The 115343-nt window shown below is 60.1% G+C and carries 81 protein-coding genes and 3 pseudogenes (1 of these 84 only partly in view); 27 read left to right on the forward strand and 57 right to left on the reverse strand.

The window, feature by feature from the left end:
* The 15 genes and pseudogenes from paaZ to paaF form a co-directional block, all read right to left on the reverse strand.
* On the reverse strand, positions 1-78 hold the start of the coding sequence (gene paaZ / locus N430_RS12680) for a phenylacetic acid degradation bifunctional protein PaaZ (protein WP_110637640.1). 1971 nt of this gene lie to the left of the window's left edge; the window shows 78 of its 2049 coding nt (coding positions 1-78); the start codon lies at positions 76-78; the stop codon falls past the left edge of the window.
* A 24-nt stretch (positions 79-102) separates the two neighbouring features.
* Positions 103-1335: an OprD family porin gene (locus tag N430_RS12685; RefSeq protein WP_110637639.1), complete on the reverse strand. Its 1233-nt coding sequence runs from the start codon at positions 1333-1335 to the stop codon at positions 103-105.
* Positions 1336-1362: 27 nt separating this feature from the next.
* Positions 1363-2931 (reverse strand): annotated as a pseudogene (locus N430_RS12690) (cation acetate symporter); the annotation flags it as partial.
* Positions 2922-3230 carry a DUF485 domain-containing protein gene (locus N430_RS12695; RefSeq protein ID WP_110637637.1) on the reverse strand — a complete coding sequence of 103 codons (309 nt, stop codon included), beginning with the start codon at positions 3228-3230 and terminating at the stop codon, positions 2922-2924. The gene N430_RS12695 and the pseudogene N430_RS12690, both read right to left, overlap by 10 nt.
* Before the next feature lie 266 nt (positions 3231-3496).
* The gene (paaE, locus tag N430_RS12700) at positions 3497-4573 is read right to left on the reverse strand and encodes a 1,2-phenylacetyl-CoA epoxidase subunit PaaE (protein WP_110637636.1); all 1077 of its coding nucleotides are present in this window, start codon (positions 4571-4573) and stop codon (positions 3497-3499) included.
* Positions 4574-4588: 15 nt separating this feature from the next.
* Entirely contained in the window at positions 4589-5122 is a 534-nt protein-coding gene (paaD, locus tag N430_RS12705) for a 1,2-phenylacetyl-CoA epoxidase subunit PaaD (RefSeq protein ID WP_110637635.1), read from the reverse strand.
* Entirely contained in the window at positions 5109-5867 is a 759-nt protein-coding gene (gene paaC / locus N430_RS12710) for a 1,2-phenylacetyl-CoA epoxidase subunit PaaC (RefSeq protein WP_110637634.1), read from the reverse strand. Before paaC ends, paaD begins: the two co-directional genes overlap by 14 nt.
* 8 nt (positions 5868-5875) lie before the next feature.
* On the reverse strand, positions 5876-6157 hold the full coding sequence (paaB, locus tag N430_RS12715; RefSeq protein WP_004374528.1) for a 1,2-phenylacetyl-CoA epoxidase subunit PaaB: 282 nt from the start codon (positions 6155-6157) through the stop codon (positions 5876-5878).
* Positions 6158-6182: 25 nt separating this feature from the next.
* Positions 6183-7172: a 1,2-phenylacetyl-CoA epoxidase subunit PaaA gene (gene paaA, locus N430_RS12720; protein ID WP_110637633.1), complete on the reverse strand. Its 990-nt coding sequence runs from the start codon at positions 7170-7172 to the stop codon at positions 6183-6185.
* A 273-nt stretch (positions 7173-7445) separates the two neighbouring features.
* Complete coding sequence (gene paaK / locus N430_RS12725) at positions 7446-8765, reverse strand: phenylacetate--CoA ligase PaaK (protein ID WP_110637632.1); 1320 nt, start codon at positions 8763-8765, stop codon at positions 7446-7448.
* Between the two features lie 114 nt (positions 8766-8879).
* Complete coding sequence (gene pcaF / locus N430_RS12730; protein WP_110637631.1) at positions 8880-10100, reverse strand: 3-oxoadipyl-CoA thiolase; 1221 nt, start codon at positions 10098-10100, stop codon at positions 8880-8882.
* A complete protein-coding gene (gene paaI / locus N430_RS12735; protein WP_110637630.1) occupies positions 10093-10548 on the reverse strand; it encodes a hydroxyphenylacetyl-CoA thioesterase PaaI in 456 nt (151 codons plus the stop codon). The genes pcaF and paaI overlap by 8 nt, the downstream gene beginning before the upstream one ends.
* Entirely contained in the window at positions 10541-12058 is a 1518-nt protein-coding gene (paaH, locus tag N430_RS12740; protein WP_110637629.1) for a 3-hydroxyacyl-CoA dehydrogenase PaaH, read from the reverse strand. Before paaH ends, paaI begins: the two co-directional genes overlap by 8 nt.
* Before the next feature lie 2 nt (positions 12059-12060).
* Positions 12061-12852, reverse strand: a complete 792-nt coding sequence (paaG, locus tag N430_RS12745; protein ID WP_110637628.1) for a 2-(1,2-epoxy-1,2-dihydrophenyl)acetyl-CoA isomerase PaaG — start codon at positions 12850-12852, stop codon at positions 12061-12063.
* A gap of 38 nt (positions 12853-12890) precedes the next feature.
* Complete coding sequence (paaF, locus tag N430_RS12750; protein ID WP_110637627.1) at positions 12891-13664, reverse strand: 2,3-dehydroadipyl-CoA hydratase PaaF; 774 nt, start codon at positions 13662-13664, stop codon at positions 12891-12893.
* 279 nt (positions 13665-13943) lie between these two features.
* Here paaF and paaY point away from each other — a divergent pair, with 279 nt between their 5' ends.
* Both paaY and paaX read left to right on the forward strand, forming a co-directional pair.
* Positions 13944-14543, forward strand: a complete 600-nt coding sequence (gene paaY / locus N430_RS12755; RefSeq protein WP_110637626.1) for a phenylacetic acid degradation protein PaaY — start codon at positions 13944-13946, stop codon at positions 14541-14543.
* A gap of 77 nt (positions 14544-14620) precedes the next feature.
* A complete protein-coding gene (gene paaX / locus N430_RS12760) occupies positions 14621-15544 on the forward strand; it encodes a phenylacetic acid degradation operon negative regulatory protein PaaX (RefSeq protein WP_178083386.1) in 924 nt (307 codons plus the stop codon).
* An 83-nt stretch (positions 15545-15627) separates the two neighbouring features.
* Here the strand turns inward: paaX and N430_RS12765 are convergent, their stop codons facing one another.
* Positions 15628-18483: an RHS repeat-associated core domain-containing protein gene (locus N430_RS12765; protein ID WP_110637624.1), complete on the reverse strand. Its 2856-nt coding sequence runs from the start codon at positions 18481-18483 to the stop codon at positions 15628-15630.
* Positions 18484-18658: 175 nt separating this feature from the next.
* Here N430_RS12765 and N430_RS12770 point away from each other — a divergent pair, with 175 nt between their 5' ends.
* Entirely contained in the window at positions 18659-21598 is a 2940-nt protein-coding gene (locus N430_RS12770) for an RHS repeat-associated core domain-containing protein (RefSeq protein ID WP_158288793.1), read from the forward strand.
* Between the two features lie 28 nt (positions 21599-21626).
* On the opposite strand, the gene fetB is transcribed toward N430_RS12770, so the two are convergent.
* Both fetB and N430_RS12780 read right to left on the reverse strand, forming a co-directional pair.
* Complete coding sequence (gene fetB / locus N430_RS12775) at positions 21627-22421, reverse strand: iron export ABC transporter permease subunit FetB (RefSeq protein ID WP_110637622.1); 795 nt, start codon at positions 22419-22421, stop codon at positions 21627-21629.
* A complete protein-coding gene (locus N430_RS12780) occupies positions 22418-23113 on the reverse strand; it encodes an ATP-binding cassette domain-containing protein (protein WP_110637621.1) in 696 nt (231 codons plus the stop codon). The genes fetB and N430_RS12780 overlap by 4 nt, the downstream gene beginning before the upstream one ends.
* A 155-nt stretch (positions 23114-23268) precedes the next feature.
* Here N430_RS12780 and N430_RS12785 point away from each other — a divergent pair, with 155 nt between their 5' ends.
* Positions 23269-23571 carry a hypothetical protein gene (locus tag N430_RS12785; RefSeq protein ID WP_110637620.1) on the forward strand — a complete coding sequence of 101 codons (303 nt, stop codon included), beginning with the start codon at positions 23269-23271 and terminating at the stop codon, positions 23569-23571.
* A gap of 3 nt (positions 23572-23574) precedes the next feature.
* On the opposite strand, the gene N430_RS12790 is transcribed toward N430_RS12785, so the two are convergent.
* The 11 genes from N430_RS12790 to prpR all read right to left on the reverse strand — a co-directional run bounded on the left by N430_RS12790 (position 23575) and on the right by prpR (position 38108).
* The gene (locus tag N430_RS12790; RefSeq protein ID WP_110637619.1) at positions 23575-25170 is read right to left on the reverse strand and encodes a glycosyltransferase family 39 protein; all 1596 of its coding nucleotides are present in this window, start codon (positions 25168-25170) and stop codon (positions 23575-23577) included.
* The gene (locus N430_RS12795; protein WP_110637618.1) at positions 25167-26540 is read right to left on the reverse strand and encodes a UDP-glucose/GDP-mannose dehydrogenase family protein; all 1374 of its coding nucleotides are present in this window, start codon (positions 26538-26540) and stop codon (positions 25167-25169) included. Before N430_RS12795 ends, N430_RS12790 begins: the two co-directional genes overlap by 4 nt.
* Positions 26537-26950, reverse strand: a complete 414-nt coding sequence (arnF, locus tag N430_RS12800) for a 4-amino-4-deoxy-L-arabinose-phosphoundecaprenol flippase subunit ArnF (RefSeq protein ID WP_110637617.1) — start codon at positions 26948-26950, stop codon at positions 26537-26539. The genes N430_RS12795 and arnF overlap by 4 nt, the downstream gene beginning before the upstream one ends.
* A complete protein-coding gene (gene arnE, locus N430_RS12805; protein ID WP_110637616.1) occupies positions 26947-27291 on the reverse strand; it encodes a 4-amino-4-deoxy-L-arabinose-phosphoundecaprenol flippase subunit ArnE in 345 nt (114 codons plus the stop codon). The genes arnF and arnE overlap by 4 nt, the downstream gene beginning before the upstream one ends.
* Positions 27288-28937: a lipid IV(A) 4-amino-4-deoxy-L-arabinosyltransferase gene (gene arnT, locus N430_RS12810; protein ID WP_110637615.1), complete on the reverse strand. Its 1650-nt coding sequence runs from the start codon at positions 28935-28937 to the stop codon at positions 27288-27290. The genes arnE and arnT overlap by 4 nt, the downstream gene beginning before the upstream one ends.
* Positions 28934-29818 carry a 4-deoxy-4-formamido-L-arabinose-phosphoundecaprenol deformylase gene (gene arnD, locus N430_RS12815; RefSeq protein ID WP_110637614.1) on the reverse strand — a complete coding sequence of 295 codons (885 nt, stop codon included), beginning with the start codon at positions 29816-29818 and terminating at the stop codon, positions 28934-28936. The genes arnT and arnD overlap by 4 nt, the downstream gene beginning before the upstream one ends.
* Positions 29818-31824 (reverse strand): bifunctional UDP-4-amino-4-deoxy-L-arabinose formyltransferase/UDP-glucuronic acid oxidase ArnA, encoded by a 2007-nt coding sequence (arnA, locus tag N430_RS12820; protein WP_110637613.1) that lies wholly within the window; start codon positions 31822-31824, stop codon positions 29818-29820. The genes arnD and arnA overlap by 1 nt, the downstream gene beginning before the upstream one ends.
* Positions 31821-32843, reverse strand: a complete 1023-nt coding sequence (gene arnC, locus N430_RS12825; protein WP_110637612.1) for an undecaprenyl-phosphate 4-deoxy-4-formamido-L-arabinose transferase — start codon at positions 32841-32843, stop codon at positions 31821-31823. Before arnC ends, arnA begins: the two co-directional genes overlap by 4 nt.
* Positions 32840-33991, reverse strand: a complete 1152-nt coding sequence (gene arnB, locus N430_RS12830) for a UDP-4-amino-4-deoxy-L-arabinose aminotransferase (protein ID WP_110637611.1) — start codon at positions 33989-33991, stop codon at positions 32840-32842. The genes arnC and arnB overlap by 4 nt, the downstream gene beginning before the upstream one ends.
* A gap of 409 nt (positions 33992-34400) precedes the next feature.
* Positions 34401-35915, reverse strand: a complete 1515-nt coding sequence (locus tag N430_RS12835) for a glycosyltransferase family 39 protein (protein ID WP_110637610.1) — start codon at positions 35913-35915, stop codon at positions 34401-34403.
* Positions 35916-36161: 246 nt separating this feature from the next.
* Positions 36162-38108, reverse strand: a complete 1947-nt coding sequence (prpR, locus tag N430_RS12840; RefSeq protein ID WP_110637609.1) for a propionate catabolism operon regulatory protein PrpR — start codon at positions 38106-38108, stop codon at positions 36162-36164.
* A gap of 198 nt (positions 38109-38306) precedes the next feature.
* Between prpR and N430_RS12845 the strand changes: the two genes are divergently transcribed.
* The 5 genes from N430_RS12845 to N430_RS12865 all read left to right on the forward strand — a co-directional run bounded on the left by N430_RS12845 (position 38307) and on the right by N430_RS12865 (position 43450).
* On the forward strand, positions 38307-39365 hold the full coding sequence (locus tag N430_RS12845) for a phosphotransferase family protein (RefSeq protein WP_110637608.1): 1059 nt from the start codon (positions 38307-38309) through the stop codon (positions 39363-39365).
* Positions 39362-39718: a DUF6285 domain-containing protein gene (locus N430_RS12850; protein ID WP_110637607.1), complete on the forward strand. Its 357-nt coding sequence runs from the start codon at positions 39362-39364 to the stop codon at positions 39716-39718. Before N430_RS12845 ends, N430_RS12850 begins: the two co-directional genes overlap by 4 nt.
* 49 nt (positions 39719-39767) lie before the next feature.
* Positions 39768-40940: an acyl-CoA dehydrogenase family protein gene (locus N430_RS12855; protein WP_110637606.1), complete on the forward strand. Its 1173-nt coding sequence runs from the start codon at positions 39768-39770 to the stop codon at positions 40938-40940.
* The gene (locus N430_RS12860; RefSeq protein WP_110637605.1) at positions 40940-41707 is read left to right on the forward strand and encodes an SDR family NAD(P)-dependent oxidoreductase; all 768 of its coding nucleotides are present in this window, start codon (positions 40940-40942) and stop codon (positions 41705-41707) included. Before N430_RS12855 ends, N430_RS12860 begins: the two co-directional genes overlap by 1 nt.
* A 96-nt stretch (positions 41708-41803) precedes the next feature.
* Positions 41804-43450, forward strand: coding sequence for an AMP-binding protein (locus N430_RS12865; RefSeq protein WP_110637604.1), 1647 nt, complete (start codon positions 41804-41806; stop codon positions 43448-43450).
* Between the two features lie 274 nt (positions 43451-43724).
* On the opposite strand, the gene N430_RS12875 is transcribed toward N430_RS12865, so the two are convergent.
* From N430_RS12875 to N430_RS12915, 9 genes are all read right to left on the reverse strand, one after another.
* Entirely contained in the window at positions 43725-44633 is a 909-nt protein-coding gene (locus tag N430_RS12875; RefSeq protein ID WP_110637692.1) for an NAD(P)-dependent oxidoreductase, read from the reverse strand.
* Positions 44634-44689: 56 nt separating this feature from the next.
* Positions 44690-46069, reverse strand: coding sequence for an aspartate aminotransferase family protein (locus tag N430_RS12880; protein WP_110637602.1), 1380 nt, complete (start codon positions 46067-46069; stop codon positions 44690-44692).
* Between the two features lie 95 nt (positions 46070-46164).
* Positions 46165-47418 carry a diaminobutyrate--2-oxoglutarate transaminase gene (locus tag N430_RS12885; RefSeq protein ID WP_110637601.1) on the reverse strand — a complete coding sequence of 418 codons (1254 nt, stop codon included), beginning with the start codon at positions 47416-47418 and terminating at the stop codon, positions 46165-46167.
* 37 nt (positions 47419-47455) lie between these two features.
* A complete protein-coding gene (locus N430_RS12890) occupies positions 47456-48880 on the reverse strand; it encodes a gamma-aminobutyraldehyde dehydrogenase (protein ID WP_110637600.1) in 1425 nt (474 codons plus the stop codon).
* An 82-nt stretch (positions 48881-48962) separates the two neighbouring features.
* Positions 48963-50294, reverse strand: coding sequence for an APC family permease (locus N430_RS12895; RefSeq protein WP_110637599.1), 1332 nt, complete (start codon positions 50292-50294; stop codon positions 48963-48965).
* 12 nt (positions 50295-50306) lie between these two features.
* Positions 50307-51464: an iron-containing alcohol dehydrogenase gene (locus tag N430_RS12900; RefSeq protein WP_110637598.1), complete on the reverse strand. Its 1158-nt coding sequence runs from the start codon at positions 51462-51464 to the stop codon at positions 50307-50309.
* A gap of 218 nt (positions 51465-51682) precedes the next feature.
* Positions 51683-52558 carry an alpha/beta fold hydrolase gene (locus tag N430_RS12905; RefSeq protein ID WP_110637597.1) on the reverse strand — a complete coding sequence of 292 codons (876 nt, stop codon included), beginning with the start codon at positions 52556-52558 and terminating at the stop codon, positions 51683-51685.
* Positions 52555-54081, reverse strand: coding sequence for an NAD(P)/FAD-dependent oxidoreductase (locus tag N430_RS12910; RefSeq protein WP_110637596.1), 1527 nt, complete (start codon positions 54079-54081; stop codon positions 52555-52557). The genes N430_RS12905 and N430_RS12910 overlap by 4 nt, the downstream gene beginning before the upstream one ends.
* Positions 54082-54356: 275 nt before the next feature.
* Positions 54357-54938 carry a TetR/AcrR family transcriptional regulator gene (locus N430_RS12915; protein WP_010953715.1) on the reverse strand — a complete coding sequence of 194 codons (582 nt, stop codon included), beginning with the start codon at positions 54936-54938 and terminating at the stop codon, positions 54357-54359.
* 250 nt (positions 54939-55188) lie between these two features.
* Between N430_RS12915 and N430_RS12920 the strand changes: the two genes are divergently transcribed.
* The 7 genes from N430_RS12920 to N430_RS12950 all read left to right on the forward strand — a co-directional run bounded on the left by N430_RS12920 (position 55189) and on the right by N430_RS12950 (position 65162).
* Positions 55189-56076 carry a phytanoyl-CoA dioxygenase family protein gene (locus N430_RS12920; RefSeq protein WP_110637595.1) on the forward strand — a complete coding sequence of 296 codons (888 nt, stop codon included), beginning with the start codon at positions 55189-55191 and terminating at the stop codon, positions 56074-56076.
* A gap of 20 nt (positions 56077-56096) precedes the next feature.
* Entirely contained in the window at positions 56097-57464 is a 1368-nt protein-coding gene (locus N430_RS12925; protein ID WP_110637594.1) for an FAD-binding oxidoreductase, read from the forward strand.
* Positions 57465-57553: 89 nt separating this feature from the next.
* Positions 57554-58201, forward strand: coding sequence for a hypothetical protein (locus N430_RS12930; protein ID WP_110637691.1), 648 nt, complete (start codon positions 57554-57556; stop codon positions 58199-58201).
* A gap of 472 nt (positions 58202-58673) precedes the next feature.
* The gene (locus N430_RS12935; RefSeq protein WP_110637593.1) at positions 58674-60095 is read left to right on the forward strand and encodes a DUF1329 domain-containing protein; all 1422 of its coding nucleotides are present in this window, start codon (positions 58674-58676) and stop codon (positions 60093-60095) included.
* Positions 60096-60119: 24 nt separating this feature from the next.
* Positions 60120-61766, forward strand: a complete 1647-nt coding sequence (locus N430_RS12940) for a DUF1302 domain-containing protein (protein ID WP_371922775.1) — start codon at positions 60120-60122, stop codon at positions 61764-61766.
* Between the two features lie 8 nt (positions 61767-61774).
* Positions 61775-64189, forward strand: coding sequence for an RND family transporter (locus N430_RS12945; protein WP_110637592.1), 2415 nt, complete (start codon positions 61775-61777; stop codon positions 64187-64189).
* Positions 64190-64199: 10 nt separating this feature from the next.
* The gene (locus tag N430_RS12950) at positions 64200-65162 is read left to right on the forward strand and encodes a YCF48-related protein (protein ID WP_110637591.1); all 963 of its coding nucleotides are present in this window, start codon (positions 64200-64202) and stop codon (positions 65160-65162) included.
* 116 nt (positions 65163-65278) lie between these two features.
* Here the strand turns inward: N430_RS12950 and N430_RS12955 are convergent, their stop codons facing one another.
* Positions 65279-66148, reverse strand: coding sequence for a phytanoyl-CoA dioxygenase family protein (locus N430_RS12955; RefSeq protein ID WP_110637590.1), 870 nt, complete (start codon positions 66146-66148; stop codon positions 65279-65281).
* A 238-nt stretch (positions 66149-66386) separates the two neighbouring features.
* On the opposite strand from N430_RS12955, the gene N430_RS12960 reads away from it, so the two are divergent.
* On the forward strand, positions 66387-67640 hold the full coding sequence (locus tag N430_RS12960) for a CdaR family transcriptional regulator (protein ID WP_218278054.1): 1254 nt from the start codon (positions 66387-66389) through the stop codon (positions 67638-67640).
* Between the two features lie 56 nt (positions 67641-67696).
* Here the strand turns inward: N430_RS12960 and N430_RS12965 are convergent, their stop codons facing one another.
* A complete protein-coding gene (locus tag N430_RS12965) occupies positions 67697-68263 on the reverse strand; it encodes a TetR/AcrR family transcriptional regulator (RefSeq protein WP_165837356.1) in 567 nt (188 codons plus the stop codon).
* A gap of 94 nt (positions 68264-68357) precedes the next feature.
* Here N430_RS12965 and N430_RS12970 point away from each other — a divergent pair, with 94 nt between their 5' ends.
* From N430_RS12970 to N430_RS12980, 3 genes are read left to right on the forward strand one after another with little or no spacing between them, the layout of a single operon-like run.
* Positions 68358-69491, forward strand: coding sequence for a MexC family multidrug efflux RND transporter periplasmic adaptor subunit (locus tag N430_RS12970; RefSeq protein ID WP_110637587.1), 1134 nt, complete (start codon positions 68358-68360; stop codon positions 69489-69491).
* Between the two features lie 15 nt (positions 69492-69506).
* Positions 69507-72635: an efflux RND transporter permease subunit gene (locus N430_RS12975; RefSeq protein ID WP_110637586.1), complete on the forward strand. Its 3129-nt coding sequence runs from the start codon at positions 69507-69509 to the stop codon at positions 72633-72635.
* Positions 72635-74038, forward strand: a complete 1404-nt coding sequence (locus N430_RS12980; protein ID WP_110637585.1) for an efflux transporter outer membrane subunit — start codon at positions 72635-72637, stop codon at positions 74036-74038. The genes N430_RS12975 and N430_RS12980 overlap by 1 nt, the downstream gene beginning before the upstream one ends.
* A gap of 84 nt (positions 74039-74122) precedes the next feature.
* On the opposite strand, the gene N430_RS12985 is transcribed toward N430_RS12980, so the two are convergent.
* Positions 74123-74680, reverse strand: a complete 558-nt coding sequence (locus N430_RS12985; RefSeq protein WP_110637584.1) for a TetR/AcrR family transcriptional regulator — start codon at positions 74678-74680, stop codon at positions 74123-74125.
* Between the two features lie 254 nt (positions 74681-74934).
* Complete coding sequence (locus N430_RS12990) at positions 74935-75546, reverse strand: trans-aconitate 2-methyltransferase (RefSeq protein ID WP_110637583.1); 612 nt, start codon at positions 75544-75546, stop codon at positions 74935-74937.
* Positions 75547-76129: 583 nt separating this feature from the next.
* Between N430_RS12990 and N430_RS12995 the strand changes: the two are divergent.
* Positions 76130-76821, forward strand: a pseudogene (locus N430_RS12995) (IS5 family transposase).
* Between the two features lie 98 nt (positions 76822-76919).
* The gene (locus N430_RS13000; RefSeq protein WP_133248846.1) at positions 76920-77705 is read left to right on the forward strand and encodes a hypothetical protein; all 786 of its coding nucleotides are present in this window, start codon (positions 76920-76922) and stop codon (positions 77703-77705) included.
* Positions 77706-78104: 399 nt separating this feature from the next.
* Here the strand turns inward: N430_RS13000 and N430_RS13005 are convergent, their stop codons facing one another.
* Positions 78105-83237, reverse strand: a complete 5133-nt coding sequence (locus N430_RS13005; protein WP_178083387.1) for an ATP-binding protein — start codon at positions 83235-83237, stop codon at positions 78105-78107.
* Between the two features lie 1036 nt (positions 83238-84273).
* On the opposite strand from N430_RS13005, the gene N430_RS13010 reads away from it, so the two are divergent.
* The 3 genes from N430_RS13010 to N430_RS13020 are packed head-to-tail and all read left to right on the forward strand — an operon-like array spanning position 84274 to position 87552.
* Complete coding sequence (locus tag N430_RS13010; RefSeq protein WP_110637580.1) at positions 84274-85428, forward strand: caspase family protein; 1155 nt, start codon at positions 84274-84276, stop codon at positions 85426-85428.
* Complete coding sequence (locus N430_RS13015) at positions 85425-86465, forward strand: hypothetical protein (RefSeq protein WP_110637579.1); 1041 nt, start codon at positions 85425-85427, stop codon at positions 86463-86465. Before N430_RS13010 ends, N430_RS13015 begins: the two co-directional genes overlap by 4 nt.
* Positions 86466-86481: 16 nt before the next feature.
* Positions 86482-87552 carry an MBL fold metallo-hydrolase gene (locus N430_RS13020; RefSeq protein WP_133248847.1) on the forward strand — a complete coding sequence of 357 codons (1071 nt, stop codon included), beginning with the start codon at positions 86482-86484 and terminating at the stop codon, positions 87550-87552.
* A gap of 372 nt (positions 87553-87924) precedes the next feature.
* Here the strand turns inward: N430_RS13020 and N430_RS13025 are convergent, their stop codons facing one another.
* Genes N430_RS13025 through N430_RS13040 form a run of 4 tightly spaced genes read right to left on the reverse strand, consistent with a single transcriptional unit; the run spans position 87925 to position 94510 of the window.
* Positions 87925-89091, reverse strand: a complete 1167-nt coding sequence (locus N430_RS13025) for a Wadjet anti-phage system protein JetD domain-containing protein (RefSeq protein WP_110637577.1) — start codon at positions 89089-89091, stop codon at positions 87925-87927.
* On the reverse strand, positions 89078-92503 hold the full coding sequence (locus tag N430_RS13030; RefSeq protein WP_158288792.1) for an SbcC/MukB-like Walker B domain-containing protein: 3426 nt from the start codon (positions 92501-92503) through the stop codon (positions 89078-89080). The genes N430_RS13025 and N430_RS13030 overlap by 14 nt, the downstream gene beginning before the upstream one ends.
* Entirely contained in the window at positions 92490-93092 is a 603-nt protein-coding gene (locus N430_RS13035; protein WP_004577352.1) for a DUF4194 domain-containing protein, read from the reverse strand. The genes N430_RS13030 and N430_RS13035 overlap by 14 nt, the downstream gene beginning before the upstream one ends.
* On the reverse strand, positions 93092-94510 hold the full coding sequence (locus N430_RS13040; RefSeq protein WP_110637575.1) for a Wadjet anti-phage system protein JetA family protein: 1419 nt from the start codon (positions 94508-94510) through the stop codon (positions 93092-93094). The genes N430_RS13035 and N430_RS13040 overlap by 1 nt, the downstream gene beginning before the upstream one ends.
* Positions 94511-94598: 88 nt before the next feature.
* Here N430_RS13040 and N430_RS13045 point away from each other — a divergent pair, with 88 nt between their 5' ends.
* Positions 94599-95441, forward strand: coding sequence for a WYL domain-containing protein (locus tag N430_RS13045; RefSeq protein WP_110637574.1), 843 nt, complete (start codon positions 94599-94601; stop codon positions 95439-95441).
* Between the two features lie 172 nt (positions 95442-95613).
* On the opposite strand, the pseudogene N430_RS13050 reads toward N430_RS13045, so the two are convergent.
* Positions 95614-96099 (reverse strand): annotated as a pseudogene (locus N430_RS13050) (methyl-accepting chemotaxis protein); the annotation flags it as partial.
* Positions 96100-96535: 436 nt separating this feature from the next.
* On the opposite strand from N430_RS13050, the gene N430_RS13055 reads away from it, so the two are divergent.
* Complete coding sequence (locus N430_RS13055) at positions 96536-97048, forward strand: hypothetical protein (protein WP_110637573.1); 513 nt, start codon at positions 96536-96538, stop codon at positions 97046-97048.
* A 222-nt stretch (positions 97049-97270) separates the two neighbouring features.
* Here N430_RS13055 and N430_RS13060 read toward each other — a convergent pair whose 3' ends face one another.
* From N430_RS13060 to N430_RS13100, 9 genes are all read right to left on the reverse strand, one after another.
* Positions 97271-102778, reverse strand: a complete 5508-nt coding sequence (locus N430_RS13060; RefSeq protein ID WP_256592130.1) for a DEAD/DEAH box helicase — start codon at positions 102776-102778, stop codon at positions 97271-97273.
* A gap of 17 nt (positions 102779-102795) precedes the next feature.
* The gene (locus tag N430_RS13065) at positions 102796-103665 is read right to left on the reverse strand and encodes a hypothetical protein (RefSeq protein ID WP_178083388.1); all 870 of its coding nucleotides are present in this window, start codon (positions 103663-103665) and stop codon (positions 102796-102798) included.
* 158 nt (positions 103666-103823) lie between these two features.
* Positions 103824-105716 (reverse strand): hypothetical protein, encoded by a 1893-nt coding sequence (locus N430_RS13070; RefSeq protein WP_110637569.1) that lies wholly within the window; start codon positions 105714-105716, stop codon positions 103824-103826.
* Positions 105713-107143, reverse strand: a complete 1431-nt coding sequence (locus tag N430_RS13075) for a hypothetical protein (RefSeq protein WP_104443851.1) — start codon at positions 107141-107143, stop codon at positions 105713-105715. The genes N430_RS13070 and N430_RS13075 overlap by 4 nt, the downstream gene beginning before the upstream one ends.
* A gap of 255 nt (positions 107144-107398) precedes the next feature.
* The gene (locus N430_RS13080) at positions 107399-108685 is read right to left on the reverse strand and encodes a Druantia anti-phage system protein DruA (RefSeq protein ID WP_256592131.1); all 1287 of its coding nucleotides are present in this window, start codon (positions 108683-108685) and stop codon (positions 107399-107401) included.
* A 720-nt stretch (positions 108686-109405) separates the two neighbouring features.
* Complete coding sequence (locus N430_RS13085; protein ID WP_110637567.1) at positions 109406-112519, reverse strand: DEAD/DEAH box helicase; 3114 nt, start codon at positions 112517-112519, stop codon at positions 109406-109408.
* Between the two features lie 3 nt (positions 112520-112522).
* A complete protein-coding gene (locus N430_RS13090) occupies positions 112523-113029 on the reverse strand; it encodes a hypothetical protein (protein WP_004577313.1) in 507 nt (168 codons plus the stop codon).
* Between the two features lie 14 nt (positions 113030-113043).
* Positions 113044-113544 (reverse strand): hypothetical protein, encoded by a 501-nt coding sequence (locus N430_RS13095; protein ID WP_110637566.1) that lies wholly within the window; start codon positions 113542-113544, stop codon positions 113044-113046.
* Positions 113545-113556: 12 nt separating this feature from the next.
* Positions 113557-115080 carry a hypothetical protein gene (locus N430_RS13100; RefSeq protein WP_133248848.1) on the reverse strand — a complete coding sequence of 508 codons (1524 nt, stop codon included), beginning with the start codon at positions 115078-115080 and terminating at the stop codon, positions 113557-113559.
* Between the last annotated feature and the right edge of the window lie 263 nt (positions 115081-115343).

Genomic DNA, 115343 nt, shown 5'->3' on the forward strand with positions numbered 1-115343 from the left:
GCTGCGCAGGGCCTGGGCGCCGTGCTGGCCGATCCAGCGGCCAGCAATGAAGCTCTGCAGGGTTGGGGCGTCAGACATGCTGTTTTCCTCTTGTGGGCGCTGTTACCACAGCGCCAGGGTGTAGCCGATGATCAGGCGGTTTTCGTCCACGGCATTGGTCAGGCCATTGCCGGAACGGAAGGTGACGTTGCGCCAGCGCAGGCTGACGTCCTTGAACGGGCCGCTCTGGATGACATAGGTGAGGTCGGTGTCGCGTTCGCGCTCACGGCCGTTGCTGACCGTGGCGGTTTCGGCATGGCGGCCGTCGGTGTAGCGGGTCATGAAGCTCAGGCCGGGGATGCCCATGGCGACGAAGTCGTAGTCGTAGCGCAGCTGCCACGAGTCCAGCCCGGCGCGGGTGAAGGTGTTGTAGGTGACCAGGTTGACGGTGAACGGGTCGCCGCCGTTGACGAACGGGAACGCACTGTCACCGGACATCTGCTGCCAGGTGGCGGTGAACTTGTGGGCCCGCACGCCGAGGGTGAACATGGCGTTGAAGTTGCGGTTGTCGATGTTGCCGGCGCGCTCGGCGCCGTCGTTGCGGCTGTCGAAGTAGCGCAGGTCGCTGCGCAGGCTCAGGCCTTCGCCCAGCGGGCGGGTGTCGATCAGGCCGACGAACTGCTGGCGGTAGATGTCTTCAAGTTTGGCGTAGTAATAGCTGACGCTGGTCTGCGGGGTGAGCGCGTAGCTGCCGCCACCGAAGTCGAGGTGGTCGCTGGTGGCGGCGCCATAGCCCATGTCGTCGCGGCCGGATGAATCGCGCAGATTGACCTTGCTCAGGCGCCCGGCGTTGACGGTCAGGCCGTCGATGTCCTGGCTGGTCAGCTGGCCGCCCTGGAAGGTCGAGGCCAGCAGGCGGGTGTCGTTGTACACCACCACCGGCAGGATCGGCTGCAGCGTGCCCAGGCGCAGGGTGCTCTTGGAGACGCGCACTTTGCCGGTCAGGCCCAGCTCGCTGTAGTCATCGACCGGCTCATGGCTGTTTGGGCCGAATGGCAGCAGGCCGGTGTTGCGCCGGTCAGGGCTGGAGTCGAGCTTGACGCCCAGCTGGCCCATGGCATCGAGGCCGAAACCGACCATGCCGTCGGTGAAGCCCGATTCCACTTTCGCGGTAAAGCCCTGGGCCCATTCCTCGGCCTTGGCCTGGGGCGCGTTACTCTGGCGGAAGTCGCGGTTGATGTAGTGATTGCGCAGTTCCAGCCGTGCGTGGCTGTCGTCGATGAAGTCCGCCAGGGCCGGGAGCGGCAGGGCGAGGGTGGCCAACCAGGCGGCCGATTTCAGGTGCGTGCGGTTCATTGTTGTTATACCCGACAGAGTCAAAGATCAGTGCTTGCTGGCGCCGGCGGCGCCGATACCGGTCATGGAGCGGATGAACTGCGCCAGGTAGCGGCCGCGTTCTTCCTTGGCCCGCTCCGAGCTGTCAGTGACCGAGAACGCCCAGGCGCTGAGGAATGCCAGGCTCATCGAGAACAGCGCCGGGTTGCTGTACGGGAACAGCGCCGTTTCGTTGTGCAGCACGTTGACCCACACCGCCGGGCCGAGCACAACCAGCAGCACCGCCGACACCAGCCCGGCCATGCTGCCGCACACCGCGCCACGGGTGGTCAGCCCCTTCCAGAACATCGAAAGCAGCAGCACCGGGAAGTTGACCGAGGCCGCCACCGCCAGCACCAGGCCGGACAGGAAGGCGATGTTCTGCGACTCGAACACCAGGCCCAGCACCACCGCGAGCAGGCCGATCACCAAGGTGGCGATCCGCGACACGCGCATTTCTTCCTGCTCGGTGGCCTGGCCCTTGCGTACCACGCAGGCATACAGGTCATGGGACACCGCAGAAGCACCGGACAGCGCCAGGCCAGCCACCACCGCCAGGATGGTGGCGAAGGCCACGGCCGAGATGAAGCCGAGGAACAGGTTGCCGCCCACGGCCTGGGCCAGGTGCACGGCGACCATGTTGCCGCCACCGATGATCGCGCCTGCCGCGTCGCGATACGCAGGCTCGGTACCGACCATGACGATGGCGCCGAAGCCGATGACGATCAGCAGCAGGTAGAAGTAGCCGATGAAGCCGGTGGCGTAGAACACGCTCTTGCGTGCTTCCTTGGCGTCGCTGACGGTGAAGAAGCGCATCAGGATATGCGGCAGGCCGGCAGTGCCGAACATCATGCCCAGGCCCAGCGAAATCGCATCCACCGGGTTCGACAGCAGGCCGCCCGGGGCCATGATCGCCTGGCCCTTGGCATGCACCGCCACGGCGCTGGCGAACATCGCTTCGGTGCTGAAGCCAAAGTGCTTGAGCACCATGAAGGCCATGAAGGTGGTACCGGACAGCAGCATCACCGCCTTGATGATCTGTACCCAGGTGGTGGCGAGCATGCCGCCGAAGGTGACGTAGGCGACCATCAGCACGCCGACCAGCATCACCGCATACAGGTAGCTGATGCCGAACAGCAGCTCGATCAGCTTGCCGGCGCCGACCATCTGCGCCACCAGGTACATCAGTGCCACCACCAGGGTGCCGAAGGCCGAGCTCAGGCGTACCGGGGTCTGCGCCAGGCGGTAGGAAACCACATCGGCGAAGGTGTACTTGCCCAGGTTGCGCAGGCGCTCGGCGATCAGGAACAGAATGATCGGCCAGCCGGCCAGCACGCCCAGGGCATACAGCAGGCCGTCGTAGCCGTTCATGAACATCATCGCGGAAATGCCGAGGAACGACGCCGCGCTGATCATGTCCCCGGCAATCGCCAGGCCGTTCTGCATGCCGCTCAGGCCGCCCCCGGCGGTGTAGAAGTCACTGGCCGAACGGGTGCGCAGGGCTGCCCAGCGGGTCACCAGCAAGGTGAAGCAGACGAACACCATGAACATCGAAATGGCAGTCCAGTTCATTGCGCGCACTCCTGCTTGAGCTTGTCGTTGAGCGGGTCAAGCACGTTGTTGGCGCGGTGCACGTAAATGCCGGTGAGGGCGAAGGACAGCAGCACCATCAGCACGCCGACCAGCATGCCGACGGTGGTCACGCCGCCGCTCAGGGACTGGCCGAGGGTGCTGGGGGAGAACGCCACCAGCAGGACGAAGCCGTAGTAGATCACCAGCATGGCCAGGGTCAGGCTGCCGTTGAGGCGGCGTTTGCGCCGCACCAGGTGCTGGAAGTCGGGGTGGTTGCTGATGCTTTCGATGTGTTCCGGGGTCATGGCAAGCGATCTCTTTTGTTTTGTAATTGTTTTCTTGAGGTCACGCGGGTGTTGCAATGCGGTGCTGCTTACTGCTGGGGTGGCCTTTGTGGGATCTGCCTTTTGTGGGAGCGGCCTTGCGTCGCGAAAGGGCCGCAGCGCGGCCCCAGGATCTTGGCCCTGAGCACAGATTGCCGGGGCTGCTGCGCAGCCCTTTCGCGACGCAAGGCCGCTCCCACAGGGATCGAGCGAGCTTTAAAAATTGAGCAAGACAGTTGCTCCCACAATCAGAGCTGGTCGAAGTCGAGCACCACCTTGTCGCTCACCGGGTAGGTCTGGCACGACAGCACATAGCCGGCCGCCACTTCGTAGTCCTCCAGGGCATGGTTGCTGTCCATCTCCACTTCGCCCTCGATCACCCGGCACTTGCAGGTCGAGCACACGCCGGCCTTGCACGAGTAGGGCAGTTCGGCGCCGATGGCGTTGCCGGCATCCAGCACGTTCTGGGTATTGCGCGGCAGGTCGAAGCTCAGCGCCCGGCCGTCGCTGATCACGGTGATATGGCTGAGTGCCGAATCCACCTGGCGTGCGGCCTCGCGGGCTTCGCGGCGGGCCTCGTTGCCGGCGGCGGCGAACAGTTCGAAATGGATACGCTCCTTGGCCATGCCGTTGGCCTGCAGGCTGTCGCGCACGGTCTCGGTCATCGCCTGCGGGCCGCAGATGAAGGCGGCATCGAGGCTGGAAACGTCCATCCAGCGCGAGAACAGCTGGCCGCACTTGTCGGCGTCGATGCGGCCGTTGTACAGGTCGACATCCTGTTGCTCGCGGCTGAACACGAAAATCAGGTTGAGGCGGTCGAGGTAACGGTTCTTCAGGTCTTCGAGCTTGTCGCGGAACAGCGCCCCGGAACTGGAGCGGTTGCCGTACAGCAGGGTGAAGCGGCTGTGCGGTTCGCTGGCCAGGGTGGTGGCGATGATCGACAGGATCGGCGTGATGCCACTGCCGGCGGCCACGCCCAGGTAATTGCCCTGGCGCGCCGGGTCCAGCGGCACGAAGAAGCTGCCCGAGGGCGGCATCACTTCCAGCTGCTGGCCGGCCTTGAGCACTTCGTTGGCGAAGGCCGAAAAGCGCCCGCCAGGCACGCGCTTGACGGCCACCCGCAGCTCGCCGTCCTGCACGGCGCTGCAGATGGAGTAGGAGCGGCGGACTTCTTCATTGTCGAGCTGGGTGCGCATCACCAGGTACTGGCCCTGGGTGAAGCGGAAGGCCTCCTGCAGGTGCGCCGGTACGTCGAAGGCGATCGACACCGCATCACGGGTTTCGTTACGCACTTGCTTGATGGTCAGGCTGTGAAACTGGCTCATGGTGGTCTCCACGGCTCAAATGCATTTGAAATAGTCGAACGGCTCCAGGCACTCGCGGCAGCGGTACAGCGCCTTGCAGGCCGTGGAGCCGAACTGGCTGAGCAATTCGGTGTGGTGGCTGCCGCATTGCGGGCAGCACACCTCGGGGGCCTCGCCGAGCAGGCTGCGCTTGCTGGCGCTGCCTTGGGGCGGGGCGATGCCATAGGCGCGCAGGCGTTCGCGGCCCAGTTCGCTGATCCAGTCGGTGCTCCAGGCCGGGGTCAGCCTGCGCTCCAGGTCTGGCGCGGCGAACCCGGCCTGTTCCAGCGCCAGGCGGATATCGCCCTCGATCACCTCGGTGGCCGGGCAGCCGGAGTAGGTCGGCGTGACCACAAGGTGCAAGTGGCCAGCACGCCAGTCGAGGTCGCGCACAATCCCCAGGTCGACCACGCTGACCACGGGCACTTCCGGGTCCATCACCTGGCCCAGTACCTCCCAGGCCCGCGCCAGGTCGTCGCCGCGTGGCGCACGGGCGCCGCGGTCGCCGGCAATCAGCTCACCAGGTTGCATCGGGGTAGGCCCTTGGCAGGAACTGCATCTCGGCCAGCAGCAGGCCCAGGTGCTCGGTGTGCAGGCCCTGGCGGCCGCTCAGGTAGAAGTGGCTGGCGGCCTTGGGCAGCGGCAGCTCGACTGATTCGAAGGTCGTGCTCACCTGTCTCAACCAGGCCGCGCCGACCGCAGCCGGGTCAGCCGCAATACCGGCCTGGGCCAGTTGTACTTCGTTGTCGCTGCCCGCGGTCAGTTCTACCGTGAAGCGCCACAGGGCCGGAATCGCTTCGAGCATGCGCCGGCGGCTTTCTTCGGTGCCGCCACCCAGGCGCTGCACCCATTCGCTGGAACGGCGCAGGTGATAGGTGACCTCCTTCAAGGCCTTGGCGGCAACCCCGGCGATGCGCTCGTCACGCGACTCGACCAGGCCTTGCAGCACGGCGTAGTGCCAGGCGTCGTAGAGGAACTGCTTGGTCATGGTCACGGCGAAGTCGCCATTGGGCTGCTCGACCAGCAGCAGGTTGCGGTAGGCGCGCTCGTCGCGGCGGAACGCCAGGGCATCGGCGTCGCGGCCGTCATCCAGCAGCTCGGCGGCATATTCCAGCCAGTTGCGCGCCTGGCCGACCAGGTCGAGACCGACGTTCATCAGTGCCAGCTCTTCTTCAATGGCCGGCGCGTGGCCGCACCATTCGCACAGGCGCTGGCCCTGGATCAGGGCGCTGTCGCCGAGCAGCAGCAAATACGGGATCAGATCGTGCTTGTGCATGGCCAACCTCACATGTGCCCGACTTCGTCGGGCAGTTCGTAGAAGCTGGCGTGGCGGTAGACCTTGTCGTCCGAAGGGGCGAACAGCGGGTCTTTCTCGTCGGGCGAGGAGGCGGTGATCAGTGCCGAAGGCACCACCCACAGGCTCACGCCTTCGCTGCGGCGGGTGTACAGCTCGCGGGCGTTCTCGATGGCCATGGCGGCATCGGCGGCGTGCACGCTGCCGACATGCTTGTGGTTAAGGCCGTGCTTGCTGCGCACGAACACTTCGTAGAGGGTCCAGACAGACATTTTCGATCTCCGCATCAATCGCCGCTCAGGCGGCGTTCTTGTTCTGTTGCTTGCGTGCATAGGCCACGGCCGCTTCGCGTACCCAGGCGCCATCCTCGATGGCCTTGCGCCGAGTGGCGACGCGTTCCTGGTTGCACGGGCCGTTGCCCTTGATGACTTCGTAGAACTCGTCCCACTGGATCTCGCCGAAGTCGTAGTGGCCGCGCTCGGCGTTCCACTTCAGGTGCGGATCCGGGGCGGTGCAGCCGAGCAGTTCGAGTTGGGGCACGGTCTGGTCGATGAAGCGCTGGCGCAGTTCGTCGTTGGTCTGGCGCTTGATCTTCCAGGCCATCGACTGGGCGCTGTTGGGGGAGTGTTCGTCGCTCGGGCCGAACATCATCAGTGCCGGCCACCAGAGGCGGTTGATGGCGTCCTGGACCATGTCCTTCTGCGCCTGGGTGCCCTCGCGCATCATGGTCAGCAGCAGTTCGTAGCCCTGGCGCTGGTGGAAGCTCTCTTCCTTGCAGATGCGGATCATGGCGCGGGAGTAGGGGCCGTAGGAGGTGCGCTGCAGCACCACCTGGTTGACGATGGCGGCGCCATCGACCAGCCAGCCCACGGCGCCCATGTCGGCCCAGCTCAGGGTCGGGTAGTTGAAGATGCTCGAATACTTGGCCTTGCCGCTGTGCAGCTTGGCGATTTCCTCGTCGCGGTCGGCGCCGAGGGTTTCCATGGCGCTGTACAGGTACAGGCCGTGGCCGGCTTCGTCCTGGATCTTGGCCATCAGCTGCAGCTTGCGCTTGAGGCTGGGGGCGCGGGTGACCCAGTTGCCTTCGGGCAGCATGCCGACGATTTCCGAGTGGGCGTGCTGGGAGATCTGCCGGATCAGGGTCTGGCGGTAGGCCTCGGGCATCCAGTTCTTGGCTTCGATCTTGATTTCGGCGTCGATCTTTTCCTGGAAGTTGCGCTCTTCGGGCGACATCTCTTCCAGCGACTTGACGCGCTTGACTCCGGTTTCCACTAGCTGTGCGTACATGTTCCGACTCCTGCTAAGGCATGAGTCATTTGTAAGCGATACAAAACATAACGTCAAACAGTTTTATGTGTATCAAATAAGGTTTATGTATCGCTTTGCTGTCCAAGGGGGCTGCTGCGCAGCCCTTTCGCGACGCAAGGCCGCTCCCACAGGAGACCGCAATCCCTTGTGGGAGCGGCCTTGTGTCGCGAAAGGGGCGCAAAGCGCCCCCAGCAATCCAACAGGCAAAAAAAAGCCCCGGACGATGCCGGGGCCGAAAAGGCAGCCGATGACTCAGCTGGCCAACCGTTTGTCGAACACATGGCATGCCTTGCCCTCGGACCGCTTGAGCGTGCCGCAAGGCTGCAGCAGCACTTGGGTGCTGATACCGATATAGGTCTTGATCTGCTTGCTCAGCTCCCCGACCACCAGCTTGCGCTGCGACTCATCGAGGTGCTGGCATTCCCCACGCAACTCCACATGCACCTCGACGCTGTCCAGGTTGCCATTACGATACAGATGAATCTCATAAAGCTCTGAAAGCTGTTTTATTTTCAGCACCTGTTCCTCGATCTGCGTCGGGAACACGTTCACCCCGCGAATGATCAGCATGTCGTCACTGCGCCCGGTGATCTTGCCAATGCGCCGCATCGGCCGTGCCGTGCCTGGCAGCAGGCGGGTGAGGTCGCGGGTGCGGTAGCGCACCATTGGCAGCGCCTCCTTGCTCAGCGAGGTGAACACCAGCTCGCCCAGTTGCCCGTCCGGCAGCACCGCGCCGGTCACCGGGTCGATGATCTCGGGGTAGAAGTGGTCTTCCCAGATGGTCGGGCCATCCTTGGTCTCGATGCACTCCATGGCCACGCCCGGGCCCATGATTTCCGACAGGCCATAGATGTCCAGGGCATCGATGCCCAGGCGCTGCTCGATGGAGCGGCGCAGCTCGTCGGTCCACGGCTCGGCGCCAAAGATGCCCAGGCGCAGTTTCAGGTCATGCGGGTCGATGCCCTGGCGCTCGATCTCGTCGGCGAGGTTGAGCATGTAGGACGGCGTGACCATGATGATGTCGGGCTGGAAGTCGCGGATCAGCTGCACCTGCTTCTCGGTCTGGCCGCCGGACATGGGGATCACCGTGCAGCCCAGGCGCTCGGCGCCGTAGTGGGCACCCAGGCCACCGGTGAACAGGCCATAGCCGTAGGACACATGCACCTTGTCGCCCTTGCGCCCGCCTGCGGCGCGGATCGAACGGGCGACCACGTTGGCCCAGGTGTCGATGTCGTTCTGGGTGTAGCCGACCACGGTCGGCTTGCCGGTGGTGCCGCTGGAGGCGTGCAGGCGCACCACCTCTTCCTGGGGCACGGCGAACATGCCGTAGGGGTAGTTGTCGCGCAGGTCGTTCTTGCCGGTGAAGGGGAACTTCGCCAGGTCGTCGAGGGATTTCAGGTCATCCGGGTGGGCGCCGCATTCGTCGAAGCGCTTGCGGTACAGCGGCACCTTGTCATAGGCGTGCTTCAGGCTCCAGCGCAGCCGCTCCAGCTGGTGCTGGCGCAGGGCGTCGATACTGGCGGTTTCCATCGGGTCCAGCAGGGCACGATCGGCATCATGGTACATGTTCATGGCTTCACTCGAATTGTTCTTGTACGTCGGCTGCTTGCCAGGGCAAGCGGCTTATCGTGAGTGTCATGGACGCAGCATATACGGGCGGCGTCGCGTTCGGTAACAAGCCTTTGGTCAGAGACGCTCGATGACCATGGCAATGCCTTGGCCTACGCCGATGCACATGGTGCACAAGGCATAGCGACCGTCGGTTTGTTCAAGCTGGTGCAGGGCCGTGGTGACCAGCCGCGCACCGCTCATGCCCAGCGGGTGGCCCAGGGCAATGGCGCCGCCATTGGGGTTGACCCGCGGGTCGTCGTCGGCCAGGCCAAGTTCGCGCAGCACGGCCAGGCCCTGGGCGGCGAAGGCTTCGTTGAGCTCGATGACGTCCATGTCGGCCAGCGCCAGGCCGGCCAGCTCCAGCACCTTGCGGGTGGCCGGTACCGGGCCGATGCCCATGATGCGTGGCTCGACACCGGCAACGGCCATGCCGACGATACGCCCGCGGGCCTTGAGGCCGTGGCGCTGGGCAGCCGTGCTGCTGGCCAGCAGCAGGGCACAGGCGCCGTCGTTGACGCCGGAAGCGTTGCCAGCCGTGACGCTGCCGCCCTGGCGGAACGGCGTGCCCAGCTTCGCCAGCTGTTCCAGGGTGGTTTCGGCACGCGGGTGCTCGTCCTGCTCGACCCGGATGGCCGGGCCTTTGCGCTGGGCGATCTCGACCGGGACGATTTCCTGCGCCAGGCGGCCACTGGCCTGGGCGGCGGCCGCCTTGTGCTGGCTGCGCAGGGCAAAGGCGTCCTGGTCGGCACGGGAAATGCCAAACTGCTCGGCGACGTTCTCTGCGGTTTCCGGCATCGAGTCGATGCCGTATTCGGCCTTCATCAGTTTATTCACGAAACGCCAGCCGATGGTGGTGTCGAACAGCTCGGCGCTGCGGCCGAACGCTTGCTCCGACTTGCCCATGACGAACGGCGCGCGCGACATCGACTCGACGCCACCGGCCAGCATCAACCCGGCCTCGCCACAGCGCAGGGCGCGGGCGGCATTGCCGATGGCGTCCAGGCCCGAGCCGCACAGGCGGTTGATGGTGGTGCCCGGCACGCCGATCGGCAGCCCGGCCAGCAGGCCGGCCATGCGCGCAACGTTGCGGTTGTCTTCACCGGCCTGGTTGGCGCAGCCGAGGATCACATCGTCGATGGCCTGCCAGTCCAGTTCCGGGTGACGCTCGATCAGCGCCATGATCGGCACGGCGGCCAGGTCGTCGGCGCGCACGCTGCTCAATGCGCCGCCGTAACGGCCGATGGGGGTGCGCACGGCATCGATGATCAGGGCATCGAGGGGCTTGGCTTCAATCATCTGGGGTCTCCTGCGCGAGCACGGTGCCGCGCACTTGGTAGGATTTGCCGCGGAACAGGGCGATCAGCTCGCCGCGCTGGTTTTCGATGCGTACGTCGTACACGCCGGTGCGGCCTTTACGGCTGAGCTCGATGGCCGAAGCAACCAACAGGTCGCCCGGTAGCGCTGCGGCGATGTAGTCGATGCTGCAGCCCTGGGCGAACGTGGCCTTGTCCTGGCTGTTGCAGGCAAAGGCGAAGGCCGAGTCGGCCAGGGCGAACAGGAAGCCGCCGTGGCAGGTGCCATGGCCCTGCAGCATGTCGGCGCGCACCTTCATGTTCAGTCGCGCCCGGCCGGGGCCTACGTCGAGCAAGGTGATGCCCAGGCCTTGTGTGGCCTGGTCGCGGGAATACAGGGCGTCGGCGCAGGCTTGGGCCAGCTCAGTGGGATTACGTTGCAGGTCAGCCATGCAGGCTCGCTCCTTGTTCGGCGCTGCGGCGCAGCAGCAGGGAAGGCCGGTAGCGGCTTTCGCCGTAGCTGGCCTGCAGGTTTTCCAGTACGTGCAGGGTGTAACCGACGCCAAGCTGCTCGGCCCAGGCCAACGGGCCACGGGGGTAATTGACCCCGGCACACATGGCCAGGTCGATGTCTGCAGCGCTGCCGACGCCTTGCAGCACTGCATCGGCCGCTTCGTTGGCGAGCATGGCCACGGTGCGCAGCACCACCAGGCCAGGCAGGTCGGCGATGCCGGTCACTTTCAGGCCGGCACGCTGCAGCAGGGCCACCGCCTGGTCTCGTGCCTCGACCGTGGTGTCGGCCGACCAGCTGATGGCAATGCGTGTGGCGGCCTGGTAGTCCAGCGCGAGGTCGACCAGCACCAGGTTTCGCAAGCCCTCTTCACGGGCACGCTGGCTGGCCAGGCGGCCGTCGGACAGGGCCAGGGTGGCATCACCGACACGCAGCAGGCCGTTGCCGGCCCGCTCGGTGATGGCCAGGCCGCTGTCACGCAAGCGCGCAACCAGCGGCTGCAGGGCGCCGAGGTTGCCCTCGACCACACAGCATTCGACGCTGGCCTGGCTGTGCAACTGCGCAGCCGGCGGGCGTTCGGCGCCGTCGGCGTAGCTATAGAAACCTTGGCCACTCTTGCGGCCCAGGCGCCCGGCATCCACCAGCTCTTTCTGCACCAGCGAGGGCTGAAAGCGGAAGTCGCCATAAAAGGCCTCGAATACCGAGCAGGTAACGGCGTAGTTGACGTCGTGGCCGATCAGGTCGGTCAGTTCGAACGCGCCCATGCGAAAGCCGCCAGCATCACGCAGCAGGGCATCCAGCGTCGCGCAGTCGGCGGCGCCTTCCTGCAGCAGCCGCAGGCTCTCGGCATAGAACGGTCGGGCCACGCGGTTGACGATGAAACCCGGGGTGGCGCGCGTGTGCACTGGCTTCTTGCCCCAGGCCTTGGCGGTGTCATAGAGCGTGCTGGCGATAGCAGGTGCGGTTGCCAGGCCGGACACGATCTCCACCAACGCCATCAGCGGCGCCGGATTGAAAAAGTGCAGGCCCACCACCTGTTGCGGGCGCTGCAAACCGGCTGCAAGGCTGGTGATCGACAGCGACGAGGTATTGCTGGCGAGGATACAGTCCTCGGCGCACAGGCCCTCCAGTTGCTGCAGCAACTGCTGTTTGACCTGCAGGTTCTCGACGATGGCCTCGATCACCAGGCGGGCGTCGGCCAGGGTTTCGATCGCCTCGACCGGCTGCAGGCGTGCGCTGATGGCTTCCCGTGCTTCTGGCTGCAATTTGCCTTTTTCCACCAGGCGCCCGAGCTGGCGATCGATACCGGCGACTGCCTGGGCCGCAGCACCGGGACGGTTGTCATAGAGCTTTACCGGGTGGCCGGCCTGGGCCGCGACCTGGGCAATACCAGCCCCCATGGCGCCTGCGCCGATAACCGCCACCAGGGCGTTGCTGTTCAGTGCGCTCATGGTCAGCGGCCCTTGAATGCAGGCGTGCGCTTGTTCATGAAGGCGCTCACGCCTTCGCGGTAATCCTCGCTGCGCCCGGCCAGCCGTTGCAGGTCGCGCTCAAGCTCCAGCTGCTGGTCGAAACCATTGTCGAAGCTGGCGTTGAGGCTGCGTTTGATCAGGGCCAGGCCGTAAGTCGGCTGGCTGGCCAGGTGGCGGGCGAGGGCAAGGGCCTCGTCGCGCAGCTCGGCATCGTCGACCACGCGGTGGATCAAGCCCCAGCGCTCAGCCTGCTCCGCGCACAGCCGCTCGCCGAGCATGGCCAGTGCCTTGGCCCGCGCCATGCCGACAAGGCGTGGCAGCAGCCAGGTACCGCCGGAATCCGGCACCAGGCCGATCTTGCAGAAGGCCTGGATGAAGCTGGCCGAACGGGCGGCCAACACCAGGTCGCAGGCCAGCGGGATATTGGCACCGGCACCGGCAGCCACGCCATTGACGGCGCAGATGACCGGCAGCGGCAAGTCGCGCAGGGTGCGCACCAGCGGGTTGTAGAATTTGTCGATGGACTCGCCCAGGTCGGGCATAGCCGCACCTGGCGCGACGTTGCGGTCGGACAGGTCCTGGCCGGCGCAGAAGCCACGGCCTTCACCGGTCAGCAGCAGCACCCGGGCCTCGCTGCTCTGGCGCACCTGCTTGAGGGCTTCACGCACTTCCAGGTGCATCTGCGTGTTGAAGCTGTTCAGCTGCTCGGGGCGGTTCAGCGCAAGGAAGGCCACGCCGTCCTCGATGGAAAACACAATGTGCTCGAAAGTCATGACGGACTCGCTCGATCAGTCGATGGGAAGTGGGCGGCTCAGCAGCCTTTGAATTGCGCCGGGCGTTTTTCCTGGAAGGCGCGGATGCCTTCGTCACGGTCGGCGGTGCCGGCCAGCACGGTGAAAGCATGGCGCTCGAAGCGCAGGCCGCTGGCCAGGTCACTGTCGCCGGCCTTGAGCAGGGCTTCCTTGGCCAGGCGCACGGCCAGCGGTGCCTTGGCGGCGATGCTGCGGGCGACCTGCAGGGCACGCTCGACGGCCAGTTCGGGTTGGGTGATTTCGCTGATCAGGCCGGCCTGCAAGGCATGGCGGGCAGTGATGGCCTCACCGGTCAGGACCATCTGCATGGCCAACGGCTTGCCCACCGCACGCAGCAGGCGCTGGGTGCCGCCAGCCCCGGGCATGATGCCGAGGTTGATCTCGGGCTGGCCGAAACGGGCGTCTTCGCCGGCAATCACGATGTCGGCGCACATCACCAGCTCGCAGCCGCCGCCCAGGGCATAGCCGTTTACTGCGGCGATCAAGGGTTTGCAAAACGCCGCGATGCGCTGCCAGTGGGCGACACGGGGATCATTGAGGATGCCAACCAGGTCCCGCTCGGCCATCTCGCGGATGTCGGCGCCGGCGGCGAATGCCTTGCGGCTGCCGGTGATGACCACGGCGCGGGTAGTGGGGTCGGCCTCTGCTTCGGCGAGGGCGCTGGCCAGCTCCGCCAGCAGTTCGGTGCACAGGGCATTGAGCGCTTCCGGGCGTTGCAGGGTGAGCAGGCGAACGCCGTGTTCAGGGGCCTGCACATCGATGAAACGAGGCATGTCGGGGTCCTCAGGCTGCTCGCACGGCACTTCGGGAGGCCGGCATTTATTGGAATTGTCTGCAGGGGCGGCAGGGGAGCCCGCCCAGGTGCAATCAGTATAAGCATCATGCGATACACCAATGCAATAGCAATTGTGTTTTTGTGTATCTCGTTTTATGTTGGCGCCTATGGAGATATTGCTTGGAACCAGATTGCATGCGGCTTCTGCTCGGTTCTGCGGCGCATCAGGTTGTGATACATAAAAATGTATCAACATTGAAATTAGTGGAGAAAACACATGCCTTGCTATCGACTCGACGGCCTGACCCCGGTGGTCGACCCCACTGCTTATGTGCACCCGAGTGCCGTGCTGATCGGTGACGTCATCGTCGGCCCGCGCTGCTATGTAGGCCCGCTGGCCTCATTGCGCGGTGACTTCGGGCGCATCGTCCTGGAAGAAGGCGCGAACCTGCAGGACACCTGCGTCATGCATGGCTTCCCGGGCGGTGACACGGTCATCGAGCGCAATGGCCATGTCGGCCACGGCGCCGTGCTGCATGGCTGCCGCGTAGGTGAAGACGCCCTGGTCGGCATGAATGCCGTGGTCATGGACGGCGCTCACATAGCGCCACGCTGCATCGTCGGCGCCACGGCGTTTGTCAAAGCAGGCTTCGCGTGCCCCGAACAGAGCCTGGTGATGGGGGCGCCAGCCCAGGTCAAGCGCCCGCTGACCGAGCAGGAACTGAGCTGGAAACAGCGCGGCACCGCGGAGTACCAGCACCTGACCCAGCGCTGCATGGCGACGATGGTGGAATGCCCACCGCTGACCGCCGCCGAAGCACAGCGACCGCGCATGGGTGACGGAGGCTTGCGGCCCAAAGGCGAGGCGGGCGCATGAACCTGCCGGCGTCGCGCCATGGTCAGGCGACCCGTCGCACAGGTATAGTCGGTGCTTTCAATGCGCGCAGTTCGTCCATGAGCAACCTCGTTCCGCTGAACAACCTGATCACCCGCTTCCAGGAGCAGACCCCGATCCGTGCCAGTTCGCTGATCATCACCCTTTACGGTGATGCCATCGAGCCCCATGGCGGCACGGTCTGGCTGGGCAGCCTGATCAACCTGCTGGAGCCGATCGGCATCAACGAACGGCTGATCCGTACCTCGATCTTCCGCCTGACCAAGGAAGACTGGCTGACCGCCGAGAAGGTGGGGCGGCGCAGTTACTACAGCCTGACAGGCACCGGGCGGCGGCGTTTCGAAAAGGCCTTCAAGCGCGTGTACAGCCCCAGCCAACCGGCCTGGGACGGCGCCTGGACGCTGGTGTTGCTGTCCCAGCTCGACGCCGGCAAGCGCAAGGCCGTGCGCGAAGAGCTGGAATGGCAGGGCTTTGGTGCCATGGCGCCGAACCTGCTGGGCTGCCCGCGGGCCGATCGCAGCGACCTGGCCGCCACCTTGCGCGAGCTGGAGGCCAGCGACGACAGCATCGTCTTCGAAACCCATACCCAGGAAGTGCTGGCCTCCAAGGCCATGCGCGCCCAGGTGCGGGAAAGCTGGCGTATCGACGAGCTTGGCCAGCAGTACAGCGAGTTCATCCAACTGTTCCGGCCGTTGTGGCAGAGCCTGAAGGAGCAGGACGAACTCGATGCCCAGGATTGCTTCCTGGCGCGCACCTTGCTGATCCACGAATACCGCCGCTTGCTGCTACGCGACCCGCAACTGCCGGACGAGCTGCTGCCCGGCGACTGGGAGGGCCGTGCCGCCCGCCAGCTGTGCCGCAACCTGTACCGGCTGGTCTGCGCCAAGGCGGAAGCCTGGCTCAACAGCGCGCTGGAAACTGCCGACGGACCGCTGCCCGATGTTAACGAGAACTTTTACAAGCGCTTTGGTGGCCTGGCCTGAGATTGAAAGGCTTGATGCATCGCCGGCTCAACTCACGCCCAGACATTGGCTGGCCGGGTCGGCAAGCTGCTGACCTCTAACCCTCATTGCGTGTAAAAGGTTTTCAAATTGAACTTTTTAGTAAAGGCATTGACGGCGCGGTCGGTACCATTGAGCATTGTTATAAACCCTTTTTCATTCGCAGAAATAGCCAGGCTGGCAATATCCTTGTCGAATTCAAGGCGCTGATGAGACTGCCATTCTACATAATGCACCATCGGGGTCGACGTTCGAGCCTTTCGAACAGCAACATCGATATAGTAATCCAATTGCTCACTCCGAGCATAGCGAATCAAAGGAAACATATTGCCCTCCGCAGCCATCTGCTTACGCAAAAAATCGTCATCTTCAAATGATTGCTGTAAGAACAGCTCCATAGAATCCTGAGGGGTATAAGACAGATACCCGGCAGCCGCTTCAGACAAGAAAAATGCGGACTCACCGAAAGCCGAAACCTCCGCTGAAGGAACACCCCCATTGGACGGCGTCAATGACTGCAGTTGAATGGCCCCATGAACAGGATGTGCGGGAGCAGATTCAATAGCAACGGTATCGCTGGAATAATAATGATGCTTAAGACTTGCACTGGCCTTGGAGAAATTTATAAGTTCTTTATTCCTGGCGATACGTCTGAATACATAAGCGGGATCACTGAGGCGCGTTCCAGTGGCGAATGTATTTTTGACGTAATCATCCGTGTAATCTTTAAGGTCTCCATATCGAACGTTGATTGAACGGGGCGCATCATCAAGATAACTCATGATGATCGCCATGCTTTCCCCTAGTGCTTGCCCTCCCACCCCCAAGTGCTCGCCCAGTCTGTTAAACGCTGCCTCACGATCCTCACTTACACGCCCTAATATCATTGGGTGTACGTTGGCCTTGAAATTTTCCTGCAGTAATTCATGAGGGTTCCGGCCATCTGTATCAATCAGCGTTAACGGATTATCACGGCAAAAACGAAACAGGTTCGCGCCGTCAATCAATCCTTCAGGGTCGGCGCTCAACCATCGGCCCAGCTCAGCCTGATAATAACGCCAGCCGTAATAATACAATCCCGTTGCATCACGCTCCTTGCCTGAATAGCGCACCGTGCGATCAGTAATCTCTGTGGATTCCTCATCCGCTCCAACACTGCTGCCATAAGGTGAAAACTCTTCACGTGAGGTTACCAGCCCCGCTTCACTTGCCTCTCCAGCACAGCTCCCCAGACAGTCTATGAAAGGATATCGCAGGTAAATTTCGCCAGTGAGTTTATTCTCGATAAAGCGCACATTCCCGGCGGTGGTAATTGAAATATCCCTTTGAAGCACATTCGCCAATTGGCGTTGGCGGCGCTCACATCCACCTGCGTAGGTGGTAACTGAAGCCTGCGAACCGCCAGCCAACTGGAGCGTTTGAATCTTGCGGATACGGGTGCCGCCATCGGCGTATAGGTATCGCTCGGAGTCATTCAATTCTCCGTCGCTGCGCGTCACCGGGGCGACCTGATACAACTTATTATCGGCATACCAGCTTAGCGCCTGGCCATTGGACAGTTGCTTCTGCAGCCCACCGGCCCAGAAGCCATTCTTCGCTGCCTGACCAGGCTTATCGACTATCGCTCGATTGCTGTCCTCGGCAACGGCGAGCTTGCGCGTGTAATCACCGGCGCCTGAGAGGTGGCGAATCAGGGCGAGGTTATCTCCATGATCGTAGGAAAAGATCTCGGTATAGGGAACCCAAACCCTGCTCTTTGAAGGGCCAACGCCGTAATGTGCAACGGGAACACGCTCCCGCCCGGTAGCAGCGGCCAGTCGATAGAGGGTGTCGTACGCATAGCTTCGTAAACCAGTAGCCTGCTGGTTACGGTGCCATTGCGGGTCGGCTCCCTTATCATCAAGTGTCAGGATATTGCCCACTGGGTCGTATACATAATGCAGGTCGCTGATAACCAGTGGGCCATGCCGGTGATGCGAGGGGCGCATGATGGTATGCCGAGTCAGGTAATGTGCGCGCGGGTCATACGCCAATAGCTCCGTCAGCCCATTTCCCATTGACTGCCTAATCACAGCACCGTTCGGCTCACGCACGATGTCCCTCAAGGTAATGAGGTCGACCGGAGCGTTTTGCTGCTTGTATTTGAGTCGGGAAGTGTGCAGTACGCCAGTGATATCGTATGCGGTGGCTGCAGTGACACCTTCCGAGTTGGTACTGGTCAGCACACCCCCTGTGGCATCGTAAGTTGCCGTTTGCCTGAGCGCCGCTTCGGTTTCTGGCGGCTCGATGGCCGCCCAGTCAGGCAATGCTTCGTGCAGTTTCAGCAGACACTGTGCTGAATCGATCGCTTGCTCGGTAAGTGCTATCGAGCAGGTGTCCGTATACCCGGCATTGTCGTAACGACGCGTTACTGCACCTGCCAGGTTGCGTGCCTTGCAGCCAGCCTGGTTGCTCTCGCCGTAAATCAGTTTTTCCCGAGTGCGGGCTTTTTGACTTCCTGCCGCTGTCTCGGTAACCGACAGCAATCGCCCGGTCGTATCAGCACCTTCAAAGATAAAAACATTTACCGTTCCCTGAGCGTTGCGGGCCCATATGGGCTGCCCACCGATACCGACCAGAGAATATGACTCATCCCCGTCTGCGGTATGAGTCATGAGTGCCTGCCGATTAAGTGCAGCATGGCTAATGGCATCAGGGATCACCAGCCCGTCGGCATTCTGAAGTTGCCGTGCGCCATACAGCCTGACGGTGCGCAACATAGGTTCGTTAACGCTGCGCGAGATCAGGATGGATGCAGGTTCGCTGGCGCTCGCCCGATCTGGGTGACGCAGAAAACGCAATTCGCGCGCCTGAGCGCCTGTACTTTCTTTAACGCTTACCGTCGGCGTACTCATATGCAGGGCAGGGGAGGAACTGATCATGATTCACCTGGCGGGGAAATGCATCAATCATGGGTGACCGTATCATCGAGCGAGTATCCAGGCACCTATCAGTTCTGTCAGTTGCCGAGCCATTTCCTGATCAGCCATCGTTGCTCTGCAATCGTTGCGATCCCGAACTTCTGCTGCCCTGAACCGAAAGCCAATGGAGGTTCGTATGCCGGTCAACGCCGTGCCGTCCCTGCACCTCGGTACACCAGATGTCGCTGCTGGTTTTAGGGTTCTGCGTTTCCTGCGAACTAAAAAGGGCGAATCCGCTCGGCTACTGATCACTCGCACCGTGGTGGACCCTCTGGCCCGCACCAGCCGGGCCTACGGCGCACGCCAGCTGAACAATCCCGCTACCGACCATGCCGATGCGCTGACCGTCACAGCGCTGAGCGCTGGCACGCTAAAGCTCCATACTGCTGATGGTGACGTGACACTTTCACTTGGTGATATTGGCGGTCGGCCGTTGTGGTCACAGAATGCCCAAGGCACTGTCAGTGCGCTGATCTACGAGCCTGCAGCCGCTGCCGGGCGCCCGCACGTTGCGACGGAGCAACCGGCGGGTGGTACCGCCCGCATTCGGGAACAGTATGTGTATGCTTTGGCCAACGACACTCGCTGGCAGGCCCTGAATTTGGCCGGCGCGATGACCGAACTGAGCAACAACGCTGGTATCAGTCGCACCTTGCGCGTATCCCTCACTGGCCAGACTTTGTTGTCCGAACAACGACTGCTAAAACCTGCAGCGGGGCTGCCTGACTGGAAGGTGAATACGGAGAATGACACTGAGGACGCCTTGGTTGTCTGCGCAACCTATGACGCCACCGGTACGACGCTGTCCACGACCAACGCAGCAAATGTCTCCACTATTACCGCATATGACATCAGCGCCAGCGTCATGGAAACCCGACTGCGCTATGCAGGGCAGGGCGCAGCCCCGTTGACGGAGGTGGTCACCCTGCGCGACGTGGTGCGCAGGGCCGACGGCGCGGTGCTGTCGCAGACCGCAGGTAGCGGCGTGGTCGAGGCATATGAGTACGATCGGCGTACCCAATACCTGACCCGGCACAGCGTAGTCCGCCTGGCTGGTCATCCTTCTGGCGCACTGCTGATCAGCGACTTGCACTACACCTATGACCCCGTCGGCAATATCCTCACGCTCGAAGACAAGGGCGCCGACCCGCATTGGCACGACAACCAACAGGCCACCGGGCTGCGCCTCTATACCTACGACACGTGCTACCGGTTGACCTCGGCGACTGGGCGTGAGCGCGCGCCAGTCGCGCGTTACTCCACTGATCCCTCAGGGGGTAATGTCTGGAAGCCCTACAGCGAAGCTTATACCTACGACGACGGCGATAACCTCACCCTGATCAGTCATTTGGGTGGGGCCTCTGACCGTCGCCGCGAGCTCAGCGTTGCTGCTGGCAGCAATCGTGCCTTGCCCAAGGAGCACAGCCTGACGCCCGAACTGGGCTTCCTGGTGGGTGGGCTGCAGAGGCAGTTGAGCGATGGTCGGGCGCTGGCCTGGTATGCCGATAACCAGCTGCGCCAGGTGAACCCGGTGATGCGTGCAGAGGGGCAAGGCGACGACACCGAGGCCTATCACTACGCCGACGGTGGTACTCGCACACGTAAAATCCATACGGTCAGCGTTTCAGGTGGCATGCAAACTACCATCACCACCTACGCCGGTGGCTGTGAAGTACGGCAACGGTTGCTGACTGGTCAGGAGGCGCCACAGAAGCACGTTGTCGCGACCGAGGGGGGAGGCGTTCGCGTGGTCGAAGACCTTTTATCATGCAAGTCTCACCTGCGCTATAGCTTCAGCGATCAGCTGGGCAGCATAGGCGGGGAGATGGACGAAACTGGCAGAGTCACTGCGCGTGAGGAGTACGCCCCATACGGCGGTACAGTCGGAAGAGATGAAGAGGCCGAGGAGGTCAGTGACCTCATGCAGCGTACTTATCGATATTCAGGGAAAGAAATGGACACAACGGGGTTAATTTACTACGGCTGGCGTTATTACCAGCCTGAACTGTGTAGATGGCTTAGCGCAGACCCGAGTGGACTTTCTGACGGATTGAATTTGTTTGAATTTGTAAAGAGCAATCCTATTTCCCATAGTGACGGCGAGGGATTATTTACTTTGAATCCAGTAGTCTTATATCGAACTATAAGAAGAGAGAGGAGAGCTAGTCAGGCGTATCGGCACATGGCTGAGGGACGCCATTGGCTGGAATCAAATTCGCTACTGGGCAAGGAGCAATTGTCGAGGAAAAGAGATTTTGATGAACAATTTAAACGCAATTTAAAGATCACCCAAAATTTAATAGATGGGTCTTTCGGAAGCGGTAGCCTCAATGTTGCCGAACAGGGGTTTTACAAGCGCTTTCAGAATCTAGAATTTGAGCTTTATCATTTTAACCGTGCGAACCTTGAAGCCAACGGAAAAATGAAACTCTACTCACGAATTGAAGGCGAAAAAAGAAACTTAATAAATCCTGTGAACACTGATAACACAGATCAGCTGGATATCGAGTGGTTAGGGACGCATGATTTTACTTTTTTCTCTTTGGGTGTAATTGGCGCACAAGGTAAAACCTCCAGCGCCTTTGCGCCGGCCGGCAGCGGCTATAAATATACGATTGGCATGGAAGATGCCGGAAAGTCATCTTACTTCAAGTTTGGTCATTTCGCCCTTAATGACACGCTGAACTATGATACCCCCCAGGCAAGCGACGAACGCGTGTGGGCACTGATAACAGGAGATAAGAGCTTCCTCGATCATGGCACTGAGGGATCGGAGTTGCTCAAAATAAAACAGTCGTACCCTGATGCTGTAAAAAGTGATGTGAGCGGCTTGAAGGATGACACGACAGTTGTTGCGCCAAGATACTCGATTTTTTCTCTGAATGATCTAAAATCTCAACTGGCATATCATTTAATAATTGGCATCAGGGCGTTGTCCGAGCGCACTCAAAATAAATTATTGAGTACAAACAGCCCGCAAGGTTTCGATGAACTTATCTCAACGCTTTACCGGCCGCAAGTTTTGATACCGAAAAAATTCACGACGCGGGCATTTGTCAAGACCGCAACGACTTAGACTTTGTGTGGAAACTTTTGAGGCGCGCTCAGCTCCGCTTGGCTAGCCTATGCGCCATGAACTGGTGGGCGGGCGAAAACAGCCGATTGAAGGTCATCAGCACGGCGCACACCGTACCCAGCGCCGACGCGGCGGCAATCAGGAACATGATGACGATCTGGTAACGCACCGCGTCCCCAGGCTGCTGCCCGGCCAGTATCTGCCCGGTCATCATGCCCGGCAGGCTGACGATTCCCACCACCGACATCTGGTTCAGCGTCGGCATCATGCCGGCCTTCAGCGCCTGGCTGGCTGCGGCGCGTGCCGCCTCCCAGCGCGTCCCCCCCAGCGACAGGATCATGTCCACGACTGGCCGCTGGGCGCTCAGCTCACGGGTCATGCGGTCGATACCCAAGGCTACGGCGGTGAGGGTATTGCCGAGGATCATGCCAAGAATGGGAATGGCGTACTGCGGCTCGTACCAGGGGCGCACCCGCAGCACCAAGAACAGGCCGATGGCCGTGACCAGCCAGGCACTCAACCCGACCGACAAGACGCTGTCGGCCAACTGCCCACGGTGGCGCAGCTGGCCCCGGCCGGCTGCCGAGAAGCCGGCAATCAGCGTCATGCTCAGCATCAGCGGCAGCACGATGTACCACTGCGCATGCTGGAACACCCAGCCGAGGAGGTAGCCGATGGCCAACAGCTGGGTGATGGTGCGCAGCGACGCAACGAGCAACTGGCGCTCCAGTTGCAGCTTCAGCAGCAGCGACAGCAGGCCGTTGACCAGGATCAGCGCAGCGGCGATCGCCACGTCGGTGTAGGCAAGATTGTGGTAGTTCATTTCTGCAAGGCGCCTTGGTGCATCTTCAATGTGCGCGTACTGATGCGCTCGGCTTGGGCATGGTCGTGGGTGATCCAGAGGAAAGCTCGGCTGCTGGGGGACTCGTCGAGCCAGTTCATGACCAACGTTTCAACGGCGGCCACCGATTGGGGGTCGAGCGCCGAGGTCGGTTCATCGAGCAACAGCACCTGGGGTGCCAGCAACAGGGCTCGCACCAGCGCGACCAGCTGCGCCTCGCCACCGGACAGGTCGGTACCGGCCTTGTCGAGAAAGCTGCGCGGCTTGCCAGCCAGTTCCAGCAGGCGCGCCGCCGTGGCGGCATCGAAGCGGTACTGGCGGTTGTGCTTGAGCGTGAAGGGCAGCCGCAGGTTGTCCATGACGCTGCCTTCCACCAGCGCGGCACGTTGTGTCAGGTAGCAGGCGCGGGAGCGAAAATGCGGTATCAGAGATTCGCTCACCGGCTCGGCCAGCCATAGGACTTCACCTGAGCTTGGCGCATCCAGCAGCGCCAGGGCGCGCAGCAAGACACTTTTGCCCGAGCCTGACGCACCAATAAGTGCCAGGCGTTCGCCAGCGTGCAGAGAGAAATCGGTTGGCGCCAGTAAAGTGGCCTGGGTCTGCAGGTCGATTCGGCCCAGCTGCCTGGCCTCGAGCAAGACCGCTTCGGCGTGAGTGTTCTGCGGGCCTTTCAATGGTGGAGTTCCTTGACGCCGAATCGGAAAACCACATTTTAAGCAGTCCAGACACGAGGTCAGGATTTTTTGACAGAACTTTCACTTTGAATGGCTTAAACCAGCGCTAACACGACACGCATACTTGAGCAGGGCTGCCCACCATGCACACTTCCATGTTTAGCCATCATTTGTGGTTCCTGATGCTGTTCATTGCATCGGTGGTCAGTTGGCTCTACTTGTGGCTGGTGGGTTTTTTGCACTCAACCGTGGCGAGCAGCGACTGCCCGATACTCAAGCCGGATGCCTTGACGATACTCGGGCTGCTGTTGACCCTGGGCTGCGCCGTGCTGGAATTCTTCAGCCCGTTCGAGGGGGTCTCGCTGTTGATCGTGCTGCTGGTGATCGGCTTGATCCTGCCTTGGGGCGGCGCATTGGGTGGCCGGTATCACGAGCGCTTGCGCGCTCGCAAGTCCTGACCTTCAGCGACCGAGATACACCAGCACATAGTCGTTGTTGTCGAAGCGTCCACTGATTTGCGGCTGCAGCGTATGCATCGACGTACCTTGCAGGGCCTGGAAGTCGTGTCGGTCCATCATCAGCCACGCCGGCCCCTGCACGGCTTGCAGTTGCGCGGGGGTTTCGGTGAACAGCGGCCGCAGGTCCTGGTCGAGGTTGACCATGAACTTGATGGCCTTGGCATCCTGGCCCAAGCGGTGCAGCACCAGTGGGGCAGGTTGCTGCGAAACCTGTGCGAGCACTGCGTGGGTGAAGCTGCGGGTGTCATACAGGCGACGCTCCACCGGCTCGACCACCGCGACATACACCAGCCACAACGCCATGACCGCACAGCTGGCGCTGACCTCGGCACGCCAGCGTGGCTGCACCAGGCGCGACAACGCCCACAACTGCAACGCCGCCAGCACCACCATCAGCACGGTGACGGAGCCGGTTTCCTCGGGGAAACGGCGCTGTGCCACCAGCAAGGCAATCATCATCAGCCCCGGCATCAGCAGCCATAGCCCCTGGATGGCACCGCGCAGCCAGGCGAACAAACGCCCCTGGGCCACCTGGAACGGGTAGGCGGCGATGATCGCCACCATCGGCAGCATCGGCAGCAGGTAGCGGGCCTTCTTGGCCAGCGGGATCGACAGCCCGACCATGACCAGCAGTGCGGCAGCCGCGCAGTAACCGACCAGGCGCAACGCCGGCCCCTGCAGCTGCGCACGGCCCAGCCAGGCGGCGACCAGTGCCAGCAATGCCAGTGGATAGGCCAGCGCATAGTTGCCCATTGCGCTGGAGAAGTAGTACAGCGGACTGCTGGCACCTTCGCTGCCGTCCATGCGGCCCATGAACTGCATGCGAATCACATCATCCAGAAACGCCTGGCCGCCGCTGGCCTTGGCCAGCCACAGCAGCAGGCCGACACTGGCGGCCAGCAGCAGACTGGCCAGCACCCCAAACAGCAGCATCCGCCGCCATTGGCCAGTCAGCAGGTAGTAACTGCACAGCATGCCGGTCGGCACCACCAGGCCGATCGGGCCGCGAATGCCGAACCCCAACAGCAACAGGGCGAACACCAGCGGCCAGCGCCGCCCGGCTGCATGCTGGTCGTGGGCGTACCCCAGGTAGAACACGCTGAAGGCGACGGCCGCCAGCATGAGGTCCTGGGACACGGCCCGGACTTCGCTGACGAAGGTGACGGTCAGTAGCAGCAGGGCAATGCTGCTCCACGCCCAGCGCAGCGAGAACGGCGCCAGCAGCCGGTACATCAGGGTCACGATCACTGCGCCGGCGATGGCGCTTGGCAGCCAGGCGCTCAGGCCATTGACCGCCCCGAACGGCAGTGACAGCAGCCAGATGAACAGGGTCGAGAGCGAGGTGTAGTCGGCGTAGGGTTGCCCGTAGGTGGTCGGGAACACCGTTGGCCCATGGCGCAGCATCTCCTGGGCAAACAGCACGAAGCGCGAATCGAAGCCGATCGGCGCCTGCCCATACACGCCGGCGCAGAACAGCAGCAGCGCCAGCAGCCCTGCAAGCAGGGACTGCCGGCGAACGGTGAGGGACAGTGTCTTCACGCCGCTTTCGAAGCCTGACCAGGTTGCTGCGGGGCGACGGGCAACTGGCAGGAGTCGCCACGGCCGATCGGGAAGTACTTGAAGCCTTTGCGCGACAGGCGCTCGGCGTCATAGAGGTTGCGCCCGTCGAAGATCACCGGGGCCTTCAGGCGTTGCTGGATCAGGTCGAAATCCGGCGCCTTGAACTGTTGCCATTCGGTGCAGATGATCAGCGCGTCAGCGCCGGACAGCACCGACTCAGGCGTGCCCATCAGCATCAGTTTTTCTTCATCCGGATACAGGTGCTGGGTTTCCTGCATGGCCTCAGGGTCGAAGGCACGCACGCTGGCACCGGCCGCCCACAGCGCTTCGAGCAGCACGCGGCTGGGGGCGTCGCGCATGTCGTCGGTATTGGGTTTGAACGCCAGGCCCCACAAGGCAAAGGTCTTGCCGGCAAGGTCGCCCTGGAAGAACGCATTGATGCGATCGAACAGCTTGTGCTTCTGCCGCTCGTTGATCGCCTCGACCGCCTGCAGCAGGTCGCTGGAGCAATGCACCTGGCCGGCACTGTGGATCAGCGCACGCATGTCCTTGGGGAAGCACGAGCCGCCATAGCCGCAGCCTGGGTAGATGAAGTGGTAGCCGATGCGGGTATCGGCGCCGATGCCTTGGCGCACCGATTCGATGTCGGCGCCCAGGTGCTCGGCTAGCTCGGCGATCTGGTTGATGAAGCTGATCTTGGTGGCGAGCATGCAGTTGGCGGCGTACTTGGTCAGTTCGGCGCTGCGCAGGTCCATGAACATGATGCGGTCATGGTTGCGGTTGAACGGGGAGTAGAGGTCGCGCATGACATCGCGCACGTCTTCACCCTCGCAACCGATGACGATACGGTCCGGCCGGCGGCAATCGGCAACCGCCGAGCCTTCCTTGAGGAACTCCGGGTTGGAGACGATATCGATGCGCAGTTCACGACCCGCGAGCGCGGTGTTGATGTGGGCGCGCAGGGTGTCACCCGTGCCGACCGGCACGGTGGATTTCTCGACCAGGATCAACGGTTGCTGACGGTGGCGGGCGACTGCGTCACCGACCGACAGCACATACTTGAGGTCGGCCGAACCATCCGGGCAGGACGGGGTGCCGACGGCGATGAAGGCGACGCGGCCATGCTCGACGGCCAGCTTTTCATCGGTGGTGAATTGCAGGCGGCCGCCATCCAGGCCTTCGCGCACCAGGCTCGCAAGGCCCGGCTCAAAGATGCTGACATGGCCTTGGCGCAACAGCTCGACTTTCTTCTCATCGACATCCATGCACACCACATCATGGCCTACTTCGGCCAGTACCGCGGCTTGCACCAGGCCGACGTACCCGCTACCAAACACTGTAATTTTCATGGAGCACTCCTTAATGCGGGCGAACGGGCCGGACGCGTATTGATCGTAATGACGCCGAGCATGACCAGTGCCACGCCCAGTGATTTGCTCAAACTGAAGGATTCGTCGAACAGCGGCAGGCTGGCCGCCAACAGGTAAACCAGGGCATAGCTCAGGCTCAGCAGCGAGTAGGCCCGGCCCAACGGCAGATCGCGCAGGGCCAGCAGCCAGCAGAGCATCGACAGGCCATAGGCGGCGATCGCCGCCAGCACCACGGCCACGGCGACGCTATCGACGCCTTGACCCGTGAGCGCCGACGGCCACTGGTCGGGCTGTGGCAGGCGGGTCATGCTCCAGCGCATGGCCAGCTGGGCAGCGCTGACCAGCAGCACGCTACCCAGGGCAAAGGTGATACCCCGGCGCTGATTCATGATTGCTGCCCCAGCAGGGCGACACCGGCGATGACCAGGGCCACCCCCAGCCAGTGACGGCGATCGACCGGTTCATGGAAGCCGAAGCGGGCGATCAAGGTGATGATCACGAAGTTCAGGCTGAGCATCGGATAGGCGATGCCCACCTCCATGCGTTGCAGTACCAGCAGCCAGACCAGCAAACCGCTGCCAAGGGCGAGCAGCGCCAGCCACAGCCAGGGCGAACGCAACTTGTCCGTCCACGGCCCCGACTGCCCACGCCAGCCTTCCACGGCGAACTTCTGCGCCACCTGGCCCAGGCAGGTCAGCAGGCAGGCCGTCAACAGCAGCAGCCAGCTCATGGCGATACTCTGGGCAGAATGAGGATCACCATCTTGCCCTGGTGATAGCGGGTGCCATCCTCAGGCAGCAGGGCGAGTTCACGTTGCTCATCCTCACCCTTGACCCGCATCACCACGGCGACCGTGCCCGTGCGGCGGGCATCGTCGACCCACTGGCGGACGTTCTTGTCGTTCAACCGGCGACCGTCGCCCTCTGGAGTCGCCAGGCCGTACTTCAGTTCGCCGACGGTGTTGTAGAACGCCACGTTCGGCTGCTTCAGGCGCCAGGCCAGTGCCGATGCCGCGCCGAGGTCGTTGCTCATCAGATGGGTGGCGCCAGCCAGTTCGTCGAGGTGCTGCAGGATGAACTGGTCGGGCATCTTGTTGCCCTCCACCGACTTGGGCATTGCCGCTGGCAGCAGGGCCATCAGCAACAGGCTGCCGAACACCGGTGCTGCCCAACGGCGCAACGGCGACAGGGCCTGAGCCAGGCTGGCGACGGTCCAACCCGCCATCGCCATGCACATCAGCAGCAAACCGGTCGGTTCGTGGACGTACACCGGCTTCTTCAATTGCAGCCAGGCCAGTGCGATCAGGGCGACCACGCCCATCACCACGTTGAGCCAGCCGTTGATGCGCAGTGCGCGGCCTTGATGCAGGCGCAGCCGTTCTTCCACGGCGTGACCGATCAGCAGGGCCAATGGCAGCAGGCACGGGAAGATGTAGGTTGGCAACTTGCCCTTGCTCAGGCTGAAGAACAGCAACGGCATCAGCAGCCACAGCAGCAGGAACACGACCTTGGCCTGGGTACGGCTCTGCCAGGCCTGTTTCAGGGCCGGCGGCAGCAGGGCGATCCAGGGCAGGCTGTAGGCCACCAGCAGCGGCAGGTAGTACCAGAAAGGCGCACTGTGCTGGGCATCGTCACCGGCAAAGCGGCGGATGTGCTCATGCCAGAAGAAGAACCGCCAGTAGTCCGGCTCCTGGAGATGCACCGCCAGCACCCAAGGCAGGCTGACGACGATCGCCACCACCACGGCCACCGGGCCGAACACCAACAGTTCACGCCAACGTTTTTGCCAGAGCATCCAAGGCAGCGCGATCAGCACTGGCAGCAGCCAGGCAAGAAAGCCCTTGGTCATGAAGCCCATGGCACAGGCCAGCCCCAGTACCGCCCAGGCGGCAAGTCGTTGGCCGTTGCTGCGGCTGTCGACGGCAAACCACAGGGCCACCAGGCTGAGGTTGACCCACAGGGTGAACTGCGGATCGAGGTTGGCATAGACAGCCTGGCCGACCATGACGCAGAAGCTCATGTAGATCAGGGTGCAGACCAGGCTCTTGCGCGGGTCGTTCCACAGCCGGCGTGCCACCAGGTAGCACAGGATCAGGCTCAGCCCGACGCTCAGTGCCGAGGCAAAACGCACGCCGAACAGGTTCTGGCCGAACAGCCCCTGGCTGAGAGCGATCATCCAGTAGCCGGCTGCGGGTTTTTCGAAGTAGCGCAGCCCCATGAAGTGCGGCGAGACCCAGTTGCCGGTCAGCAGCATCTCCTGGCTGACCTGGGCGTAGCGGGTTTCGTCGGGAATCCACAAGCCATGGCCGCCCAGTGGCAGCAGGAAGGCCAGCACGAACAGGCCGAGCAGCAGCGGTAGCGTCCAGCGTCTGCTCATGAGCCTTGCACTCCCAGCCAGCCCTCACGGCCTTGCAGGTTGCCGCGTTGCACACTGGCAACGGGCAAGGAGTCGAGCGAGGCGGGGAGCAGCTCGCCCAAGGGTTCGAACGTAATTTCGCGCTGGCGTGCATCGGCCAGCAACTGGCGGAAGTCCTGAGCCATCAGAATCCCTTCTACCTCTGCATGGATGGTGTAGACGTTGAGTGCCTGTGGGCGGAAGCGCCCCAGGATGAATGCGTTGAACTGCGCGGCAGTCACCTGCGGGCCGACGACCTCGTCGAAGGTCGGCAGGTCCACCGGAATTTGCGGCGCCCCTGGCGAGCCGTCGGCCAGGCGAGGGCGGAACAGGCCAGTACCCCGGCAATCGCTGTTGTAGCGAAAGCCGAAGGCCTGCTTGGCCTCGATGACCCGTTCGTCCGCGCGCCAACCGGCGACGGCCGAACAGTCCACCGGTGCGCCGAGGATGTCACTGAGGGTGTCGACGCCCTGACGGATCTGCTCGGTCAGTTGCGCCAGGCTCCAGTGCCCGGCATTGGCCTGCCAGCCGTGGTGATCCCAGGCGTGCAGGCCAACCTCGTGGCCAGCGTCCCGGGCCTGACGCATCAGGTGCCCGAGGTCGCGGCCAATCGGCTTGCCGGGCCAGGCGGTACCGGCCAGGAGAATGTCCCAGCCGTACAGCCCGGCAGCATTGGAGCGCAGCATCTTCCACAGGAACTGCGGGCGGATCAGGCGCCACAAGTGGCGCCCCATGTTGTCCGGCCCGACACTGAAGAAGAACGTCGCCTTGACCTGCGCCTCGTCGAGCAGCTCCAACAGGCGCGGCACACCTTCACGGGTGCCGCGGTAGGTATCGACATCGATGCGCAACCCTGCCTGCATCAGCGTGCTTCTTCTGCCGGGCGGGTCTCGTTCTCGCGCATGGCTTCACGCAGGAAGAAGTCCAGGGTGTTGCCAATGGTTTCGCGCATCTCCACGGTCGGCTCCCAGTTCAGCAGGCGCTTGGCGTTGGCGATGCTCGGCTTGCGGTGGGACACGTCCTGGTAGCCGCCGCCGTAGAACGCCTTGCTCTCGACGTCGCGGAAGCCGGCGAACGGCGGGAAGTGGCTGCGCAGCGGGTGGGCTTCGAACTGGCGCAGCAGTTCTTCACCGAGCTGGCGGATGCTGGCTTCGTTGTCCGGGTTGCCGATGTTGATGATCTGGCCGTTGCAGGCATCGTTGTCGTTGTCGATGATCCGCGCCAGGGCCTCGACGCCGTCGGCGATGTCGGTGAAACAACGCTTCTGCTCGCCGCCGTCGAACAGGCGGATCGGCGTGCCTTCAACCAGGTTCAGGATCAGCTGGGTGATGGCCCGGGAGCTGCCGATACGCGCCGAGTCCAGCCGGTCCAGGCGTGGGCCCATCCAGTTGAAGGGGCGGAACAGGGTGAAGTTCAGGCCTTTCTGGCCGTAGGCCCAGATGACCCGGTCGAGCAGCTGCTTGGACACCGAGTAGATCCAGCGCTGCTTGTTGATCGGCCCGACCACCAGGTTGGAGCTGTCTTCGTCGAAGTTCGGGTCCTGGCACATGCCGTAGACTTCCGAGGTCGACGGGAAGATCACGCGCTTGTTGTATTTGACGCAGTAGCGCACCAGGCGCAGGTTTTCTTCGAAGTCCAGCTCGAATACGCGCAGCGGGTTGCGGGTGTATTCGATCGGCGTGGCAATGGCCACCAGTGGCAGCACCACGTCGCACTTCTTGATGTGGTACTCGATCCACTCGGAGTGAATGCTGATGTCGCCTTCTACGAAGTGGAAGCGTGGGTGGTTGCGCAGGCGCTCGATGGCGTCGGAGCCGATGTCCAGGCCGTAGACTTCGTAGCGCTCATCGCTGAGCAGGCGCTCGGACAGGTGGTTGCCGATGAAACCGTTGACGCCGAGGATCAATACCCGGGTACGGCGGGTAGCGCGACGGGCGTCGGCGCCACGCAGCAGCGAGCCTTCGACCAGGCCCAGTTCGTTGGCCAGTTGCGGGCCGCTCAGGTACAGGCCGTTGTCATTGCGCTGGCCGGCGTTGATTACCAGCGAGTCTTCACCGCAGGCGATGCGCAGCGGCTCGGTGCTGATGACCCGGCCAGGGGCCAGGCCGTCGTTGCCCTTGACCACGTCGGCGCTCCAGACGATCAGCTTGTGCTCGCCGACCTGGCAGAAGGCGCCAGGGTAGGGCTGGGTCACCGCGCGCACCAGGTTGAACAGGGTTTCGGCAGGCGCTTGCCAGTCCAGGCGGCCATCGGCGGCGGAGCGGCGGCCGAACACGGTGGCCTTCGACTCATCCTGTGGGGTTTCACTGACTTTGCCCTGGCGCAGGTTCGGCAAGGTGTCACGCAGCAGGTCGGCGGCGGCGGCGCGCAGCTTGCCGTGCAGGCTCAGCGCGGTGTCGCTGCGTTCGATGGCCACCCGCAGCTGGGCGACGATGGCGCCGGCATCGGCGCGCTTGACCATGCGGTGCAGGGTCACGCCGGTTTCGGTTTCACCCTTGACCAGCACCCAGTTGGCCGGTGCACGGCCGCGGTAGCGCGGCAGCAGCGAGCCATGCAGGTTGAACGCGCCTTTGCGGCCGGTGGCCAGCAGCGGTTCGCTCAGCAGGTTGCGGTAATAGAACGAGAACAGGTAGTCGGGGTCGAGCTGGCTGATGCGCTCGACCCAGAGCGGGTGGTTGACATCCTCCGGCGCATGCACCGGGATGCCTTTGCGGGCGCACAGCTGTGCGACCGAGGCGTAGAAGGCGTTTTCCTTGGGATCGTCGGCATGAGTGAACACCGCTGCGATGTCATAGCCGCTGTCGAGCAGGGCTTCAATGCCGGCGCAGCCGATATCGTGGTACGCGAAGACAACCGTTTTTGCACTCATGAGTGAACCTGACCAGAAGTAGAGGAAGTGAAACCATCAACGGTGACGCTTTGCGCCGGCACAGGCGGCGGACCGCTGCGCAGCACTTTTTCGATGAAGAACCGCGGGCGGGCGCGCACATCGCTGTACATGCGGCCCAGGTACTCGCCAAGCAGGCCCATGCCGATGAACTGGCCGCCGGTGAACACGAACAAGACGGCGAACAGCACGAACAGGCCGTTACCGGCCCAGCCCGGGCCAAATGCCAGGCGCAGCACGATCAACCCGAAGGCGAACAGCACGCCGAGCGCGGCCATGCTGAAACCGACGATGCTCAGCAGGCGCAATGGCGTGGTGGTCATGCAGGTGATCAGGTCGAACATCAGGCTGATCAGGCGCATCGGGCTGTATTTCGAATCGCCGTGTTCACGCTCGGCGTGGGTCACCAGGATCTCGGTGGTGTGGCGGGCGAAGCTGTTGGCCAGGATCGGGATGAAGGTGCTGCGCTCGCGGCAAGCGAGCATGGCGTCGATCACCGTGCGCCGGTAGGCGCGCAGCATGCAGCCGTAGTCGCTCATGGCAACGCCGGTGGAGCGCTTGACCGCGTAGTTGATGACCTTCGACGGCCAGCGGCGCAGGGCCGAGTCCTGGCGGTTGCTGCGCACCGTGCCGACCACGTCGAAGCCGCGTTCGGCTTCGGCGACCAGGCGCGGGATTTCTTCAGGCGGGTTTTGCAGGTCGGCGTCGAGGGTGATCACCACGTCGCCCTTGCACTGTTCGAAACCGGCCATGATCGCCGCGTGCTGGCCGTAGTTGCGGTTGAGGATGACCGCCACGAACGGGCTGTTCTCGGCCTGGGCGGCGTCTTCGAGGATTTGCGCCGAGTTGTCGCGGCTGCCGTCGTCGACCAGCACGATTTCATAGGGGTGACGCAGCTGCTGGCAGGCTGCGCCAGTGCGGCGCAGCAGTTCAGGCAGGCTTTCCTGCTCGTTGTAGACCGGGATGACGATGGACACGCAGTTGATTGGGTACGGTCTCACGGGCGTTTCCCCACAACCTGTTCAATGGCGGTGACGACCCGGTCGAGGTCCTGGTCGGTCATGTCGGGGAACAACGGAATCGAGCACAGCCGCGCCGAGTTCCATTCGGTGTTCGGCAGCGACAGCTGCGGGTCACGCTGGCGGTACCAGGTGTGCAGGTGGGTGGCGATGAAGTGGATGCCGGTGCCGATGCCACGCTCCTGCAGGCCTTTCATGAAGGCTTCGCGGTCCAGGCCGCAGCGTTCGCTGTCGATGCGCAGGATGTACAGGTGCCAGGCGTGCTGCTGCGCATAGGCAGTCGGCACGGCCAGGGGCTGCACTGGCAGGCCTTCGAAGCGTTGCTGGTAGCGGGCGGCCAGCTCGGTTCGGCGGGCGTTGATCGCGTCCAGGCGCTTGAGTTGCACCAGGGCGATGGCGGCGTTGATGTCGGCAAGGTTGTACTTGAAGCCAGGCTCGATGACCTGGGCCTGGGGCTTGCGGCCGTGGGTCATGCGGTCGTAGGCATCGACACCCAGGCCATGGAACTTGAGCATGCGCACGCGGCTGGCCAGGGCCTCGTCGTCGCTGACGAACATAGCGCCTTCGGCGCAGGTCATGTTCTTGATCGCGTGGAACGAGAAGATGGCTGTACCTTTGGCACCGACATGGCGGCCTTTGTAGCGAGTGCCGGCGGCATGGGCGGCGTCTTCGATGACGGCGATGCCATGTTTGTCGGCCAGGGCGTACAGCGGGTCAAGGTCAAAGGCCGCACCGGCGTAGTGCACCGGAATGATGGCCTTGGTCCGCGGAGTGATGGCCGCTTCGATGCGCGATGCGTCGGTCATCAGCGTGTCGCGATCGACATCGACGAACACCGGCGTGGCGCCGAGCAGGGAAATCATGTTGGCCGTGGACACCCAGGTCTGCGACGGGGTGATGACTTCGTCCCCCGGGGCTATACCCAGTGCCAGCAAGGCGATGTGCATACCGCCGGTGGCCGATGACAGGGCTACCGCATGGCGGCAACCGACGTACTGCGCGAACTGCTCTTCAAGTGCCTGGTTCTGTGGCCCCGTCGTGATCCAGCCCGAACGCAGGACTTTTTCGACAGCCGCAATTTCTTCTTCGCCCATACTTGGACGTGAGAAGGGGAGAAACGCCTCACTCATGAGCACCTCGGTGATACAGGAAAAATGACAGAACCTATTGATTTCATTGGTTCAAATGCCAGCGTAGACGCAAAGCAGTTTTTTGCATCGACTGCACAGGCTAAAAGTTGTTGTGTTGCGCCAGGTCAGGGTTTTTCTGCGGGGGCTCAGTCATCCATGCCGTCGTGATTGTCAGGGGCTTATCCAGCCAAGGTTATGCTCGATTTTGTGAAAGAAGTATAAAAAAAGGGTCGCCTTATCATTACATTGCACACCTAGACAGCTGGGGTTCAGGTTGCTGAACGAAGTGTGAACCTACCAACAAATTTAATACGTTTAAACATCCATTCGGATGGCTGTAAAACAATGCTGGTAGTTGACCGAAAAGTCGCCCTTAGTTACAGGCTTGCTGTCGAGCCGGGGCGCTGGCTCAGGCCTTGGGAATATAGGCCACGCTTTGCTCATCACGGGCGTGCAGCCACTGCTCGCCACGGCTGGGCTGGGTGGTGACGACCTGGTGATCACCTTCCAGGTAGCCAAAGGGCGGCGCCTCGCCGTGGAGGTAATGCGCGACGATGATCGTGCGCTGTGGGTCCCAGTGCTTGCCGCTGGTGCGCTCCAGCCAGGCCATCAGGCTGGCGGTGTCGCCATTGCGGGGGTAATCCTCGGTTTGCGCCACATAGTAGAAGGGCGCACCACCCGTTTGGAGGTACATCGGCACCTTGTTATCTACCTCGACCATGACCATTTGCCATTGCGCCAAGGGGGCCTGACGGCTTGCCTGTTCGCGCACCGCCTCACCGAAGCGGATCACGCCGCCGCCACCGTTGCTCCAGGGCACCAGGATGCCCAGTACTGCCAGCAGCATGACTGCTGTCACCGCGAAGCCGGCCTGCAGACGCCGCCCGGCGGCTTCGCGCACGGCCATGCGCCGGGTGATCCACCAGGCACCAAGCAGCTGCGCGAAGGGCACCAGCGGCAGCACGTAGTAACTGCGCCGGCTGCCGCTGGCGGTGAAGAACAGCATCAGCAGGCCAAGGCCCTGGATCAGCCAGCGGGTATCCGGCTCGATTTGCCGCCAGTGGCGCAGGGCGACCCACACGGCAATGATCCAGCAGGGTGCCCAGGGCAGGGTGTAGACCGGCAGGTACACCAGGTAGGTGTAGATCGGCCCCAGGTTGTCGAATGGCTGGAAGAACCGCACCACGTTCTCGCGCAGTACTAGCCCGAGGCCGCTTTCGCCATAGGTTGGCTCGCCGTAGAGATGCGAGAGCACAAACGGCAGCATATAGAGCGCACCGGCCAGCAGCAGCGCAGCCAAAAGACGCAGGTTCAGGTGACGGCGCCAACGGCCCTCACGCAGCAAATGCGGCAGCAACACCAGGCCTGGCAGGATGAAGCCGATCAGGCCCTTGAACAGCGAGGTCAGCGCCAACAGCCCGAAGAAGCCGACATAGCGCCAGAAACGCGTGTCGTCCGGACCGCGCCAGTACCACCAGACCGAAGCCAGTACACCGCACACCGTCAGGATGTCAGCGGTGGCGACCCGCGCCCAGAACACGAAGTAGAAGGTCGAGGCCAGCATCCAGCCGGCGACCAGGCCGGTGCCCTTGCGGAACAGCCGTTCGCCGAGCAGGTAGGTCAGCCACACGCTCAACCATGCAGCGACCACCGAAGACAGGCGCAGCGACCAGGGCCCCAGGCCACCGGTCAGCCAGGCGCTGGCGGTGATCAGCCAGTAAGACAACAGTGGCTTGTCGTAATAGGCGCCGCCCTTGAGGTAGGGGTCGAAGTAGTCTCCGCTTTGCAGCATCTGCAGGGAGATATTGGCCCAGCGGGTTTCTGCCCCCCACAATTCGCGACTGCCCAGGCCCAGCAACAATAACAAGGCGGTGACGGACAGCAGTAACAGCAAAGCGCGGTGATCGGTTCTTTTCAGATTCATGACAAGACTGACTCTGCGGGCAGGCAAATTGTCGGCGAATCCTAGGCAGGGAAAAGTGTCGGAGGGGTGAAGAAAGGGTGAAAAAGTTGCGAAACGGCAGCCCTATAACCGCAGCAAATAATTACTTGCTACGGTTATTAATCCATTTAATGAATTTAAACGTTTTAACCCAGGTGGAACCTCATGATCAGTGGCAGTCCGTAGGGTAGGTAGATACGAAAGGAACGGCTGCGGTCCGTAACAGATTCACTGCACTGACCTGAGCCTTCGCCATAGCGTGGTACGGCTGATACCCAACTGCCGCGCCGCTTCGTCGAGATTGCCCTGGCAGTTGTCCAGGGTTTCCTGCACATGCCGCAGCTGGGCGGCCTTGCCAATGCTGTGCAGGTCCGACTCCCGGGAGGGCCTGGCACGGCTGGTTGGCGCGACACGTTCGCACAGCTCAGGCAGCACCCGCGCCAGATACGGTTCGTCCACGCCGTGTTCCCCCAGCAGTTCGTGGGCCGAAAGCATTGCCCGCTCGATCACGTTCTCCAGTTCACGCACATTGCCTGGCCACCCATATCGTGTCAGGTAAGGTAGCAGGGCGCTTGGTACCTCTGCCGCGCCGGGCGGCTGACCCTGGACCAGCAAGCGCTGGCTGATGCCTCGACAGATCAGGGCGATATCCTCGGGGCGCTCGCGCAATGGCGTAGTCTGCAGGCGCAGGATATTGAGCCGGTAATACAGGTCGGTACGAAAATCGCCACCTTGTATCGCGGCACTCAGGTCCTGATGGGTGGCAGCGATGATGCGCACATCGATCGTGATCGGCTCGGTGCCGCCCAAACGCAGCACCTCGCGCTCCTGCAGTACCCGCAACAGGCGCGTCTGCAACGACACGGGCATGTCGCCTATCTCGTCGAGGAACAGCGTGCCTCGGTGAGCCACTTCGAACAGGCCGGGCTTGCCGCCCTTGCGCGAGCCACTGAAGGCACCTTCCTCATAGCCGAACAGTTCGCTTTCCAGCAGCGATTCCGGGAACGCCGCGCAGTTGATGGCAACGAAGGGGCCTTGCCGACGCGGGCTCTCGTTATGGATGCCCTGGGCCAGCAGCTCTTTGCCGGTACCACTTTCACCGGTGATCAGGATGGTTGACTGGCTGGCGGCGAAACGCCTGGCCAGCTGCAGCATGTCGCGGTTGGCCCGGCTGTTGCCGTCGAGCTGCTCGAGGCGGTATCGGGCGGTAAAGGCACCGGGACGGCGAGTGGAGCGGATGCGTTGGTCCGCGCGCTGCACGGCGGTGGTGTCCTGGCAGGTCAGGACCAGGCCGGTGCGCTGGCCGTTCTCGAGGATCGGCAGCAGGTTGCTGACCACTGCATGTGAGCCGAGCCGGATCACCCGGTTTTCCTCGCCACCCTGTGCAAACGCCTGCTGCAGGTCCAGTTCCGGGCACAGTTGCTGCAGCGGACGGCCCAGCGCCGCGCTGAGCGGCAAATCCAGCAACTGAGCCAGTGCCGGATTGAGCGACTGCACCACCCCCTGGTTGTCGACCGCCGCCACACCGGTAGGGATGTGTTGCAGCACGGCGTTCAAGTGCCGGCGCTTGGCGATCTCGATACGTTGGCTGTCGAGAATGCCCAAGGCCTCTTCGAGCGCCTTGCGCACCGTGTCCTCGCTCAGTGACAGCACGCCGTGCAGGCCTGCCTGGTCCGCCAGCTCCACCACCGTCGAGGAACCGATGATGCTGCCACATCCCAGCCGCGCGGCCTGTTCGACTGCTTGGCGAGCTTCTTCCAGGGAGGTGTAGGCGGCCTGGTGAACCTGCACCGTGAACAGCGCGGCCATGGCCTGAAGGCCCTGGTCGATGCGGTTGTAGCTGAGCAAGGCCACTTGCGAGGCATGCTCGCGCGCCTGCCCCAATGCGCGCAGCAGGTCATCGCCGCCCACGCGCATCGTCAGTACCGGGCGCGCCAGGTGCTTGCGCAGGTAGGCGGCGGTGGCCCCGGCGCAGATGAACACGTCGGCTTCGCCGCGCAACTCCAGTTCGCGGGCGACCTGCAGTGCCTCGATTACCGAGGTGTCGAGCACTTCGATGTGGGTGTCGGGGTAGTTCGCGGCGAGCGCGACCACCATATGGGCGAGGCGGCTGCGTTGCCGGGGGCGCTGCAGGTGGCTGATCAGCACGACGACCTGAGAAGTGGGGGAGTGCATGGCGGCGCCTGTTCAGAATTGAAGTGTTTCCATGATGAACTGCTTTGTTTCACATGTGAAATATGGCGTCTCGTCAGGTTTTCCAAAAAGTCGCTGCAGGCCAGGTTCGACGGGGTCTGCAGGTGACCTGGCAAAGTTGGCCCAGGGGTTGCTCTAGCTGGCCTGCCCACTTGAAACCGAAGGCAGGACCATTGATTCATGAGCAGTTCCTCTACGACTTGTCCGGCAGGCGACACACTCGCGGTCGCGACCGATGAGCAGCGCCTTGTCGACTTCATCCGTGAGCAGGCAACGGCAACGCGCGTTCACGTGCAAGCCCGCAAGCGCCTGAGCGGCGGTGCCATCCAGGAAAACTGGCTACTCGAATTGCTGATTGAGGGCGGCCCTTGGGCCGGTGCCCGGCGCTGGGTGTTGCGCAGCGATGCGCTGTCCGCGCTGCCGGCCAGCCTCGACCGCGCCCAGGAGTTCGCCGTGTTGCAGGTGGCCCACCGGGCCGGGGTGAAAGTGCCGCGACCGCTCTGGCTGTGCCGCGATACCCAGGTCAACGGGCGGGTGTTCTTCCTGATGGAGTATGTGCCGGGTGTCGCAGCCGGGCGACTTCTCAGTGCAGGGGCGGGCGCCCAGGGCCAGGCCCGGTTGGCGGAGCAGCTTGGCGCCAACCTGGCTCGCCTGCATCAGATCCGCCCGCCGAGTGCGGCGCTGGATTTCCTGCCCGTGCCGCAGCGTTCGCCGGCCCTGGCCACCGTCGATGCCTATCGTCGTTACCTCGACACCCTCGACGATGCCTATCCGGCACTGGAGTGGGGCCTGCGCTGGTGCGAGCTGCATGCCCCGCCCGACAGCCGTCTGTGCCTGCTGCACCGCGACTACCGCACGGGCAACTACCTGGCCAGCGAGCAGGGACTGGAGGCGGTGCTGGATTGGGAGTTCACCGGCTGGGGCGACCCTTGCGAGGACCTGGGTTGGTTCACCGCCCCATGCTGGCGCTTCACGCGCCCTGACCTGGAGGCCGGTGGCATTGGCCAGCTGGCGGATTTCCTGCGTGGCTATCACCAGGTATCGCCACTGTGGATCGAGCCCCGCCAACTGCACTACTGGCAGGTCATGGCGACCCTGCGCTGGGCAGTGATCGCACTGCAGCAGGGGCAGCGCCACCTGTCCGGCGAAGAGCCTTCCCTGGAGCTGGCACTGACTGCGCGCCTGCTGCCGGAGCTTGAGCTCGACATCCTGAACATGACCGGAGCCGATGCGCCATGACCCAACCGTACGCCCATGAGTTGCTCGAAATCGCCCGCCATACCTTGCTGGAGCAAGTATTACCGGCGCTGCCCGGCGAGCTTCGCTACCCGACGTTGATGATCGCCAATGCCATGGCCATCGCCGCCCGGGAAACCCGCCTGGACGCCGCCGTCAGCCTTAAGGAGCAGACGCACCTGGCTGCGCTGACCGATGCGCCCGCCCCGTCGTTGCAGGACGCCCGACGCCAGCTGGCGCGGGCGATTCGCCAAGGTCGCCACGACACCCTGCACAGTGCTCGCACCCTGGCCGGGACGCTGCGCCAGGTGACCCTCGACCGGCTGGCGATCAGTAACCCCAAGGCCGTGCGCTGAGCACGGCGAGCCCCTGTTTCAAGACCGACAAGCACGAACAAGGACAATCATGAACTTCGCCCTCCCAGACGAACTGCTCGAACTGCAGGCCAGAACCCGCACTTTCATTGCCGAACAGGTCATTCCGGTCGAAAACGACCCACGCCAGGATGCCCACGGCCCCAGTGACGCCCTGCGCCGGGACCTGCAGGCCCGCGCCCAGGCAGCGGGCCTGCTGACGCCTCATGCCAGCCGCGAAATGGGTGGGCTGGGCCTGAGCCATGCGGCCAAGGCCATCGTCTTCGAAGAGGCCGGTTACTCGCCCCTGGGCCCGGTGGCGCTGAATATCCATGCCCCGGACGAAGGCAACATCCACCTGATGGACGTGGTAGCTACCGAAGCGCAAAAGGACCGCTGGTTGCGGCCTCTGGTCCAGGGGCACGTGCGTTCGTGCTTCGCCATGACCGAACCGGCGCCGGGTTCGGGGTCTGATCCATCGATGCTGCGTACTACCGCCACCCGTGATGGCGACGATTACCTGATCAACGGCCGCAAATGGTTGATCACCGGGGCCGACGGCGCCGGCTTCGCGATCATCATGGCACGCATGGAGGATGGCTCGGCGACCATGTTCCTGTCCGACATGCAGCGCGACGGGATCATCCACGAACGTCAGCTGGATACACTGGACAGCTGCTTCACCGGCGGCCACGGGCAACTGCGCTTCGACAACCTGCGGGTACCGGCCAGCGATGTGCTGGGCGAGATCGGCAAGGGCTTCCGCTATGCCCAGGTGCGCCTGGCACCGGCGCGCCTGACCCACTGCATGCGCTGGCTCGGCGCTGCGCGACGGGCCCACGACATCGCCTGTGACTACGCACGCACCCGCGACGCGTTCGGCAAGCCGCTGGGTGAGCATCAGGGCGTAGGCTTCATGCTGGCCGACAACATGATGGACCTGCATGTGGTGCGCCTGGCGGTCTGGCACTGCGCCTGGGTGCTCGACCAAGGCCAGCGCGCCAATGTCGATTCGAGCATGGCCAAGGTGATCAGCGCCGAGGCGCTGTGGCGGGTGGTCGATCGCTGCGTACAGGTGCTGGGCGGGCGTGGTGTGACCGGGGAGACCGTGGTGGAGCGGATCTTCCGCGACATTCGCCCATTCCGCATCTACGACGGCCCGAGCGAAGTACACCGCATGAGCCTGGCGAAGAAATTCCTCGACCAGCGCCCGGGAGCCCACTGATGCAGCCGACTGTTGCCCGACTGTTCGCCCTTGATGGGCGCCGCGCCCTGGTGACCGGCGCCTCCAGTGGCCTTGGCCGACATTTCGCCACTACCCTGGCGGCGGCCGGTGCCGAGGTGGTGGTGACGGCCAGGCGCCTGGCGCCGCTGCAGAGCCTGGTCGAGTCCATCGAGCTGGCCGGTGGTCGCGCGCGGGCCCTGGCCCTGGATGTGACCTGCCGTGACGATGTGTGCCGGGTGCTCGACACCGCCGGCCCGCTGGATGTGCTGGTCAACAACGCCGGGGTGAGCGACAGCCAGTCGCTGCTGGCCTGCGACGACCAGAGCTGGGACCGGGTGCTCGACACCAACCTCAAAGGGGCCTGGACCGTGGCCCAGGAGTGCGCCCGGCGGATGGTCGCCGCGGGGCAGGGCGGCAGCTTGATCAATGTGACCTCGATCCTCGCCAGCCGCGTGGCCGGCGCCGTCGGCCCCTATCTGGCGGCCAAGGCCGGGCTTGCCCACCTGACCCGCGCCATGGCCCTGGAACTGGCGCGCCATGGCATCCGGGTGAACGCCCTGGCGCCGGGCTACGTGATGACCGAGCTCAACGATGCCTTCCTGGCCGGCGAGGCCGGGGAGAAGCTGCGCTCGCGTATCCCCAGCCGGCGCTTCAGCCAGCCGCAGGACCTGGACGGCGCCTTGCTGTTGCTGGCCAGCGATGCTGGGCGGGCCATGAGCGGCACCGAGATCGTGGTCGATGGCGGGCATCTGTGCAGCAGCCTGTGATCTGACGCGGACCCACGCCTGAGGCGAGAACAACAATAAGCAGGAGAAGTTTATGTACCTTCAATGCCTGGATAACCTGTCGATGGGGTGTCAGTGATGATTCACCCAACCTTCGAACATGAGCTTGCCCCCAACGAAGCCAACCATGTGCCCCTTTCACCCTTGTCGTTCCTCAAGCGCGCCGCCCAGGTGTACCCGCTGCGTGAGGCCGTGGTCTATGGCGAGCGGCGCTACAGCTACCAGCTGCTGCACCAGCGCAGCCGCGCCCTGGCCAGTGCGCTGGAGCGGGTTGGCGTTCAGCCGGGCGAGCGGGTGGCGATACTCGCGCCGAACATCCCTGAAATGCTCGAGGCGCACTATGGCGTGCCCGGTGCGGGCGCCGTGCTGGTGTGCATCAATATCCGCCTGGAGGCGCGCAGCATTGCCTTCATCCTGCGTCATTGCGCAGCCAAGGTACTGATCTGCGATCGCGAGTTCGGCGCAGTCGTCCATCAGGCACTGGCCATGCTCGACACACCGCCATTGCTGGTGGGCATCGACGATGACGCGGCCGAGCCGGGCGAGCTGGCCGACGACCTGGACTATGAGACGTTCCTGGCCCAGGGCGACCCGGCCAGGCCGCTGAGCGCGCCGCAGAATGAATGGCAGTCGATCGCCATCAACTACACCTCTGGCACCACGGGTGACCCCAAGGGTGTGGTGCTGCATCACCGCGGCGCCTACCTCAACGCCTGCGCCGGGGCGCTGATCTTCCAGCTCGGGCCGCGCAGCGTTTACCTGTGGACCTTGCCAATGTTCCACTGCAACGGCTGGAGCCACACCTGGGCGGTGACCCTGTCCGGTGGCACCCATGTGTGCCTGCGCAAGGTCCAGCCCGAAGCGATCCACACCGCGATCGCCGTGCATGGCGTGACCCATTTGAGCGCTGCGCCGGTGGTGATGTCGATGTTGATCCATGCCGAGCGCGCCGGCGTGCCGAGCGGGCCGGTGTCGGTGATCACTGGCGGCGCCGCGCCAGCCAGCGCGGTGATAGCCGCGATGGAGGCACGCGGCTTCAGCATCACCCACGCCTACGGCATGACCGAAAGCTACGGCCCCAGCACCCTGTGCCTGTGGCAGCCGGGTGTCGACGAGTTGCCACTGGAAGCCCGGGCCCAATTCATGAGTCGCCAGGGCGTCGCTCACCCGATGCTTGAAGAGGCCACGGTGCTGGATGCGGACACCGGCCGCCGGGTGCCGGCCGACGGCCTTACCCTTGGCGAACTGGTGGTGCGGGGCAACACGGTGATGAAAGGCTACCTGCACAACCCGGAGGCGACCCGTGCCGCGTTGGCCAACGGTTGGCTGCACACGGGCGATCTGGCCGTGCTGCACCCGGACGGTTATGTGGAAATCAAGGACCGGGCCAAGGACATCATCATTTCTGGCGGCGAGAACATCAGTTCGCTGGAGATTGAAGAAGTGCTCTACCAGCACCCGGAGGTGGTCGAGGCTGCGGTGGTGGCGCGTCCGGATTCGCGCTGGGGTGAGACGCCTCACGCTTTCGTCACGCTGCGCGCTGATGCACTGGCCACCGGGGACGATCTGATTCGCTGGTGCCGTGAGCGTCTGGCGCACTTCAAGGCGCCGCGCCATGTGTCGCTCGTGGGCCTGCCCAAGACCGCCACTGGCAAGATTCAGAAGTTCATCCTGCGTGAGTGGGCCCGGCAACAGGAGGCGCAGATCGCCGACGCCGAGCATTGATCGAGTGCAACTGCTGCTCAGCGGCCGCTAGCGCAGGAGTGCCAGCGGCCGTGTGATACCTCTCTAGTAACCTCTGAAGATCTCCCCGATGCTGGTAATCGGATGCCCCATGTGCTGCTCCGTACCCCGGTTGACCAGGGACGGCCGCGGGGCAAGAAGGGCACTCAGGAAAATGGCCAGTGTTAACACGGCAAGTAGAAAACCAAATCGGCGCATAGGATCCTCCGGCGTTTTTTATAGTTGTTGTTTTCGGGTTCAATCCGAGAAAGCACGGTTATTGCCCTGGCTTTTGCTCGCGTGCGAATGACTTGGTCGTGGCTACGATGTCCTGGTCGCCGTAGCCCATTGCAGCCGCACGCTGCACGACCTGGCACACCGCATCGAATACCGGGGTCCAGACGCCTTGTGCGTGCAGGGATTGGGCAATGTGCGCGAAGGCGTCCGCATGCACATCGAGCCTCGCCTGGTCGCCTTCGAAGTCTTGCGTTTCGAGCCGGCGTACGGCTTCCTCCAGTGCGTCAGCGACGAAAAAACGTGATGTGTCGAGCAGGAGCTTTGCCGTCTTCGAAACAGGCAGGCCAAAACGATCGCCGGCCCCCACGGCCTCGAAGAACGTCACCATGGCGGCAAACGCATGCGCGTGAAGGACGGTCGCAAAGGCCATTGCTTCGTCCCAGGGAAGGAAAACTGTGTGGCCGGCGAGCCCCTCAAGCAGCGCCCGATGCTGCTCGAAGGCTTCATGATCGCCGGTATGAATGCTGTGGCTTTCGCGGTGGCCGACGTTACGGGGGTAGGCCACGATCATCCCTTTGACGTAATGGCCGCCCGCCTGATTGACAAGGCCCTGAAGCGCCAGGCCTTCGTCTTGGGCGTTGGTGGTGTAATCGACGATCGTTCGATTGGCCAGTGCAGGCATCACACCCGGCATCCCGAGCACCGCGTGTGTCGCCTGGTTGTCCAGCAGTACGAAGATCGTGGCCGGGCTGGCAACCAGCGCGGCCTCGGCGCTGTCGCACAGGTGAGCACCCGCGGCGACGAGCGCCGAGGCTTTGCCGGGTGATCGGTTCCAGATCGCCACGCGTTTACCTTGCTTGAGCAGCGCGTGCGCCATGATCGTTCCCATGGCACCGAGCCCGACCACGGACACATCAAATTCAAAGCTTTCATCATTTTGTTCACGCACGGTCAAACCCTCTTGATTGTTGTTTTACTTGAGTAGCCATCAGATGCAGCCTTTGCTCACAGCAGGTGCTGTGAGCGTGCCCAATCCGTCGTGTCAGCCAGCGTCCGCTCAAAGGCGATGAAGATCGCCTCGATATCGTCCTGGGTGGTAATCAACGGCGGGCAGAACGCGATCGTGTCGTAGATGGCGCGAATGATCAGCCCATGCTTGTGGGCCTGTTTGAACACATAGCCACCCAATGCACCTGGCTGGGCGAACGGTTGGCCGGTGGCCTTGTTCGCCACCAGCTCGATCCCGCCTATCAGCCCGACGCCTCGGACGTTGCCGACCAGCGGGTGGTCTTCGAACGCGCGCAGGTGGCGCTGAAACACGGGGGCCAGATGCTGCACATGGCCAATCAGGTCGCGCTCTTCGATGATGCGGATGTTTTCCAGCGCAACCGCCGTGGCGACGGGGTGGCCCGTGCAGGTCAGGCCGTGGGCGAATGCCCCCAGGCGCCGGCTCTGGCTCACCAGAACATCGTTAATGGCGTCGGACACCACCACAGCCGCCAGCGGCTGGTAGGACGAGGTGAGTTGTTTGGAGAGCACCATGATGTCGGGCTGGATGTCGTACAACTGAGCCCCGAACATCGTGCCGAGCCTGCCAAATCCGGTGACGATCTCGTCGATCACCACGAGGATGTCGTAGCGCTTGCACACTGCCTGGATCGCCGCCCAGTAACCTGTGGGAGGGGGGATCACGCCGCCTGCCGCGATCACCGGCTCGCCGATGAAGGCAGCGATGGTTTCCGGCCCTTCGGCAAGGATGTAGCGTTCCAGTTCGTTCGCCAGACGGACCGTAAAGGCCTCTTGCGTTTCTCCTGGCCGAGCAGATCGGTAGAAGTTCGGGCAGGTCAGGTGATGAACCGGGATGGCCGGCAGGTCGAAGTCACGATGAATCGAGGGGATGCCGGTCAGGCTCCCGGCAGCGACGGTGGCGCCGTGGTAGGCCTGCTGGCGAGAGATGAACTTCTTCTTGTGCGGTTTGCCCAGCGCGTTGTTCACGTACCAGACCATCTTCACCATCGAGTCGTTGGCTTCGGAGCCTGAGTTGGTGAAGAACACATGGTTCAGGTCACCCGGCGCCAGCTCGGCCAGCTTGGCGGCGAGCGCTGCCGCCGGGGCATTGGTCTTGTGGCTGAAGCTGTGGTAGTAGGGCAGTTGCTTGAACTGCTCGACGGCGGCGTTGACAAGGCGCTGTTCACTGAAGCCCAAGGCAACGCTCCACAGGCCCGACATCGCCTCGATGTAGGCGTTGCCCTGTTCATCGAAGACCCGCACGCCGTCGCCGCCGGCGATCACGAAGGGCCCGACTTCCTGATGCTGCGCCAGGTTGGTGTTGGGGTGGATGAGTGAGGCCAGGTCGTTGTGGACCGTTGAGGGGGTGGTGTTCATTGGCTCAAGTTCCTGTCGCAGGCAGAGGCGCCCGCAAGTGGGCAGGTTGCGTGCGCACTGTTTACCGCCACAGAGCGCACGGCAGAACCCCGCGGTTACTGGCTAAGCGCTGCCGCGACCGATTCGCCGAAGGCTTTCAGGCCATGTTCGAGCTGGTCGGTCGGGGTGTTCACCGGCGGCATCAGCTTGATGATTTCGCCGTTCGGGCCGCAGCGGTCGACCAGTACACCCGCCTGCAGCACACGCTGCTGGGCATCCTTGGCGAACGCGACGTTGCCGCGACCGAAGTCGATGCCGGCGATCATGCCGCGCGAGCGGGCGGAGGCGACGCCCGGGATCTCTGCGAAACCGGCAACTGCACGGGTCATGGCTGCGCTGTTGTCGGCCAGCACCTTCAGGAACTGCTCGTCGCGCCAATAGCCAAGCGCGATCTGCGCGGTCAGGAAGGCCAGCTGGTTGCCGCGGAAGGTACCGATGTGATCGCCCGGTTCCCACATATCCAGCCCGGCGCGGATCAACACGATCGCCATCGGCAGGCCAAAGCCGCCGATCGATTTCGCGCAGGTGATCAGGTCCGGCACGATCCCGGAGCGCTCGAAACCGAAGAAGTCGCCCGTGCGGCCGCAGCCGGCCTGAATCTCGTCACAGATGAGCACCACACCGTGATCGGCAGTCCACTGGCGCAAGCGCTGCAACCACAGGTTGGAGGCTGGGTAGACGCCTGCCTGAATCTGCACCGACTCCACGATCACGGCGGCCGGCAGTTCCGACCCGCTGCCCTGGTCGTTGGCCAGGCGCTCGAGGAAGCCGATGCTGTCGAATGCGCCATAAGGGCTGTCTTCGTACGGCACGAACACCACGTCGGTGGACAGCCCGGGGCCTCGGCGCGTGCGATTGCCAGTGACGGCCAGCGCGCCGGCCGTCATGCCGTGGTAGGCGCCGTAGAAGGAAACGACCTTGGTGCGCCCCGTTGCCTTGCGCGCCAGCTTCAGTGCCGCCTCGACGGCGTCGGCACCGGTCGGGCCGGTGAACTGCACCTTGTAGTCCCAGCCGCGAGGCTCGAACAAGTCACGTTCGATCGACTCCAGGAACTGGCGTTTGGTGGTGGTGTGCAGGTCGAGGGCATGGGTCACGCCGTTGGCCGACAGGTAGGCGATCAACGCATCGCGCATGCGCGGGTCATTGTGGCCATAGTTCAGGGCGCCGGCGCCGGCGAAGAAGTCCAGGTACTCGCGGCCATCCTCGCCGCGGATCTTGCTGCCCTGGGCGGTATCGAACACCAGCGGCAAGTCGCGGCAGTACATCCGCACGTTGGATTCGAGCCGTTCGAACGTTTCGATGTTGTTCATGCATAACCTCTTGCAATGATGGGGTGTCGTGGGGCGGTCAATGCTTGAACATCACGTGGCGGACCACGGTGTAGTCTTCCAGGCCGTACATGGACAGGTCCTTGCCGTACCCCGACAGCTTCACGCCGCCATGGGGCATCTCGCTCACCAGCATGAAGTGGGTGTTGACCCAGGTGCAGCCGTACTGCAGGCGGGCGGCCAGGCGATGTGCCCGCCCCACGTCGGCGGTCCACACCGAAGAGGCCAGGCCGTAGTCCGATTCATTGGCCCAGGCCAGTACCTGGGCTTCGTCCTCGAAGGACGAGACGGTGACTACCGGGCCGAAGATTTCGCGGCACACCACCTCGTCCGCTTGCGTGGTGCCGGCCAGGACTGTGGGTTCGAAGAAAAATCCGGCTCCTGCCACGCGCTTGCCGCCGGTGACCACCTCGATGTGCGGCAGCTCCTTGGCGCGGTTGACGAAGCCCTCGACTCGCTCCAGGTGCTCGTGAGTGATCAACGGGCCCATTTCGGTTGCCGGGTCGTCCTGAAGCCCGCACTTGATGCTGGCGACCGCTTCGCCGAGCTTGCGAACGAACGCTGGGTAGACTGCCTTCTGTACATAGAGGCGGCAGGCGGCGGTGCAGTCCTGGCCGGCGTTGTAGAAGCCGAAGGCGCGGATGCCCTCGACGGCGGCGTCGATGTCGGCATCGTCGAAGACCAGCACGGGGGCTTTGCCCCCCAGCTCCATATGCATGCGTTTCACGCTGTCGGCCGTGCCTTCGATGATGCGGCTTCCGGTACGTACCGAACCGGTTAGCGACACCATGCGCACCAGAGCATGACTGGTCAGCGGCTCACCCACCGTGGCGCCGCGCCCATGCACGATGTTGACCACCCCGGCGGGGAAGATCTCGGCGAGCAGCTCCCCCAGCTTCAAGGTGCTCATCGGGGTGTGCTCGGAGGGTTTCAGGACCACGGTGTTGCCGCCGGCCAAGGCCGGGCCGAGCTTCCACGCCGCCATCAGCAACGGGTAGTTCCACGGCGCGATGGAGGCGACGACACCGACCGCGTCGCGGCGGATCATCGAGGTGTGCCCCGGGATGTACTCGCCCGCCGCCGAGCCTTGCAGGCAGCGAACGGCGCCGGCGAAGAAGCGGAACACGTCCGACACGGCGGGCAGTTCGTCCTGCAGCACGGCCGTGAACGGCTTGCCGCAGTTATCCGCCTCCAGGCGGGCGAACGTCACGGCCTGTGCGTCGATGCGGTCGGCGAGGGTCAGTAGCAGTGCCGCACGGTCCTTGGGTGGTGTTTGCGACCAGGCTTCGAAGGCCGCATCCGCGCTTTTTACCGCGGCATGCACCTGGGCATCGCTGGCCTCGTTGGTGTGTACCAGGACGCTGCCCAGGGACGGATTGTAAACGGCCAGGTCGTCGCCTTCGCCGGCCACCAGGGCGCCATTGATCAGGAGCTTTGTTTGCATGTCGATTCTCGTCTTTGCACGGCAAGGCCTGTGGCCTGCCTTGGGATTGTCGTCAGAGCGTTCGATGGAAAGGTGGCGTGCATTACGCCAGGGCGTCGGGGACCGGGTTACGGAACAGGCTGGTCCGGCAGGCGAGGTAGATCAGCCCAAGGGCGAGCCAGCAACTGCCCATGATCAGCGCGTCTTTGTCCAGGCTGGCCAGCATCCACCCGGCCGTGACCAGGCCGATGAGGGGGCAGAGCACCCCACGCACCAGTCCGGCGCCATCCTTGATGCGCGCATCGAAGGTGAGGCGCAAGGCGCAGAGGTTGACGGCGGTGAAGGCGAGAAAGGCGCCGAAGTTGACCAGGGACGTCGCAGTTGCGATCGTCAGGCCAAACCCGGCGGTGCCGAATACACCGCATAGCAGGATGTTGAAGGCCGGGGTCTTGTAGCGAGGGTGCAGCGCGCCGAACAAGCGCCGGGGCAGTTGGTTGTCCCGGCCAAGGGCGTAGAGCAGCCGACCCACGCTGGCCTGGAATGACATCCCCGCAGCGAAGTGGGCGACGATGATCCCGCCCAGGACCACAGCGAAGAACAGGTCGCCGCCGATCATCCGGGCAATCTCGAAGGCGGCCCCGTCCACCAGCTCGAACGTGGGCGAGGGGTGCGCCAGGTACATGAAGTACGAGGAACCGACGTAGACCGAACCGCCGATCAGCGCGACCAGCAGGATGGCGCGTGGCAGCGTGCGGCCGGGGTCGCGGGTTTCTTCGCTCAGCGTGGACAGCGCGTCAAAGCCCAGGAACGAGTACGCGGCAATGGCGGCGCCGGCCATGCTGGTGGCGAAAGGCACGTCCTGATTGAAGAACGGCTTGGCCGACAGCAGCCCGCCAGGGCCGTTGGCCGCCACGATGTAGTGCACGCACAGCCCTATGAACACGACGATGATGACCAGTTGCACCACCATCAACAGCACGTTGAAGCGGTTGGCCACCTGAATGCCGAGCACATTGAGCAGCGATGTGGAGACGATGAAACCCGTGATCCACACCCACTGGGGCACTTCTGTAAACGCCATGTTGAGGTAGCTGGCGCCGAGCAGCCAGATCAGCATCGGGATGAAGAAGTAGTCGAGCAGGGCGGCCCAGCCCACCATGAAGCCGAGGTTGGCATTGAGCATCTTGCGGGTGTAGGTGTAGGCCGAACCTGCCACCGGGAACACCCTGACCAGTCGGCCATAGCTCAAGGCCGTGAACACTACGCCGGTGGCTGCGACCAGGTAGGCCATGGCCGTGGTGTTGCCGCTGGCCTGGGTGATCACGCCATAGGTGCCGAAGACGATCAGCGGGGCCAGAAATGCCAGGCCGAACAGCAGCACGGAAAACGGGCCCAGGGTGCGCCTCAACGAGGCGTCGGGGGTTGACTGACTCATGACAGTGCCCTCTTACGCGACGAAGTGGTAAGCGGTGGTGATGATGTCGTGGTAGGCCGCTACGGACATCGCCTTGGCATTGCTGGCGTCCGAGAAGTTCTGCTTGGACTTTTCGGCAATGGTCAGGAAGTCGCCCTCGCGCACACCCTTGACCTCGGCGAAGCGGGGAATGCCCAGGTCCTTGCTCATCTGGAACAGGTGGCCGACGGCGGCCTCGGCGGCGTCGACCGGTGACAGCGTGGGGTCGATCCCCAGCGCGTAGGCCACCTGGGCATGGCGGACGATATCGGCGTCACGGTTGTGGCCGAATACGAAGGGCAGGAAGATCGCGTTGCCCACGCCGTGGGGCGTGTCGTACATGCCACCGATGGCCTCGGAAATGCAGTGCACGCTGCCGACGTCGGCGTTGCCGAAGGCCATCCCGGCGATCAGGCTGGCCACCAGCATCTGCTCCCGGGCGGCCTGGTTGTCGGGCTCCTGCACGGCCGCCTTGAGGTGCTGGCTGATCAGGCGGATGGCATGCAGCGCCAGGCCATCGCTGATCGGGTTCGCCACGCGGCAGGTGTAGGCTTCGATGGCATGGGTCAGGGCATCCATGCCGGTTGCGGCGGCAATCGACGATGGCAGCGTGTCGGTGATGTGGGCGTCGAGCAACGCCAGTACCGGGCCGATGCGGTAGTCCAGGACGTTCATCTTGAAATGGCGGGCGGTGTCGGTGATCACCGAGAAGCAGGTGACTTCGCTACCGGTGCCTGCCGTGGTCGGGATGGCGACGATAGGGGGGATGGCACGGGTGAGCGTGAATGACCCCTCGTAGTCTTCGATCCGACCCTCATGGGTGAGCAGCAGGCTGATGGCCTTGGCCGCATCCATTGCGCTGCCACCCCCCACGGCCAGCAGGCCATCGATACCCGTGCCCCGATAGCGTTGCGCGGTGTGGTTGATGTCTTCGCTGCGCGGGTTGGCCTTGATGTCCGCCACTTCTTCGAAGGCGATGCCGGCCTTGTCCAGGCTGGTGTAGATGCTGTCCAGCAGCCCTGCCGCCTTGACCCCGGCATCGGTCACGATCAGTACACGTGCCAGGCCGAGGTCCCGCAGATGTTCACCGGTGCGTTCGCGCAGGCCGGGTTCCATCACGATCTTGCTGGGGAGTAAGAACTTGAATTCCATACGTACCTCTTGCTCAATTGTTGTCATTGTTGAAAGGGCAGTGGAGGATCACCCGCGCCTGGCCGTGGTCAACGGCTCAGGCGTGTGATGTGGGCCGGGCGCTGACGCACAGGCCGGAATGTTGTTGTTTTAAGTTCGGGTCAAACGTGTTGCGAAAAGCCTCCAGCGGAATAAAAAGAGGGGCGACCAAGCGACGCGCCCCTAAAAGGAAATCCGTGTTAGCGCATGTGCCCCGTCAGCAGGGACAGCAGCGTGCCCGACAGGCATGTCGGCAAGTCGTGCCCCATCCCGGGCAGCAGCACCAGGTTGGCGCCGGGAATTGCCGACGCCGTGGCGAACCCGCCGTTGGTGGCGACCATGAGGTCTTTGTCCCCATGAATGACCAGTGTCGGGCAGCGAATCCGCTGCAACTCCTCGGTACGGTCACCGGAGTTGATGATCGCGCCGATCTGCCTGGCGGTGCCGAGGTTGCCGGCCTCACCGCCACCTCGCGGCCAGGCCTGCATGGCGTAGTCACGCAAGGCCGGCTCGTTCCACTCCAGCCGCGACCCGATCAGGCCCATGATGTCCACGTAGTCGCGAACGCTTTCGTGCTGGTTGCGCGGCGGGCGGCGCAGGAGCTGGAACAGGGCTTTGAGCGCCGGCTGGCCGACACGCAGTGAGCCTGTCGTGGAAAAGATCGAGGTCAGTGTGCTGACACGCTCCGGGTAACGTGCGGCGAGTGTCTGGGCGATCATGCCGCCCATCGACATCCCCACCACATGCGCCTCTTCCAGATGCAATGCGTCCATGAGCCCGATCACGTCGTTGGCCATGTCCCCCAGGTCATAACCGGGCGTGCGCTTGCGCAGGAACTGCTGCAGGGTCGTGGGGGGAGCTACATCCGTGAAGAATGAGCGGCCTGCGTCACGGTTGTCCAGCGTGATGACCCGCAAGCCTTGCTCGACCAGGCCGTCGATGAGCGCTTGCGGCCAGTAGGTCAGTTGCAGCCCGAGGCCGACGATGAGCAGGACTGCCGGGGCGCTTTCGTCGCCATGGCTGCGGTAGCAGAGCCTGCGCTCGCCCGGTAATTCGCAGAAGCGATCGGTGCTCATCGGCGGCTACCTTGCTGCTGCAACTGAACGCCGGCACGCAATGGCGTGTTGGTCACGGTGCTGAAAGAAAGGCACTTGTCTGCCACCGTGCCGCGGCGCAGTACTTTGACATCGCGGAAATAGTCCATGGACATCACCCAGGGCTCGCGTGGCCCCTGGCGCGGCATGCTGGCCAGGGCGCGCTGCACGTAGCCGGCACCGAAGTCCAGCAACGGGCGGGTTTCGATGCCATCCGGCGCCTTGGCCTCGCAGACGTTGTAGCCTTGGCGCTCCATCAAGCCCAGCAAGCGGCAGAAGTGGTCGCACAACAGGCAGACTTTCAAGGTCCAGGAAGAGTTGGTGTAGCCCAGCGCAAACGCGAAGTTGGGCACCCCGGAAAGCATCATGCCTTTGTAGGCCAGGGTCTCGCTGAGCACGACCGGTTTGCCGTCCTTGTGCAGGGTGATGCCACCGAACAGCTGCACGTTCAGCCCCGTTGCGGTGACGATGATATCGGCCTTGAGCATCTTGCCTGACTTGAGCAATACACCGTGCTCGGTGAATCGCTCGATATGATCGGTGACGATGTCGGCTTTGCCCGCACTGATGGCTTTGAACAAATCGCCTTCGGGCACCGAGCACAGGCGCTGATCCCAAGGGTTATAGGGCGGGTTGAAATGCTCGTCGACCGGGTAGTCTTTCGGCAACTCCTTGCGGGTCAGCCACAGCAGCAGTTTCTTCGAAAGCTTGGGGAAGCGCTGGCAGAAGCCCCAGAAGGCCAGGGTGATCTTGGCGTTCTTGTAGCGCGTCAGGGAATAGGCGGTTTGCGCGGGCAGGACCTTGCGCAGGAACGCTGCAACCCCATCGTTGGCAGGCTGGTTGATGATGTAGGAGGGTGTGCGCTGCAGCATGGTGATGCTGGCGACCTTGTCGGCCATGGCCGGAATCAGGGTTACCGCAGTGGCGCCACTGCCAATGACCACGACGCGCTTGCCGGTGTAGTCGAGGTCTTCCGGCCAGTGTTGCGGATGGATGATCTGGCCCTTGAACTGTTCGGTGCCCTCGAAGCGGGGCGTGAAACCCTGGTCGTAGCGGTAGTAGCCACCTGCGCTGAACAGCCAGCGGCATTCGAGCATGCGGACCTGCGCCGTCTGGCCATCCTCGATGCGCACCGCCCACAGGCCCTTTTCACTTTGCCAGTTGGCCGAGATGACCTTCTGCTGGTACTGAATGAAGGGGGCCAGCTGGTGCTCGTCGATGGCTTCGGCCAGGTACTCGAGAATGTCTGCGGCGTCCGCCAGGGACTTGGCCTTGGTCCAGGGTTTGAAGTCGAAACCGAAGGTGTAGAGGTCCGAGTCGGAGCGGATGCCGGGGTAACGGAACAGGTCCCAGGTCCCCCCCACGCGCTCGCGGGACTCGAGGATGGCAAAGGTCTTGTTCGGCTGATTGCGTCGCAGGTAGGCCGCCGCGCCGATGCCAGACACACCGGCTCCCATGATCAGAACATCGAGCGGCTCAACCGGAAGAGCAGTGTGAGAGGACATGTCGCCTCCTATTGTTGTGTTATAGAGACTGATCTTTTGACTTGATCATTTGACTCAGAATAGAGTCGAGGAAGGGGTGGGACAAGGTGCAAAATGCACCACGTCACTGCTATTTCAGGATGATTTGCACCTATTGCTTCGCCGATCAGCGATCAGACAGGGTCAGTCTGGTAGATATCGTCATCGGTACGTTCGAAGGAGGCGCTGCGGCTTTAAGGGCCGGAGGGGGAGTGGATCGCCGTGCAGCGACGCAGCACGGCGAATCCTGTGGGGCCTCAGTAACTGGCCACCAGCAACTTGACTGCCTGGCAGGCGGTCTCGGTCTCGGCCTCCAGGCGTGCGCGGTCGCCGTGGGCGGACCAGGCGAGCATCAGGCCGTCGAACAGATTGATCAGCAAGCGGCTGATAGTGGTCAGTGCTGCCTGATCCAGCGCGCCGTCGGTGACCTTCACGATGGCCTGCTGGGCCGCTTCGAGGGAAACGGCATAGATCTTGGTTGCCATCTCCGGGTTGTTGCGCAGGTTCCAGCAAAACAGTTCGAACTGCGTGGTGGCCATTTCCGGGTGGGCGGTGAACCAGTTGACCAGCTGGCGCAGCATTTCCCCGACCGATTCCGCCGCGGTGGCGCCAGTCGGCACGTGTTGCAACGATTGTTGCGGCATGTTGATCAAGGACTCGTAGACCGCATAGAACAGCTCGTCCTTGGTGTGGAAGACATAGTGCAACGATGCCAGCGGCGAATCTGCGGCCGCAGCGATTCGCCGGGTTGTGGCGTTGGCCACCCCATGTTCCGCGATCACCTTCACGGTGGCCTCGATAAAGTCCTGCCTGCGCTCTTCAGCACCAATCCGAGCCATTGAGCGTTCTCCCTTTTCGGTATTGCCGCCGGCCCCTTGGCCCGGCGTTGACGGTGACGAATGCTAGCGCAAGGTCAAGCCTCAATCCATGAGTCGATGCAATCCCATTCCGTATGGGCACGGTAGGGTACGGAAAATTCAAATCAAACGACTTGATCACGTGACCATGTTCGGTAATGATGAGTTCACCACCCAGGTCGCCCGGCCTCGGTGGACAGAACAATGACAAAACCAGACAGGTAGAAAGCAGATGGATACACGAGCGCTCTCCACAGTCAGCAGCGACGCCTCGATCGAGCAGGTGGTGGACATCATCCGTCGTGACGGTGGCGTCATCATTGCCGACTTTGTTTCACCGGCAACGCTGAAATCCCTCACCGATGAGCTGGACAGCTACCTGAAGGTCACGCCTTGTGGTGTCGATCCTTATTTCGCCGGCACCCAGACCCGTCGTGTGGCCCGCATCATCGGGCGCAGCGACACCGCCGTGGAGGTGGCATTGCACCCGCTGTTCCTCGGCACGGCCAGGCAGATCCTGCAAACCCCTACCCACGTCTGGGTGGGCAGCGACCGCATCGAGATGGCGCCTGATATTCAACTGAGCATCACCCAGGCGATCCAGATTGGCCCAGGCCAAGGCCTCCAGCCGTTGCACCGTGACGATGCCACTTCGCTCTGGCGGCACCCTCAGTACGGGCGTGAGGCCAGGCTGCAAATGATGCTGGCCATTTCAGATTTCACCGAAGAGAACGGTGCGACGCGCGTCATCCCCGGTAGCCATCAATGGGATGACGAGCGGATGCCGACCCAGGAAGAGACCGTCGCTGCGCAAATGAAGGCTGGCTCCGCGCTGCTCTGGATCGGCTCGGTGTATCACGGCGGTGGCGCCAACACGACGGATTCCCCTCGTACTGGCCTGACGATGGCCTATGACTTGGCCTTCCTGCGCCTTGAAGAGAATCACTTCCTGTCCATTCCCGTCGAACGTGTTCGCCAGCTACCAGGTGCAATGCAACGCCTGCTGGGCTGGAGTGCCAGTTCCACGTTGCTCGGCTGGGTGGAAATCGATGGCCAGATGCGCGACCCGCAAGAGCTCCTGGGCATGCCGGCTTTCTCCGAGCCGGGTAAAGGCTTCTGACAATTCTGGGAGTGACGCGAATGAACGCGTTGAACAATGCGGCCGATGGTGACGCAGTACCGTTGAAGTTTCGCAGTCTGGGGGGATGGGTGGAGCAACCGGCTGATCTGCAGCCGACCCTCCAAGGTCACGCGCAGGCCGATGTGATCGTGATCGGCGCCGGCTTTGCCGGGCTGTCGACCGCGCTGGAACTCAAGGCGCTCGGGGCGGATGTGATCGTACTGGAACAGGAGTTCGCCGGTTTCGGTGCCAGTGGCCGCAATGCCGGCTACCTGCTGGGCAGCATGGGTATCGAGTACGACATGTTCGTCAAGCGCGTGGGCGTGCAGCAGGCGACGCAGTTCGTCAGGCTCTATGACGAAGCGGTGCCCTACGTGGAAGGTCGATTCAAGACCTTGGGTATTGACTGTGATTACAACCCTTCGGGCGTGCTGCGGGCAGGTGTTCATTCCAGCCAGGAGAAGCGCTTGCGGGAAAACATGGCGCTGGGGCAGAAACTGGGAGCGACGAGCCGCTTTGTCGACGGTGCCGAGATGCGTGCGCGGGGCATCCCCCCTGCGTTTCTGTTCGCCGCCGAGCAATGTGGTGGCACCTTGAACCCAGGGAAGTACATCGGCGGCCTGCGGCGCGCGGCCATCGAGGCGGGGGTGAAGCTCTACGAACGCACGCCGTTGCTGAGCTTCAGCGAAGGGCCGGTCATTACCTGCAAGACGGCCCATGGCAGTGCAACCGCCCCGGTGATGGTGCTGGCAACCAACGCCTATACCCCGCAGCTGGGGGTGTTGCGCAACAAGGTCGCGGCGATTCGGGTATCGGCAATCGAAACCCAACCGCTGTCGACGCAGCAGTTGGCTGCCCTCGGCTGGCCAGGGCGGGAAGGGATCATCACGCCGCACTACACCATGGAGAGCCATCGGCTGACGGCACACGGCACAATGGTGTTGACCGTCAAGAAGCTAGGTTATGCCTATGGGTCGAAGACGCCCAATATCCCGGACCACGACGCCTACACCGCATTGGCACAGGTACTGCGCGAGCGCTATCCGATGTTGCAAGGCCTGGGCGTCAAGCACTGCTGGAGTGGTTACGTCAGTGGTGCCTACGACTTCCTGCCGGTGATCGGCGCCATGGGCGCGAAACAGAACATTCACTACACCACCGGCTGCTCGGGCCATGGGTTGGGCACTCAATCGTTGATCGGGAAGCTCTTTGCCGAGCAAATCAGTGGCCAGGCGCCTGAGTTGCTGGCGGCGCTGCAACACAAGACGCCGTCCATGCTGCCTGAACCCCTGCAATGGTGCGCCATACATTCGGCCTTTGCGGCGGCCAAGTTGCTGGATGACTGGACCGATAGAAAAGTGCGTAAAGACAAAGCCAATAAGGGCTGAATGCAGTGGATGTGCTTGTTCTATGCCCGTCATGGTAGAGCGACGGCGCGACCCTTTTGACAGAGGCTGTTATCGTGGAACTCATAGATTTGTTTGCGTTGATCTCATGTGTGCTGCTGGTGATGAGTGGCTTGGGTTATGGTGTTGCATTTATAAGGCGTAAGAATTACCTGCTGGGCGTGGAGTTTTTGGTTGTAGGTATTTCTGCAACCAACTTCACGACGTTCATCGCCACGGGATGGCAAGCCAATTATAATGTGGCCATTTTTCTGGATGCGTTTTCCCGCGGGGTCGGCGTGCCGGTTATTGCAACGCTCGGGTTGATGGCGGTGACGCACAATTACAAGCCATCGCCGGCGAAGGACGTGCTCTTGTTCATGGCCGCTTTTGCCGCGACGGCCATTTATTACCTGTCGACAGGTTTCAAGGAGTGGCTGCCCTATTTCTATATGTTGATGTGGTCGCTCTACACGTTGTTCCTGGTCTACTTTATCTGGCGACTGGTACGTGTTGGCGAGACTGGGCATGCGCTGGCAACTCTTCTGGGAGGCGCGGCGGGGCTGACGATCGCGCTGCGGTATGACTTTTTCCCGATCCCGGGCGATGATACCAAGATGATCTTCATGACCTGCGCCTTCCTGACGTGGTCCTATTCGATTGTGCAGTTGTTTTATGCCTATGGGGCACTTCAGCGCTCAAGGAAAGTGCCATCGAATGCCATCCTTCACCCCCTTTAAAGTGCGGGGTAGTTAACGAACTGTTCACGGGCTGACGGAATGAGGGTTTGATATTTTCTGTTACTCCATGGCGGGCGAAAGCCTGCTTCTTTACCGCCCCAAGGGGCGGTTTTTTTATGGGTGAATCATTTGCGTTAGTTATGTCGTTCGATAAGCGAACAGCAGGTGGGTTTCCGTGTGGCACGTAGTAAATCTTTTAGTCGGTGCACTAAAAAAAGCATCTTTTAGTAACACATGTTTCCTTACTTCCCAATAAGGTGCAGGCGCCTGGCCTGCATTAATCGATAAATAAATTCAACGCACTGATTTCTCTAGCGTAATCCGCCAATAACGCATTCTGGCATGTGGATTGCGTACTGATCACGCGACATGGTCAAGTGATCATGTCGCGTGATCAGGATGTAGCAGGCGCCGATTTTCCCACTTGAAAGGTCGAGCAGTCGCTCCAAGCCCTTTGTTTGAGGATCCTCCAATGAAAGAAGTCAAAGCACGGTCGGAACGTGTCGAATCCACCCGCCGTATTTTCCGGCAGTTGCTGGTTACCCTTGCGGCCTCGACCGCTATCTGTTCGGTACAGGCTGCGCCCCAGGGGGCAGAGGCGCTGGGTTCGAAGTTGACGCCGCTAGGGGGCGAGAGCGCCGCCAACTCAAGCGGGGATATTCCCGCCTGGGCTGCCCCAGGGCCACAGGGGGCGGGCTGGAGCTACGGCCAGGTGCGAGGGGAGCATTGGAAGTTCAAGGGCGACAAGCCTCTGTACAGCATCGACTCGAGCAATGTGGCGCAACACGCGAGCCAGCTTTCACCGGCCCAGCTGGAACTGTTCAAGAAGGTTCCGGGCTATCGCATGGATGTCTTCCCCACCCGCCGTACCTGCGACGCGCCGAACTTCGTGGCTGAGAACACCCGGCAGAACGTGGGCTTCGCCAAGCTCGATGCTTCCGGTGTCGCCCTTGAAGAAGCCCATGTTCCGGGTATCCCGTTCCCGATGCCCACTACCGGTGCAGAGGTGATGTGGAACATGAAGATGCGCTATCGCGGCGTCGGCGTAGAAATCCCTCGGAGCATTTCAGGCATTTCTCCCCGCAAGGGCGGGGAGTGGTTACATCAGTCCACCGACACCTTCTTCCTGACCCCCTGGGGCAAGAAGGGCAGCGCGCTGTTCTCCTCCTACGGCCGTCTGGAAAACGCGACTTTCTTCAACTACCTGGAGCCCGCGGCGCTGGCCGGTCAATCCGCCGTGCAAACGGCTGTGGCCGGCGAACAGGCCACGACCTTCTACTACTTCCCCGGCCAGCGTCGCGTGCGCCGCATGCCGTCGTATTCCTACGACGCGCCACAGATCGGGCTCGACAACCAGTACACCGTGGACGAGGCGAACGTCTTCTTCGGCACCATGGACCGTTTCGACTGGAAGCTGGTCGGCAAGCAGGAACTGCTGGTGCCTTACAACGATTTCGGTGCCTACGACATCGCCGCCAAGGTGGAGGCGTTCGCCGGCAACGACTCGATCGCGCCGCAGTCGCGTCGCTATGAGCTGCATCGCGTCTGGGTCGTTGAGGCGAATGTCCGTCAAGGCATGCGCCACCAGGCGCCCAAGCGCATGTTCTACATCGACGAGGACAGCTGGAACCCGCTGCTGGCCGTCGACTTCGACAAGCAAGGGCAGATCTGGAAGGTGCGTGAAGGGTTCTCGATCCCCGTGTACGAGACCGGCGCTTGCGACGTGCAGGCCCAGGTCCAGTACAACCTGGCCGATGGTCGTTACCTCTTCGACATGACCTCGATCGGGGCCGGCAAGAACGATATCCGCTGGATCACCGAAGACAGTGGCAACCCTCGCCTGAAACGCGACTTTTTCACCTCCGACAACCTGCGAGCCATCAGCGAGCGCTAAACCGACGCCAGATCGAGAGCCAACATGAAAAGAATAATGACGAAAGCGTCAGGCCTTGCCATCGTGTGCGCAACCCCGCTGGCAATGGGGTTCACCTTTGAAACCGAAACCCTGACTGGCTCCTTCGATTCCACGATCACCGCTGGCATGGGCCTGCGGACGGAGTCGCGGGGCTGCAACCTGATCAACCAAGGGCCGACCGGGCACAACGTGCCCTCCGGCTGCCTGGCGCAGAGCTCCGGCGTGGCGGACCAGGGCGACCTGAACTACGACCGCGGCGACCTGTTCACCAACTACCTCAAGGGCACCCATGAGTTGTTGCTCAAGATGCCTGAGGACATCACCTTCATGGCGCGTGGCACCTGGATCCGCGACTTCGCGGCCACCGATACCACCGGCACGCTGTCGTTCAACACCCCAGAGAGCGTCGGGAGCAACGGGCTGAGTGACGACGCCCGCGACGACCTTGCCTTCAAGGCCCGCCTGCTGGACCTGTGGGTGAGCAAAGGCTTCGACGTAGGCGGGCAGCGGGTCCGCGCGCGCCTGGGCAACCAGGTGATCAACTGGGGCGAGAGCCTGTTCGTGGCCGGTGGCATCAACAACACCAACGCCTACGACTACCAGGCCTTGGCGCGCCCCGGCGTGCAACTCAAAGAGGCCGTGCTGCCGGCACCGATGCTCAGTGTCGCGTCGGGCCTCGGCTCGGGTGTCAACGTCGAGGCCTACTATCAGTTCCGCTGGAACAAGAGCGAGTTGCCGCCGGTGGGCAGCTATTGGTCAAACACCAACGCATTGGGCGAGGGCAGGGGAGGCTACGGGTTCTCCGAAAAGCACGCCCGCGACAGCGGCCAGTGGGGCCTTTCGCTGCGCTGGCAGCCGGAAGACAGCGACATCAACTATGGCTTCTACGTGATGCGTTATCACGACAAGTTGCCGTCGTTGCGCATCGCCATTCTTGACCCGAACACGTTCGCGGCGGCACCCACCTGGGAATACCAGGAAAACCGGATGATGTATGGCGTCAGTGCCAACATGCCGATCGGTGACTGGGCTGTCGGTACGGAGCTTTCGTACCGGCCGAAGGATTCGGTCATGCTCAACCCTGTGGTCGACCTGTGTTCCAGCAATGGGGGCAAATGCTGGAAAGACGAAAAGAAATTCCAGTGGCACCTCACCGGTCTTTACAGCTTCACGCCGTCCAACTCCCCGACGCTGCTCGATTTCACCGGGGCCAGCACGGGCACCCTGCTATCGGAACTGGTGGTCATCAAGTACCCCGGGCTGCATGACGAGGTCAATGGCGAACCACTCGCCCCAGGGCTCAATGCCTGGCAACTGGATCCTGCGACAGCGCCCAAGTCCCGTGGCGACAAGACCTCGTCGGGCATCAACCTGGACTTCAGCCTGACCTATGACGGCACGTTGCTGCCGGGCTGGCAGGTCACGCCCGGCGTCTTCTACTCGCGCTCGCTTGGAGGGCGAACGCCGAACCTGAGCGCCACCTTCACCGAAGACGCGAGCAGCATGAACCTGTACCTGAATTTCGTACGAAACCCGGCCAGTTGGCAGATTTCTCTCAACTACGCGAAGTTCATGGGCGGCGAAACCCCCTACGACCAGCTTTATCGTGACCGCGATTATGTCGGCATCGCGATCTCCCGCACCTTGTGAGGCCTGCCGTGAACGGTTCTGTAAAGCTATCTGAAGCCCCGGCACGTGGCCTGTTGTCACGCGTCGAGGGTGTGTTGTTCGGGCATCGTCGTCTGGTGCTGGCGAGCCTGGCGGTGTTCACGCTGATCATGGGCTGGTTCGCCGTGCAACTGCGCATGGATGCTGGCTTCGAAAAGCAATTGCCGCTAGGCCACGAATACATCAAGACATTCGAGGCCTACCGCAACGACCTGCTGGGCGCCAACCGGCTGACCATCGTGGTCAAGGCCCGACGGGGCGATATATGGAGCGCTGCGGGCCTGAAGCGGCTGTATGACGTCACCCAGGCAGTGACCTTCCTTCCTGGCGTGTCGCGCAGCAGTGTGCGGTCCCTGTGGACGCCCAATGCCTTCGTCAACGAAATCACCGAAGAAGGGTTTCGCGCTGATCCACTGGTACCGGGTACGGTTTCTCCCGATCACCTGGATGACCAGATCATCGCGACGATCGCCAACTCCACTGCCCAGGGTGGTTTCATCGGCACGTTGGTTTCCCGTGATCAGAGCAGCGCAATGATCACGGTGGAGCTCAACGAGTACGACACCAATGGCGCCCACCTGGACTACGTGGCGTTCAACCACAGGCTGGAAAAAGAGATCCGCCAACCATTCGAGGATGGCGAATTCGAAGTCCAGATCATCGGTTTCGCCAAGCAGATCGGCGACATCGCTGACGGTGCTTCAGCCGTACTGGAGTTCTGTTTGCTGGCGTTGCTCCTGACTGCGGGGGCGGTGTACTGGTATTGCCACTCCCTGCGTTTCACGCTGCTGGCGCTGGCCTGTTCGCTGGCCTCGCTGGTATGGCAGTTCGGCAGCCTGCGCCTGTTGGGCTACGGGCTCGACCCGTTGGCGGTGCTGGTGCCCTTCCTGGTGTTCGCCATCGGCGTTTCCCATGGTGTGCAGCAAATCAACTTCATCGTCCGCGAGATCGCCATTGGCAAGAGCGCCGAAGAGGCGGCGCGCTCTAGCTTCACGGGGTTGCTGATTCCCGGGACACTGGCGCTGGTGACCGCGCTGGTTTCCTTCGTGACGCTGCTGCTGATCCCCATCCCGATGGTGCGTGAGCTGGCGATCACGGCCTCGCTTGGCGTGGCCTACAAGATCATCACCAACCTGGTGATGTTGCCGTTGATGGCGTCGTTACTGAGTGTCGATGACAAGTACGCTGCCGCCCAGGAAGCCTCCCGACAGCGCCGGACCCGCTGGCTGCGTGGCTTGGCCCGGCTCGCCGAGCCGCGCAGGGCGCAATGGGTGCTTGGCGTTGCCTTGGTGGTCTTCCTGGTGGCGATCTGGCAAAGCCATGACCGTGTCGTTGGCACACTGCAGGCGGGCGCGCCGGAGCTGCGCGAGGATGCCCGCTTCAATCGCGATGCGGTCTCTATCGCTGGCAACTACGACATTGGCCTGGACTGGCTCAGCGTGGTGTTCGAGGTCAACACGGCCCCCTCTGGAGAAGACAGCCAGGCGGCCTGCGAGGATGTCGCCCTGGGCCAGTATCAGGATCGCTTCGTGTGGGCCATGCAGGGGGTGCCCGGTGTCCTCTCGGTCGCGTCCTTCTCCAGCAACATGCGCCAGTTCAACGAGGGCTACAACGAAGGCAACCCGAAGATGGCGGCGGTACCCATTGACCCGATGAACTACGCTGCGCTGGCCACCGAGGTGGCGCGCACGCCCGGGCTGATGCGCACCGACTGCAGCATGTCGGCGGTGCACCTGTACCTGGCCGATCACAAAGCCACGACCCTCACCCGAGTGGTGGACGCCGCCAAGGCGTTCCGCAGCGAGTATCCGATGCCAGGCATTTCGGTGCGCCTCGCTTCGGGCAACGCCGGGGTGCTGGCCGCCATCAACGAGGAGGTGGAAAAAAGCGAAACTCCCATGTTGCTTTACGTCTATGCCGCCATCGCATTGCTGGTGTTCGTGGTGTACCGCGACCTGCGGGCAGTTCTGGTGTGTTGCCTGCCGCTGACCATCGGCACCTTCGTTGGCTACTGGTTCATGAAGGAGCTGCAGATCGGCCTGACCATCGCCACCTTGCCGGTGATGGTGCTGGCGGTGGGCATTGGCGTCGATTACGCCTTCTACATCTACAACCGCCTGCAGTTGCACCTGGCCCATGGGCAGTCGATCACCAAGGCAGTGGAGTACGCGCTGCTCGAAGTGGGTGTCGCCACTATTTTCACCGCCATCACCCTGGCCGTGGGCGTGGCCACCTGGGCCTTCTCGGAACTCAAGTTCCAGGCCGACATGGGCAAGCTGCTGGCCTTCATGTTCATCGTCAACATGGTCATGGCCATGACCGTGCTGCCGGCCTTCGCCGTCTGGCTGGAGCGGGTATTCCCACGTAAGCGCCCCGTGCGCATGATCGGCGCGCTGGTGCACTGAGGAGAGCAGCATGAAGTTCAGGGCTTTATTCACTGCAGCATTGCTCGCAGCAGCATTGCCACCGGTGTCGCTTCAGGCCGCGCCGTTGCAGGCCGTGCCGGCCGTACAGGCGAGCAATGCCAGGCAGGCCACCATGCTGGCCGCCGGCTGGGCGGGGGCGCGCATGGTGGCCGTGGGCGACCACGGCGTCGTGCTGTTATCCGACGATCAGGGCATGCAGTGGCGCCAGGCGAGGTCGGTACCGCTGTCCACACCGTTGACGGGCGTGTCTTTCGTGGATGCCAGGCGCGGGTGGGCGGTTGGCCACTGGGGTGCGATCCTGGTCACCACCGATGGCGGGGAGTCCTGGCAGGTCCAGCGCCTTGCCACCGAAGAGGACCGGCCCCTGTTCGCGGTGCACTTCTTCAATGCCCGGCAGGGTGTGGCGGTAGGCCTCTGGTCGTTGGTGCTGACTACCGAGGATGGGGGCCAGACGTGGGCCGAGCAGCCGGTGCAGGCCCCGCCCGGGGCCAAACGGGCCGACCTCAACCTGATGGGACTGTTTGCCGACAGCCGCGGTACGCTGTACGCCACGGCTGAGCATGGGCAGGTTCTGCATTCCGAGGACCAGGGGAAAAACTGGCGTTACCTGGATACTGGCTACGAAGGCACCCTGTGGTCAGGCGCGGTACTGGCCGATGGACGTCTGCTGCTGGGTGGCCAGCGCGGCACCCTGTTGCAGGGTTCAGTGGACGGCAAGCGCTTCCGCCGAGTGCCAACGCAAAGCAAGGGCTCTGTCACTTGCGTAGCGGTAGCGGGCTCTCGTGTGCTGGCGGTCGGGCTGGATGGGCTGAGCGTGCAGAGCAGCGATGGCGGGCATAGCTTTCAGGAAACGCAGACCGCTGATGGCCTTTCACTGACGGCGGCGTTGTTCAACGCCGAAGGCGTACCTGTATTGTTTTCACGCCGAGGGGTGATGCCCCACCAGGAATGAAGGGTTGCCCACTCGCTCAGAGGCCAGGCATCGCAAACCGATGCCTGGCCTGTTTCCTTGCCTGGGCGATTGGGTGGTCGTGGCACCTTGAGGCCCAGGCAAGTCAACGCTGGCCGCTAGAGCTGAAGGTAATCCGCCAGTTCTGCGTAGTTATGTTGCCAAAGGCCAGGGCTGCCATTGGGGTATTGGGAGCGGAAACCGAGGATCTTCTGTACCCGCGGAGAAAGCGTGCGCACCAGCTCGAGCGGCACGATCAACGGGTAGGCTTCTTCAGGCGTGATGATCGAAGCCTGCATCGGGATCGTCAGCCCGCGACGGTAACAGTCAGTGGTGACGTTGGCCCCGCCACCATGGACGACCTTGCCGCCGAACAGCACGGCATCCCCGGCTTTGAGCAGGGCAGGAATCGTCATCTCTGGGGTTCCGACATCGTCGAAGTCATCCCAGTCCTGGCTCCCGGGGATCAAGCGCGTGGCGCCGTTTTCCTCGGTAAAGTCGGTCAGCGCCAGCATGAGGTTGGTGATGGCGCGTGGCGCATGCTTGTTCATGGTCACGAACGGCTGGTACTGCATCATGTCACGGTGCAGCATTTGTGCTTTGTTGCCTGGGCCGATTTCGATCAACTGGGCCGTGGTCAGCCACCAGTCACCGCACTCCGGGGCGTAAAGCACGTTCCCCAGTTCGTGGAAGAGGTCGTCATCGAGAATTTCCTCCCGAAAGGTCTTGCTGTGGGTGACGAGGTTGGTGAGCCGTTTGGTCTGATGGCCATGGAACTCGGCGATCAGCGCGTGCTCGTGCCTGGAGCCGGCATCGAGCGCGGCCAGGGGGGCGTCGAGTTCGTTGTTGATCCGTACGACTTGTTCAGGGGTCATGAAGTTGCGGATGATTACTGCACCTGCTTGGTCGCTCAGCAGCGCAATCTCTTGCGCGGAAGTCGAGCGGGTTACCACGGGCAGGCTTGGCGTGGCGTCGCGAGAGGCTGACATTGAGAACACTCCAGATTGAAAGGAACGGATGCGCAGGCGGGTTGACGTTTGATCAACGGGCATCAGGAAACAGGCCTGCTTGCCACTGCGCTAAACCCAAAAAAGGGACATGGAGCGTCACGGTGCCTCCTTGTATTTTTTGTTCAGGCAGTGCGTTCATGCTAGGTTTCCACTGGCCCTGCGCCTAGGTACGAACTGCACCATTTTCCAGCCGTTTTTTGAGTGATTTGCACAGCCCATGACCAGCACGCCATCACCCTGGCCACGCCCCTCGGAAACCGTTCGCGAGCTCATGCGCAAAGGCGCCGAACTCGCTCAGGCGCTGCCACCCGAGTGGGTCGAGCGCCTGAACCAGGCACTGTTCTCTTCGCCCGAAGATGCCAGGTTGCTGGAGGACCCGGTCATCCTCGCGGCGTGCCGGCGCGCCAACCGAGCAGAGTTGCTGCACTGGGCGAATGCCAACTTGCAGCGCCCTGGGGAGCCGGTGGAGCCTTACGTGTCCGCTGACATGGTGGACACGGCCAGGGAGCTCGCCCGCAGGGGGTTGTCCGAACTGCTGATGAATGTTGCAAGGTCGACACAGAACGCAGCCTGGGACCTGTGGATGAAGATGGCCTTCAGCCTGACGCAGGATCCCGCGGTGCTCGAGGAATTCCTGGAGGTCTCGTCACGGTCGATCTCGGAATTCATCGACAGCAACATGCGTGTGGTGACGCAGATCATCCTCGAAGAAAAAAGCGCCCAGGCCCATGACGACCCTGTCGATAAACGCAGCCTGGTCAGCCGGCTGCTCGATGGCAGGGATGTGGACGCGGAGCAGTTCGGCAGGCGACTGGGCTACAGCCTGGCTCAGAGGCACCGTGCCTGCCTCGTCTGGAGCGAAACCCCGGACGCCGAGATTCGCCCCTTGGAGAATATGGCGCGGGCCCTGGCGCAGCTCACGGGCACTGTAGCGCCTCTGATCGTATTCGCGGGCCCTGCGACCCTGTGGGCCTGGAGCAATGCGACAAAGCCGCTGGACCTGAACCTGCTGCAGGGCGTCGCCCGGCAATTTCCGAAGATACGCGCGGCAATCGGTTCGGCGGGCGCGGGGATGAATGGCTTCCGGCGCTCGCACCTGGAGGCCTTGACCACCCAGCGGTTGATGGGCCGTTTGGCGGGCTCACCCGCCGTGGCCACGATCGATCAGGTGAGGATGGTGTCGCTGATGACCCAGGATGCCCGCGCGGCCAGGCAGTTCGTCTTGAGCACGCTGGGGCGCCTGGCGACCGAACCCACGGTTCTTCAGCATTCGTTACACGCCTTCCTGGCCAATGGCTGCAACATCACCCAGACCGCCGAGGTGCTGGGTACCCATCGCAATACTTTGCTGCGCCGGCTGGAGCGCGCCCAGGACCTGCTGCCTATCGCGCTTGCCGACCATCGCATCCAGGTCGCCGCTGCCCTTGAGCTGGTGATCTGGAGCACGCCACTCGATGGCGACGAGCAATAGTGTTCATTCCCTTCCGTTGACGCCATAGCGCTTCACGGCTGTTGCCCTGCGCGCGCTCAACGGGGCGCCCGCCTTGCAATGCCCTGCAGAAACGCATGCTCCAGCACCGTTGCACTCTCGCTTGGCGCGCGCCCTCGTTGGCGGGCGTCGACCATGCCATGCAACAGCGATACGAACATCTCGGTCAGCAACGGCGCGCTGACATCCGCTCGAAACACGCCCTGTCGCTGGCCGCTGAAAAACAACGCATCGAGCCTTTCCACATAGAACCGCAAGTCGTGCTGCAAGCTCATGTGCACAGGGTAGCGGGAGGCAAGGAACGCGATCAGTTCACCCTGGGCCAGGTGCGCGTGAATCAGCTGACGCAACGCGGCCAGGGGCTCTTTGCCGGCCAGCATGCCGCTGTTGTCGAGGATCTGCATGAGCGTGCCTTTGGCGTGCTGTTCGAGCTGGCAATCGAGGTTGTCTCTGGTACCGCAGTAACGGTGCAAGGTTGCCCGGCTGATGCCCGCCAACACCGCCAGCTCGCCCATGGATGCTCTGGGGCGCAAGGCGACAGCGGCATAGAGGGCATTCACCAGCTTGGCGGGAAGCGATGAAAACGGGAAGTCTGAAGTGGCCATCAAGAGTCTATTATGATTTTTATGAGACATTATTGACTCATATGAGTTTGAAACGTAGCATCCGCCCCGTTTTCAATCAAGGTTCGGGGGCGTGATGGGCAAGACAGGTTTGATAAGGGTGGGCGCATTGGCCATGGCAATCACCTTGGCCGGGTGTGAGCCCGCAGCAGAGCAGGGCGGTGCAGCCCATGCGAGCTATCCGGTGGAAATCGTGACGTTGGCGTCCGAGCAGGTGGCCTTGGCCGCCGAGCTACCGGGCCGAGTCGAGCCGATGCGCGTCGCCGAGGTGCGGGCGCGGGTGCCGGGTATCGTGTTGCACAAGCGCTTCGAGGAGGGGGCTGACGTCAAGGCGGGGGATGTGCTGTTCCAGATCGACCCGGCGCCGTTCAAGGCAGCCCTGGCCCGCGCCGAGGCCGACCTCGCCCGTGCCCAGGCCGTGCAGCAGGAGGCCCAGGCGCGAGTGAAACGCTATGAGCCGCTGGTCAGGATCGAAGCGGTCAGCCAGCAGGATTTCGACAGCGCCACCGCCGAACTGCGCAGCGCCGGTGCGGCGGTGCGTTCTGCCCAGGCCGACGTGCAGGCCGCACGCCTGAACCTGGGTTATGCCACTGTCACCGCGCCGATCTCCGGGCGCATTGGTCGCGCGCTGATTACCGAAGGGGCGTTGGTGGGGCAGGGTGATGCGACACTGATGGCCCGAATCCAACAGCTCGACCCGATCTACATCGACTTCACGCAGTCTGCCGCTGACGCGCTGCGCCTGCGCCAAGCGCTGAAGGACGGCACGCGCGCAACTGACAGCCAGCGTTTGACCGCGCAAGTAGAAGGCACCGACTTCCAGCGCTCGGGCGAGCTGATGTTCACCGATGTGAGTGTGGACCGCGGCACCGGCCAGATCATCCTCCGTGGGCGTTTCGATAACGCGGACGGCACGCTGTTGCCGGGCATGTATGTGCGCGTGCGCACACCTCAAGGTACCAACACCCACGCCATCCTGGTCCCTCAACGTGCGGTCCAGCGTGGCAGCGACGGCCAGGCACGGGTTTTGGTCGCCGCCAATGGCATTGCTGAAGCACGCGCCGTGCAAACCGGCGTGATGCAGGGCGCACGCTGGCAAATCACCGAAGGGCTCAAACCTGGTGATCAGGCAATCGTCGGCAGCCCGGCAGGGTTGGCCCCCGGCATGCCGGTGGTGCCTGCACCGCAACAAACGGCCGCCGCCCAGTGATGCGAGGAAATTGAGATGTCCAGGTTTTTCATCTACCGCCCGAACTTTGCCTGGGTCATGGCGTTGTTCATTTCACTGGCAGGGTTGCTGGTGATTCCGGCCTTGCCCGTGGCCCAATACCCCAACGTGGCGCCACCGCAGATTTCCATCACCGCCTCTTACCCTGGCGCTTCGGCCAAGGTCATGGTGGAGTCGGTGACCAGCATCATCGAACAGTCGCTCAACGGCGCCAAGGGCCTGCTGTACTACGAGTCCACCAACAACTCCAATGGCGTGGCCGAAGTGATGGTGACCTTCGAGCCAGGCACCGACCCGGACATGGCGCAGGTCGATGTGCAGAACCGTCTGAAACAGGCCGAGGCACGCATGCCTCAGGCAGTGCTGAGCCAAGGACTGAAAGTCGAGCAGGCCAGCTCCGGCTTCCTGCTCATCTACGCCCTGACCAGCACGGCCGGCAACCGTGGCGATACCACGGCCTTGGCCGACTACGCCGCGCGTAACATCAACAACGAACTACTGCGCGTGCCCGGCGTGGGCAAACTGCAGTTCTTCGCCTCGGAAGCGGCCATGCGGGTATGGGTGGATCCGCAGAAGCTGGTGGGGTATGGCTTGTCCATCGACGACATCAATACGGCGATTCGCGGCCAGAACGTCCAGGTGCCAGCCGGCAGCTTCGGCAGTACGCCGGCTGCCAGCGAGCAGGAGCTGACCGCGACCCTGGCCGTGCAGGGCACCCTCGACACACCGGAGGCTTTCGCTGGCATCGTCCTGCGCGCGAACCCCGATGGCTCAAGCGTAAGCCTGGGGGATGTGGCGCGCATGGCCATCGGTAGCGAGAACTACAACCTGTCGGCGCGCCTAAACGGCCACCCGGCGGTGGCCGGTGCGGTGCAGCTGGCGCCCGGCGCCAATGCCATCCAGACCGCGACGCTGGTCAAGGAGCGCCTGACCGAGCTGTCGCAGTTCTTCCCCGAAGGTGTCGAATACTCGGTACCGTACGACACCTCGCGCTTTGTCGATGTGGCCATCGAGAAGGTGATCCACACCCTGATCGAAGCCATGGTGCTGGTGTTCCTGGTGATGTTCCTGTTCCTGCAGAACGTTCGCTATACCTTGGTCCCGTCGATCGTGGTACCGGTGTGCCTGCTCGGGACGCTGATGATCATGAAGCTGCTCGGCTTCTCGGTGAACATGATGACCATGTTCGGCATGGTGCTGGCCATCGGTATCCTGGTGGACGACGCCATCGTGGTGGTGGAGAACGTCGAGCGGTTGATGGCCGAGGAAGGCCTGTCGCCCGTGGACGCGACCATCAAGGCGATGGGGCAGGTGTCCGGGGCGATCATCGGCATCACCTTGGTGCTGGCGGCGGTGTTCCTGCCGTTAGCGTTCATGTCCGGTTCGGTGGGGGTGATCTACCAGCAGTTCTCGGTCTCGCTGGCGGTGTCGATCCTGTTCTCCGGCTTCCTGGCCCTGACCTTCACCCCGGCGCTATGCGCCACGCTGCTCAAGCCGGTGCCCCATGGCCACCATGAAAAGGCCGGTTTCTTCGGCGCCTTCAACCGTGTTTTCGCCCGTGTCACCGAACGCTATTCGCTGCTCAACAGCGAACTGGTGGCACGTGCCGGCCGCTGGATGCTGGCGTATGTCGGCATCCTGGTGGTGCTGGGCTATTCCTATGTGCGCTTGCCGGAGGCTTTCGTGCCGGCCGAGGACCTTGGCTATAGCGTCGTCGATGTGCAACTGCCACCAGGCGCCAGCCGGGTACGTACCGACCACACCGCCGAGGCGCTGGAAAAATTCCTGATGTCCCGTGAGGCGGTGGCCAACTCGTTCATTGTCAGTGGCTTCAGTTTCTCGGGCCAGGGTGACAATGCCGCATTGGCCTTCCCGACCTTCAAGGACTGGTCACTGCGCGACAAGGCGCAATCGGCGGAGGCGGAAACGGCAGCGATCAACGCGCAGTTCGCCGCCAACGGTGATGGCACCATCACTGCTGTCATGCCGCCACCGATCGACGGCCTGGGCAACTCCGGTGGTTTCGCCCTGCGCCTGATGGACCGTGGTGGCCTCGGGCGCGAAGCACTGCTCGCGGCCCGTGATCAGTTGCTGGCGCGTGCCAACGGCAACCCGGTCATCCTCTACGCGATGATGGAAGGCCTGGCCGAAGCACCGCAGCTGCGCCTGCACATCGACCGGGAAAAGGCCCGTGCCCTGGGCGTTAGCTTCGAAGCCATCAACAACACCTTGGCCACCGCCTTCGGTTCGGCGGTGATCAACGACTTCACCAATGCCGGGCGCCAACAGCGCGTGGTGGTGCAGGCTGAGCAAGGCGAACGCATGACGCCCGAAAGCGTGCTGCGCCTCTATGCCCCCAATGCCGGCGGCGAGCAGGTTCCGCTCAGCGCCTTCGTCACCACCCAGTGGGAAGAGGGCCCGGTGCAACTCGTGCGCTACAACGGCTATCCGTCAATCCGCATCGCCGGCGACGCTTCGCCGGGGCACAGTACCGGCCAGGCAATGGCCGAGATGGAGCGCCTGGTCAGCGAACTGCCGCCGGGTATCGGCTACGCCTGGACGGGCCTTTCCTACCAGGAGAAGGTGTCCAGCGGCCAGGCGGCCAGCCTGTTCGCCCTGGCCATCCTGGTGGTGTTCCTACTGCTGGTGGCGCTGTATGAAAGCTGGGCGATCCCGCTGACGGTGATGCTGATCGTACCGATCGGTGCCCTGGGCGCAGTGTGGGCAGTGACGCTCACCGGCATGCCCAACGACGTGTACTTCAAGGTCGGCCTGATCACCATCATTGGCCTGGCGGCAAAGAACGCCATCCTGATCGTCGAGTTCGCCAAAGAGCTGTGGGAGAAGGGCTACAGCCTGCGCGACGCAGCCATCGAGGCTGCGCGCCTGCGTTTCCGTCCGATCGTGATGACTTCCATGGCGTTCATCCTCGGCGTGGTGCCGCTGGCCATCGCCTCCGGCGCGGGTGCGGCAAGCCAGCGCGCCATCGGTACCGGCGTGATCGGCGGCATGCTCAGCGCCACCTTGCTGGGCGTGGTATTCGTGCCGGTTTGTTTTGTCTGGGTGTTGACGCTGCTAAAGCGCAAGCCTGCCCCGGCGCAACAGGCTGTCGAGGGGGCTGAGTGATGGTCATGATTAGTCGTGTACTTCCCCTGGTGCTGGCCTTGACCTTGGCCGGTTGCTCCCTGGCGCCCACCTACCAGCGCCCTGAGGCGCCGGTGCCGGTGGCATGGGGCGATGCCGGCGGTCACTCTGGCCGTGCAGTTGAACAGTTGCAGTGGCAGGCGTTCATTGTCGACCCGGTGCTGCGTCAGCTGATCGCCAGTGCGCTGGACAACAACCGCTCCTTGCGCCAGACCTTGCTCGACATCGAGCAGGCCCGCGCCCAGTACAGGATCCAGCGGGCCGACCGAGTGCCTGGGTTGAACGCCAGCGCCGCGGGCAATCGCCAGCACCTGCCGTCGGCGCTTTCGAGCGATGGCCGCGAAGGGGTCAACCGCACGTATCAGGTGGGCTTGTCGCTGCCAGAATATGAAGTGGACCTGTTCGGCCGCGTCAAAAGCCTGAGCGATGCAGCCTTGGAGCAGTACCTGGCCACCAGGGAAGTCGGGCGTGCCGCACGCATCATCCTGATCGCCGAGGTGAGCCAGGCCTACCTGACCTTGGACGGCGCCGAGCGGCGCCAGGCGCTGACCCGCCAGACCCTGGCCAGCCGCGAGGATTCCCTGGCGTTGGTCGGCCAGCGGCGCGCCGCCGGCACGGCCACGGCGCTGGACCACCAGGAGGCGCTGGGGCTGGTCGAACAGTCCCGTGCCGAACTCGAAGTCACCGTGCGCCAACAGCGCCAGGCCTACAACGCGCTGGTGCTATTGCTGGGCAGTGCCGAGGCGGCCAAGGCGATACCCCCTGAGCGCCCGGATGAGCCGATGGTGCTCAATGACATTGCACCGGGTACGCCGTCGGCATTAATCGAGCGCCGCCCCGATATCCTCGCCGCCGAACACCGGCTGCGTGCGCGCAATGCCGATATCGGCGCGGCGCGGGCAGCGTTTTTCCCGCGTATCAGCTTGACTGGCAGCTTCGGGACCGCCAGTGCGCAGATGTCCGGGTTGTTCGACGGTGGCTCGCGTAGCTGGACCTTCATGCCGCAGTTGTCGCTGCCGCTGTTCGACGCCGGGCGCAACCGAGCCGGGCTCAGCCTGGCCGAGGCACGCAAGGAGTCGGCCGTGGCCGCCTATGAAGGGGTGATCCAGGTTGCCTTCCGCGAGGTGGCCGATGCGCTGGTCGCCAACGACACCCTGCGCCGTGAGCAAATCGCGCGTCGAGCCTTGGCCGACACCAGCCGCGAGACCCTGGCGCTGGCCAAGGCACGTTACGAGGGTGGGGTGGACAACCATTTGCGCTACCTGGACGCCCAGCGCAACAGCTACGTGAACGAAGCAGCGTTCATCGAAGCCAGTACCCAGCGCCAACTGGCGTTGGTCGACCTGTTCCGCGCCCTCGGCGGCGGGTGGCCGAGCCAGGGCTGAATCTGCATCCTTTGGTTGGCATGTCCAGCCCCTTAGCCCCAGGGATCAATGCTCTGGGGCTTTTTTTGGGCTGGCGAAAGCAGGTCAGCGAGCAGGTGCCGCAGCGCCGTCGAGGAATAGCAGTTCCAGCGTATGCACGGACGTCGCACTGGCCGCCCGTCCGCGTCGTTCGGCATCGACGATGCCGTACACCATGCTCAGGAACATTTCAGTGAAGATCGCCGCGCTGATATCGATCCGGAAAGCGCCCACTTGCTGGCCACGCAGGAAGAAAGCATCCAGGGCGTCGGCATAGGCCCGCCACGGGCGGTTCGCCTCGCTGTCGTCGAACGAGTCCGGGCGGTACTGGAAGAGCAGGAAGATCATCATCTCGCGATGTTTGAGGTGCTCGACAATCAGGCGATGCAGAGCCGCGGTCGGGTCGCTGCCGTGCAGGTCGGCGTTGCCGATGACCTGGGAGAGGACCTGGTCGCCATAGCATTCCAGCATGTTGACCAAGTTGTCACGGGTTCCACAGAAACGGTGCAGGGTCGCCTTGCTCACGCCCGCCGCCTCGGCGAGCTCCTTCAAAGTGGCTCGAGGGTGGACAACGAACGCGTCGGCCAGTGCTTTGAGCAGGCGCTCATCGGTAGGAAGGTGCATCGGAAGATTCCACACTGCATGTCGTGGGGGCATTGTGAATCAAAATGGTTTATCGGGCACCCATTTGAGCAATTAATGGTTCAACCAAGTCGTTTGAGTCGCTGTACTCGCAAAAAGCGGTGCAGAAGCCAACATTACTCGGTCCTAGCGCTGCATGGATTGAGGAGGGGAGAATGAACATAGTCGAGGGAGAGGCTTTCGTATAACTAAACTAAATGACTATTTAGTGTAGTTATAAAATAAAAGCATATAAATCAGCAGTAGCGGCGGGCGACCCATACCGTCTGACCGCCACAATCTGGGTCTTCGACGATATGGTCCAGCACCTCAAAGCCATGGGAATGCAAGTGTGCGGTGTATTCCTGTGCATCCAGACTGGCGTGATACAAGGTTTCGCCTTGGAACACACCCAAGGCTTCACCCAGTGACGGGCCACTGGTGAACATCAGAATTGCACCCGGTGCCGCATGCCGCTGGAACACGGGAAACATCCTGCGCTGATCATCGGGTTTGAGATGAAAAAAGCTGTTCCAGGCCAGGATTGCGGCGTACTGATTATCAAGCGACAGCGTGCGCATGTCTGCGTGAATCCACGAGTGCTCAGGGAAACGACCGCGACATAGAGCAAGCATCTGCGCTGAGGAATCCACGCCGGTGACTGCAAGGCCGGCTTCGATCAGGTAACGCGCCACGGGCTGGCCAGAGCCACAGCCCAGATCAAGTACAGTTGCCGATGGCGTCAGCAAGGCATGGAAGCGTTCGATCCATTTATGTTCGGTCAGGCGATTGCCGCGCAATTCATTCCACGTGTGGGCGTGTCGGTTGTACAGGTCGATGATCTGGTCGGCAGAGGGATGGTGAGGCATGTAGCGTCCTTGAAGCTGGAGATGGATCGTCCTGGGTGGATGCTGCTTGGATATCGCCATGAAGATAACGTGTGGGGCTTGGTATGGACAAGGAATCGGAAAATGGGGCTTGGACTGGTTTGAAATCTGCCCAACCACGTTCAGGTGGCCACATACGAATCTGCGTATAATGCATATTATGTTAAATGATGTATTACAGTAGCGTCACCCCACCAAGCAAAGTTTCATCATGAGCAGCGCTCAGAACTAAACCTGCGAAATGCGGAAAACTGAAGATGCGAAACCGGACTCCCCGCATATTTTGAAATTTTTAGTTCTTGCCCGCGAGCTATGTACATTTTCGAGTGTGCGTTCGCTGGACAAAGTCACCTTGACCTCGCAACGACATCGTACTGAATACCGTGTATTCTGTAATTGCTTGCTCCGAGACTTGTTGGCGATGAGCCTCCCCTTGGAGACGTTTGATAGCCCGGCTTCAAATCCGGGCTTCATTTTTCACCTCCCCATTCAAGTTAAGCTCTGTACGAAATCCCGAGAAATCCAATCGCCGCCCCTCGAACGCTCGACGGAAAGGAACTCTGTGATGGCAAACCGTTACGAACTCTCGGACGAGGCCTGGGGTGCGGTCTCCGATCTCTTCATCGAAACTCATGGCCGAGGTCGGCCGCGCCTGAGTGACCGGCTGATGCTCGATGGTGTACTCTGGGTGTTCTGCTCGGGGGCTGCTTGGTGAGATCTGCTGGAGCGCTTCGGTCTATGGTCAACGGTGTACCAACGGTTTCGGGATTGACGGAATCAGTGGACTTCCGATTAGATGCTCAGTTGCGTCGGCCTTACAACCAAAATCTACATGCTCTACGACGCCAACGAGATACCGGTACGCTTCCTTCTCTCTGGCGGTCAAGCCAGTGACATCAGCTACGCCCAGCCACTAATGGACGAAGTCAGCATTCCATCAATCCAACGTGGCCGCCCGCGTAAACGCTGTAAATGGTTGCTTGCCGACAAGGGCTACGTCGCTACTTCGATCATTATCGAGTGCAACCCGTCATCCCGCTGCGTTCAATCAAACGCAAGCCTAAGCCTGGCTTACCCAAACTGTTTGATCAGCCCAAGTACCGGCAGCGCAACATCATCGAACGGATGTTCGGCTGGCTTAAAGAGAACCGCTGGATCGTAACGCGTTACGACAAGCTCCCGAAAAGCTATGCCGCCATAGTCTCACTGGCTTGTTCCATGCGGTGTTTGCGACATCTCTTTTCGTACAGAGCCTAGATACCCTCTTGCTTTTTTTTAAAAGCAGTAGAAAATCTCGAAGGCTCTTACGGGTCATGACTTCAGCCTATGATAAGGATGTAGAGGGCTATTAAAGAATGAGCGAAATAAAACCATGCGCCCTGTGCGGTGAGTCAAAACCATTGCGCGACAGTCACTACTTTCCCAAGGCGGCATATAAAGAAATGGGGAAGCCAAAGAAAAACAAAACTTCACCCGTAAAGCTAGATATGTTGAAGGCGAGAGCATTCTCTTCCGACAATCAATATAAAAAATATTTGCTGTGCAATGACTGCGAGCTGCTCTTCTCAAAAAGAGAGGGTATAGTCTCTCGATTCTGGCGAAAAAACTCAGGCTTCTTGCTGAAAAACCAGCTTAAAAACCTGAAAATGTACGAGGACTACCACGATCAGCGCGTATTTCCAGTGTATCCCCCCGTCAGTATCAAACAGGATGATTTATTCTATTTCATCCTGAGCATAGTATGGCGCGCAAGCCAAGGGCCGTGGGGAGATTTACCCGGCATAAATGGTATCCCTTCTAGTGTTATGCCCCACATCGAGAAGTACCTGCTTGGATCTGGCCCACAGCCTGCCGGTATAAAGATAATAATTTACGTTGACTGGAAAGATCGCTTAAAAGACATGATGCGATTTGTCTCTGAAGGCCCTCATTATCCAGGCGGCTATTGGTTTGCGCAGTTCGTTATCCTAGGTTTGACCGTGGATGTATTTTTTGGATGCAATCCGAATCAAGAACTTGATATAGCTATGCGTTTTGGTGGCGAGCGTATGATACTTATATTGGATATCGAAAGATCCAATCAGTTCTATGAGTCCATGGCAATCGTCAAGGGCGCCCCTAATTATATAGAAAAAATTTAGTTTGAGCTTTTCTTCTTTACTTTAAATATAGAAAACATGCAGTATTGTGGAAGCATCGTTCGACGGAACCTTGCTTCTACCCTGCCCCGCTTGCTCACTCCGAACCTGCAGTCACGGTCCAGCGAAGATCTCCACGCTCTGCAATAACAAGCATTTATTGAACACAGGCAAATCATCTGCTAAAGGCGCTTAAGAACCATTGGGGTAGGAAAATCCTCTTGCGTGGGATTTCTACTGGTTCGGACCCTTTTTGAGCGCCTGGCCAAAGGCGATGCTGAGTTCCAATTTTCAGTTCCCGTAAAAGGAACGATGAAGCGCTTATGCTTATGGGGCACCATGCCCATGAATTCAAACAGTTCATTGATACGCAGTCCAACCGAGTATGGGTTACGTAGTTTGTCACTGAGAACCATCAGCAGTTCTGCGAACCTCCCTGAATGCCTCACTTTGCTCTAAGGCTGAGCTACGGCGATCACCCAAGTCTATCAACGCATCGAGGATACGCAGTAACGCCAGGGCCTGATCTTGCTCGAGTGGATAGTGCTTATCCGTAAGGCGCTGAATCGTAGCGGCGATACGTGCGGGCAATGTGGTTCCTGTCCAACCGCCTTGCGACAGGTGAATGGATTCCAGTGCGGCTGCCACCTGCTGTGAGAATGCCTGAATGGGATAGGCATCGGCGGCTCGCTCGCAGAGGGTCAAGAACTTGCTCATCACGTCTGGTGACCAGCCAATTTTGGCCATGATGCGAGTGATCATCGGCATGATCGCCGCCACCTGTGACCAGTCGCCATTCGCAAATCGGGTCGCCTGCGGTGCATCTGTTACGGCTACGAAAAGCAGCGCCTCGACGAGACGGGCCAATGCGTTGTCGTGAACTGCACCGTCGCTTTTTTCTGAGAAGGCTCGATCATTGATTAGGCGCTCCGCACACATGTCTAGCAGCCGTAGCATATGCGCATCGATGCGGACGGCGTCGACTACATGGTGGATAGTCAATGACCGGGCAATGCGACTCAGCATCTGCAATGAGTTCCTCTCCGCTGACAAGAATGGCTGCAAGCAGATATCTATGAACCACTCTTCGTCGAGCAGGGGCGCCGATCGTGCAATCAGGCGGCTGAACGTGTCATGCCACTGGTACCCATCTGGGTGGCGTTGTTTTTTACCTGCTGATCCTGGTGGAAACAAGCGTGATGCAGTCCATGTGCAAAGTTCATCGAGCGCCGATTGCCAGTGGCTTTTGTAGGTCGCGGAAGTACACCACCGCTCAACTGGGAAAAACTTGAAAATCCCTGCAGCGAAACGCCAATCAAAGAACGGGTCAGGATCACGCAGATACCGATCGCTACCGTCATCCCAATCTTCCTCCTTGCCAACAGGTAACTGCAACCAGGCCACCGGCATGGGCGGGAAATGCGCCGGGCGCTGTTCTGCCAACGCCTCCTGAGCGAGATGCAGTGCCTGCTCACGGCTGGCACGGTCTCTGGAATGATCGTGGCCCCCATCGGGCGTCCAGGTTGAACGCCAGCGGATGGCTCGCCTCATGACGAGTAAAGCGGCCACCCAGGTGACTGCCAAGTCATCGTCTCGTAGTAAACCGGCAAACGCCAACGCCGAAATGTCCTCCTGCGGATGGTCAGTCAGTTCAAGCAGCATAGCGACTGCATCAGAATCCTGATTGTTGTTGACGCGTTGCTGCACCAACGCTGCAATGAGGTGATTGAACGGATGCCATGGTACCTGCGAGCCGTTCAAAGGGCGCTCCTGCATGTTCCAAACACGACCCATTACTTCCCAGGCCCAATCAAGATCATCACTCTCAGCCTGACTAAAACGGATGACACACGCAGCGATGCAGGAAATTGCGCTTTGTACAGCATGATCTCCTACATCAAATCGCACCGTGAACATGTCGTCCGAATCTTGCTGCTTAGCAAATGCCACCGCGCTGGTCAGCTTCATGCGAGGTTGCAGAATGTTTTGTTCCAGTGACTGGGTAGCCCAAGCGAGAACATTCGATGCGTGAAGAAAAGCCTCTGCTTCATCAAATCGCAACTGTTGTTGAGCGTCGAAGGGAACCGGCGATTCATAGGAAATGGCTTGATGACCCGACTTCGTAGCCACGGCGCGATAGTTGTCGACATCGCCTTGGCCTGCCCATTGCTCTGCCAAGGACTTCAAGCGGCTTGCAATTGAACTATTGCTGGCGTCCTCTTCAAATTCGAATGGAAGCCTGTCGGGGAATGCGGCCAGTATCGCCTTGCACCGAGCGCGCAACTGATCGTCTGTCGAAATGGCGAAAGCCATGGCAAGCTGACGCACATTGCGTTTACGGCTTGTCCGCGTTCTTAAGAATGCCTGGGCTTGGCACTGATCATCCGTAAGGCCCGAATCTAGGCTGAAGCCCAGGACACCAAGCTCTAGAGTGGGTGTTTGTACGACACGTTTCAGGTCATGCCCCCAGAGTCTTTGGCACCCGACCAAAGCCATTGTTGTTTCTGACACGTGAAGCGATTCGAGCGCTATGAGCAGGGCTAATCCAAGTGCGGCAATACATTCAGACTGTTCGACCACCACACGAATGAGTTCATCTGTCGGCCGACCATTTTCCAACTGCCGGAATGCCCAGTAGCTTTGGGCAAGAAATGCGCACTCCAGTGGAGCTGCGCCCAATTGGCCTTGGGACCAACTATAAACTGTCCAGTCCCCCCAGAATGTCTGCTCGCCCCAGGGGAAATCCACTACAACGGGCAAAGGTTTTTTTGTGTCGGCTCGAAGGGCGTGTACTTGCTGCCAACCTTTCACTGCATGATTCGCCATCTTATTAATAAGCTTGAGTGCGTGATCGGGCGCATGGGCAAAGAGGCTAGCGAACGGTTCGTGAAGCGCTGAGACGTCGGTGTAATAATGGTGGTATTTGTTGATGCCGACTTCATCAAGCTCCGGAAACTCCCGACCCAAGGGATAGAACATCTGGTCCAACTGCTGTTGCTGTCTGGGCGTTCGCTCTGCTTCTGGAATTTCGCGAATGGCTTTCCTGCGCTCCGCGCTTCTTCGCCTCTCCTCCTCCTCCCTAGCAAAGCGGGTACCAGGCAACTCTTCCAGGAGTTCTGATTTGGCCAGCTCAATGACAGCGTCGGGCGCCACGGCTGCCATGACGTGTGCATATGCCATGAGCGTACCGTAATTAGCATCCCGTAGGTGCTCGGCGGCGGCTGCGTGTTGGTAGAGTTTAATCGCTGGGTCTGGGAACGCCGGTGCGCACCGGAGAATTGCCCGGCGCAGAGACATCGCCAATTGCTCGCGCGCATCGCGTCCTAGTTCCTTCCATTTGTTACCGGACGACTCGACACGGTTGGCATTTTCAAGATCATTCAGCCAACTGACGCTCTGGGCTACGATACTGCCTGTGCGTTGGATTGCATTGTGCCCCCACATGTTCAGCCACACTTCGAAAACGTCCGCGGCATGCGGAACTAGACGTCCAGGCACCGTATCTGCGACGTATAGCAACCAATCGATCAGTCGTCCCCAAGTCCTGACATCAGAGGGCCACCCCAGTAGATGTGCAACGCGGATGGATTTTTCCCCGTCGTCAGTGCTCGCTGCACGGCCCAATACGACGGGGTTTGGGATCGTGTGCTCTGCCTGAAACCACACCAATAGCTTTTCCAAGAGTCGAAAGTCCTGTTCCTGCAACACAGCAGTAAACTCTGCCCATGGGCCTGCATCGGTGAAAGCAGTGGTGAACGGAGGTGCGGTCAGCCAGGTTCTTCGCCATTGCGGTCTAAGAGGCTTGCTCTCCAACAGTCGATAACCGGTTGTCCATCTACCGGGGGTGCCTAGGCTTCTCTGCGCCAGTAGTCCCACTACTCGCCCGAGCAATGGCGGCTCCCCGGCGTCCAAGATTGCGCTGTGCCAGTCGGAATCGAGATCAATTAATACCCGGTAAAATGCCCATTCGAAGAAGATATCGTGGGTAAAAGAGACGGCCGCGCCATCATCATGGTCGCGAATTATCAAATCGGCTTTCAGCGCTGCCAACTGGGGCACGGTAGTACTATCCAGCCTTCGGATCCGAATGCGTCTACCCAGTTCCCCTACTCCCTTCTCTGCCAAATCGAGAATGGCCCGTCGCCTCACCTCCGCTGACTCGGACACTGCGTCGTAGCCCGCCCGGGACCACCAGGCTGCAATCAAATCAGTTTCCGTGTGAAGCGCTGAGGTCTGCATCGCAGCGCTGTTTCTCGCCAAGACCGCAGCAAAGAACGGTCGGCGTGCCACTTCCTTCACAGCAGACGATATGCTTAGCAGCGAGCGCAGAGCAGGAACCTGTTCGGCGAGTTCGGCTGCCTCTGCATCGTTAAACGGATCTACGACAACATCGCCAATACCATGTTCTCGGTAGAAGCTGCTGGGGAACCACGCGCGGTAAGGTTCCAGGCCTTGATCCCGGGAAGTTGCCAGGACTTTCCAGTTGCGGAGGGTTCCGTGGCTCTCAATCACCTTCAACAAATCGGTGATGATGCCCTTCTGATCCAATGGAACGCGGTCAATACCGTCGATAAAGAGAACTGGTGTGCCGGTACTACCTATTTCGGTAAGAATCTCTTCTGCACTATGGCGCAAGCCCAGTGCTGCAGAGAATGCGGACCAACTGTTGCCGAGCAACCGATCTGATTTCAGGAACAGAATTGGTCCTTTGTCGAATGCTTCTTCTGCTTCACCTTTTAAAGCCACGGATTTCCCACAGCCGGGCAACCCTGTGAGGTTGACCAGGCGGAACATGCCCAGTGAGGCTTGAATTTGCTTGTTGATACGGGGACGTGCGATCCGGAAATCGCCAATCGTCTCCAGAATATCGGCCATATTGGCTGAGGAGTAGCGCTGAATTAACTCCAGATCAGCGCTGTAGCTTGGGGCGCATCGCAGCCGCATAGCGCCTTGCAACTGCTGGACAAGCGTGGGTCGGGTCCATTTTCTCGCATTACCCGCACCATCACTGGCGATCTGGCACAACCGGTTGAACAGCAACTCGGCTAGGCCATCTTTGTCACTGGCAAGCACGCCCTTCAACTGAGTAATGACTGCCCCCCTAAAAGTTCCTCTCTCACCTAGCCCATCGATTCGCAACGCGACAAGGTGTTGATAGAAGTCCAGTTCTTCATCGTTGGTTTGCGTCTCAGTCAGTGGCTGTAATACTGTGCGCATTGTGCGCTCTGCCGCCGCAGCAGACCCTCCAGTCTCGAAGCGTCGGTTGAAATCCGCCCCACAAACATCTGCCCGGGCCCATTCAATCAGCCGATTGAGTGAACGTAAGCTATCTACTGCGACATTTTCCGTCACAAAGCCGAAGGCATCGCGGCCGACCTGGAATGCTGGCAAGCTTCGTGTCATGGCCGCGGCAGCCATTGTGCTTAGAAAGTCCGAGTTGCTGGGCGCGGCCGTGAGTCGAAGGGAACGCTTCACCTGCAGCCCGAGGGTCCGCTTTCCGGCTTCATCCCTCATTTCCACGACAAGGTCGTCCATCGGATGATCAGCCGCTTGCTGTACTGCGACCGACTCGACTACTCCAGTGCACCCGGCGGCATGCCCTTCAAGCAGCAAGGCAGCGAGGTAGTAAGCCACCACCAAGTCTTCGTAGTTGAACCCTGCCCCACCTGTCAACTCTGTGGAGGTTGATTGGCTTTTGCCACTCGCAGTCATACTGATTCCCTTCGCGGTTCGTCGATTGCACCAGCCAAAGGGCTCCGATGCTGAATCGATGACTCTAATATGGCTTATACGCCCTCGGATGGCAGGGAGGACTGACTGATGACCAGCATGGGGCTGAAGTCGCCTGTCAGGGTCCGGGTACCCTACGAATAAAACGGATTGTGTCCCACAGCTCAATCGGCATACAGCGAAATATGCATGATGGATGAACACGACACACTCTGTGGCATTTCTAGGTGAATACACATCCAGTGAGCTGCGATGATGCCCCCTAGCTGCAGCTAAGAGGTCTATCGGCCGCGCATTGAGCTACTGCATCGATGAACAAGCGCAACCTGCTGCCTTTCAGGCCGGCATCCACCGATGCGGCAGCAGTTTCCCGGTCTCACTGGCTCTCTCGCTAGGCAGCCCCATCAGCACATCTTTCAGATAGACATCGCCTGTCACCCGCCTAGCTCATATCTAAGTGGAAAGCCCGGCGAAAACGCTTTGATAGCCAACCAATCCCGTCTCATCACACCAGTGCTGGGCCTTACGATTTCTGGCAATTTGCTGGCATCTCTAGCGGCTAGGAATTAGCATTTGGACTGACTAGGAAAAATTCCTCGCTGGCGTCCCGTCCCGGTTGAGCCGTAGCCAACTGAGAAGCCAGATGGAGGTGAGCGTTTAGGGAAGAACCCCTAAAGCACTCCCATGAAACCGCCGAGTGCATGTAGACATCAGATGAATCCTCTACCAAAACCGGGAGTAGCTGGCTATGTGGAAGATGGTAGCCAGTTAAGATTTAGGGTTCAGGATTTTTGGAGCGTTGGGGTTAGACACTGGGCCCTATCAAGGAGTTGGTTACCGAATGACAGCAGTAATAGATGACAGTTCGGATTCCGCTGGAACCCATGTGCTGATCATCGGCATAAGCGCATACGACTATCTGTCGGGGACGAAAGGCGAACCCAGTGAGCAAGGGCTAGATTCTGGTCTCGTGCAGCTAACTTCAGCTGCACGGTCGGCTTCTCGGTTCGCAACTTGGATGATGAACGACTATCATCGAAAGGATTTTCCTCTGCGAAGTCTTCGGGTACTTCTCTCACCAAATACCGAGGATGAGGTGGCACCCGCTCTTAAACTAGCGCTTGGGGCGGACTCTGTACCTACAAGAGATAACGTAGCTAGCGCGTTCAGGAACTTTAAAAAAGCGGCCTCTCGAAACCCTGGCAATATCGCTATCGTTTATGTCGCAGGCCATGGTGTTCAGCTTACAAACACCGGAGCCGTTTTGCTTTTGAGCGATTTTGCCCACCCGGATCACGAGAATGAGCGATACCGCGGGGCGGTGGATATGAGAGCCATGCATGAGAGTATGACCTATTCTAATGGTGCTAAATCTCAATTTTGGTTCGTAGACATTTGCAGGCAACGGCCACCGGAAGCTCGCGAGTTCGAAGAACTAGCTGGTGTTCTTAAACATGATAAAGGCATCGCCGGCGCAGTTGCGTGCTCCCCCCTGTTTCTTTCAGCATCCAATGGAGAGCAGGCGTTTGCAAAACCTGGCGAGCTCACATTGTTCTGCGAGGCGCTGATGCTCGCTCTTGCCGAGGGACATGCTGCCTCTTCTGAAGGTGAGCGCGCCTCCCCTTGGCTAGTATCAACAAGCAGTTTACAGATGTATTTGAAAAAAACCGTATCGCGCCTGGCCGAAGAGCGTGAAGAAAGCCAGTGGACCGAATGCACAGGTATATTCAACGATGAAATCTTTCATGAGTGCAAGGCGGCACCTGTAGTTGATCTTACAGTGCAAGTTAGAGAAGGAATGGAAGTAACAAATTACAGCGCAAAAATATGGCAACTAGAAAAAATATTATATGATAATCATTGCGCTTGGCCACTGCGCGCAAAAATTCCTGCTGGACTGTATACAATTGAAGTTACTACCCTGTCTACTAAACACAAAGACTCAGATCATCTCAAGCTTACACCGCCAAGTCGCCTAAAGGAGCTTCCACTATGAGTGAAAGTACTTCCCTAGAAGCCAACCTGAAGATTAGAGTAAAATCTAAGTTTAATTATGGCGGTCGAGGAACTGAAATCGATATAAGGGATAATGAACTAATTCTTGTAAAAAAGGCCACTACAGAGAGGGAGTTCAATCTGCCTGTGGGCTTATATGAAATCAGCGCTTTTCTTGGGGATGGGAAACGAGCTGCTAAAGTTATTGAGATTACACCTTCTCAAGTGGCTGAAGTCGAATTTGAGCCTGAATTCGATTACCAGCCGTCCCACCCAGAAGATGACAGTAAATTCATCATGGTGGAGGGACTAGAGCAGGAGGGGGGAGAAAATATAAAATTGTTAGTCACAGAGGATGACTTTACTGTTTACCCAATAGAAGACTATTGGATTATTCAGCACAAGCATGCAATGCGTAAGGTTTCGGTGCTCACATGCGAGAGAAACGAAAAGCAGATCCAAGTTAGTCTGCCAATCAGCGAAGGTCACCACTATTCCGTAACCTGCCACGTAAAGAAAGACCTGGAGTCACGACACCTTCCAGTTCTAGTCAATATATCACAAAATCGATCCATAGCTTTTTGTTTAGAGAGCATGCTCAAAAGTGGGCAGGTTATGAAAGCGGCGGATGTCGCGAGCAAAGCTCTTGAGACGTTGATGGAAAAATTTGTTGACCCTACAGGTGCACTGCTTGCAGCACTAATACTCTACAAAACTGGCAGAATCAGTGAGTGGGAAAAAAATCTTTTAAAAGGTCTCGAAAAGAAATATGGATGGCTACCCGATTGCAAGATCGTATTAGCATTGCATTTGGCGGCCACCCATAATGCTGAGGAAGCATTGCGACTGGCTTGCGAGGCTAGCAAGGAGCGAATTCTCCTAACAGAAAGCTTCTCGTTACTACTAGATCTACTTAGGTATTGGCCCGACGCAGCCCAAAACCAACAAAGAAATGAAGCGCTCATGCGCTTGGCAAAAATCGCCCCCCTGGTAAGTTGGGAAGCGATGTACTTAACCACCGTTACATCGAGAGTTTGAATTGTTTTCAATACAAATGCTGCCAGCACGCGAAGGCGATGCAATCTGGGTGCGCTGGGGTGATACGGATAATCCATATCAGATGCTCGTCGACATGGGTACTGAGGAAGTTGGCAGGCTGATTTGGCAAGAAATCTCTAGATTACCTGAGAGCCAGCGAACCTTCGAAGCGGTCGTCGTAACACATATAGACGCGGATCACATAGGAGGTTTACTGAGTTGCTTCGTAGACCAAGAGCAGCCTTCTGGCGTCCTAGTCAAGGATTTCTGGTTTAATGGATATGCGCATCTGGAGGCTAAAACAAGCACAGCGCCATTAGAGTCACTAGGTGCAGTGCAAGGTGAGAGGCTTACTAAATGGCTCTTGACTCAGTCTTGGAATCGCTCATTTGGAGGTGATGCCATATGTAGGCGGGACGGCGAGCCTCTCAGAACTGTTGAATTACCAGGAGGAATGCAGGTCACTGTTCTCGGACCTACAGTGAAGCGACTCAACGCTTTGAAACCCCAATGGGAACAGGAGATTAGAATAGCAACACAAAAAGCAGAAAAGCGAGGTTCAAATTCTAGCTTAGAGGCTTTGGGTGGAAAACGATATCAGGACATTTCAGATATATCTACGCTTAGAGCCCTAGCAAAACAACGCCCTATGCGAGACTCAAAGGCTGCAAACGGTAGCAGTGTCATCCTGTTACTTGAGTATGAGGGCAAAAGAATTCTCCTCGCAGGAGATGCGTTCGCCGATGATTTAGCTGACGCTATATCCTATTACTCATCGAGCGATAATTTAAAGCTAGATGCTTTCAAGGTTTCACACCACTGCAGTCGTGGCAATATCACCGAGCGCTTGATTAAAGCCATTGACTGCCAGAATTGGCTCATATCAACGGATGGCACTCGGCATAAACACCCGGATGATGAGGGTGTGGCTTCAATTCTTTATTACAAAAGTGGTAATGCCATTAAACTATTCTTCAATGTTAGTAGCGAGCGAAATGAAAAATGGTCAAATCCAACATGGAAGTCTCGCTTTAATTACTCTGCAGAGTATGGCTCTACAGAGAAAGGCTACACTTTAGAGTTTTGATGCCTGCGAGCCGGCATCAAAAAACGGAATATCATTATGCGCATACTTCATGGCCATTCGCAGTTCGGTGTGCTGCATATAAAAATGCGGTGAAAAATATGGCAGGGCTAGGCCATTAGCGCACTAGATCAATGAGGCCAGTGTGTGAGGCGTATCTTGAGTATCCGTGTACTTGAATTGCCGCCTTGGCGCCGTAAGCAATATGCACAGTCTCCAAACAGAAGCAGGGCAGCTAGTCCGGGTTGGCTCCCTGCCCTTCGCAACTCCGCCACTTAGTGTTCAACCAAGATCACCAATAGTCCGGGTTTTTTACCTCCCTTTTCTCCGCCACTCCTAGCGCTCGGCAACGATCTATCCCCGCATACGCTCTAGCTAGGCAGGAAGATTCAAAGGTTGTCCTTCTTGCTCGAACAGTACAGGGGCAAGTTGATCGGCCAATTCTGCCCAGCCTGCGCGGGCAGCATTTCTCTTCATCGCACGATGCTGCTCAGCTTTGGCGTCTTGACCGCGATCAGGCCAGCGTGAAGCCTCCATAGACCATGGCTGCAATCGACACCCTGACTGGGTGGCGAACTGGGCGATTCGAGCGGCGATACGAAAGCCCCCTTCATCATGATCGCCCCAGTGGTAAATTGGAGGCTTGTGCTCAAGCGAGGATAAGATTCGAACGTAAGCTTGCCCCCAACTTGGCGATGGCATACCTGCCGTGTAGAGAATCACTCCTGACGGATTCTTGCTTAATTCACGCGTTGCCTGGTGGAAGGTTGTGAGATTCTCTATCGTCAATAACCAAGCAGGCGCACCTATATAACCTTGGATCACGGTATTGGCGACACCCAAAAACGGCCGAATGATTGAACAGTCATCCTGGTCGGTCAGCCGGAGCTTGCCCATACCCGCCACGAGAAAAGGTTGAGGCTCTTTGATGAGTCCGATCGCTCCGAAAACTTCACTCCAATGTCGGGCCGGCGCATTCAGGGTTTCGGCGGTGAGCAGATCCAAATGCTTGCTCAGGGCTTCCAGACGCTTGGAGTCGCCGAAAAGGTGAGTACTGAGTTGGCGGACGATGCGATCCTCCTTGGTTTCGGCCATCGCATCGAGCACCCGCAATGCATCAACGAAATCAGAAGCCGAACTAGGTCCCAGGAGCCTAACCTGCTTGAGCTGGGCCCAGCATGCAAGCAACTCGTCCACCTGTCCCTGTCCATGCCAAGGCGCCAGTAGTGCAGCCGCCTGGCCAAGGGTTGTACTGGAGGTGGGACGCTGCAGATGGTCGGCGAGTCGATCGAGATCCTGAAGAACTACCGCATCCAATGGGCGATCACTCCCTCCTTGCCTGGCCCACTCCAGCTTAATCGCGCCAGCCGATGCCGCCGCCCGCATTCGTTCGTGCATGCGGTCACGCTCGTCCAGACTGAGCTGCCAGTATGGCGAGGTTAGCGACTTGAAAGACTCACGGATAGTTCGGGTACTGCCACTTAGACGAGCTCGCTCGGCACGAACCAGCAGGCGACCAAGGGTTGCGTCATCCAGGCTCATTCTGTTCTTCCTTCAAGCGGTTGATTTCCTGCTGCAACAACACCGGATTGAGCAAGTAGTTGTCACTTTGCAGCAATTCACGAGCAGCATCGTGGACGACATTCTTTTTCATCTGCACATTTCGGGTTCCGAAGCGGGACATGTCGTAGTAGATATTCAGGAAAGAGCTGAGTTTGGCTTGGTCAGATTCCGGCCCCGCCAGGATCAATTGCAGGCCAAGGGCATTCAAGAATTGCACGGTGGCTCGGATATTCTGCGGATCCATCTTCTCGAACGCCTCATCCAACAGCATGATGCCGCCGCCGCTGAGACTGTCCTTCGACTTCCCGTAACAGGCTGCCAAAGCGGCACCGAAGATGAGGTAGACCGGAGTCCTATGCTCGCCTCCAGAGGCCTGCTCGAAGCGCCTGCTAAGCAAGCCCAGACTCTCCGACATTTGATAGACCTCTACGTCGTAGCTGAAGAAGCGGCGGTGGTCATTCAGGGGGCTGGCTTCGTTCAGCAGCGGTGAGTTGCTGTCGCCTTCGACAAGCGCGCGAAACTCCTCCGGTACCTCACCTGGTCCGCCAAAAAGGTCGTCCTCTGTCCCATGGGTACGCACGCGTAGCAAGAACTCATACAGGCTTCGATGCTCTTCAACCACCTTGAACTTAAACTCATAGCGTTCGTTGTTGGAGAACATTGGTGCGTTTTCGAGAATTGAGGTGAGGCCCGCGATCTGCTCCGCGATGCGGTCAAAACCTGCAAGCAGTGCCTGAGCGACATCGGAGCGAAAAACCTTCACGGCAGCCTGGTAGGCTTCTTCAGCTTTCTCTTCTTGCTCGACCAGTTCAAGATTCACTAGTCGCTGCTGGTCCTCCAGTATGAAGCCGTAAGCGCCCTTCCAATCACTGCTGCAGATATCCGTGTTCTGCAGGTTATAGTCCTTCAGATAATTCGCGAACAGGTTCCATGCTTCGCGGTCTTTGCTGCCGGCCACCCCGTTAACCGTTAGGATCGCCTGCTCCAAAGCAATAACCTTTGCGCTCGCATCGTCGCCATGGCGCTCATCCGAGCGTTTGCGATGCCGGTCGACTTCATTCGCGTTGTAAAGCGGGTGCTGCCGACTCTCTCTTTCCCGGGCGCTTTCTACTTCCAACTGCTTGGTCAGCACGCCGAGCTGTTCGCCCAATAGCTTAAGTTGCTCGACGAAGCTGGCCTCATCCTTAGTCCATCGAAGCACCAACTCATTGGCGGTGTGGGCCGCCTCGTCGGCAAGTTGCTTCTTTGTCTCCAGTTCAACCAAGCCTGCAGTTTGTGTACGCGCCAACCGCTCGCGCAAATGCGCGGCATGGGCGTTTGCCTGCACTTTCGCCATAAAGATGCTTTCAAGGCTAGTTTGCAGTGCCTCGGTGTTGGCAAACGGGGTGAGATTCTGCAAGCCGTTGCGAAGCCGAGTGACCGCCTCGTCGTATTGCCTGGATTGTGCCTGCGCAATCTGCAACGCCTGTTCTGCCTGTTGGCGCATGGCATCGACGTCTTTACGGCCCAACCTAAGCTCTGAGGGTTTAGGTAAGGATTGTCGCTCCACGGCCGCACCTGAACTGACCATGCCGTCCTTGGATAGCGCTTTGACACCAGCGCGCAGTTGCTCGTTGGATTCGGCTAGTATCGTTCGCCCAAGCGCACCCTGCAGGTAGCGCACGGCAAGTAGGTTCTGCCCTTGGACCAACTGAGCTGCGTAAGGCTCAGTATCGTATCCGTGCCAGTCCCGGATACGTGAAGGAAGAGCTAGCTTCACGCGATAAACGCCGTCTGCCGCTGCGCTGCGATAGACCTTAATGGCCTCCAACTCCCGATCTTCTGGAATCAGTAAAGCCTCTACATGGCGTCCCAGCCATGACTCGATCGCTGCTTGCCATGCTACATCTGCGACACTTACCAGGTCGCAGATGGGAGTCGCGTCGATACCCGCATTCGCGAGGATACGCAACAATGCGGTGGTGTTATCGCTCAGTTTCGCAAGGCCTTGGCCAGCCCGGGCACTTGCCATCTCAGCGTCACGCAACTGGTTGGCTGCCTTTTCCGCTTTGCCTTCTGTCTCCGCCATTGCCCGGCGCAGCACTTCGAAGGCTTGGTTTACCGCTTGAAGCGTACGCTGGAGTGATTCAGATGATGGCATGTCATCTGATTCCAGCCGTTTCTCCAAGCTTTGCAATTGCTCGAGCCCGCTGTCAAAGAGGTCTCTACTGGATGCGATTTCAGCTAGGCCGCTGGCGTCGGAAAGAGCACGCTGCATCGCGTGCAATTGCGTGCGGAGTTGCGCTTGTTTCTCATCAAATTGCTTCTCCAACAGCAAGAGCTCGCCGGCATGACCTGCTTGCTGTTGAAAGTCAGGGCTGGAAGTCAGCGCAGTCAGCGCCAGATCTCGGGCGGCATTGGCCAACTGCGCTTGGGCGCATGCCCTTCCGAGTTCTCGCTGCGCTCGGGAAAGCGCCTCCTCTAGCGCTTCTTGCTTGATCTGAATAGCATCCACTGCCTCCGCGCTGCGTTCGGTTGCGTAGACATGCTTCAAGGCCGTCAGGTTCGCTTCGGAGGTTCGCGCCTGCAGCACTTGGGCATAGGTGTCAGCCACTTCGGAGGCTTGGGTAATGCGCCCTCTCAGTCGCCTAATAAGGTCACGCATGTCACGAACCTCGTTGAGGCGCTCGCGGAACTCGGTAATCCGGATTGGCATCGGCTCGATGAGATGCTGTCGTAACGTCTCATTAAGATCAACGATGTCTTCATTGAGCTTGAGAGAACGAGAAAACGCAGCCCGAAATGCCTGTGAGTTCGGTTTGTCGCCTGGACCGGCCAGATGATCGATCAAGAGGCGTCGAATAAAGTCGTCACGATTGTGAGGCGTTATATAAGGGGTACTGTTCGCCTCCAGGCGACACAAATCAGCGACTACATGCTGAAAGGCTCGCCAGGGCATCACGGTTTCGCGTGCGCCGTCGGTCTGCAAATATTGCTTAGCCGACAGTTCGACTCCGGGCAATATGAAGTACCCACTCACCTCCGCTTTGGCGTCCTCGATATGAGCTTGCAGTGAAACGCCAGCAGTGAACGGAACGCCTGTAATGGTATTGCGGAAAACCAATCCCACGTATGTGTTCGCGGAGGTCCGCTGGTAGGAACTGCCACCAGGTACAATCGAGCCGAGGCAGTAATCACGCAGGCTGCGAGAACGCTTTTTCTTGCTGTCACTCGCTGCGTTGAAGTTTATGCGGTTGCCATCGGCCGCTAACATGACCACCTGAATTGCATCCAGAAGCGCCGTTTTTCCGGTTCCATTAGGCCCTAGGAAGGCCGTATTTCTCCCAATATCGACATCCCGGGCCTCGTAAAGGAAAAACTGAATCAGGTTAACCCGCTCAAGCAAGACCATCGCCGGCCTCCTCATCCTTCATTGGCGCGTGCGCTGCCAATTGGTGCAACGCCCCCTCGCTCAGCACATCGACGATCCCAGGACGGATGACAATCTTGTAGGGTTGTCCGTCGTCGGCCTCTGAAACCCGCACCAACCCGTAGCGCTTCATGGCCTGAGCCAACTCGCGCAGTTCGCCCCGCTCGGGGAGCTCACGTTTGAGCCATTCCTTGTAGGCACGCTCCAACTCTTCAAGTGACACGAACGCTTCTCCGTCAGCGATCTCTGCCGATTGCATACGGTCGTCATAGATGCGGCGTAGAACAAGCGCCAAACGTGTCTCACTAAGGCGCATTTTCTCGGCGACTGGGTGGCTAGGGATGGCCGCGACATAAGCGTGATGGGCATTGTGAATCAGGTGAACCCCTAGCAAGGACATCACCTCCCGAAACGCCGCGAGATGCTTGACGATCAAGTGATAGGCCACCCGGCTGAACTTGTCATTGGCATAAAGGATCTGCTCAACCATTAGCCGGTAAGCCGCTCTCTCGAAGTCGGCACTGACATAACTTACCTCTGACTGTTCTGCCAATCGCTCCCAGTTGACCATCACGGCATCCTCACATGAATCATGAACTCTTGGTGTTCCATGTACGCGTTGCGAGTCATGGCTTCGGGGACAAATTCGACACGTATCCCAGGGACCAACTGCAGGTGGACATCACCTCTGCGTTTTCCTGGAGGGCATGCCTCGCGCGAGGCGATCAATAACAGCCTTTGGTAGCAGCACAGATCTATGACCGATTCGATTGACAGTTGGCTCGAGGTCACGCGCAGATCAGAGCCGACGTGTCGCGTGACGTACTCCGCCAGCTTCAGCGGCGTAACGTGCCGATTGGCATTCATCCGTTGTCGAAGTGCTTCCATTGCAAGCTCCTCAATTGTCGGACTGTAGGTTTCGACCAGTGTTGGCTCGTGAACCCGCGGAGTTACACGAGGTTTGGACAGGCCGACCTCGGAAGCGTGATAGAAGCCTGACCTACCCGGAAGCGAGGCATGCCCTTCCCCCAAGATCTCCACGGCATTGAGGGCCCTCGCGATCAGTTTGTCGAAATTGCCAGGCGAGCGCAGCTTGTACTCAAAGAGCGCAATGGCCATCTGATTGGCGTCACGCACCTCTTCATCCAATCTCTGCAAGTGCTCTTCGACTTCGCGAAGGCGCAGCAACTGATGGGTATCCCGTTCGTAGAGCAACTCAGCGCGTAGGAAGTCGTCGTCGGTCTTCATCTGGGCATACCAACCGATCAATCCCTGGCGCTGCTGATCGTCACACTGGAGTTGGCGAACCAGAGCGATAATCTGTGAGCGAAACTGCAACGGATGATTGTGAGTACGCAGGTCGCTATAGTCGGCAATGAAAACGTTCTCGATGTACTCTTCGAAAAAGCCACGAACGAACTCGCCCATGGTTTCCTTCGCCGAGAGTTTCCCCATCAGATCCTGAATGCGGCAACTCGTATTGGTGATGTGTGCCATGCACTGTTTGGCCTGACGTGCCGCCTCATGATAAAGACCGTGCGCGTTTGCATCGCGCACTTCACGCAGGGAGACGTAGATCGAGTGGAACCTAATCCCGAGGAACTCAGGGGTCTGATTGGCAAACTCCACCAGGTGACCAAAAAACCGTGCCACAACAGGCCTGACCGTGACCTGTTCTACTACGCCTCTGCGCCGTTGACTTAGCCACCCGCTGGCATGGAGCGAGGTGAAGATCAGATGAGCCCTTCCGGTCACCGTAAGGGAGCTGTCCATATCCTCCCAAGGGTCATCGGCTACTAGAAACGATTCGATCGTTCGAAGGACCAGTGACTTGGGAGCTTCTTCCCCGGGTGAGCGGCCACCCTCTCCCCACATGGCCGCCATAAGCCGACAGAGCACATCCCAATAGCGTAGGTTGTTGGCGGCGGCCAAAGGGCGAAAAAGCTCCTTGGGCAAATGCTCGAACAGCGGCGGTATATTAGGTTCCATACCAAAGTCCGTGTGGCCATTGCATTGACCGTAGCATAGATCTATTGATGCATCTATGCTATGAAAACCCTTCAACAGTGATCATTCCATGCCGCGTCGCAACTCAGCCCCGCAAGAACGTTTTGAAGCGATCGAGATACTGCTTCTCTGGGAAGGAAGAATCTCACGATCGCGCTTGCTGGATTTGTTCAACATCCATGAAACGCTAGCCAGTCGGGACATCGCGAGCTTTCGGGTACGATACCCCGAAGCCTGCGAGCCTGATCCCGCCAGCAAAAGCTACAGCAGCACTCCACAACTCGAACCAATCCTAAGCCGCGGCGTATTCACCGAATATCAACGGCTTGTCGGTGCCTCAGGCTCTCTGGAAACCATCTCCATTGGAGTACCTTTCGAAAGTACGCAATTCGATGCAACGGCGATTCGCCCTGTCCCGTTCTCGCGACTGCATCGAGCTATGCGGCTTGGGCTTTGTGTGAGGGTGACCTATCGCTCCATGAGCACCCCCCAAGCTCATGAACGGCTTATCCGCCCTCACTCACTGATTCAAGCCGGACCACGATGGCATGTACGGGCATACTGCGAGAAGGCCGGAGAGTTTCGTGATTTCAACCTAGGTCGAATATCAGCGGTTAGCCTGGCCGACGCCCTGCTGCTACCTGGAGCAGAGCAGGACCGACACTGGCAGCGTATCGTCCCAATACGCTTGGTACCCCATCGAGACCTTTCCGCCGAGCAGGCTCGCATGGTGCGCGAAGAGTACATGGGGGGGACAGCGGCGATGGTCTTCAATGTACGAGCCTCCCTTGCCAAGTACGTAATCCAGACGTTTCGGGCTGCAATGGATCCTGACCGCGAGCGCCTGCCAGAGCATGTGCTCATGGTGCAACAGCCAGTTGATTTACCCATTGAGGCGCGCTGGCAGGAGTAAGGAGATCGGCACTTCTGCAGTTCGGCGTACAGCCGAGCAAGGTTAAGGGTGGAACCGCATATCAATTGGCAGTTAAGAACAAGCGTACTGAGCGATTGGTCAATATTTAGAGCAGATCACCTCCGATGATGACAGCCCCACATCCTTGTGGGTACTCAATCGAAGCTAACATCTATCGGTTGAAGCGCTCAGCCAAGCTATGCAGATATTCCGCCATTCGTTCTAGATCCTGGCTAATTTCTGCACCTTGCATGGCCTTCCCGGCGCTGTGATCGCACAATTGCGCAATGCGCGTAATCTGTTGATTGATGTCTTCAGCTACATGACTTTGCGCAGCTGATGCCGACGCCATCTGTTGGCTCATACCCGTAATGCGGCTAACCGCTTCGCTGATGCCAACAAGCGCCGATTGAACCGCCTCAACACTCTGCATGCTGTCGCGGGAAATCTCCTCCCCTCTGCTCGCAGTCGCCACTGCTCTTTCTGTACCAACATGTAATGAAGCAATGATTCCATGGATCTCTTCGGTCGAAGTTCGTGTACGCTGAGCCAGAGCGCGCACTTCCTCAGCGACGACAGCAAACCCCCGACCCTGCTCGCCTGCCCGGGCAGCCTCAATAGCAGCATTGAGCGCCAGCAAGTTGGTCTGCTCGGCAATTGAAGTGCCCCCCTTGACTGAACAGACCAAGCACACCTTAGGCGGAGTTGGGTCTGTGCCGAGCGACAACAAACCGGTCGAGTGTCAGGTCCAGGTGGTTGAGCGCACGCTTACAACCCGTAGCGGATTCTCTCTCACAGATCGAATCGGCCGGTCATACATAAAGGATTAACCGGACGGCTAAACATCGAAACCACAATGCCCCACCTATAGTGCTTGAGCGTTAAATTGGGCGCTCGCTGGAGCTACGTGTTCTAGGTAACGCCGTCGACATTGACCTCGCTGCACAGCTCAGCGCCTGCCGCAACCCAAAACGCTATTGCCAAACCCGGCTATTGGGCCTGTTTCGAGGGGCCAATTTGACTTGGAGGTAGCAAGAATCGCTATAGCATAGGAATTCGCCAATGTTCGGCGAAACCGAGTTTAGGAGAGCCCTATGCAATTGTCTGTAAAGTACGCGGGTATTCCGATCACCGCGTTCCTGTTGGTATGCGCGGCGTTCGTATTGGTCCAACGTTTCGGCGTCGATCTGATCCGACTTAGCTATGACGCCTGCCACTACCTGTATGGCTTGGTGTTTCCGCTGGCCTTCGGCTATGTCTACCTCCAGATCCCTCCCAAGACTGAACAGGTGCCACTGCGCATGTTCATCGCTCAGGTGCGCGCTGTTGCGATCCGGGATTGGCCCAAGTCCATCATCCAGGGTATTCGCCGTGACCTGCAGCAAGGAATTCCGTGGAGCCCATGGGCAGGTGGGTGCTGGACAGTGGTTTTCTCGATCGCCAATGAGGTAGTCATTGATCCGATCAGCAACGGGGTCCCATTCACGTCCGCCTATAGCAATCTGCTAGCAGATCTGGTTGGTGTTGGCAGCTTTCTCTTGATCGTCCACCTGCTTCAGATGAGCTCTGTAGCTGGATCCTGCCTATCCGGAAACAACTGTCCATAACCGCGAGACAGCTTGCTCGTCCTGGGCGCAAACATCGCGTTCCAGCAGCAGTTGTCGAGCCAGTATGGCGCGATGAATGAGACTGCAGAAAAGACCTCCGTAACGATCGGCAACAAGCCGGGAGGGCCAGAACTGGCGGTTGAGCGTACGCTCAAAACGACCCGGCCAGTCACGGGGAGTGACTGGCCGGGCAACTGAACTTCAAAACTAGAACAGATCCACCTACGATTTAAACAGCGATTGTACCTTCAATTGGGCGCTCGCCAGATCCGAGCGTAGCAGGTACTCGTTGAGCCCGATCACTGCGTGAACTCCTGCAGTGCCGCCAATGGGTTGCTGGCGCTCCAGACTATCGATGAGCCCCGGGTAGCAGCCCACCGCTACCGTTTTACCCTCTCGGTCAACCAGCAAGGGAGCAGAGGGAATCGAGCCACCCCTACAGGCATACCCTGCTAACTCAAGGCTGGCTCGAAGCTGGGCCAGTTTCACCATCTGCCCCGTCGCCGGCAAACATGCCGGCTCCTCTCCTCGTATGGCGTACCGCAAGAGCATCGAAGCCAAATGTCTATCAAGGCGGTGTTGAAGATGTTGGTTATGGAAGTGATTGAGGCATTCTGTGCAAGAGCTCTCACATGTACAGTTCTCTAACAGCTCAAGAGTCGCGTCCAAAACCTCCTCCATGTGTCGAGCTGCAATCTCTGCGTACCCTGCCCCCCCTGACAACGTGTCATACAAAAATACATCCAGGATACGAGCCTCATCCAGCAGCGCGGGTTCAATCCTAAAGCCAGAGCCGAATTCGGCAGGGTCCAGATCTAATTGCCGATGCCGACTGGCCGCTAGCCGCAGCGCTTCTGCAAGCGAATGCAAGGCATCTTCGAGAATGCGCAACACCACCCCGTTGACCGTATCGGTAACAATTGGCGAGGCGATTTTGAGGCGTAACAGGAGAAGGTCCGTATCGAAGTCATGGCCCAGCAACACGCGTGCGAATTTACCAGAGCACTTCGGCGGTGTTCCTTTTGGACCGAGTTGTTTGTATGGACGTTCATGGGCCCCCGCGTTTGCCTCCTGATCGAAGACCGAGGCATTGCCGCATTCCATGCAGACTGAAAAGCCACCCTCGCCTGTGCCTTCCTTGCCTCGGTTGACGGTGACGAGCGTGCGGTCTACCGCATGGGTAAAGCTCGCGTAGGGACCACATGCGGAAAAACTGAAAATCTCCGGATCAACGGGTTGTGGCAATTGGGCCATCGTCGCGTAGGTGATTTCTTGCTCACGGTCATTATCTGGCAAGTCAGCGGCGCTCTCCGGCCCGAAAACTTCTGGAACAATCATCAGTTCAGTTATCAACTGTTGGCCGCAGACGGGACAGCCCGTTTGTTCCTTCGCTGACCGATTGGGGTCACGCACAAACGAGCAGGCTTTACAGTGTGTATGCGGTTTGGCGTTCTCGAAGAGCGGGCCCGCACGATTCACAACTCCCGGCGGTAGATCTGCAAAGACGCCTCCCGAACGGTAGGTTTTCTTGTCAATAACGATGAGGCGCCCCGGGGCATACTCGCTTAACGCTTTGATAATCGACTGCTGCGGTCGTTGCACCGTGCGCACGTCCCAACGATCTCGCGCGTTTTTGGTCAGCTTTTCTACTAGGAAGCTACATAAGCTGGTGGGAAACGCGTAGCTGGGGAGCAATCCGTGATAGAACAGAAACTCCAGAAGTTCCGCCTGTTCGATACTTGATGAGGGATTTTCAATGTCCTGGGCTTCTTGTCCAGCGATTTCCTCATGCGTGGCATTCACCTGGATGGTTGAACCAAGCTTCTTAAGTTCCACGACTAAGCGTTGACTGGTCGCGGCTAACCACTCCATCAACGAAAGGCCGCGGGTATCCAACCCCGGCGGTAGCCAAGCCACAATTGACTCTCGGAGATCGCCGTCGCTGGCGAGCACCCGACGTGTCACCCAAGCCTCAAAGCTCTTCAAGTTCGGGCCGTGTTGGTCGGAACTGCAGAAGAAATCTTCGGTCGGACCAAGCGCTTTGAGCAACGACGAGGTTTTTTCAGTCGACGCGCCAGTGCCTTGCGCCATGATTTCATGGAAGAAAGTTTGGATCAGGTACGCGTGAAGATGCCGGCGCGCGATTTTCGCATTGTCTATCTTGACCTCCGGTGTACGTGGGGGGCCCGCCACGATACGCGCTGGATTCAAGAAGTAGTGGCTGTCATGTGGGCCATTCTGTGAATAGGTTACGACGGTGGATACCGACGAACCGCGCCGCCCTGCCCGGCCGGCGCGTTGCTGGTAATTTTCCCGCTGCGGAGGAACGTTCCTCAGCGCAACCGCTACCAGCGAGCCAATGTCGACCCCTACCTCCATCGTCGTTGTGCAACTGAGCACGTCAATCGGGCGGTCCCGATCCTCAATAAGCACGTCCTGGAATCGCATTTCGTAGAGTTCGGTGGTGGCATGCACTCGACTGCGGTCACGGTTCGACAACTGCGCCGTGTGTTCCTCGACGCTCATGTTGGATAGCTCTGCACCTGGTGTTAGGGCGCGCGCCACTGGAAGTCGCCAGAACTCTTTGCGAGCCGTGACGTAATCGCTGTTTATCGGATCGATGGAGGACGCCGCGTCGCTGCCGCACGCCAGGCAAACCTTACCTGCCAAAGCGAAGGGCATCAGGGCTGTGCAGTCAGCGCATTGCGCCCAACAATGCGCCAAGTCGACGACAATGGCTAGGGAGTCAGGCACCAGGAACCAGTGACCATCGTCCTCCTCTGCCAACTGATCTCGGAAGATCGCTTCAACGCGCTGAACCACCTCACTCGACCAACCGAAATGGTTGATCAGGCTCTCTTTCAGCGATTTACCAAATTGACCGTTGCTGCCCCATGCCGGTTTCGAGTAGCCCGCAGCCTTGTAGCGGTAGGCTGACTCAATGGATCTATCGAATGCGTACTCTTGCAGCATCGAGTCTATCCAACCTACGGCCAACTCACGGACGTTCGCTTCGCTTATCGCAAGCTCGGCATTCACCAGGTGCTGCCTCAACTTTCTAAGTTTTAGAGGCGTTGGCTCAACGAAACCGACCATGGTTCCGGACAGTGAGTAGTAGTTGCCACAAAGCAATTTAAGAAGTGCAATTTGGTAGCGCGCCGGAATCTCTTGTAGTGAAAAATTCGCCTCAATGGCTTCCGCCAAGTCAGAGTCATAGTTGTCATCAAATAACTTGCGTGCGCTCTCAACTCGTCTTGAATCACCGCCATCGAACATAGGGAGGTCATGCTTGGTCAACACGGAAAGAAATGCCAAGTAAAGCAAGCCGGCGGGTTTGGCGGGTTTGTCTAAGTCCTTCAGTTTCTGACATGCCAAGGCGACAGCCTGCCGAAACACGTCAAGTTCAATGTCGCGCGGAATGTCACGTGCTAGTCGAGCGGCCTTTTGTCGACCATCCGAGAAAATCAAAACCTTTCGCCCTGCATTGGGATGCCGGGCATCTTTGGCTCGACTGGCAGGCTGCTTCGCCATTTGCGTCCTAACGAGCGCAGTGAACGGAGCCTCCCCTTTGGTAAGGTGATCCATGATTTTCGATGGATCATCTTTGGTATTTCTAATCTTACGCGTGCAGACAGGGCAATGATCAAAAGTCAGATCACCTGCGTCTGCCGCCTTGTCCGGCACGCGGACCCTACGGAACCCGGTTTCGTCTCTCGGCTGATCATCCGTGAGGATGCCGCTGGCCATGTGTAACCATTTATCGATGTGACGACTGCGGGGATGAGTGGCATCCTCAACGCACAACTCTATCGGCATCAGCGCAGAAATCGCACCATCTGAAAATGGACCGCTGGGCTGGTGCCAAACGAAGTTCTGCTCCTCGTTCACAAAACCACGCAAGAAAGCTGCCCCGCAATCACGATGCGTAAGCAGTTCATACACACGTCCATTGGACTTACAACCGCACTGGGTCGAGGGTTTCGTATACAGGCGGCCGAGAATCGTGGGCCCGTCGTGATCACCTAAGCGCTTGGAGCAAGTAGGGTTCACGCAAGCGAACAACCCTGGCAACCCCCGATGGAAGAGGTGCAGGCGAGTCGGCAGCAAGACCCGGCCATCCGTGCTCCGCTGTGCGTAACTCCCCAGCGCCAAAAGCGTGTCGGTAGCTTTTTGTGCGTCGACCGCTGGGTAATTGCCAAACAGGAGATCACTTAATTCATCTAAGCGAACTGCGCGACCCGATACAGCGGTAATCAAGTTTTCCAGCGGTTCGAACCCCGTGAGACGTTCAAACAACCAGTTGCGAAACGCGGCATGGTCCTGACTCGGCGGTTGGCTCCAGCCCAACCGTCGTGCCAGTTGCGCTGCGGCCTGGGTGGCCGCGACGAGGTCATCGGCCGAGCGCTGGAAGTCCGCCAAATTGAAATCCGCCAGCGCATTGAGTTGTTCTGCTGGCGCTGCCTGTGATGCGGAACGTTCCTCCGGCGTCCCCTGGATTACCCTGACGCGCCGTGGTGATGTATCAGCCAAACCGGTCAAGTCCCGCGCAAAGCGCTCGCCATCGACTGCCGCAGTTTCAGCAGGTCCCAGACTCGCACTGGTCATAATGCAGCGCATGCGTTCTCGTGGAATATCGAGCCGAGCGCAGAGACGTCGGATCAGCAGGGCCACCTCGGCCCCCCCGGCCCCCCTGTACATATGTGCCTCATCCAGCACGAGGATAAACTCGTTACGCGAGTCCGCTTTGAGCCATGCCTTAGTCTGATCAAAGATGTCGCGCTCGATAGGCCGCATGAGCATGTATTCGAGCATGGAGTAGTTAGTAATCAATAACTCGGGACAACGTGCTTGCATTTCATGGCGAGTCATCATTTCGCGGTCGCCAGGCTGGGTTTGAAGCCGACCGGTCCAGTTTTTTTTGGTGAAATTGTCGCCTTTTTTCTTACCCGATCCGTAGGTCTTCGTTTCGATGGCTGCAGCGCCATAGAAACCTACCAAATCCTTGCTTGGCCAGCGCCCAATCCTCACGAGCTCACCTTTCACGGCAGGCTTTTCGGCGACTTTGTTATAAAACTCTTCAAACAGCGGCTCTATGAAGCGCTCGTCACGCTCTTTGGAGCGCTCTCCCGGGTAGGGGGTGCGCCCGGTATAACTGCCGAAGCGGATCGGGTGGGAACGAGTCTGCGTTAAGATCGACGATGCGTCAGTGTTTCCTACTAGGCGACGGATTCGCGCCAATTGATCATTAACCAAGGCGTTCATCGGATAAAGCAACAGTGCCCTACAACCCGGCAGTTGCGCCGAGTCGGGCCGTTCCTGTCCCTCAATGGCTAATTGACCAATAATTGGCATAAGAAAGCTTTCGGTTTTGCCGGAACCGGTACCTGTTGCGACAACTAAATCTGCAGCCTCGTCACCTAGAAACGCAGTTAGCGCTTGCGATTGGTGCTCGTAGGGCCGAGGGTAAAGCCCGAGCCCCATGAGCGACAACTGGGTGAGCATATCGGCGGCGACCTTGGGAATGGGAAGTCGGTTGAACGGATCTCCAATTTTGTAGACTGAGGTCGCTTCCACATAAGGCGTCTGGACAATCGTTTCAGAACTTAGGAGAAGAGCGTGGCGCTCTCTCACGAGCCCTTCATCGCGAATATGGTATTGAGCTTCGATATATTGTCGAAGACTATCCGCCAGGCTTTTCGCAGTCTCATGAACACCAGATGCTTCATTCATAGAAATCCCACCCATTATTAACTTCCCTCGGCAAACTGGCGCTCAGCCACTTCCACGCTCAACCCTGCAAGTGCTTGGCGCACGAGCGGAAACAGCTCACGTGGTATCACATAGTCGGTCGTCCCTACGCCGCCGCCGAGTGACGGCAGTTGCCAGCCCAGTAGCAGCGCTTTTGTCTCTTCCCGTGGCAGGTAACGATGCAGGCGCAGTCGAACATGTACTTGCGACACATGCGCTTCAACCTTCATGGGATGACCTGCTTGTACGTCGAAATAAAACTGCAAGCGCCTCGCCTGTTGCGGTCGCAGTCCCGTCAGTTGCCGCAGACACCCCCGCGACACCTGGACCACAAAATACTCAAACCGTAGACCTGTACGGCATCTGGCGAGGAAGAGCCCTTCGGCGGTCGCGCAAGCAGACAGCGCGATCCATTTACCACTGGTCCGAATTGAAATGTCCGCTAATTCAGTCGTCGCGGGCGCCAGTTGCTCTTTGGCGCTGGTTAACAACTGGGTCGACCACGCCTGCAATCCTTCGATGGGTGCGCCAATCCATTCGTTTGGCTCCCAGACGTCAATCCGTTCCGCGCAGGCATCGACGTTGGCTAGTCTGACCCGCCCTGCCCCGCGCATCGCGATTGGCCAGGGAAAGGTTTGTGCGGGCCCCCCGCCGATGATCACTGCCTGCTTGTCCCCAAGTCTGACCGCCTGGGGTGAAGGCGTTAACCAACGTCCGCCGTCGAGTCGCACCAAATCCCCAAGGTCACCCAGACTGTACAGAATCGCCTTGATACCTGGTTCAGCAGCGTGTTCGTCGTCGAGAGTCGGCCACAGAGGCGTCAAACGCTGGCGGACTATACTTGTCAAACTGAGCGTGGTCGCAGGCACCCAAGCTTCCCGGTCATTCTTGGGCGCGGAACACAGATAGGATGCAGCCCGCAAGCACTCCGCTACTGCTGCGACCCTTAATCCTTCACCGTCGTTTCTGCAGCCCAAAGCGGCGGCCAAGGTTTTCCGGGTGGCGTCGCGATTAACCCCCACCCACTTCACTCAACACTCTCCGCGTGCACGGCGTCCGCGTCGATGTCGCTCAGTAACTCGGTCGTGCTGCGGGTAAGCGCCTCTACTGGCCCCCCGAGTGATTGAGCCCATGGCAGTGCCCATTGCTTCATCACGGTGTGAAGCGCTCGCTCAGAAGGACCTTGCAATACTAGTCGCAATTGAGCGTACGCTCGGTCAGCGATCCTGAGCCACAGGTTCCCTGGAGCAAAGTCCACCTGCCCTAGACGCTCCCTCAGCGTGCTTAGCAGTGCCAATGGAGTGTTTTCAGCCTGGTTGTGCAGGGCTTTCCAATCATCCACGGTCAGTTGGCCGAACTGCATTAACGGCATCTGCGCCGATAGCCCACGCATAGCAAACTCGTCCGTATCAAACACCGGCCCGAGTTCTGACAGCGTCCCGCCGTCCGGAAACGCCGCAGGGCCGTGGGTCCAAGACGCAATCAGAACCAAGCGACTGTTAACACTCGTGGCGAACTGACGACGTGCCACAACATCGCGAATGGCACTGCCATACACCTCGAATGCCGACCGGTTCGCGCCTTTGAGCAACAAGCATCCAGACGACTCGGCTACCACTTCGAGGCAATCTGTCGCTGCGTCCTCTGATACTAGCCCTACGGGCACTCGCCACTCATGGAAGATCGCCCCTCCTACCGCTGCTGCGACCGCATCTGCGATTAAATCCGCGGTTGAACCTTTGAACTGAATAAGTTGGCCGCAGATGATTGCCGCCAAAATATGCCGCGCGTAGCTGTTGGCCTCGCGCTTCACTACGCCGCTTGCCTGAAGGTTGTTGGCAATGACCCGGCAGGCAACTTCTATGGAGTTTATTTCGACGAACGGACCTGTTGCTTCGTTCTCGATCAAGCGGACGCGTGATTGACCCCCGACTTCATGGCTCGGTCCGACGACTCGAGACTCCTGGGTGTTGACGCGCGCGTGCAGTGAAGCAAGGTTGGCTGCCGCGGCATCCCAGTCGAGACCCCGGGCGTTGAGGATCGCCAGTGCTTCCTCGAGCACTAAAACCCGCGCACGCTCGGCAACCAAGTCCTCTACCTGGGCAGCTAGGGCGCTTACCCTCTCCGAAATGAGCTCGCCGCGCACGTCTGAGTCAGCCAGTGCTGTCGACGCCTCCTGCTGCGCGCTACCCGTTGACTGAGCCAGTTCGCTTACCTGCTCCAAGCGCAGATCGACGCTTTGCAGTGCGGTACGCCACTCAGCGATATCCTTGTGAACACCACTGAGGTTGGCCGTCATCTGCTCAACCGCTTCGGTGGTTACTGTCGCCGTCAGTTCAAGTTGGTCAATGCGCTCGGCGATTTCCTCGGCCGCCGTTTCAGCCAAGTCAAAATAACCCTCAATTTTATCCAAACGGCCCGGCAAACCATCAATCATCCGATCCCTGGCGAGGGTGGAAGCCGGATGAAAGCTATTCAGGGCGGCCTGCATGGCAGGATCTTCGGCGAAACCACTGTACGTCGCCAGCCGCTCTACCGTTTCCCTTGAGGCATCAGGATACAACTCGGCTAAGCGCTTGAAGAAGCCAGCACCCGCATCCGCCAATTGGGGGGAGGTGTCTGCGGTGGGAAAGGCACTGTCCAAGCGGCTTTTGGCCCACGCTACCCACAGGCTAGCGAAGGCTTGCCAGTCAGCCTCGCTTTTATGTCCGGGCTGTGGATGCGCCAGATGCCCGATCAAGCGCCTCTGCTTTTCCTTGAATTCAGGTGGGGATCCTCGCCTAAAGCCGGGAATTGAGGCTTGACGATCAAAGAACGACTTGCGAAAGGCATGGGGTACCTCTTCGATGAACTCGGTAATCATCATTGTTCCGAGCGCCGAGATCCGCTCTCTTGCCTCTTGGCTGTACAGGTAACTCATCGCGAGACCCCATCTCCTGAAGATCGAATATCAAATCCACGTGCACGCACATCAGCCGCCAATTGCCGATAATTCGGTACCAGTCCCGGATTGGGACGCGCGGCCAAGAAGGCGTTGACCAACCCTTGGTCACTGCCAGAGAGTGCAATCGCTCCGCCAGCGTGTAGCTGAGATAGAAAACAACGCAGGCGCAATCTTAAAGACCGCCCAAGCGAAAGCAGTACGGTTGTTGGGTTGTCCATCGGCTGCGTAGCGCCGATGGACAACCGTCCGAACCCGCCGAAATCCAGGTAGATCTGGTATTTGGGGTCGGTGATATAAAGTTTGAGCAGGCTATTCAACGCAGGGGACAACTGGCATTTCTGCGAGGTGTGGTCATCCGTCACGTCGCTAGACACAAGGTGCCGGCTCTCCCTATGCCCATTAGGTGAAATAGCCTCTAGCCTTCCCCTGGTGCCCATCGGCATTGCCAGAGAATCGAAACACAGTTCCTGTGCTCTCGTCGCCATGACATAGGTTTGGCATCCCCTGCGGTGCAATGGGGCAACAACACGTTCCCCTTTATCGTCAATGAAAACCAAGTCTACCGTAGGGTGTTTGTAGCTTCGCGCCAGCGAATTATTCTTGGAAAAATACTTATCGACATCCGGATGCCCGGTTTTTCCGATCCTGAAATCATCGCTTCCTTCGCGTATCACAGTGAATAGCGCGGGTGACCGATCGGGCGCCGTTACAGAAATGCGATCATTCTGGTTAACGGCTTGCAAGGTTGGCCCGCCGTCGTGTGCTCCTCCCGGCATCCGGTGAGCGGCGAGGATGACCGCTTCAGACTCGATGTATTCAACCGTATTGATGCTGGAGTAACGGGTAAGGAACGGCCAAATGGTTGTGATCGAGGGTGTCGCAGGCATAACGCTCAGTTGGGTAAATTCTTCCAACCACTTTATGCAGGCCTCTGACGGGGTATCCGGAACCGTTACCAGGGCTAACTGCCATCCATGCCTTGACTTGAACCTGTCCACCAGCAGTTCCTCAGGGAAGACTGGTGTCGCCGGTACCGACCATAACAGGGCATAAGTCTCGGAGCGACTTAACACCTGCGCGCGGGGGAAGCCGCTGTCGCCATCCCGACCAATGGCGGTGAACACGGCTGCACCCACCGCAGATAGACCTGGGCATGTCCTGGCAACGCCTGAAACGAACAAAGGGTCCGGCTTGCCTTCGAAGGAAATGATTTTGTAGTCGTTTGCTGTGGGCTCTGCGGTTACCCTGAAACCTGAGCCCATCCCGCGCATATTAAGCTTCTGCACCCTGCCGCCGACATCGAGGTTGATGTAGGCGTGACATGTACGACAGGGAGGCAAGACTAATTCAATCCACCACGCCCCTGCGTTCTCACCTTTTTTTATCATCAAGCGCAGATCCATCTGCCGCATCGATGCTGGTTGAGCCTTATCAGAGTTGACATGGCTCAGTGGCCCGGACATGAAATAAGCGCAGGAACTGGAGGACACGCCACGCCAGTGGGCGAAGTAGTTTTTCCGCGATGGCCCTGAGCGAAGCCCCACCCGCATGCGGCAGAAAGAACAAATATAATATCCGGAGCGTGTCGCTAAATCTGCGGTAACCGGTTTATTCGTCACTCGATCTATGGCGTAATCCATCGCTCATACCCTTCGCATTCATCCGCGCAAACTGATAATACGCCGCGGCTCAGTGGCTAAATGACAGTGAGCCGCGAAAAGCCGTGCCTGATGGCCGTAGAGGTGGATGAGATCCGTAGATTTCCAACAGCGAAAGTCAGGCCTGTTCATTGAACGCGGGATCAACCACCGATTCAGTGCTAACTCACCGATTTCACGGACTGACAACAGTGATTGGGTATCCGGCTTTCCGCTGCCGCTGTGGAGAAGCTTCGCGGCGTTGGTTGCCAATTGACAAATAAATACTTCACGCTGGATGCCGTGGCGCATGAGGTCGTCCTTGAATCCTAGCGCCTTAAGCGCCGCTCGCGTGGTGCGCAACCGCCAGTTAGGACCTTGGCCGAAGGCGTGCTGATCTGCATATTGATGATCGAGATCTCGGAGATAATCTCGAAGCTCAACAAACAACCAGTCGGGTATATGGAAATGGCCCCAGCCGCCGGTAAAGCCAATGGACTTGAGGTATTGCGTGCCACCCAGCTTCAATCGGTTGTAGACCGCGGAGCGCCCCATGGATGAGGTCGTCACGACCGCCAACAGACGCGCATTTTTTTCCGCCTGCGAGATAATGCCGGTGGACCCGCCGTAGGCACTGGCAAAATCATCATAAATGTCCCGACTGCGAAGGAGACAAGCAATCAGCTTACCGCCCAGCAAGGCGTTATAGGGTGGGATCGCGCCAAGGACATATGCATCCATCAGGTTGACCAGTCGGGCAGATCGGTCATTAGTATTCCAGCCGATGAATTTGTCTCTTACGCCAAGGTTGAAAACCGGATCCCCTATGGCGATCAACCCCATCAGTTTGCCATTCGCCTGGTCCCAGACTAGGTAACGCAAGCGCCTGCCAAAACCATTGGACACGGGCACAGACCACGACAACGATGCGAGCCGAAAGAGTTCGCTCTGCCACGTACCTGACGAGACGCGCTCAAGAACAGGGGAAATTTTTTCTGGCACCACCTCTCGGCCATCGGCAAAGTACTGCATTAGCTTGGCGCCGCTGCGCACAACGAAGGCTTCACTGGCGGAGAGCCGTTCTTCTCGTTGGGCCCCATGCAATGCGCGGATCGCCTCTTTGCCATTTCCAGGTGGGCAAAGAGCACCTTCCTGGGTTTTAGTGAAACCTAGCTGGTGCAAATGCTCTCGCACTTTTCGCTTGAGATTCGCTTCTCTCGGATTAACTCCAATAATAATCGCACTGCCGGTTGGCATACTGTTGCATCCCTGCTTGGAGTTTATCTCAACGAGGTAGGCGAAATACAAGCCATACTGTTTCGCTTCTGCCGCCCTCAAAAGTAATGCGCACAGGCGCCAAAAGCACCGCGCGTCGAGGGGGAATACGGATCACTGCCGCACGAGGTCCGATCCTACACCGCCCCCGCCATTTTATGAAGAGGCGTACAGGCAAACTGACATTACCGGCACCGAGTTCGCCTGTATGCAGAATGGAGCAACCATTCTCCTGCCCCATAGCCGAGACGATGAGGGTAGCGCCGGAATCAGCCCGATCGACCGCCCCGACCAAGGCCATCCTGAGGCACGCCTCATCCAGATCTTGAACGCAACCCAGAGCTGCCGCACCAAGCGGTAATTGCCCAGCGTTCTCACTCCGCCGCCCACAGGGCTTTCGCCCCAGCTTGACGAGGCGGACGCGAAGCACCTACCCGCCAAAGCGATGGGCAACGTTCGAATTGCTCAGCAAGCGTGTCGGCACGTGTACAGCCGGCAGCACACTGCTCACTGGCGCCAGCCAGGCCGACCTCGCAACGCAACGAGCGCTGCTGCACGACATCGTGCTGCTCGGTCCGCCTCCCCTGCGGCCAGCCGGAACTGTTCGACATGCTCCAGCAGTGTCCGCGCTTTGATCAGGGCGAATAGCCCCTGGGTTTCGCAGACCTCCCCAGACCATATAATGAGTCCCCAATAGGCAATACCATGGCCTTCGACGGGGGCATCGGAAAGTGTGTTGGCCGAACGGCTACATCAAATCGCCGAAGCCGTTGACACTGGGAACACCGCCGGCACCAGATCCTTCGAAAACTTTGCTCTGTCGGGAAGCGAGATGACCTTCAGGCTGTTCTTGGCGCGCCCCGCCGCGATCAGTTCTGCCATCGGTCCCGCGCCACCGGCTGCCAGACAGTCTAGGTGCCCCAGGATGATGACTGAGTCACGCGCTCTGGAGAGCGCCACATTCAATCGATGGCGATCCAAGAGAAACTGGGTGTCCCCACTTGCTCTGGTCATCAACAGGATCACCATGTCAGCTTCTCCCCCCTGTACAGCATCGACAGTTGCAACGGACAACTGGAACGCATAGTGCTTATCCGCCGTATCACGCGCGACAATTTCCAGTTGCCCCTTGTATGGGCAGATAACCAACAGCTTCAAGGAGACTCTCGCTGCACTAACCCTTTTGTGCAGAGCATTGAGCAATTGATAGAGCGCGGCGCGCTCTGTGGAGTTGACCAACGAGTTAGGCGTGTCTCCCGTACCTGCCTTCCTATGCCGGTAATTCTGCATCTTGGAGAAATCTACAAACAGTGCGCGGGCATCGGTCAGGGACCAGTTCCCCGCTTTGCGATGAGACGTCAGTTGCTTCTGGTAAAACAGAGTACTGACTAGGTCACCAATGTTTTCATGCATCCGGTATTGCACGGTTAGCATGCCCTTGGCTTGCGGTCCTAGCCCCTCATACAGTTCTTGGAAAAAGTTCTTGCGCAGCAGGGTTTCGACCTCCGCCAGCGGCAACGTATACCCGATGCGCTCATCCAGCACATCAGTGGTCACCGTTGGCGGCAACTGGTTGTGATCCCCGACCAGGACTACCCGCCGAGCAATGGCCGCCGGGATCATCAGTTCGGCAGCAAAGGCCTTGCCTGCTTCGTCCACAATCACGCAATCGAAAGGTTCCTTCAACAAGGCGAAATCAGTACGCGCCATGCCCGTGCAGGTAGCACCGTGGATCAATTTGTCACGGAATGTCCAGCGGCTAGCAGCCTCACGCCCCTTGCGCGACTTCAGCAGAGACAGCCAAGCTTCGTGCAATTGAGGACTGATTTCTGCATCTCCCGCGCTCAAAGCATCGACTTTAATTTGATGCCAATTGGGCTCAAGCGCTTCACTAATCTTGTCCTGTTTTCCGTAACGCACTGTAACTGGCCGCAAATACTCTGCTGCCTCAAGCAGATCCTCGATTAGCTTGGTCACCGCGACGTGAGTAGGGCCGGTAATCAGGATACGCGGCCAGAGGTGGGGAGCTTGTTCCGGGAACAGTGTCTTAAGCCACTGAACCAGCGTGGTTGTCTTCCCGGCACCTGGAGGTCCCCACACCGCCACTACGGGCTCGCGCGACGCCAATACTTGAAGCACAGCGTCCTGCCCCAGATTCAACGTCTCGCCAGGCTCCGGGCTGAGTGTAAAGATGGCGTTGTGAACCGAGGGTGCCACAAAATCACCAGTGATCGCTTTCTCAAGAGCTTTGGATAGCGTTTCTTTTTGATTGCCCTCCCTGACCAATTCAAGCCGAAACAAATCGAAAGGGTTGATCTCGGCTTCGCTCATCCGCTTATGCGTGTCCAGGATGAATTCGCAAATACCAAGTTGGGCATCCAAAAGCTTGAACGACTGCAGAGGCCATACACGATCTCGCCCGACTGCTCGTAGGCGAGGTGAGCCTTGCTCGCCCAACGCGTCCTTCAACCAGCCAGGAACACCTTGGGAACCGAGCAAGCCTGTCACCTTACGCCCGTTTTCCTCGACCTGGCCGGGAAGAAAACCACAGCTTGCACTTTGCTCCAGGTAGAGCTGCTGCTCACGGTACACCAACGAGAGTTTGCGTAAATGCAGGGCAACCTGTCGTTGACGGGCAGCCTCGCGCTGGCCAAGGCGCTCTTCATTCAAGGCACACACAAAGGACTGGAAACGATTGCGGTTGGCCAACTCTTCATCCGTACTCCCTATGAGGACGGGGGTAAGGGCCACGTAGCACCGCAAAACGTCTTCAGGAGACTCACGAGCCTCAAGCGCGTCCAGCAACCGAAAACATCGCTGCTCGGCATCGGCCTCAGTGACTAGGGCATAACGGCCCAACTGAAAGACAAGACGGCCGTCATCATTCTCATAAATGTGCCAAGGCCTATCCTGGATTGCCGGTGTTTGAAAATAGTCCCACATCTGATGGATCAGGGGGATGTGCTCATCACTGATGCCCAGGGCGACTGGCCACCAATACTCTTCCAGGCCTGAGATACGAGGGTGCAATCTCACCGGCAAACTGTGGGACCGCGAATCACCGAGCACGTCGGTGAGCGTCCAGCCGTCCGCAAATACTTCCAACTCCGCGCCTGGTTTAATCCATTGCCCTTCGTGCCTGCCAAGTGGCAAACGCAAGGTGGCATCCTGCATCTGCAACTGGGCCTCATTGTTATCCAGGCGCACGACTGTCGCCGTCAACGGCTCGCCACCGCTGCCTCTTGCTGCATCCAACAATTTCACTTTGGCACTGCCAATGCGGGCGAAGCGTGCTTCATGATCAACCGCATAGAATACTCCTCGACCATCAAACGCTTCGGCCTCGACGGTATAATTCTGCAGACGCCCGCGCAGGCCGTGTGGCAACGAAATCACGGCGCCCTCGCAAGGGTAGTCCGCAGGCATTTCCAGCCAGGCAACGGTCGGCAACTGTGCGGGCACCTCACCAAATAAGGTGCGAATATACTGCGCGGTGGTTTGAAGGTAGGCGCGTTCGGCTGTGACGCGCCCCCGGGCAAGCTCAATTTCAAGCATCATCTGACGGAAGCTAGCTGATTCACGCGCGCCAAAGCGGGCTTTCAGTATCTGTCTGGCCCGTGCGTGCGCCCGTTCCAACTCACTGGCGATTTCGGACCGCATCGCCAACTCTCTTTCAAACATCTTCACGAGTTGAACCAGGTAGGGACGAATCAGCGCAGCAGTTTTGCGTTCATGTGCACCATGAATAGCAGCCAGTTCAGCTTCTAATGCTTCAATCTCAGTATTTACATCATCCAGACGTTTCCCATTCCACCAACTGATGGCAGTGGAAGTCAGAGTGATGCCAGCCAGCAGTAGCATGAACATTGATCAGCGTTTCCCTGGTTGGACTAATTCGACCAGGCGACCTACCAGCACCTCCATGCTCGCCCGCACCTCGCGCTGGTGATCATCGTTGATCAAGGACGGATCCATGACGGCTTCAAGCTTCTCGAATACTCTCAGAAGGGGCTTGAGCACATCGTCAACTTGGTTCAACCGCTGAAGCTCGGGCGCATTCTGCGCCTGGATTTTTTCGAGCTCTTTTTGTGCATGTTGCACTTGCGCCTCGGCCAGGCTTACGCGTCCCTTCCATTCAATAGAGGTTTTGTGCAGTTCCACAGCCGAATGCAATACACCAACCAGATCACGAAGTAGACCAATACCCTCGGTAAGCACTTGGGCGCGATCGCCACTCATGGCGGTATCACGCTTGATCCGCGCCTGGCGCGTCTGCTCCTTGGCCAGGTCGAGGGCATCATTGCCCCCGTTGGTGGACTTGCTGCGGGGTGTAGCCTTGGCAAGACTGGCGGGTAGTTTGAATCGTTCATTGGTCATGGTTGAGACTCCGGTCAAGCAACACTGGTGTTGAAGTATTCCACGCTACGACGCAAGCCTTGATCAGCCTCCATTAACCGCTCCAGAGCCGTTTCAAATGACTGAACATCAGGCAGGTCGCCTTTCCTCATCAGCGCCAATTCATCCAGGCAATGGCGGGTCAGTTGAACGCAACGCAGCGTCATCCGCCCAACAACCTGACGAACAGCGGCTGCTTGTGTCATCTCCCTTCGCGCCAGATCAATATCCTGGGCAAGTGCCTCACGCTCAAGCTCCAGACGCTTTTCCTCCTTGGGGATCAGAGCCTTCAAGCCGTCGCGGTGCACCTGGGCTTGGCGTAAAGTCAAGTAGGAGTCGATCGCCCCGAGTACCGCTGATGCTGCTTCAATGCTCATGAGCACCGGGTTGGCGCCTGCAGTGGCTTTCTTCAGGCCTCCCGCAATGCCATGTCGACTGGCCGCCGAGATGAAGGTTTTTGTAAAGTAGAACGCATGCCTTGGTAACTGAGTGCCCATAGTCCTTCCACGTCAAAGCTGAACCCAACACCATGTACCAGGGCCTGCCTTTGCCAAGCGCTGAGCGATGTCGTCAGGCATGTGTTGAATGAAATCCTCCGCACACACTGAAGCCTCCTGGGCCTTGACGCCGCCCTCGCGCGGCGCCCAGAGCGTGCCCGTTGCAGGCTCCCAGTAGAGCTGTTGCGCTGAATCCCGATAACGCACCATGAGCAACGCGTCACACCCTCTCTCCTTGGGAGGTGGCCTGAACGGTGGTCGCCCTACAGCGTGAAAACTCTTCCACAGCCCTGCGAGCACCCAATGCTGGGATACCTCAAGTTTCAAGGCTCTCCAGTTGGGGGTATGCGACAGGAACAAGTGGACATGGGGGTTGCGGAGCATGGCCGTAAGCTGTTCACGTTGCACCTCGCCGATTTGAGCGCGGAGCAGCAGACCATCAGGCAACTCGTCCCCCCTCAATCGCATGAAACGGCTCTGTTGTTTGTGGCTGAATACTGGGGTGGGCAAATGTCGAGGGTACGTTTGAGCCACAGCGTCAATGGGATGAACTTGCTGCTCTGCAGGTGCCGCGCTTGCAAACAATCCAGCGACGCCAGAGTCATTGAGCAGTTTTGAAGTAGCCACGCCTGCTAATAATCGCTCGCCTGATTGAGTGATGGTCTCACCGGCCGCCAGCCCCTCTTCTCCAAGCAACGCCACAATCTCCTGGATTGAAACCAACGGAAGGCCAGTCAGTTCGGCGATTTCACTCACGCTCAAATGCTGGTTCAACGCCTCAAGTGCGAACAGTGCAACCGCGTCGCAGCGTCTGGGGACCCGCGCGAACGTGCGCACCTGAAACTCGGTTGCTTTGAAATACAACGTGATTCGTGGCGACTCAGGCTGTGGCAAGCAAGCCTTGATGCTGGCAGTAACACGCCCGTTGCGAGCACGCTTCTCCGTCAGCCAATTTTCCTCAAGCAAAATAGTACTGATCTGCACAATGTATTCTTGAGCAAGGTCCAACACCTCTGAAGGATGATCTATCCAGCTCCAACTGATCTCGGCCAATGGCACCCGGAGCACAAGCGCGCCAGCCAACAGCCAGGCGCCTCGATCATCAAAACGCTCGACCCGCGCACGCACTGCCGTGCCTGGCCGCAGGTTGCCCAAAGCGTTACGCAGCCGGGCCTCGGTCAGCGCGTGAACGCTGCCCCGCCAGCCCCTCTGGTCCCGGCTGGTCAGCACGAACTCCACATTGTCGCCTACGCTGAATAGACTGACCGGGTTCTCGAACTTGGCGTTTGGGCTCAACAATTCATGTTGAGGAATCAGGACGGTCGTGTCTTGGTACTGTATCAATACAGATTTCGGCAAGATCTTGACAACGCTACCTGCAACGATCCTTCCACAGTTCTCCGCACCAAGCGAAGTACTCGGCCCCTTGGGAGGACGTGAGGGGGAAGCCGCGCGATGCGTGCGCTCCGGTTGAGAATTACGCCCCGATAGAGACGGCTCAAACGCGTTCAGTAATCGTGAAAGAAAATCGAGCAAGCAGCGTCTCCGTCCATTGAAGGCTGATAAAGATTGCCATCCGCATCATCGCATCATGTTGTGGACTGCCGGTGCGGTTTTCGCACTCGGGCCTTCAGCATCCGCTAACGGCTATCGACTCGCATTTGCCCTCCGCAATGTACGGTTGTGAAAAGTACTAAAACGCACTTTTCAATCCTCACGCAAGCCGCATTGGGCTTGTGCTGGATTGGCAGAAGGATGATTCATTCACCCCACTACTGTGGTGGAGTTCGGGCAAACGC

Origin of the sequence: Pseudomonas sp. CC120222-01a (genome assembly GCF_003097235.1) — a bacterium.
Taxonomy (GTDB): Bacteria; Pseudomonadota; Gammaproteobacteria; order Pseudomonadales; family Pseudomonadaceae; genus Aquipseudomonas.

Coding starts and splice junctions, on each gene's coding strand:
- N430_RS13075 (WP_104443851.1), bottom strand. CDS start 107,143: ATGGATCTGCGCTTGATGATAAAAAAAGGTGAGAACGCAGGGGCGTGG.
- arnD (WP_110637614.1), bottom strand. CDS start 29,818: ATGCAGGCAGGGTTGCGCATCGATGTCGATACCTACCGCGGCACCCGT.
- N430_RS12865 (WP_110637604.1), top strand. CDS start 41,804: ATGATTCACCCAACCTTCGAACATGAGCTTGCCCCCAACGAAGCCAAC.
- N430_RS12770 (WP_158288793.1), top strand. CDS start 18,659: ATGCCGGTCAACGCCGTGCCGTCCCTGCACCTCGGTACACCAGATGTC.
- N430_RS12860 (WP_110637605.1), top strand. CDS start 40,940: ATGCAGCCGACTGTTGCCCGACTGTTCGCCCTTGATGGGCGCCGCGCC.
- arnF (WP_110637617.1), bottom strand. CDS start 26,950: ATGAATCAGCGCCGGGGTATCACCTTTGCCCTGGGTAGCGTGCTGCTG.
- N430_RS12890 (WP_110637600.1), bottom strand. CDS start 48,880: ATGCAAACAAAGCTCCTGATCAATGGCGCCCTGGTGGCCGGCGAAGGC.
- N430_RS13095 (WP_110637566.1), bottom strand. CDS start 113,544: ATGGGCACTCAGTTACCAAGGCATGCGTTCTACTTTACAAAAACCTTC.
- N430_RS13000 (WP_133248846.1), top strand. CDS start 76,920: ATGAGCGAAATAAAACCATGCGCCCTGTGCGGTGAGTCAAAACCATTG.
- N430_RS12960 (WP_218278054.1), top strand. CDS start 66,387: ATGACCAGCACGCCATCACCCTGGCCACGCCCCTCGGAAACCGTTCGC.
- N430_RS12900 (WP_110637598.1), bottom strand. CDS start 51,464: ATGGAATTCAAGTTCTTACTCCCCAGCAAGATCGTGATGGAACCCGGC.
- N430_RS13045 (WP_110637574.1), top strand. CDS start 94,599: ATGCCGCGTCGCAACTCAGCCCCGCAAGAACGTTTTGAAGCGATCGAG.
- N430_RS12845 (WP_110637608.1), top strand. CDS start 38,307: ATGAGCAGTTCCTCTACGACTTGTCCGGCAGGCGACACACTCGCGGTC.
- N430_RS13040 (WP_110637575.1), bottom strand. CDS start 94,510: ATGGAACCTAATATACCGCCGCTGTTCGAGCATTTGCCCAAGGAGCTT.
- N430_RS12895 (WP_110637599.1), bottom strand. CDS start 50,294: ATGAGTCAGTCAACCCCCGACGCCTCGTTGAGGCGCACCCTGGGCCCG.
- N430_RS12990 (WP_110637583.1), bottom strand. CDS start 75,546: ATGCCTCACCATCCCTCTGCCGACCAGATCATCGACCTGTACAACCGA.
- N430_RS12980 (WP_110637585.1), top strand. CDS start 72,635: ATGGTCATGATTAGTCGTGTACTTCCCCTGGTGCTGGCCTTGACCTTG.
- paaI (WP_110637630.1), bottom strand. CDS start 10,548: ATGGCTGACCTGCAACGTAATCCCACTGAGCTGGCCCAAGCCTGCGCC.
- prpR (WP_110637609.1), bottom strand. CDS start 38,108: ATGCACTCCCCCACTTCTCAGGTCGTCGTGCTGATCAGCCACCTGCAG.
- N430_RS13015 (WP_110637579.1), top strand. CDS start 85,425: ATGAGTGAAAGTACTTCCCTAGAAGCCAACCTGAAGATTAGAGTAAAA.
- N430_RS12940 (WP_371922775.1), top strand. CDS start 60,120: ATGAAAAGAATAATGACGAAAGCGTCAGGCCTTGCCATCGTGTGCGCA.
- N430_RS13070 (WP_110637569.1), bottom strand. CDS start 105,716: ATGAGTTACCTGTACAGCCAAGAGGCAAGAGAGCGGATCTCGGCGCTC.
- paaE (WP_110637636.1), bottom strand. CDS start 4,573: ATGAGCCAGTTTCACAGCCTGACCATCAAGCAAGTGCGTAACGAAACC.
- paaF (WP_110637627.1), bottom strand. CDS start 13,664: ATGCCTCGTTTCATCGATGTGCAGGCCCCTGAACACGGCGTTCGCCTG.
- N430_RS12970 (WP_110637587.1), top strand. CDS start 68,358: ATGGGCAAGACAGGTTTGATAAGGGTGGGCGCATTGGCCATGGCAATC.
- paaB (WP_004374528.1), bottom strand. CDS start 6,157: ATGTCTGTCTGGACCCTCTACGAAGTGTTCGTGCGCAGCAAGCACGGC.
- N430_RS12765 (WP_110637624.1), bottom strand. CDS start 18,483: ATGATCAGTTCCTCCCCTGCCCTGCATATGAGTACGCCGACGGTAAGC.
- N430_RS12955 (WP_110637590.1), bottom strand. CDS start 66,148: ATGTCAGCCTCTCGCGACGCCACGCCAAGCCTGCCCGTGGTAACCCGC.
- N430_RS13090 (WP_004577313.1), bottom strand. CDS start 113,029: ATGACCAATGAACGATTCAAACTACCCGCCAGTCTTGCCAAGGCTACA.
- paaH (WP_110637629.1), bottom strand. CDS start 12,058: ATGAGCGCACTGAACAGCAACGCCCTGGTGGCGGTTATCGGCGCAGGC.
- N430_RS13035 (WP_004577352.1), bottom strand. CDS start 93,092: ATGGTCAACTGGGAGCGATTGGCAGAACAGTCAGAGGTAAGTTATGTC.
- paaC (WP_110637634.1), bottom strand. CDS start 5,867: ATGCACAAGCACGATCTGATCCCGTATTTGCTGCTGCTCGGCGACAGC.
- N430_RS12925 (WP_110637594.1), top strand. CDS start 56,097: ATGAACGCGTTGAACAATGCGGCCGATGGTGACGCAGTACCGTTGAAG.
- paaA (WP_110637633.1), bottom strand. CDS start 7,172: ATGTACGCACAGCTAGTGGAAACCGGAGTCAAGCGCGTCAAGTCGCTG.
- N430_RS13085 (WP_110637567.1), bottom strand. CDS start 112,519: ATGTTCATGCTACTGCTGGCTGGCATCACTCTGACTTCCACTGCCATC.
- N430_RS12915 (WP_010953715.1), bottom strand. CDS start 54,938: ATGGCTCGGATTGGTGCTGAAGAGCGCAGGCAGGACTTTATCGAGGCC.
- N430_RS13030 (WP_158288792.1), bottom strand. CDS start 92,503: ATGGTCTTGCTTGAGCGGGTTAACCTGATTCAGTTTTTCCTTTACGAG.
- N430_RS12905 (WP_110637597.1), bottom strand. CDS start 52,558: ATGAGCACCGATCGCTTCTGCGAATTACCGGGCGAGCGCAGGCTCTGC.
- N430_RS12685 (WP_110637639.1), bottom strand. CDS start 1,335: ATGAACCGCACGCACCTGAAATCGGCCGCCTGGTTGGCCACCCTCGCC.
- N430_RS12910 (WP_110637596.1), bottom strand. CDS start 54,081: ATGTCCTCTCACACTGCTCTTCCGGTTGAGCCGCTCGATGTTCTGATC.
- N430_RS12850 (WP_110637607.1), top strand. CDS start 39,362: ATGACCCAACCGTACGCCCATGAGTTGCTCGAAATCGCCCGCCATACC.
- N430_RS12975 (WP_110637586.1), top strand. CDS start 69,507: ATGTCCAGGTTTTTCATCTACCGCCCGAACTTTGCCTGGGTCATGGCG.
- N430_RS12965 (WP_165837356.1), bottom strand. CDS start 68,263: ATGGCCACTTCAGACTTCCCGTTTTCATCGCTTCCCGCCAAGCTGGTG.
- N430_RS12920 (WP_110637595.1), top strand. CDS start 55,189: ATGGATACACGAGCGCTCTCCACAGTCAGCAGCGACGCCTCGATCGAG.
- N430_RS13025 (WP_110637577.1), bottom strand. CDS start 89,091: ATGAGCCTGGATGACGCAACCCTTGGTCGCCTGCTGGTTCGTGCCGAG.
- N430_RS12785 (WP_110637620.1), top strand. CDS start 23,269: ATGTTTAGCCATCATTTGTGGTTCCTGATGCTGTTCATTGCATCGGTG.
- N430_RS13020 (WP_133248847.1), top strand. CDS start 86,482: ATGCTGCCAGCACGCGAAGGCGATGCAATCTGGGTGCGCTGGGGTGAT.
- fetB (WP_110637622.1), bottom strand. CDS start 22,421: ATGAACTACCACAATCTTGCCTACACCGACGTGGCGATCGCCGCTGCG.
- N430_RS12795 (WP_110637618.1), bottom strand. CDS start 26,540: ATGAAAATTACAGTGTTTGGTAGCGGGTACGTCGGCCTGGTGCAAGCC.
- N430_RS13010 (WP_110637580.1), top strand. CDS start 84,274: ATGACAGCAGTAATAGATGACAGTTCGGATTCCGCTGGAACCCATGTG.
- N430_RS13055 (WP_110637573.1), top strand. CDS start 96,536: ATGCAATTGTCTGTAAAGTACGCGGGTATTCCGATCACCGCGTTCCTG.
- N430_RS12935 (WP_110637593.1), top strand. CDS start 58,674: ATGAAAGAAGTCAAAGCACGGTCGGAACGTGTCGAATCCACCCGCCGT.
- arnA (WP_110637613.1), bottom strand. CDS start 31,824: ATGAGTGCAAAAACGGTTGTCTTCGCGTACCACGATATCGGCTGCGCC.
- arnB (WP_110637611.1), bottom strand. CDS start 33,991: ATGAGTGAGGCGTTTCTCCCCTTCTCACGTCCAAGTATGGGCGAAGAA.
- N430_RS12855 (WP_110637606.1), top strand. CDS start 39,768: ATGAACTTCGCCCTCCCAGACGAACTGCTCGAACTGCAGGCCAGAACC.
- pcaF (WP_110637631.1), bottom strand. CDS start 10,100: ATGATTGAAGCCAAGCCCCTCGATGCCCTGATCATCGATGCCGTGCGC.
- N430_RS12695 (WP_110637637.1), bottom strand. CDS start 3,230: ATGACCCCGGAACACATCGAAAGCATCAGCAACCACCCCGACTTCCAG.
- N430_RS12985 (WP_110637584.1), bottom strand. CDS start 74,680: ATGCACCTTCCTACCGATGAGCGCCTGCTCAAAGCACTGGCCGACGCG.
- N430_RS12885 (WP_110637601.1), bottom strand. CDS start 47,418: ATGAACAACATCGAAACGTTCGAACGGCTCGAATCCAACGTGCGGATG.
- N430_RS13060 (WP_256592130.1), bottom strand. CDS start 102,778: ATGAATGAAGCATCTGGTGTTCATGAGACTGCGAAAAGCCTGGCGGAT.
- N430_RS12835 (WP_110637610.1), bottom strand. CDS start 35,915: ATGAATCTGAAAAGAACCGATCACCGCGCTTTGCTGTTACTGCTGTCC.
- paaK (WP_110637632.1), bottom strand. CDS start 8,765: ATGAACATGTACCATGATGCCGATCGTGCCCTGCTGGACCCGATGGAA.
- N430_RS12950 (WP_110637591.1), top strand. CDS start 64,200: ATGAAGTTCAGGGCTTTATTCACTGCAGCATTGCTCGCAGCAGCATTG.
- arnE (WP_110637616.1), bottom strand. CDS start 27,291: ATGAGCTGGCTGCTGCTGTTGACGGCCTGCCTGCTGACCTGCCTGGGC.
- N430_RS12880 (WP_110637602.1), bottom strand. CDS start 46,069: ATGAACACCACCCCCTCAACGGTCCACAACGACCTGGCCTCACTCATC.
- paaX (WP_178083386.1), top strand. CDS start 14,621: ATGAGCAACCTCGTTCCGCTGAACAACCTGATCACCCGCTTCCAGGAG.
- paaD (WP_110637635.1), bottom strand. CDS start 5,122: ATGCAACCTGGTGAGCTGATTGCCGGCGACCGCGGCGCCCGTGCGCCA.
- paaG (WP_110637628.1), bottom strand. CDS start 12,852: ATGACTTTCGAGCACATTGTGTTTTCCATCGAGGACGGCGTGGCCTTC.
- arnT (WP_110637615.1), bottom strand. CDS start 28,937: ATGAGCAGACGCTGGACGCTACCGCTGCTGCTCGGCCTGTTCGTGCTG.
- N430_RS13005 (WP_178083387.1), bottom strand. CDS start 83,237: ATGGACGACCTTGTCGTGGAAATGAGGGATGAAGCCGGAAAGCGGACC.
- paaY (WP_110637626.1), top strand. CDS start 13,944: ATGCCTTGCTATCGACTCGACGGCCTGACCCCGGTGGTCGACCCCACT.